The sequence below is a fragment of the Gemmatimonadota bacterium genome (assembly GCA_016714015.1).
Classification (GTDB): domain Bacteria; phylum Gemmatimonadota; class Gemmatimonadetes; order Gemmatimonadales; family Gemmatimonadaceae; genus Pseudogemmatithrix.
In genome coordinates this window covers 1-115343 of sequence record JADJNZ010000008.1, presented here as the reverse complement: position 1 = coordinate 115343, position 115343 = coordinate 1, and the positions used below count along the sequence as shown (strand labels likewise).

At 70.6% G+C, this 115343-nt stretch carries 94 protein-coding genes and 1 tRNA gene (1 of these 95 running past the window's edge); 46 read left to right on the top strand and 49 right to left on the bottom strand.

What is annotated here, in order from left to right:
* Positions 1–539: the 5' portion of a rhomboid family intramembrane serine protease gene (locus tag IPJ78_16430; protein ID MBK7908133.1), read on the bottom strand. It extends 235 nt beyond the left edge of the window; the window shows 539 of its 774 coding nt (coding positions 1–539); its start codon is at positions 537–539; its stop codon lies off the left edge, out of view.
* A 160-nt stretch (positions 540–699) separates the two neighbouring features.
* Here IPJ78_16430 and dnaK point away from each other — a divergent pair, with 160 nt between their 5' ends.
* The 11 genes from dnaK to IPJ78_16375 all read left to right on the top strand — a co-directional run bounded on the left by dnaK (position 700) and on the right by IPJ78_16375 (position 13075).
* Positions 700–2634, top strand: a complete 1935-nt coding sequence (gene dnaK / locus IPJ78_16425) for a molecular chaperone DnaK (protein ID MBK7908132.1) — start codon at positions 700–702, stop codon at positions 2632–2634.
* A 149-nt stretch (positions 2635–2783) separates the two neighbouring features.
* Positions 2784–4355, top strand: coding sequence for a trypsin-like peptidase domain-containing protein (locus IPJ78_16420; GenBank protein ID MBK7908131.1), 1572 nt, complete (start codon positions 2784–2786; stop codon positions 4353–4355).
* Positions 4356–4467: 112 nt separating this feature from the next.
* Positions 4468–4549, top strand: a tRNA-Leu gene (locus tag IPJ78_16415).
* An 86-nt stretch (positions 4550–4635) separates the two neighbouring features.
* Complete coding sequence (locus tag IPJ78_16410; GenBank protein ID MBK7908130.1) at positions 4636–6108, top strand: phytoene desaturase; 1473 nt, start codon at positions 4636–4638, stop codon at positions 6106–6108.
* Positions 6108–7106, top strand: a complete 999-nt coding sequence (locus IPJ78_16405) for a phytoene/squalene synthase family protein (GenBank protein MBK7908129.1) — start codon at positions 6108–6110, stop codon at positions 7104–7106. The genes IPJ78_16410 and IPJ78_16405 overlap by 1 nt, the downstream gene beginning before the upstream one ends.
* Positions 7097–8032 carry a carotenoid biosynthesis protein gene (locus IPJ78_16400; GenBank protein ID MBK7908128.1) on the top strand — a complete coding sequence of 312 codons (936 nt, stop codon included), beginning with the start codon at positions 7097–7099 and terminating at the stop codon, positions 8030–8032. The genes IPJ78_16405 and IPJ78_16400 overlap by 10 nt, the downstream gene beginning before the upstream one ends.
* Before the next feature lie 147 nt (positions 8033–8179).
* Positions 8180–9424, top strand: coding sequence for a trigger factor (tig, locus tag IPJ78_16395; protein ID MBK7908127.1), 1245 nt, complete (start codon positions 8180–8182; stop codon positions 9422–9424).
* 26 nt (positions 9425–9450) lie between these two features.
* Complete coding sequence (clpP, locus tag IPJ78_16390; GenBank protein ID MBK7908126.1) at positions 9451–10071, top strand: ATP-dependent Clp endopeptidase proteolytic subunit ClpP; 621 nt, start codon at positions 9451–9453, stop codon at positions 10069–10071.
* 174 nt (positions 10072–10245) lie between these two features.
* Complete coding sequence (gene clpX / locus IPJ78_16385; protein ID MBK7908125.1) at positions 10246–11490, top strand: ATP-dependent Clp protease ATP-binding subunit ClpX; 1245 nt, start codon at positions 10246–10248, stop codon at positions 11488–11490.
* 80 nt (positions 11491–11570) lie between these two features.
* On the top strand, positions 11571–12215 hold the full coding sequence (locus IPJ78_16380; protein ID MBK7908124.1) for a YihA family ribosome biogenesis GTP-binding protein: 645 nt from the start codon (positions 11571–11573) through the stop codon (positions 12213–12215).
* Positions 12216–12223: 8 nt separating this feature from the next.
* Positions 12224–13075 (top strand): acyltransferase, encoded by an 852-nt coding sequence (locus IPJ78_16375; protein ID MBK7908123.1) that lies wholly within the window; start codon positions 12224–12226, stop codon positions 13073–13075.
* A gap of 51 nt (positions 13076–13126) precedes the next feature.
* Here the strand turns inward: IPJ78_16375 and IPJ78_16370 are convergent, their stop codons facing one another.
* From IPJ78_16370 to IPJ78_16360, 3 genes are all read right to left on the bottom strand, one after another.
* Positions 13127–13588 (bottom strand): NUDIX domain-containing protein, encoded by a 462-nt coding sequence (locus IPJ78_16370; GenBank protein ID MBK7908122.1) that lies wholly within the window; start codon positions 13586–13588, stop codon positions 13127–13129.
* 8 nt (positions 13589–13596) lie between these two features.
* On the bottom strand, positions 13597–15894 hold the full coding sequence (locus IPJ78_16365; GenBank protein ID MBK7908121.1) for a type II/IV secretion system protein: 2298 nt from the start codon (positions 15892–15894) through the stop codon (positions 13597–13599).
* 120 nt (positions 15895–16014) lie between these two features.
* Positions 16015–18078, bottom strand: coding sequence for a hypothetical protein (locus tag IPJ78_16360; GenBank protein MBK7908120.1), 2064 nt, complete (start codon positions 18076–18078; stop codon positions 16015–16017).
* Positions 18079–18126: 48 nt separating this feature from the next.
* Here IPJ78_16360 and IPJ78_16355 point away from each other — a divergent pair, with 48 nt between their 5' ends.
* Genes IPJ78_16355 through IPJ78_16340 form a run of 4 tightly spaced genes read left to right on the top strand, consistent with a single transcriptional unit; the run spans position 18127 to position 23076 of the window.
* A complete protein-coding gene (locus IPJ78_16355; protein MBK7908119.1) occupies positions 18127–19644 on the top strand; it encodes a chorismate-binding protein in 1518 nt (505 codons plus the stop codon).
* Positions 19645–19679: 35 nt separating this feature from the next.
* Complete coding sequence (locus IPJ78_16350) at positions 19680–21254, top strand: FHA domain-containing protein (GenBank protein MBK7908118.1); 1575 nt, start codon at positions 19680–19682, stop codon at positions 21252–21254.
* A complete protein-coding gene (locus IPJ78_16345) occupies positions 21251–22018 on the top strand; it encodes a hypothetical protein (protein ID MBK7908117.1) in 768 nt (255 codons plus the stop codon). Before IPJ78_16350 ends, IPJ78_16345 begins: the two co-directional genes overlap by 4 nt.
* Positions 22015–23076 (top strand): glycosyltransferase family 9 protein, encoded by a 1062-nt coding sequence (locus IPJ78_16340; GenBank protein MBK7908116.1) that lies wholly within the window; start codon positions 22015–22017, stop codon positions 23074–23076. Before IPJ78_16345 ends, IPJ78_16340 begins: the two co-directional genes overlap by 4 nt.
* A gap of 36 nt (positions 23077–23112) precedes the next feature.
* On the opposite strand, the gene IPJ78_16335 is transcribed toward IPJ78_16340, so the two are convergent.
* The 7 genes from IPJ78_16335 to nosZ all read right to left on the bottom strand — a co-directional run bounded on the left by IPJ78_16335 (position 23113) and on the right by nosZ (position 29335).
* Entirely contained in the window at positions 23113–23211 is a 99-nt protein-coding gene (locus IPJ78_16335; GenBank protein MBK7908115.1) for a hypothetical protein, read from the bottom strand.
* A gap of 310 nt (positions 23212–23521) precedes the next feature.
* A complete protein-coding gene (locus IPJ78_16330; protein ID MBK7908114.1) occupies positions 23522–24313 on the bottom strand; it encodes an ABC transporter permease subunit in 792 nt (263 codons plus the stop codon).
* Positions 24310–25020: an ABC transporter ATP-binding protein gene (locus tag IPJ78_16325; protein MBK7908113.1), complete on the bottom strand. Its 711-nt coding sequence runs from the start codon at positions 25018–25020 to the stop codon at positions 24310–24312. The genes IPJ78_16330 and IPJ78_16325 overlap by 4 nt, the downstream gene beginning before the upstream one ends.
* On the bottom strand, positions 25017–26255 hold the full coding sequence (locus IPJ78_16320; GenBank protein ID MBK7908112.1) for a nitrous oxide reductase family maturation protein NosD: 1239 nt from the start codon (positions 26253–26255) through the stop codon (positions 25017–25019). Before IPJ78_16320 ends, IPJ78_16325 begins: the two co-directional genes overlap by 4 nt.
* Positions 26256–26277: 22 nt before the next feature.
* A complete protein-coding gene (locus IPJ78_16315) occupies positions 26278–26757 on the bottom strand; it encodes a nitrous oxide reductase accessory protein NosL (protein ID MBK7908111.1) in 480 nt (159 codons plus the stop codon).
* Positions 26757–27263, bottom strand: a complete 507-nt coding sequence (locus IPJ78_16310) for a hypothetical protein (GenBank protein ID MBK7908110.1) — start codon at positions 27261–27263, stop codon at positions 26757–26759. Before IPJ78_16310 ends, IPJ78_16315 begins: the two co-directional genes overlap by 1 nt.
* 86 nt (positions 27264–27349) lie before the next feature.
* Positions 27350–29335: a Sec-dependent nitrous-oxide reductase gene (nosZ, locus tag IPJ78_16305; protein MBK7908109.1), complete on the bottom strand. Its 1986-nt coding sequence runs from the start codon at positions 29333–29335 to the stop codon at positions 27350–27352.
* Positions 29336–29488: 153 nt separating this feature from the next.
* Here nosZ and IPJ78_16300 point away from each other — a divergent pair, with 153 nt between their 5' ends.
* Entirely contained in the window at positions 29489–29920 is a 432-nt protein-coding gene (locus IPJ78_16300; GenBank protein ID MBK7908108.1) for an Rrf2 family transcriptional regulator, read from the top strand.
* A 46-nt stretch (positions 29921–29966) separates the two neighbouring features.
* Positions 29967–30428: a cbb3-type cytochrome c oxidase subunit I gene (locus tag IPJ78_16295; GenBank protein ID MBK7908107.1), complete on the top strand. Its 462-nt coding sequence runs from the start codon at positions 29967–29969 to the stop codon at positions 30426–30428.
* A 21-nt stretch (positions 30429–30449) separates the two neighbouring features.
* On the opposite strand, the gene maf is transcribed toward IPJ78_16295, so the two are convergent.
* The 5 genes from maf to glmM form a co-directional block, all read right to left on the bottom strand.
* A complete protein-coding gene (gene maf / locus IPJ78_16290; GenBank protein MBK7908106.1) occupies positions 30450–31082 on the bottom strand; it encodes a septum formation inhibitor Maf in 633 nt (210 codons plus the stop codon).
* Positions 31079–31519: a D-tyrosyl-tRNA(Tyr) deacylase gene (locus IPJ78_16285; GenBank protein ID MBK7908105.1), complete on the bottom strand. Its 441-nt coding sequence runs from the start codon at positions 31517–31519 to the stop codon at positions 31079–31081. Before IPJ78_16285 ends, maf begins: the two co-directional genes overlap by 4 nt.
* Entirely contained in the window at positions 31520–34012 is a 2493-nt protein-coding gene (locus tag IPJ78_16280) for a M20/M25/M40 family metallo-hydrolase (GenBank protein ID MBK7908104.1), read from the bottom strand. It lies immediately after the preceding gene.
* A 77-nt stretch (positions 34013–34089) separates the two neighbouring features.
* Positions 34090–35916, bottom strand: coding sequence for a glutamine--fructose-6-phosphate transaminase (isomerizing) (gene glmS, locus IPJ78_16275; GenBank protein ID MBK7908103.1), 1827 nt, complete (start codon positions 35914–35916; stop codon positions 34090–34092).
* Between the two features lie 88 nt (positions 35917–36004).
* On the bottom strand, positions 36005–37372 hold the full coding sequence (gene glmM, locus IPJ78_16270) for a phosphoglucosamine mutase (protein ID MBK7908102.1): 1368 nt from the start codon (positions 37370–37372) through the stop codon (positions 36005–36007).
* A gap of 123 nt (positions 37373–37495) precedes the next feature.
* Between glmM and IPJ78_16265 the strand changes: the two genes are divergently transcribed.
* From IPJ78_16265 to IPJ78_16225, 9 genes are all read left to right on the top strand, one after another.
* Positions 37496–38920 (top strand): AMP-binding protein, encoded by a 1425-nt coding sequence (locus IPJ78_16265; protein ID MBK7908101.1) that lies wholly within the window; start codon positions 37496–37498, stop codon positions 38918–38920.
* Positions 38921–38993: 73 nt separating this feature from the next.
* Positions 38994–40067 (top strand): DUF3179 domain-containing protein, encoded by a 1074-nt coding sequence (locus IPJ78_16260; GenBank protein ID MBK7908100.1) that lies wholly within the window; start codon positions 38994–38996, stop codon positions 40065–40067.
* A gap of 70 nt (positions 40068–40137) precedes the next feature.
* Positions 40138–41307, top strand: coding sequence for a cystathionine gamma-synthase (locus tag IPJ78_16255; protein MBK7908099.1), 1170 nt, complete (start codon positions 40138–40140; stop codon positions 41305–41307).
* Between the two features lie 108 nt (positions 41308–41415).
* The gene (locus IPJ78_16250; GenBank protein MBK7908098.1) at positions 41416–42393 is read left to right on the top strand and encodes a M48 family metallopeptidase; all 978 of its coding nucleotides are present in this window, start codon (positions 41416–41418) and stop codon (positions 42391–42393) included.
* On the top strand, positions 42390–43664 hold the full coding sequence (gene purD / locus IPJ78_16245; protein ID MBK7908097.1) for a phosphoribosylamine--glycine ligase: 1275 nt from the start codon (positions 42390–42392) through the stop codon (positions 43662–43664). Before IPJ78_16250 ends, purD begins: the two co-directional genes overlap by 4 nt.
* The gene (mutM, locus tag IPJ78_16240) at positions 43657–44457 is read left to right on the top strand and encodes a bifunctional DNA-formamidopyrimidine glycosylase/DNA-(apurinic or apyrimidinic site) lyase (protein ID MBK7908096.1); all 801 of its coding nucleotides are present in this window, start codon (positions 43657–43659) and stop codon (positions 44455–44457) included. The genes purD and mutM overlap by 8 nt, the downstream gene beginning before the upstream one ends.
* A complete protein-coding gene (locus tag IPJ78_16235) occupies positions 44454–45596 on the top strand; it encodes a GIY-YIG nuclease family protein (GenBank protein MBK7908095.1) in 1143 nt (380 codons plus the stop codon). Before mutM ends, IPJ78_16235 begins: the two co-directional genes overlap by 4 nt.
* Complete coding sequence (locus tag IPJ78_16230) at positions 45593–46402, top strand: AraC family transcriptional regulator (protein ID MBK7908094.1); 810 nt, start codon at positions 45593–45595, stop codon at positions 46400–46402. The genes IPJ78_16235 and IPJ78_16230 overlap by 4 nt, the downstream gene beginning before the upstream one ends.
* 131 nt (positions 46403–46533) lie before the next feature.
* Positions 46534–47079: a hypothetical protein gene (locus IPJ78_16225; protein ID MBK7908093.1), complete on the top strand. Its 546-nt coding sequence runs from the start codon at positions 46534–46536 to the stop codon at positions 47077–47079.
* Positions 47080–47082: 3 nt separating this feature from the next.
* On the opposite strand, the gene IPJ78_16220 is transcribed toward IPJ78_16225, so the two are convergent.
* The 5 genes from IPJ78_16220 to IPJ78_16200 all read right to left on the bottom strand — a co-directional run bounded on the left by IPJ78_16220 (position 47083) and on the right by IPJ78_16200 (position 51326).
* Positions 47083–47559, bottom strand: a complete 477-nt coding sequence (locus IPJ78_16220; protein ID MBK7908092.1) for a metallophosphoesterase family protein — start codon at positions 47557–47559, stop codon at positions 47083–47085.
* Positions 47559–48173: a UbiX family flavin prenyltransferase gene (locus tag IPJ78_16215; GenBank protein ID MBK7908091.1), complete on the bottom strand. Its 615-nt coding sequence runs from the start codon at positions 48171–48173 to the stop codon at positions 47559–47561. Before IPJ78_16215 ends, IPJ78_16220 begins: the two co-directional genes overlap by 1 nt.
* Positions 48170–49003, bottom strand: a complete 834-nt coding sequence (locus IPJ78_16210) for a UbiA family prenyltransferase (GenBank protein ID MBK7908090.1) — start codon at positions 49001–49003, stop codon at positions 48170–48172. The genes IPJ78_16215 and IPJ78_16210 overlap by 4 nt, the downstream gene beginning before the upstream one ends.
* An 83-nt stretch (positions 49004–49086) precedes the next feature.
* A complete protein-coding gene (locus IPJ78_16205; GenBank protein MBK7908089.1) occupies positions 49087–50574 on the bottom strand; it encodes a menaquinone biosynthesis decarboxylase in 1488 nt (495 codons plus the stop codon).
* Positions 50571–51326, bottom strand: coding sequence for a ubiquinone/menaquinone biosynthesis methyltransferase (locus IPJ78_16200; protein ID MBK7908088.1), 756 nt, complete (start codon positions 51324–51326; stop codon positions 50571–50573). Before IPJ78_16200 ends, IPJ78_16205 begins: the two co-directional genes overlap by 4 nt.
* Positions 51327–51379: 53 nt before the next feature.
* Between IPJ78_16200 and IPJ78_16195 the strand changes: the two genes are divergently transcribed.
* From IPJ78_16195 to IPJ78_16185, 3 genes are all read left to right on the top strand, one after another.
* Positions 51380–51982: a sigma-70 family RNA polymerase sigma factor gene (locus IPJ78_16195; GenBank protein ID MBK7908087.1), complete on the top strand. Its 603-nt coding sequence runs from the start codon at positions 51380–51382 to the stop codon at positions 51980–51982.
* A 158-nt stretch (positions 51983–52140) separates the two neighbouring features.
* Positions 52141–52731: a hypothetical protein gene (locus IPJ78_16190; GenBank protein MBK7908086.1), complete on the top strand. Its 591-nt coding sequence runs from the start codon at positions 52141–52143 to the stop codon at positions 52729–52731.
* A 4-nt stretch (positions 52732–52735) separates the two neighbouring features.
* Complete coding sequence (locus IPJ78_16185; GenBank protein ID MBK7908085.1) at positions 52736–53821, top strand: hypothetical protein; 1086 nt, start codon at positions 52736–52738, stop codon at positions 53819–53821.
* Here the strand turns inward: IPJ78_16185 and IPJ78_16180 are convergent.
* The 8 genes from IPJ78_16180 to IPJ78_16145 form a co-directional block, all read right to left on the bottom strand.
* Positions 53808–54950: an Mrp/NBP35 family ATP-binding protein gene (locus IPJ78_16180; GenBank protein MBK7908084.1), complete on the bottom strand. Its 1143-nt coding sequence runs from the start codon at positions 54948–54950 to the stop codon at positions 53808–53810. The two genes, IPJ78_16185 and IPJ78_16180, sit on opposite strands and share 14 nt — an antisense overlap.
* Before the next feature lie 78 nt (positions 54951–55028).
* On the bottom strand, positions 55029–56057 hold the full coding sequence (locus IPJ78_16175) for a bifunctional oligoribonuclease/PAP phosphatase NrnA (protein ID MBK7908083.1): 1029 nt from the start codon (positions 56055–56057) through the stop codon (positions 55029–55031).
* 2 nt (positions 56058–56059) lie between these two features.
* Positions 56060–57529, bottom strand: coding sequence for an IMP dehydrogenase (gene guaB, locus IPJ78_16170; GenBank protein ID MBK7908082.1), 1470 nt, complete (start codon positions 57527–57529; stop codon positions 56060–56062).
* A gap of 39 nt (positions 57530–57568) precedes the next feature.
* Entirely contained in the window at positions 57569–57946 is a 378-nt protein-coding gene (locus tag IPJ78_16165) for a hypothetical protein (protein ID MBK7908081.1), read from the bottom strand.
* The gene (locus IPJ78_16160; GenBank protein ID MBK7908080.1) at positions 57943–58749 is read right to left on the bottom strand and encodes a DUF882 domain-containing protein; all 807 of its coding nucleotides are present in this window, start codon (positions 58747–58749) and stop codon (positions 57943–57945) included. Before IPJ78_16160 ends, IPJ78_16165 begins: the two co-directional genes overlap by 4 nt.
* Before the next feature lie 258 nt (positions 58750–59007).
* A complete protein-coding gene (locus tag IPJ78_16155; protein ID MBK7908079.1) occupies positions 59008–59856 on the bottom strand; it encodes a L,D-transpeptidase in 849 nt (282 codons plus the stop codon).
* A 1-nt stretch (position 59857) separates the two neighbouring features.
* Positions 59858–60358: a hypothetical protein gene (locus tag IPJ78_16150; protein ID MBK7908078.1), complete on the bottom strand. Its 501-nt coding sequence runs from the start codon at positions 60356–60358 to the stop codon at positions 59858–59860.
* Entirely contained in the window at positions 60355–61404 is a 1050-nt protein-coding gene (locus IPJ78_16145) for an SH3 domain-containing protein (GenBank protein MBK7908077.1), read from the bottom strand. Before IPJ78_16145 ends, IPJ78_16150 begins: the two co-directional genes overlap by 4 nt.
* A gap of 114 nt (positions 61405–61518) precedes the next feature.
* Between IPJ78_16145 and IPJ78_16140 the strand changes: the two genes are divergently transcribed.
* From IPJ78_16140 to IPJ78_16100, 9 genes are read left to right on the top strand one after another with little or no spacing between them, the layout of a single operon-like run.
* Positions 61519–63057 (top strand): 2,3-bisphosphoglycerate-independent phosphoglycerate mutase, encoded by a 1539-nt coding sequence (locus IPJ78_16140; GenBank protein MBK7908076.1) that lies wholly within the window; start codon positions 61519–61521, stop codon positions 63055–63057.
* The gene (locus tag IPJ78_16135; GenBank protein ID MBK7908075.1) at positions 63054–63761 is read left to right on the top strand and encodes a hypothetical protein; all 708 of its coding nucleotides are present in this window, start codon (positions 63054–63056) and stop codon (positions 63759–63761) included. Before IPJ78_16140 ends, IPJ78_16135 begins: the two co-directional genes overlap by 4 nt.
* Positions 63758–64189, top strand: coding sequence for a 6-carboxytetrahydropterin synthase (locus IPJ78_16130; protein ID MBK7908074.1), 432 nt, complete (start codon positions 63758–63760; stop codon positions 64187–64189). Before IPJ78_16135 ends, IPJ78_16130 begins: the two co-directional genes overlap by 4 nt.
* Entirely contained in the window at positions 64186–64917 is a 732-nt protein-coding gene (locus IPJ78_16125) for a formate dehydrogenase accessory sulfurtransferase FdhD (GenBank protein MBK7908073.1), read from the top strand. Before IPJ78_16130 ends, IPJ78_16125 begins: the two co-directional genes overlap by 4 nt.
* A gap of 10 nt (positions 64918–64927) precedes the next feature.
* A complete protein-coding gene (mobB, locus tag IPJ78_16120; GenBank protein MBK7908072.1) occupies positions 64928–66085 on the top strand; it encodes a molybdopterin-guanine dinucleotide biosynthesis protein B in 1158 nt (385 codons plus the stop codon).
* Positions 66082–67707, top strand: a complete 1626-nt coding sequence (gene dacB, locus IPJ78_16115) for a D-alanyl-D-alanine carboxypeptidase/D-alanyl-D-alanine-endopeptidase (GenBank protein ID MBK7908071.1) — start codon at positions 66082–66084, stop codon at positions 67705–67707. Before mobB ends, dacB begins: the two co-directional genes overlap by 4 nt.
* Positions 67707–68963, top strand: coding sequence for a molybdopterin molybdotransferase MoeA (locus IPJ78_16110; protein MBK7908070.1), 1257 nt, complete (start codon positions 67707–67709; stop codon positions 68961–68963). The genes dacB and IPJ78_16110 overlap by 1 nt, the downstream gene beginning before the upstream one ends.
* Positions 68964–68994: 31 nt before the next feature.
* Positions 68995–69693, top strand: coding sequence for a methyltransferase domain-containing protein (locus tag IPJ78_16105; protein MBK7908069.1), 699 nt, complete (start codon positions 68995–68997; stop codon positions 69691–69693).
* Entirely contained in the window at positions 69686–69973 is a 288-nt protein-coding gene (locus tag IPJ78_16100) for a hypothetical protein (GenBank protein ID MBK7908068.1), read from the top strand. Before IPJ78_16105 ends, IPJ78_16100 begins: the two co-directional genes overlap by 8 nt.
* Here IPJ78_16100 and IPJ78_16095 read toward each other — a convergent pair.
* The 7 genes from IPJ78_16095 to IPJ78_16065 all read right to left on the bottom strand — a co-directional run bounded on the left by IPJ78_16095 (position 69943) and on the right by IPJ78_16065 (position 78715).
* Entirely contained in the window at positions 69943–70431 is a 489-nt protein-coding gene (locus IPJ78_16095; GenBank protein MBK7908067.1) for an isoprenylcysteine carboxylmethyltransferase family protein, read from the bottom strand. The genes IPJ78_16100 and IPJ78_16095 overlap by 31 nt on opposite strands.
* 8 nt (positions 70432–70439) lie before the next feature.
* Positions 70440–72500 (bottom strand): (Fe-S)-binding protein, encoded by a 2061-nt coding sequence (locus IPJ78_16090; GenBank protein MBK7908066.1) that lies wholly within the window; start codon positions 72498–72500, stop codon positions 70440–70442.
* A gap of 64 nt (positions 72501–72564) precedes the next feature.
* Positions 72565–73962, bottom strand: coding sequence for an NAD(P)(+) transhydrogenase (Re/Si-specific) subunit beta (locus IPJ78_16085; protein ID MBK7908065.1), 1398 nt, complete (start codon positions 73960–73962; stop codon positions 72565–72567).
* The gene (locus IPJ78_16080) at positions 73959–75497 is read right to left on the bottom strand and encodes a Re/Si-specific NAD(P)(+) transhydrogenase subunit alpha (protein ID MBK7908064.1); all 1539 of its coding nucleotides are present in this window, start codon (positions 75495–75497) and stop codon (positions 73959–73961) included. The genes IPJ78_16085 and IPJ78_16080 overlap by 4 nt, the downstream gene beginning before the upstream one ends.
* Before the next feature lie 73 nt (positions 75498–75570).
* On the bottom strand, positions 75571–76131 hold the full coding sequence (locus IPJ78_16075) for an electron transfer flavoprotein subunit alpha/FixB family protein (protein ID MBK7908063.1): 561 nt from the start codon (positions 76129–76131) through the stop codon (positions 75571–75573).
* Positions 76132–76550: 419 nt separating this feature from the next.
* Entirely contained in the window at positions 76551–77303 is a 753-nt protein-coding gene (locus IPJ78_16070) for an electron transfer flavoprotein subunit beta/FixA family protein (GenBank protein ID MBK7908062.1), read from the bottom strand.
* A 101-nt stretch (positions 77304–77404) separates the two neighbouring features.
* Positions 77405–78715, bottom strand: a complete 1311-nt coding sequence (locus IPJ78_16065; GenBank protein MBK7908061.1) for a sterol desaturase family protein — start codon at positions 78713–78715, stop codon at positions 77405–77407.
* Positions 78716–78745: 30 nt separating this feature from the next.
* On the opposite strand from IPJ78_16065, the gene IPJ78_16060 reads away from it, so the two are divergent.
* The 3 genes from IPJ78_16060 to IPJ78_16050 are packed head-to-tail and all read left to right on the top strand — an operon-like array spanning position 78746 to position 81115.
* Positions 78746–79546, top strand: a complete 801-nt coding sequence (locus IPJ78_16060) for an SDR family oxidoreductase (protein ID MBK7908060.1) — start codon at positions 78746–78748, stop codon at positions 79544–79546.
* Entirely contained in the window at positions 79498–80652 is a 1155-nt protein-coding gene (locus IPJ78_16055) for a CapA family protein (GenBank protein MBK7908059.1), read from the top strand. The genes IPJ78_16060 and IPJ78_16055 overlap by 49 nt, the downstream gene beginning before the upstream one ends.
* Entirely contained in the window at positions 80591–81115 is a 525-nt protein-coding gene (locus IPJ78_16050) for a DUF2306 domain-containing protein (GenBank protein MBK7908058.1), read from the top strand. Before IPJ78_16055 ends, IPJ78_16050 begins: the two co-directional genes overlap by 62 nt.
* A gap of 96 nt (positions 81116–81211) precedes the next feature.
* Here IPJ78_16050 and IPJ78_16045 read toward each other — a convergent pair whose 3' ends face one another.
* The 6 genes from IPJ78_16045 to IPJ78_16020 all read right to left on the bottom strand — a co-directional run bounded on the left by IPJ78_16045 (position 81212) and on the right by IPJ78_16020 (position 86802).
* Positions 81212–81940 carry a hypothetical protein gene (locus tag IPJ78_16045; protein ID MBK7908057.1) on the bottom strand — a complete coding sequence of 243 codons (729 nt, stop codon included), beginning with the start codon at positions 81938–81940 and terminating at the stop codon, positions 81212–81214.
* 346 nt (positions 81941–82286) lie between these two features.
* Positions 82287–83519, bottom strand: a complete 1233-nt coding sequence (locus IPJ78_16040) for an acyl-CoA dehydrogenase family protein (GenBank protein ID MBK7908056.1) — start codon at positions 83517–83519, stop codon at positions 82287–82289.
* 27 nt (positions 83520–83546) lie between these two features.
* Entirely contained in the window at positions 83547–84323 is a 777-nt protein-coding gene (locus tag IPJ78_16035; protein ID MBK7908055.1) for a SprT-like domain-containing protein, read from the bottom strand.
* Positions 84320–85138 carry a metallophosphoesterase gene (locus IPJ78_16030; protein MBK7908054.1) on the bottom strand — a complete coding sequence of 273 codons (819 nt, stop codon included), beginning with the start codon at positions 85136–85138 and terminating at the stop codon, positions 84320–84322. The genes IPJ78_16035 and IPJ78_16030 overlap by 4 nt, the downstream gene beginning before the upstream one ends.
* A gap of 21 nt (positions 85139–85159) precedes the next feature.
* Positions 85160–86185 (bottom strand): NAD-dependent isocitrate dehydrogenase, encoded by a 1026-nt coding sequence (locus IPJ78_16025; GenBank protein ID MBK7908053.1) that lies wholly within the window; start codon positions 86183–86185, stop codon positions 85160–85162.
* Between the two features lie 41 nt (positions 86186–86226).
* Positions 86227–86802, bottom strand: coding sequence for a hypothetical protein (locus IPJ78_16020; GenBank protein ID MBK7908052.1), 576 nt, complete (start codon positions 86800–86802; stop codon positions 86227–86229).
* A gap of 230 nt (positions 86803–87032) precedes the next feature.
* On the opposite strand from IPJ78_16020, the gene IPJ78_16015 reads away from it, so the two are divergent.
* From IPJ78_16015 to IPJ78_15995, 5 genes are all read left to right on the top strand, one after another.
* Positions 87033–89093, top strand: a complete 2061-nt coding sequence (locus tag IPJ78_16015; protein MBK7908051.1) for a carbon starvation protein A — start codon at positions 87033–87035, stop codon at positions 89091–89093.
* Positions 89094–89109: 16 nt separating this feature from the next.
* Positions 89110–89910: an AAA family ATPase gene (locus tag IPJ78_16010; protein ID MBK7908050.1), complete on the top strand. Its 801-nt coding sequence runs from the start codon at positions 89110–89112 to the stop codon at positions 89908–89910.
* 330 nt (positions 89911–90240) lie between these two features.
* Complete coding sequence (locus IPJ78_16005; GenBank protein MBK7908049.1) at positions 90241–92583, top strand: prolyl oligopeptidase family serine peptidase; 2343 nt, start codon at positions 90241–90243, stop codon at positions 92581–92583.
* The gene (locus IPJ78_16000; GenBank protein ID MBK7908048.1) at positions 92580–92795 is read left to right on the top strand and encodes a YbdD/YjiX family protein; all 216 of its coding nucleotides are present in this window, start codon (positions 92580–92582) and stop codon (positions 92793–92795) included. Before IPJ78_16005 ends, IPJ78_16000 begins: the two co-directional genes overlap by 4 nt.
* On the top strand, positions 92786–94555 hold the full coding sequence (locus IPJ78_15995) for a response regulator (GenBank protein ID MBK7908047.1): 1770 nt from the start codon (positions 92786–92788) through the stop codon (positions 94553–94555). Before IPJ78_16000 ends, IPJ78_15995 begins: the two co-directional genes overlap by 10 nt.
* Here the strand turns inward: IPJ78_15995 and IPJ78_15990 are convergent.
* From IPJ78_15990 to IPJ78_15960, 7 genes are all read right to left on the bottom strand, one after another.
* Complete coding sequence (locus IPJ78_15990; protein ID MBK7908046.1) at positions 94552–95421, bottom strand: hypothetical protein; 870 nt, start codon at positions 95419–95421, stop codon at positions 94552–94554. The two genes, IPJ78_15995 and IPJ78_15990, sit on opposite strands and share 4 nt — an antisense overlap.
* A complete protein-coding gene (locus tag IPJ78_15985; protein ID MBK7908045.1) occupies positions 95418–96518 on the bottom strand; it encodes an MFS transporter in 1101 nt (366 codons plus the stop codon). Before IPJ78_15985 ends, IPJ78_15990 begins: the two co-directional genes overlap by 4 nt.
* Positions 96519–96598: 80 nt before the next feature.
* Complete coding sequence (locus IPJ78_15980) at positions 96599–97816, bottom strand: galactokinase (protein ID MBK7908044.1); 1218 nt, start codon at positions 97814–97816, stop codon at positions 96599–96601.
* Positions 97813–98673, bottom strand: a complete 861-nt coding sequence (locus IPJ78_15975) for an NTP transferase domain-containing protein (protein ID MBK7908043.1) — start codon at positions 98671–98673, stop codon at positions 97813–97815. Before IPJ78_15975 ends, IPJ78_15980 begins: the two co-directional genes overlap by 4 nt.
* The gene (locus tag IPJ78_15970) at positions 98652–100040 is read right to left on the bottom strand and encodes a Gfo/Idh/MocA family oxidoreductase (GenBank protein MBK7908042.1); all 1389 of its coding nucleotides are present in this window, start codon (positions 100038–100040) and stop codon (positions 98652–98654) included. The genes IPJ78_15975 and IPJ78_15970 overlap by 22 nt, the downstream gene beginning before the upstream one ends.
* A gap of 45 nt (positions 100041–100085) precedes the next feature.
* On the bottom strand, positions 100086–101639 hold the full coding sequence (locus IPJ78_15965) for an OmpA family protein (GenBank protein ID MBK7908041.1): 1554 nt from the start codon (positions 101637–101639) through the stop codon (positions 100086–100088).
* On the bottom strand, positions 101639–115343 hold a 13705-nt coding region (locus tag IPJ78_15960; GenBank protein ID MBK7908040.1), incomplete at its 5' end, for a DUF11 domain-containing protein. The genes IPJ78_15960 and IPJ78_15965, both read right to left, overlap by 1 nt.

Here is a 115343-nt window from a genome sequence, read left to right as displayed (position 1 = left end):
CGGTAGAACACCACGAACCAGAAGAACATCCGGACCCGGACCCGCGGGAAGCAGACGAGATAGGCCCCCATCACCCCCGAGATCGCACCCGACGCGCCCACCGTCGGCACGGGGGAGGACGGATCGACGAGCACGTGCAGCGCGGCCGCCGCGACGCCGCACAGGAGATAGAAGGCGAGGAAGCGCCCCGCCCCCATCACATCCTCGACGTTGTTCCCGAACACCCAGAGGAAGAGCGCATTCCCGATCAGGTGCCCCCAGCCGCCGTGCAGGAACAGCGAGACGACCGGACTGGCCCAGTTGGCGAGTTGCGCGTCAACGGCGCAGTAGAGCCCCGGGCCGATCGGCACCGCCGATCCGATCGGGGCGAGCCCGGTCAGCTCCCCCGGGACCAGGCCGAGGTTGCAGATCGCCCGCACCATCCGGTCCCCGAACCCCGCCCCCTCGACGATCACCCAGACCGCGGCCATGGCCGCCAGGATCAGGATGGTGATCACGGCTGGCCGGACCGTCGGGTTCTCGTCACTCAGGGGGATCATTCCGTCGTCTTGTCAGGTCGCCCACGAGGAGCGAACGCCGCAGTCTGCCATTTCGGCGCGAATCTCTGGCCCCACCCTTGCCGTTCTTGAAGGCAAGTTCTCACCCCGTCGGACCACGACGGCTATCAGCAGCGCACCAAGATACCTCCCAGAGGAACGAATGGCAGACAAGGTGATCGGCATTGACCTCGGCACGACCAACTCGGTCGTCGCGGTCATGGAGGGAGGCGACCCCGTCGTTATCCCCAACGCGGAAGGTGGCCGGACCACCCCGTCGGTGGTCGGATTCTCCAAGGACGGCGAGCGCCTCGTCGGCCAGATCGCCAAGCGCCAGGCGGTCACCAACCCGGCCAACACCGTCTTCTCCATCAAGCGGTTCATGGGCGGCAAGCTCTCGGAGACCCAGACCGAGACCGCGCGCGTCCCGTACAAGATCGTCCGCGGCCAGAATGACCTCGCCGCCGTCGAGGTCCAGGGCAAGACCTACACGCCCCCCGAGATCTCGGCGATGATCCTCCAGAAGATGAAGCAGACCGCGGAGGACTACCTCGGGCACTCGGTGTCCAAGGCCGTCATCACCGTCCCGGCGTACTTCAACGATTCCCAGCGCCAGGCCACCAAGGATGCGGGCAAGATCGCCGGCCTCGAGGTGCTGCGCATCGTCAACGAGCCCACGGCGGCGGCCCTCGCCTACGGCCTCGACAAGAACAAGAAGAAGGACGAGAAGGTCGCCGTCTTCGACCTCGGCGGCGGCACCTACGACATCTCCATCCTCGAACTCTACGAGGTGGACGGCACCCGCCAGTTCGAGGTGAAGTCGACCAACGGCGACACCCACCTCGGCGGCGACGACTTCGACCAGAAGGTCATCGACTGGCTCGTCGCGGAGTTCAAGAAGGACCAGGCGATCGACCTCTCCAAGGACCCGATGGCGCTCCAGCGCCTGAAGGAGGCCGCGGAGAAGGCGAAGATCGAGCTCTCGGGCACGATGAGCACCGACATCAACCTGCCGTTCATCACGGCCGACCAGTCGGGGCCCAAGCACCTCAACTACCAGCTCACCCGCGCCAAGTACGAGCAGCTGGTGGACGACCTCGTGCGCCGCACGATCCCGCCGATGGAGAAGGCGCTCAAGGATGCCGGCTACAACGTGTCGGAGATCGACGAGGTCATCCTCGTCGGCGGCTCCACGCGCATGCCGAAGATCCAGGAGATCGTGAAGGACTTCTTCAAGAAGGAGCCGAACAAGGGCGTGAACCCGGACGAGGTCGTCGCCGTCGGCGCGGCCATCCAGGGGGCGGTCCTCACCGGCGAGCAGAAGGACGTCCTGCTCCTCGACGTCACCCCGCTCTCGCTCGGCATCGAGACGCTGGGCGGCGTCACCACGGTGCTCATCCCGCGCAACACGACCATCCCGACCAAGAAGTCGGAGACATTCTCCACCGCCGACGACAACCAGACGACGGTCGAGATCCACGTGCTGCAGGGTGAGCGCGAACTCGCGCTGCACAACAAGACGATCGGCAAGTTCCAGCTCACGGGGATCCCGCCGGCCCCGCGCGGCATGCCGCAGGTCGAGGTCACCTTCGACATCGACGCCAACGGCATCCTGCACGTGACGGCGCGCGACAAGACGACCGGCAAGGAGCAGAAGATCCGCATCGAGGCCTCGAGCGGCCTGTCGGACGCCGAGATCGACCGCATGGTGAAGGACGCCGAGAAGAACGCCGGGGAGGACAAGCGGAAGCGCGAGGAGATCGACACGCGCAACCGGCTCGACACGCTCGCCTACCAGGTCGAGAAGGAATCGAAGGAGTGGGCCGACAAGGTGCCGGCGGACGTGAAGGCCCGCCTGGACGCGGCGGTGGAGCGCGCACGCAAGGCGCACCGCGGCGAGGACATGAACGAGATCAAGGCGGCGCTCGAGGAGCTGACCGCAGCCTTCCAGGCCGCCGGGCAGGCGGTCTACGCCGCGCAGTCCGCGCCGGCCGCCGATGCGTCGGCGCCCGGGGCCGAGGCACCGGCAGGCGACGCCAAGAAGGATGACGTCGCCGAAGCCGACTTCGAGATCGTCGACGAGGCCAAGAAGGAGTAGGCGGGAAACCTTCGCGGCTCACGATGGTACGGAACGGAGAGGGCAGTGGGCGGTGGGCAGAGTCAGCCGCCCCGCCCCTGCCCTCTCTCCCGTCTCCCGCCATCCGTTCCACTTACATTACGCACAACCCATCGGAGACCTCGGTTCCCATGTCGCTGCGCCTCACCCGCTCCCGCATCCTCGCCGTCGGCGCACTCGCGTTCGTCGGCGGGGTCTTCTTCGCGTCCTCGATGGATTGGACCGATCGCCTCTTCGCCCAGGGCACGCCGGGCTCGACGCGCCCGCGGCAGGAGCAGGTCCAGACGCTCGCCGACGCGAGCAATGCGTTCGTCTCGATCTCCGAGCACATCACGCCGGCCGTCGTCGCGATCGAGGCCGAGCGCGATCCGCGCGCCCGTCCCGGCACCCGTCGTCAGCAGGCGCCGACGCCGGGCCAGGGCCAGGGACAGATCCCGCCGGGCTTCGAGGAGTTCTTCCGCCAGTTCGATCCCCAGCAGCAGCAGCCGCGCAGCCAGGAGTCCAGCGGCTCGGGTTTCATCGTCTCGCGCGACGGGTACATCCTCACGAACAACCATGTCGTCGAGGGCGCCGACCGCGTCCGCGTGAAGACGCTCGACCGTCGGGTGCACGAGGCGCGCATCATCGGGCGCGACCCGACGACCGACGTCGCGGTGCTCAAGATCGAGGGCCGCAACTTCACCGCGATCACCTTCGGCGACGACGAGAAGGTCCGCATCGGCGAGTGGGTGCTGGCGATCGGCAATCCGCTCGGCCTCGACTTCACCGTCACGGCCGGCATCGTGAGCGCGAAGGGGCGCGGCCTCGCCGGGCTCGCGCGGTCCAACTACGACATCTCCGATTTCATCCAGACCGACGCCGCGATCAACCCCGGCAACTCGGGGGGCCCGCTCGTGAACGCGCGCGGCGAGGTCATCGGCATCAACTCCGCGATCGCGTCGCAGACCGGGTTCTACTCGGGCTACGGCTTCGCCATCCCGATCACCCTCGCGAAGCAGGTGATGGACGACCTCATCCAGCATGGCGAGGTCCGTCGCGCGGTGGCCGGCGTCTCGATCGGCGAGGTCACGCCCGAGGATGCGCAGGTCGCGGGGCTCCGCGAGATCACGGGCGTGAAGGTCCAGGCCTACTCCGGGACGGACTCGCCGGCGCTGCGCGCCGGGATCGAGCCGGGCGACATCATCACCAAGGCCGACGGCCGCGCCGTCGACCGCGTGAGCGCGCTCCAGCGCGTGCTGCGCGGCAAGAAGCCGGGCGACACGGTCGAGCTCGAGGCGTGGCGCTACGGCACGCGCAAGACGTTCTCCGTGCGCCTCATCGCCGCCCCGCGCGACAACGGGCTCGTCGCCGACGCGAGCAGTGAGGAGAAGCCTGACGCCTCGCCGACGCATTCCCGGCTCGGCATCGCCGTGGAGCCGGTGCCGGCGGAGCTGGTGCGCGCGGCGCGCATCCCCGAGGAGTATCGCGGCGTGCGCGTCGCCGAGGTCGAACCCGGGAGTCCTTCGGAGGGGCGCCTCGTGGTGGGCGACGTGATCGTGCAGATCCTCCCCGCCAAGACGAAGGTGATGAGCACCGCCGACCTGCAGCGCGGGCTGGAAGGCGTGCGCAACGGCGAGATCGTGAGCTTCCTCATCTACCGGCCGGCGCGGGACGGCGCCGGCACGACCGCCGTCGTGAACGTCCGGGCGCGGGAAGCGCGCTGAACACGGGCTGGACGCACCGGCACGGTGCGTCCTCGCGATCCTGATCCGGTCCAAGGGACCCTCCGGCGGAGGGTCCCTTGGCGTATTGTTAGGGCCAGCGCGCGAGCGCACTGCGTGAGTGGCGAAATTGGTAGACGCGCAGGACTTAGGATCCTGTGCCGCAAGGCGTGTGGGTTCGAGTCCCACCTCGCGCATGACAGAAGGCGGAAGAAAGAAGGCGGAAGCCAGACGGGATCAGGCCGTGGAACCGCACGGCGTTCGCCAAGCGTTCAGACCCCACATGAACATCGTCGTCATCGGCAGTGGATTCGGTGGACTCGCGGCGGCCATCCGGCTGCGCGCGCAGGGCCACGACGTCACCATCGTGGAGCAGCGCGACCAGGCGGGCGGGCGCGCCTATGTCTATCGCCAGGACGGGTACACCTTCGACGGCGGGCCGACGATCATCACGGCCCCGTGGCTCATCGACGACCTCTTCGCGCTCGGCGGGAAGAAGACCGCCGACTACGTGTCGATCGTGCCCATCGACCCGTTCTACAAGATCCGGTTCGAGGACGGCTCCGTCTTCACGTACAACGGTGACCGCGAGCAACTGCTCTCCGAGGTCCGACGCTTCAATCCCGCCGACGAGCAGGGTTACCTGAAGATCCTCCGCAAGAGCGAGCAGGTGTTCGATGCCGGCATGGATCTGATCGACAAGCCGTTCACCAAGCTCACCGACATGGTGCGCGTGCTGCCCGATCTCATCCGGTTGCGCGCCGACCGGAGCGTGGCGGACATCGTCAACTCCGCGGTCTCGGACCCGCGCCTCCGCCAGGTCTTCTCGTTCCACCCGCTGCTGGTCGGCGGGAATCCGTTCCACACGACATCGATCTACGCGCTCATCCATCACCTCGAGCAGAAGTGGGGCGTCTGGTTCGCGATGGGAGGGACCGGCGCGCTCGTGCAGGCCTTCGTACGGCTCTTCGAGGACATGGGCGGGCGCATCCGCTACTCGTCCCCGGTGGAGGAGATCCTCGTCGACGAACGCTCGGGGCCGACGACCGGGGTGCGCCTGCGCGGCGGCGAGACGCTCACCGCCGATGCGGTGGTGAGCAACGGCGACGTCGGCGCGACCTACAAGCGCCTCATCAAGCCCCGCTTCCGTCGCAAGTACACCGACGCGAAGGTCGACGGCATGGACTACTCCATGTCGCTCGTGGTCATCTACTTCGGCACCGACCGGAAGTACGACGACATCGCGCACCATGAGCTCATCATGGGGCCCCGCTACCAGGGGCTCCTCGAGGACGTCTTCGGGCACCAGCCCCTGCCGAAGGATTTCTCGCTCTACCTGCACCGCCCGACCGCGACCGACCCGTCGCTCGCCCCTCCGGGGTGCGATGCCTTCTATGTGCTCTCCCCGGTGCCGCATCTCGACAGTCCGACGGACTGGGCGACCGCCGGCAAGCCGTATCGCGACACGATCATCAAGTATCTCGAGGACCGGTACATGCCGGACCTCTCCAAGCACATCGTCACCGAGCGCATGATCGACCCGATCCACTTCCGCGACACGCTGTCGAGCGAGAAGGGGGCCGCGTTCTCGGTGCAGCCGACGCTGTTCCAGTCGGCGTGGTTCCGGCCGCACAACCGCAGCGAGGACATCCCCAACCTGTACTTCGTGGGTGCGGGGACGCACCCGGGCGCGGGACTGCCCGGCGTGATCAGCTCGGGGAAGATCGTCGCCGAACTCATCGGGGACGCCGCCTGATGGTGCTCCCGGGTTTCCTCAAGGAGACCGACGCCGAGCTGGCGCGGGCCGACGCGCAGCACTGCGAGACGATCACGCGTGCGCACGCCCGCACCTTCGCGCTCGCGAGCAGCTTCCTCCCGGTGCGCAAGCGCCGGGGAGCCTACGCGGTGTACGCGTTCTGCCGCCTGGCGGACGACATCGTGGACCGGGCGGAGGGGCGCGACAAGTCGCTCCTGACGGCCGAGCTCGACCTGTATCGTGCGGGCGTGGCGGAGGCGCTCGCCGGACGCCCCGAGGGGCCGATCTTCCGGGAGCTGTGGCGGTGCGTGCGCGACTTCCACGTACCCGCCGATGTCCTCGAGGAACTGCTCAACGGCGTCGCCTGCGATCTCCAACCCGCGCACTACCCGACCTGGGCGGACCTCACCGGGTACTGCGAAGGCGTGGCGAGTTCGGTCGGGTCGATGTGCACCTACATCTTCGGCGTGACCGGTGACGAGGCGGTGCGCGAACGCGCCGTGAAGTACGCGCGCACGCTCGGCGTCGCGATGCAGCTCACGAACATCCTGCGCGACGTGGGCGAGGACGCGGGGCGTGGGCGCTGCTATCTCCCCGACGCCGACCTCGAGACCTTCGGCCTGAGCGCCGAGCGGGTGCTGCATGACCCGACGCTGAAGGACGATCCGCGCTGGCGCCAGCTCATGCGCCACGAGGTCGCGCGGGCGCGCGCGCTCTATCGCGCGGCCTCGCCGGGGATCGCCCTCCTCGCGCCCGATTCGCAGCGCTGCGCGCGCGCCTGCGCCGACGGCTATGCGGCGATCCTCGGCGCGATCGAGCGCAACGGCTACGATTCGTTCTCCGTGCGCGCGCGCGTGGGCAACCTCGCGCGCGCCGGCCTCCTCTGGAGCGTCTGGCGCTCCGGCGCCGAGCCGCCGCCGGCGGGGGTGGACGGCCCCGCCATCGAATGGGGCGAGCGCGTGCTCTCCCGCCCCGAGGAGATGATCCTGTGCGCCTGACCGACGACACCACCTTTCCGTTCGACCGCGCCGCCCACGGGATGCTCGCGGGGCACCTCGCGCTCATCGTCTTCTCGACGCTGGCGATGGTCACGATCCTCGCGGGCGAGTTCCCCTCGTTCATGCAGGGGCCCTACACGCAGCGGGTCTACGAGTGGGGCTGGGCGTACTCGGGTCAGGTCTACATCCTGCTCGGGACCTTCGCCGCGCTCGCGCACTCGGCGCCGCGGTTCGGCACCGGCCGCGCCCTGCTCGTGGCCGCGCTCGCGTCGTCGGTGGCGCTCGCCTCAGAGCTCGGCGGCACCAACATCGGGCTGCCGTTCGGCCCGTACCACTACACCGAGATGCTCGGCCACCGGATCATGGGCGACGTCCCGTATCCGATCCCGATCTCGTGGTACTACATGCTGTACGGCTCGCTCGCGATCTGCGGGCGCCTGCTCGCGTCGGACGATTCGGCGAAGTCGCGGTGGAAGTGGGCGCTGTTCGCGGGCGCGTTCCTGACCGCGTGGGACGTCGCGATGGAAGTGCAGATGACGAACGTGCGCCCGTTCCATTGGGGCTGGGACCTCCAGCGCGTACCCGGCTGGGTGCCCGGCTGGCTGGTGACGCCGGTGTTCTACGGCATGCCGATCTCGAACTGGATCGGCTGGTACGTCACGGGCGTGGTGATCAGCCGCCTGATGCTGGCGATCGTGCCCCCGACGGTCTGGAGCCGGACCGTGGCGCCGTTCACCTTCCCGCTCGTGCTCTACGCGACCAACGGGATCATGCCGATCGCGGTGACGGCACGGCACGGGTACTGGATGGCGGCCGTCGGGGGGCTCGTGGCGATGGGCCTGCCGCTCTGGCTGGCCATTCGGGCCGGTCGCCCGGCGGGGGCACCAGCGGCACCGGGTTCTCCCGCGGCGCAGGCCGCGGCATAGCGTCACAGTCGCCGGGCGGGGGCTTCCCGCGCACTTGGCCCCCCGTGGTGCACCCCTTACTTTTCGCTCTATAGTTGCCCCCGCTGCCGGGCTCCGGCGGCGGGGTTTCGTGCCCTGACCCCCGTCCTTCACGCGTCACTGAGTCATATGGATATCCAGATCACCGCCACCAAGAGCGAAGGGGCCGAGCGCCGCCTTCAGGTCGCCGTTCCGCCGGCGCGCGTCGCCGAGGCGCGCAACAAGGCCGCGAACCGCGTCGCCAAGCAGGTCCGGGTGCCGGGGTTCCGCCCTGGGAAGGCCCCGACCGCGATGGTGAAGAAGCAGTACGCGCAGGCGATCGACCAGGAGGCCGTGGAGGCGCTCCTCCGTGAGGCCTTCGAAGCGGTGCTGGCCAAGGAGCAGCTCGAGCTCGTGACGCAGCCGCATGCGCACGACGTGAAGTTCGGGGAGGACGACGGCCTGAGCTTCGAGCTGCACTGCGAGGTGCGCCCGGAGCTCAAGCTCGAGAAGCTCTCCGGCTTCCGGGTGATGCGCCCGTCGGACCAGGTCACCGAGGAACAGGTCACCGAGCAGATGGACCGCATGCGCGAGCAGCGCGGCACCTGGGCGCCCGTCGAGGGGAAGGCGAACGAGGGCGACCTGGTGACGGTCACGCTCGCGACAGCCGAGGACGACGGCACCATCCCGGAGGGCAAGGAGTACCGCCTGGTGATGGGCGCCGGTCAGGCCATCCCGGCGATCGAGGAGCTCGTGATGACGATGGCGCAGGGCGAGACGGTGGAGCGCACGGTGAAGTGGCCGGAGGACTTCCCCGACGAGTCGCAGCGCGGCAAGGCGAAGCCGGTCCGCGCGACGCTGACCGAGGTGAAGCGGAAGTCGCTGCCCGCGCTCGACGACGCGTTCGCGCGCGAGATGGGCGACTTCGAGTCCCTCGAGGCGTTCCTCAAGGTCGTGCGGACGGACATGGCGGAGTCGGCGGTGCGCGAGGCGGACGCCGCGGCGCGCACGCAGCTGCTCGACGAGATCGTGCAGGCGAATCCGTTCGACCTGCCGCCCAGCTGGGTGAGGCAGATGATCCAGGCGTACGCGGAGGCGTACAAGATCCCGCAGGAGGAGATCGTCAAGTTCGCCGACGAGATCCGCGGGATGGCGGAGCGTCAGGTGCGGCGCGACCTGATCCTCGACACGGTCGCCGAGCGCGAGAAGCTCGCCGCGAGCGAGGCGGACGTCGACGATCGCGTGCAGGAGATGGCGACCAAGCGCGGCGTGGAGCCGGGCCAGCTCTACGCGAGCTTGCAGAAGGCGGGTCGCCTCCGCGAGCTTGAGCGTAGCATCACCGAGGAGCGGGTGTTCACCTGGCTCCTCGGCCAGAACACGGTCGAACAGGCGTAACCGAACCGAACCCCGAGAGGAGTCCCATGGCGATCATCCCGAATCCGTACGTCATCGAGCGGTCGAGCCGCGGCGAGCGCAGCTACGACGTCTACAGCCGCCTGCTGATGGACCGCATCATCTTCCTCGGCACGCCGATCAATGACGACGTGGCGAACATGATCATCGCGCAGATGCTCTTCCTCGAGGCGGACAACCCGGGGCGGGACATCCATCTCTACATCAACTCGCCGGGCGGCAGCGTGTCGGCGGGGCTCGCGATCTACGACACGATGCAGTTCCTGAAGTCGCCGGTGAACACGATCTGCATGGGGCTCGCGGCGTCGATGGGGGCCTTCCTCCTGGCGGCGGGCCGCGCGGGCAAGCGGTCGGCGCTGCCGCACTCGCGGATCATGATCCACCAGCCGTCGGGCGGGGCGTCCGGCACGGCCTCGGACATCGAGATCCAGGCGCGCGAGATCATCTACCTCCGCGCGAAGATGAACGAGCTGATGGCGAAGCACACCGGCCGTCCGCTCGAGCAGGTGGAGCGCGACGTGGACCGCGACCGGTTCATGAGCGCCGAGGAGGCCAAGGGCTACGGCCTGATCGACCTCGTCGTGACGAGCCGTGAGGAGCAGGCGGCGGCGCTCGCGGCGGCCAAGTAAGGGATTCACCCGGGTGCTTGTGAAAGAATTCACAAGCACCCGGTCTTTTCGCTTGCCCGACCCTGCCGAGACTGTTACCCATCAGGGTATGGGGCGTCGTTCGGCAGTCGCAGTCTGACACGCCGTCGCGCCGCTGGCACCACTCCGCTCCACCGCACCTCTCTCCCGGCTTCCATGTCTCACGACCGCCACCTGCGTTGCTCCTTCTGCGGAAAGTCGAAGGACGCCGTCCGGAAGTTCATCTCCGGGCCGTCCGTCTACATCTGCAATGAGTGCATCGCGCTCTGCAACGAGATCCTGGCGGAGGATGAGGAGCGGGAGGTCGCCGAGACGGTCACGCAGGTCCCCGCCCCGCAGGAGATCAAGGGGGTCCTCGACCAGTACGTGATCGGGCAGGAAGGGGCCAAGAAGGCACTCGCGGTCGCGGTGTACAACCACTACAAGCGCATCAACAGCGGGGCGAAGCGCGAGGGTGAGGTCGAGCTCGACAAGTCGAACATCCTCCTCCTCGGCCCCACCGGCGTCGGCAAGACGCTCCTCGCCCAGACGCTCGCCCGCATCCTCGACGTGCCGTTCACCATCGCCGATGCGACGACGCTGACCGAGGCCGGCTACGTCGGCGAGGACGTGGAGAACATCCTCGTCCGCCTGCTCCAGGCCGGCGACTTCAACGTCACCGAATGCGAGCGTGGCATCGTCTACATCGACGAGATCGACAAGATCGCGCGCAAGTCGGAGAACCCGAGCATCACCCGCGACGTCTCGGGCGAGGGCGTGCAGCAGGCCCTGCTCAAGATCCTCGAGGGCACGGTCGCCTCGGTGCCGCCGCAGGGCGGGCGGAAGCATCCGCAGCAGGAGTACATCCAGATCAACACGAAGGACATCCTGTTCATCTGCGGCGGGGCGTTCGACGGGCTCGAGAAGATCATCGAGGCGCGCCTCGGCCGCCGGCAGATCGGGTTCGGATCGGAGGCGGCGGAGAAGGTCGTCACGTCCAAGACGAACGTCTTCAACGAGGTCGAGCCCGAGGACCTGCTCCGGTACGGGCTCATCCCCGAACTCGTCGGCCGGCTCCCCGTCGCGGTGCCGCTCCAGGGGCTCGACGAGGACGCGTTGGTGCAGATCCTCAAGGAGCCGAAGAACGCGCTGACCAAGCAGTACGCGCGCCTCTTCGAGCTGGAGGACGTGCAGCTCACGTTCGACGACGCGGCGCTGCGGGCCATTGCGCGCAAGGCGATCCAGCGCGGCACCGGTGCGCGCGGACTCCGCGCGATCCTCGAGGAGCTCCTCCTCGACACGATGTTCGATCTCCCCGGCCGCGATGACGTGATCGAGGTCCGCGTGACCGAAGCGACGGTGACGCAGAAGCAGCCGCCGTTCCTCGAGATCTCGGCCAAGCGACAGAAGAAGGAGGCGTGAGCCCCGCGGCTCCCTCCAGCGGGTCGGCCGGCAAACCGGTCGACCCGCTCGTCATCCGGTCCCTCGACTTCCTCGGCCCCATGGCCACCGTCGACGGCTGGCGCCCCACCAACGAGCTTCCCGAGATCGCGTTCGCCGGCCGCTCCAACGTCGGCAAGTCGTCGCTCCTGAACGCGCTCGTGCGACGGAAGGCCTTCGCGCGCGTGAGCAAGACGCCCGGGCGCACGCGCGAGATCAACTTCTTCATCGTCAACAAGCAGTTCGTGCTCGCCGACCTTCCGGGGTACGGCTATGCGCGCATCTCGAAGGCGCGGCAGGCCGAGTGGCGGCCGCTCATCGAGGGCTACCTGCGGCGCTCGCCGGCGTTGAAGGGGATCGTGCAGCTGCTCGATGCGCGCCACGACCCGACCGACGACGACAAGCAGATGCTCGACCTGCTGGCCGAGATCGGCCTGCCGACGGTGGTCGTGCTCACCAAGGTCGACAAGCTGTCGAAGGGGCAGGCGGCGGAGCGGCTCAAGCTGATCGCGAAGCAGCTCGAGCTCGACGAGGAGCAGATGATCCAGTTCTCCTCGGTGACGGGTGAGGGACGGAACGACCTCGCCGAGGCGCTCGTCTCGCTGCTCGCGTCCACCGCGCTGGAGGCGACGGAGCACCTTCCGATGCCCACGGCGTCGGTGGGCGACGACGCCCTGCCGGGAACCGGACCGGGCCGCGACGAATAGATTCGAGCATGCCTCGAATCCCCCTGCAGCCCCTGCCCGCCCGCGCGGTGGAGTCCCTCCAGGTCCGCTGGCTCGCGGACCTCGAGGCCGCGCTCGCCGACTCGTCGGTGGACCGCTCGGATCTCTGTCGTGACACCCTGCTCGCGCTCGCCCATCCCGCCTTCGTCGGCCGCTACGCGGAAGCGCTCGCGGACGAGTCGGTGCCGCTGGGGACCCGCCTCGCGCTCTCGGCGCTCGACCCGCGCAACGTGACGCTCGAGCCCGAGTACTACGGCGACTGCGACCAGGAACGATTCCAGCGCGTGAAGCCCCTGCTCTGGCTCTGGTACTCCTTCGATCGCCTGCCGATCGGGGGGCAGGCCGTGGAACTCGGGGTGCGGCTCCGCCGCCTGCTGGCGCCGCACATCTTCAAGTCGGTCGGGAAGAACTTCAAGTGCTTCCAGCACGTCGAGTTCTCGTTCGGCTACAACCTGGAGGTGGGGGACGACGTGGTCGTGCACCGCCATGTGCTGCTCGACGACCGGGGAGGCATCCGCCTCGGGAACAGGGTCTCGGTCAGCGACTATGCGAACATCTACTCGCACACGCACAGCATCGTGGAGCAGGTGGACGTGACGAACGCCCTGACGGTGCTGGCGGACGGGGTCCGGGTGACGTATCACGCGACGGTGCTCGCAGGCGTGCACGTCGGCGAACAGGGTATGGTCGGCGCGGTGGCGGTGGCGACGAAGGACGTGCGCCCCTACCACGTGAACGTGGGGATCCCGGCGAAGAGCGTGCGCGTGAAACCGAACGCACCGCCGGACGGCGGCGACCGCCTGCGCACGAGCATCGAACGCCAACGGGCGGACGAAGGCTGAACGATGAAGGGGGCGAGGCCGCACGGCCTCGCCCCCTTCATCGTTCAGCCTTCAGCGTACCTGGAGCACGTCCCACAGGTTCGGTTGCCGTAGTAGGCTCCGCGCGTCGTCCATCACGCGCGACTCGTGCGGCCAGGCGAAGCGCCGGCGCGCCTGGCTCGGCGTGAGCCAGGCGTGCCGAGCATGCTCCTCACCGAGCACGACCGGCGCGTCGGGGGCGACGATCGCCGCGAAGACCGCGGCGAGCTGCACGGTGTCCTTCGGCACGAGATAGAACTGGTGCATCGTCACCGAGAGGAGCGTCTCGGGCTTGAGCCCCGTCTCCTCGAAGAGCTCGCGTCGCGCCGCGTCGGGGAGGCGCTCGCCGGGCTCGACCTTGCCGTGGACCATCTCCCAGGCGCCGGGACACCGCGTGTCGCGGGAGCGCTCGAGCACGAGCGTGAGCCACCCCTTGGCCGCCGGCCGGAAGACGACGACATCGACCACCCCGACCTCGACGGGCGTCCCAGGCATGGGGGCGCTCACGGCGCCGACTTCGCCTTGCGGTCGAGGAGCGAGTGGATGCGGGCCGAGAGGGCGCGGCCGCGGAAGGGCTTGGTGAGGTAGTCGCTCGCGCCGTACTCGAACACGCGCACCTCGCTGTCCTCATCGCCCTTGGCGGTGAGGACGATGACGGGCAGCTTCTGCGTGGCGGGACGCGCGCGGAGGTGGCTGAGCACGCCGTAGCCGTCGAGCCGCGGGAGGTTGAGGTCGAGCACGACGAGATCGGGCGCGAGACGATCGACCTCGTCGAGCGCGACGACGCCATCGGAGGCCTCGTAGACGACGAACCCCTCGCGCTCGAGGAGGTCCTTCATCACGCGGCGGAGCGACTCCTCGTCCTCGACGAGCAGCACGCGCTTGGCGGCGGGGCGCTTGCTGCTCTTGGGGTCCTCGACGAGCTCGAACGAGTCGCCGGTGAACTTGGGCGACAGCTTCCGCGATCCGCTCCGGCGGGGTGCGGGTGCCGACGCGTCCTCCTCATCCTCGGCATCGCGTACTGGCGCGACGGACGTCGAGTTCCGGACGGCCGGCACCTCGCCCGTCGACGGGCGCGCCGAGGCGCCGGACGGCGACCGCGTCCCCGGCTCCTGCGGTGCCTCGAGGACGCGCAGCAGCTCCTCGATGGTCGTCTCCCCCTGCCGGACATGCTGCACGCCCGATTCCCAGAGGGAGCGCATCCCGGTCTCGCGCGCGGCGTCGTTGATGCGCTCGACGGTCTCGTTGCCGGCGATCCGGCGCTCGACCTCGTCGTTCGCGCGCAGGACCTCCTCGATCGCGAGGCGCCCGCGATAGCCGGTCATCGAGCACTCCGGGCAGCCGACCGCGCGATAGAGCGTGCCCTGGTCGGGGAACCAGCGCCGGAGGCGCTCCGGCACCTGCCCGACCGAGAGTTCGCGACAGGCGCTGCAGAGCCGGCGCATGAGGCGTTGCGCAACGACGCCCTTGAGCGCCGCCGCGATCTTGTAACTCTCGATGCCGATGTCGACGAGGCGCGTGACCGAGCTCGCCGCGTCGTTGGTGTGCAGCGTGGAGAGCACCAGGTGGCCGGTGAGCGACGCCTGGATCGCGATGTTCGCCGTCTCCTTGTCGCGGATCTCGCCGACGAGGATGACGTCCGGGTCCTGACGCAGGATCGAGCGCAGCGCCGCGGGGAAGGTGAGCCCCGCCTTCTCGTTCACCTGCACCTGCACGATGCCCTGGAGCCGGTACTCGACCGGGTCCTCGACCGTGACGATGTTGACGCCGCGTCCCTGCACCGCGCGCAGCATCGAGTAGAGCGTCGTCGTCTTGCCCGAGCCGGTGGGCCCGGTGACGAGCACGATGCCCTCGCGCGCCTGCAGCAACTCCTGGATCCCGTTCATCTCGTCGGGGAGGAGTCCGAGCGAATCGAGCGAGAGGATGGTGGAGCGCTGGTCGAGGATGCGGATGACGACCTTCTCGCCCTGCGACGCGGGAAGCGTCGAGACGCGGAGGTCCACGCGATTGCCGCTCACCGCCACGCGCGCGCGGCCGTCCTGCGGTCGCAGGCGGTCGGCGATGTCGAGCTGCGCCATGATCTTGATGCGCGACACCAGCGGGATGCCAGCCGGCTTGGGCAGCACCATCACCTGCCGCAGGACGCCGTCGATGCGATAGCGGACGGCGACCCCGGACTCCTCGGGCTCCAGGTGGATGTCCGACGCGCGCGACTGGATGCCCTCGGCGAGGATGCGATCGACGAGCTGGATGACCGGCCGCGCGCCGGCCTGCGCCGCGCCGAGATCGAGCTCCCCTTCATCGACCTGGTCGCCGATGTTCTCGACGTCGTAGGTCCCCTGCACCGAGTCGAGGATCTTCTCGAAGACGTTCTCGGGGCGATAGACCTCGTCGATGCGGTCGGTGATCTTCCGCGGCGCGGCGATCGACATGCGGACCGTGCGCCCGAGCGCGAAGGCCAGCGTGCGCTCGCAGTCGAGGTCGAGCGGGTCGGAGGTCGCGATGTCGAGGACGGAATCCGAGATCGAGAGCGGCAGGATCCGGTACTTCCGGGCGAGGGCCTCGGGGACGAGTTCCTTCGCCTGCTGGCTCACCGAGTTCACGTCGGCGACGCGCATGCGGAAGCGGCTGGCGACGGCCTTCACGAGCACGTCGTCGGTCACCCACGCCCGGCGGATCACCTCATCCCAGAGGCTCTCGACCGGCTGGGCACGCAACTGCTCGCGCTGCTCCTCGGAGAGCAACCCCTCGAGCGTCGCGACCAGCCATTCGTCCTTCGCCGGCTTCGCCGAACTCCCCATGCCTCGTCCTCGTGCGCTTCGGGTGGTGCGATCCCATAAAGTATCCCGCCGTCGCGCAGAGAGCCATCATCCCGCCGCGGACCGCATCCTCCCATCCCGCTGCGCCAGCTTGCGCACCGGCTACAGCACATTCCAGAACTCGCGCGACGCGTCGACCGAGACCATCCAGCGCCCGCCCCGCAGGGTCCGCGCGACATCGATCCGCAGCAGGTCGAAGAACCCGATGATGCCGACCCCTGCCGAGGGATACGACGACCAGTCGCCGGCCCCATCACGCATGGCGGCGCCATGCACGAACGGCGCCAGCACGAGGGACGACGGGACCTTCCCGAACCGCCCGAGGTCCATCGCGAGGAAGGGGACGCGACGCTGCCACTCGATCCGCTGGGCGAGCCCGGCCCGCCCACGGATCGCGTGGAACGCATATCCCGGCGCGGTGACCGGCCCGCCGAACGCCGGGAGGGCCTGGAGCGGAACGCCACTTCCCGGGGTCACGGCGCCGAGGTGGGTCCGGACGAGGAGCCTCCCGCCTGCCCACGCCCGGGCCCCCTCGAGCTCCGCCACCGCCCGCGCGTAGCGGGTCCCGAGCTGCCCGCCCGCCGGATGCGACTCCTCGACGGAGAATCGACCGCCGAGGGTGAGGCGGCGGTCACCGCCGTCGGGCGCTGGCGCGCGGCTCCAGTCCACGGCGAGCCGCGAGAGGCGCACCGCGTCGGCCGCCAGGGTCGGCGCGAATCGCCCGGCCGTCGGCGCCCCGTGCACCGCGAGCGGCCGCTGGTCCTCGCGCGCGTACTCGAGGCTCAGCCGGCGACGACCCACCGGCGCGAACTCATAGCGAAAGAGGCCGCCGCGGATGCCGTAGGGGTCGGTCCAGTCGCTCCCGAACTCCTGCGCCGCGATGGAGTTCCTGATCCCGCTCACCTCGGGCGTCACGCCGGCCTCGGCGAACTCATCCCGTCCCTCGAGGAACGTCCGCGCGCCCGACGCCGACTCCCACGCCAGCACGCCGCGCCCCTTCCACCGCGAATCCGCGAGCCCATACCGCCCATGGAGCGAGGTCCGGAATCCGCCACCGAGCGATTGCGCGAAGCCGCCGCCGAAGGCGAGCCCCTCGACGCGGTTCACGCGCACGAGGTCGGACACGGACCGCGCGGCCGGCGCGCCGTTCCGCGCCCGCGCGAGCGCGCCGGCACGGACCATAGCCCGCGCTTCCTCCTGCACGCGGCGCACCTCGATCGCGTCGAGCGCGCGGACCTCCTCCGGCAACTGCTTGAGCAGTTCCCCGTCGAACGCGAACGCCCGCTGCTGCGCGCGCGGGGCCTCCACGATCTCCGGGCCGATGAACTGCTGGGGCGCGAGCCCCGCGTTGGTCTCGATACAGCAGATCTCCCAGCGTCCCCGGATGATCCCGCGCGCCGGGAAATCCATCCAGGTGGCCGAACGGCGGATCTCGATCTCCTGGCGACGCGGCAGCCAGAAACGCCCGTCGACGAGCCCGTTCTCGAGGATGACCGAGACATCCTCGAGCTGGCGGTCCTTGAGCGCGGCGCGGGTGAACGAGAAGCTCATGCGCACGACGCTCGCGGTCCGGCGGTCGATGAAGACGGCGCCGACCGCCGCTGGCTCGCGATCGTCCTTGGGCCGCACGTTCACCTGCATGACGTCGATGACGCGGTCGCCGGTCCGGATGGTCAGCGAATCGACGATGCGATAGTCGTACGACTCGAAGCCGGCCGCGGACAACGGATGGCGCACGTCGCGCACTTCGTCGCCGTCGCCGAGGCGGATGATCGCCGGGAAGTTGTTCTGGACGATCGCGAGATGATCGCGATGATAGTTGATGTCGGTGGGGAGCAGCAGCGTATCGCGGCGGCCGATGATGCGTTGCTTGCTCCGGTCGGGCGCGCCCCAATAGACTTCGAGCATCAACTCGTCGGACTTGATGACGACGGGCGGCGTCGGGAAACCGTCGCCGAGCTGGGCGAGGAAGGTGACGTACCCGTGCGCGCGGGCCGTGTAGTCCGCGAGGCCGGTGTCGGCGAGCTGGGCGGCGCGACGCACGATGGCGGCGGTCACGAGGGTGCGCGTGCGCTCGTCGTTCCACCCCGCCTGCGCCTCGAGGCGTTGGACGGCGGGACCCACCAACAGACAGGCCGCCGCGACGAGGGCGCGCAGGGATCGCATGCAGGGAATTTCAGTCGGCGGGACGCCGCTCACAACCGCAGGCCCCCGGTGAACTTCGCCGCCTTCCGCGCCCGGTGCCGCGTCGGCGCCCTCGTCCCCGTGTGGCGCGACCATCTCCTCGACGCCGACACGGCCGTCGCCGCGTTCCATCGCCTGCGCGAGCCGCCGTTCGCGTTCCTCCTCGAATCGGCGCCGGCCGGCGGTGAGACGTGGGCGCGCTACAGCTTCTTCGGCACCGCACCCCGGGCCGCCTGGCGGCTGACGGACGGCGTCGTCGAGGATTGGCTCCCCGCCCTCGGCTGGCACGGGGCGCGCCGGACGGACGACCCGTTCGTCGACCTGCGCGCGCGACTGACCCAGCATCCGCCCGTCGACGCGCCGGAGCTTGGCGCGTTCTGGGGTGGCGCGGTGGGGTTCTTCTCGTACGATGTCGTGCGCCACATCGAGCGGATCGGCACGCCCCCCGCGCGCGGCATCGCGGCGCCCGACGCGCTCTTCCTGCTCACGGGGTGCGTGGTCATCGTCGACAACCTCCGCGCGCAGGCCCGCGTCGTCGCGTCGGTCGTGTCGCCGGACCCCGCGGACGAGCGCGCCTGCCGGGCGGCGTGGGCGGGCGCGCAGGCGGAGATCGACGCCACGCTCGCGCGCCTGCGCTCGGGGCCCGCCCTCCCACCGCTGGAACTCGACGTCGACGCCGCGCCGGCCGAGGGCCGATCGAGCTACGCGCGCGACGCGTTCCTTGCCGACGTGGGGCGGATCAAGGAGCACATCCTCGCCGGCGATGTCTTCCAGGCGCTCCTCGCCCGGCGGATCGCGGTGCCGCGCGACTTCAGCGGCACGGCGCTCTACCGCGCGATCCGGGCGCTGAACCCGTCTCCCTACATGTACCATCTGGTGCTCGGGGACCTCGAGATCGTCGGCAGCTCGCCGGAACTCCTCGTGCGGGTCGCGGACGGCCGGGTGGTCGTGCGACCGATCGCGGGGACGCGCCCGCGAGGGCGGACGCCCGAGGAGGACGCCGCACAGGCGGCCGAACTGGCGGCGGACGAGAAGGAGCGCGCCGAGCACATCATGCTGGTCGACCTGGGGCGCAACGACGTGGGCCGCGTCGCGCAGTACGGGAGCGTCCAGGTGACCGAACTGATGCAGGTCGAGCGCTACTCCCATGTGCACCACCTGGTGAGCCAGGTCGAGGGGATGCTTCGCGACGACGGCTCGGCGCTGGAGACCTTCCGGGCGGTCTTCCCCGCCGGGACGATGACCGGGGCGCCCAAGGTCCGCGCGATGCAGGTGATCGATGCGCTGGAGCCCGAGCGGCGCGGCCCGTACGCCGGGGCGCTGGGCTACGTGGCCTGGGGTGATCGGCGCATGGACCTCGCGATCACGATCCGGACATGCGTGCTGGCGGGCGAGGTGGCCTCGGTGCAGGCGGGCGCGGCGATCGTCGCCGATTCGGATCCCGCGAAGGAGTGGGCGGAGACGGAGAACAAGGCGCGGGCGATGCTGACGGCGATCGGACGGGTTCGGGCGGCGGCCAGGGCGGGGGGCGCCGGGGTGGCCGGGTAGTCGCACTCCCCGCTCCCGTCACGTATTTTCTCGTCATGCACTATCGGCTGATCGGCGTCGGTAACACCTACACCTTCGAGCTCTCGGGCAGCGGCCTCCTGAGCGTGGGCCGCGCGGTCACGAACGACTGCGCCGTCGTCGACCCCACGATCTCCCGCAAGCACGCGGACCTGAAGGTGACGCCGGGTGGGGTCGAGGTGATGGACGCCGGCTCGTCGAACGGCACGTTCGTGAACGGGGTGCAGATCGACAAGTCGCTCCTCGTGCCGGGGGACGAGGTCACGTTCGGCAAGGTCGTCTTCCGGCTCGAGCAGGTGACGCCGGCGCGATCGGCGCCGACGCCCGCGCCGGCGGGCAAACCGGGTGGCGCGACGATCGTCCGACAGATTCCCAAGACCGGCGAAGCACTCGCCCTCGGCGGCAAGGCGAAGCTCAACGACTCGGCCTCGAGCGCGGACCCCGCGGAGCGCGACCGTCGACGCCTCGCGATCCTCCTCGAGGTCTCGAAGGGGCTCACGCGGTCGGCCGACCTCGAGGCGCTGTTGCAGAAGATCGCCGAGTACGCCTTCCAGGTGCTCGAGGCGGACCGGTGCGCCATCCAGCTCACCGACGACTTCGGGCTGCTCCACCCGAAGATCTCGCGGGACCGCCGCGGCGAGCGCGCCTCGAGCGACATCCCGCAGTCGATCGCGCGGATGGCGGTGGACGACAAGGTCGCCGTGCTCTCGGACGACGCGGGCGACGACCAACGGTTCCAGGGGCAGTCGGTGGTGCTGCAGAAGGTGAAGTCGGCGATCTGCGTGCCGCTCATCGGCAGCGAGAATCGCGTGCTCGGCGTGCTCTACGTCGACAACTTCTCGCTCAAGCGGTTCAACGAGATGGACCTCGACTTCCTCATCGCGTTCTCCGGCATCGCGGCGGTGGCGATCGAGAACGGGCAGCTGGCGGTGCGCATCCGGCAGGAGGCGCTCGCCCGCAGCAACTTCGAGCGCTTCTTCACGCCGCACCTCGCGGCGCGCATCGCGTCGAGCCCCGATGCGGTGAAGCTGGGCGGCGACAAGCGGAAGGTCGCGGTGCTCTTCTCCGACATCCGTGGCTTCACCGCACTGTCGGAGACGATGAGCGCCGACACCATGGCGAAGCTCCTCACCGAGTACTTCACCGAGATGGTGGAGTGCGTGTTCCGTCACGGCGGGACGCTCGACAAGTTCATCGGCGACGCGGTGATGGCGCAGTGGGGCGCGCCGATCGGCGAGCACGACGACTGCGACCGCGCGATGCAGGCGGCGCTCGACATGATGGAGGAGCTCGACCGGTTGAACGCGCGGTGGCGCTCCGAGGGGCGGCCGGTGCTGCAGATCGGGATCGGGCTCAACGTCGGCGACGTCTTCGCCGGCAACATCGGGTCGGACCGGCGTCTCGAGTACACGGTCATCGGCGATCCGGTGAACGTGTCGAGCCGCCTGTGCGGCGCTGCCGGGCCAGGCGAGATCCTGCTCTCCGAGTACTTCCGCAACGAATTGGGGTCGCCGCCGCCGCTCGAGTCGCTCCCCCCGATGGAGCTCAAGGGGAAGAGCCAGGCGTTGCCGGTCTTCCGCGTCCAGCGGTGACGCTCTCGGCCATCGTCGCGCCGAACGGCTACGAACGATTCGACGTCGGTCCCACGGTCGTGGTCGCTCGCGTGGCGGCCGCCGCCGGCTTGCGCCGCGCGTTGCAGGGCGCCGCGAGCCTCCATGCGTGGGCGGAGGCGGTACCGGGGGCCGAACCGTTCCAGGGCCGTGCGACCGCGTGGGGCGTCCCGCTTCCCGGCGCCGCGATCGACGTGGTCGTGCGGCACGCGCGGCGAGGCGGCCTGCTCGCCGGCGTGCGCGGGGACCGTTTCGTGTGGCCGGGACGCGCGCCCTGGGAGCTCGAGACGGCACTGCGCCTGCAGGAGGCGGGGGTGCGCACACCCGACGTCGTCGCGTACGCGCTCTACCCGGCGGGGCCGGGTCTCTGCCGGTGCGACGTGGCGACGCGCCGACTGCCCGTGGGAGCGGAGTTCCCCGTCTCGTGGCGCGACGCCGACGCGTCGTCACGCGAGACGATGCTGATCGCCGTGGGCACGTTGCTGCGCGACCTCCGCGCGGCCGGGGCGCAGCATGCGGACCTCAACGCGAAGAACCTCTTCCTGGCGCGTGACGGGAATCGCTGGGCCGCGTGGGTGCTCGACGTCGACCGCGTGCGGTTCCGGGCGCCGAACGATCCCGAAGTGGGGGCGCAGAACCTCGCACGACTCGACCGCTCGCTGCGCAAGCTGCGCGACCGCCGAACGCTCGAGCTCGATGACGCGGCGCTGGCCCGACTCGCCGAGCTCTCGGGAACTCCCGGATGAGCCGCGTCCCGCTCGATCGCGTCTGCGTCGTGATGATGTCCGCCGTGGGGGACGCGGTGCACGTCCTCCCCGTCCTCACGGCGCTCAAACGGCACCATCCCGCGATGCATGTGACGTGGGTGCTGCAACCCGGGCCGGCGACGCTCGTGCGGGGCCATCGGTGCGTGGATGAGATCCTCCTGTTCGATCGCACCAAGGGCGTGCAGGGGTTCCTCGACATCCGGCGCGAACTCTCGGCCCGGCGCTTCGACCTCGTCATCAACCTGCAGGTGTACTTCAAGGCGGGGATCATCACCGGCTTCACGCAGGCCCCGGTGAAGCTCGGGTTCGACCGCGCGCGTGCGCGCGACGCGAACTGGCTCTTCACCACGCACCGCATCCCGCCGCACGCGATGCAGCACGTGCAGGACCAGTACTTCGAGTTCTGCGACTGGCTCGGCGTGCCGCACGAGCCCGTGACGTGGGACCTCGGGCCCTGGACGTCGCAGGAGCAGCACTGGCAGCGCGAGTTCATCTCGCGCTTCGACCGCCCCATCGCGCCGATCGTCGTGGCGACGAGCAAGCCGCAGAAGGACTGGCTGCCGGAGCGGTGGGCCGAGGTGAGCGACGCGCTGTACCACGACTTCGGGCTCCAGCCCGTGCTGGTGGGCGCCCGCTCCCCCCGAGAGGTGCATGCCGAGCAGGTGATCATGTCGCGGGCGAGGACGAAGCCGTACAGCGCGCTCGGGCAGGGCGGGCTGCGCGGACTCGCCGGGATCATCGCCGGCTCGGTCCTCGTGCTGACGCCCGACACCGGCCCGCTGCACATGACCGTCGCGCTCGACCGTCCGGTCATCTCGCTCATCGGGTACTCCAACCCCAAGCGGGTCGGTCCCTACCGCAAGTTCGGCGACCTCATGATCGATGCGTACGGCGAGCCGGGCGAGGACTACCCGCTCTCGATGGAGAACCGGCTGGATCGGATGCCGCGGATCACGGTGCAGCAGGTGCTCGACAAGGTCGAGCGGTGGCGCAGCACCTACTTCCGCGCGAGCCGGCCGATCAGCGCGCTCGACTAGCGGCGTTGACCACGGCGGTCGGCACGCCCGCCGTGGTCAGCGTGCCACCTCGACGTGGCCGACCATGCCCAGCGCGGCGTGCGGGTCGCACTGGAAGTAGAACCTCCCCGTCCCGAACGTGAGCGGGACGTCGATCGCCTGCCCGGGGAGCTGCGCATAGGTGCTCGCGGCCGGGGGCCGTGCCCGTGGTCCGGGTGCACGTTGTGCACGCCTGAGAGTTGAACCTCAGGAGGTCGCCGGGCTGAGCCTGGATCTCCGCCGGCGTGAAGTAGTTGCCCTTCTCGTCCGTGTGCATCGTGACTTCGATGACCTTGCCGGTGCTCGGCGCAGACGCGGCGCCGGGGGGCCTCCGCGGCGGGGATCTGCGCCCGGCGCGAGGGAGTACGCGAGGGCAGAGACGGGGGGAGCGCATGGGAGAACCTCGAGTGGTATGGAGTCGGGACGTTCAGAAGTCACGCCGCAGGAAGCGGCGACGGGCGAGGAGCACCGGCACGGCCGCCCAGGCGGAGAGCGCCAGCAGGGCGACGGCGGGACCGAGCGGAGTGCCGAGCAACCGGCGGAAGACCGCGCCGGTGTATCCGAGCAGCGCGGTCGCGTCGAGCGCGGTCAGCACCAGCACGCGTGCGAGGTCGACCGGGTTACCGAGCATGGCGAGCAGCATCGGACGCTCGAGGGGCCAGTCCCCGAACGCACTCACCGCGGCGATGATCGCGCCGTCGTACGCGATGGTGAGGGCGAACCAGACGCCGATCGCGCGCGCCATCGCGCGGAGCCGGTCATCGACGCCGTGCGCGATGACCATCGCAACGGCCGCGAAGGCCAGCGTCAGCAACGCACCCGCGGTGGCGAGCAGGAGGAGCGCGAGCCGCGGTGCGTCGCTCGCGGCGCCGTGCAGGAGCAGCGGGAGGCCGATCCCGCCGAGGAAGGCGCCGGTCATCGGCAACGCCAGTCCGAGGTAGAGGCCCAGGAAGACCGCGCGGCGCGACAGCGGCTGCGCGAGCAGGAGTTCGGTGAACTCGCGCGACGCGTGCACGTGCGCCGTGCCGAAGACCAGCGCGACGAGCGGGACGACGAGGAGCATCGCGTTGAGCAGGCTCAGCACCACCTGCGGCCCGGTGCCGCCGAACAGGAAGAGCGCCTCGGTGACGACCCAGAACCCGGCGGCGTAGGCGAGCAGCCACCGGCTTCGCGCGAGGTCGCGGACGCCGGCGCGCAGGACGAGGGTGACGGTGCTCACGCGATCCTCAGGCCGCGCAGCAGCGCGGCGACGGCTGGTTCGAGTCGGCGCGTGCCGGTCTCGCGGAGCAACGTGTCGACCGGCCCGGCGAAACGGAGGTGGCCGTCGCAGAGGAAGGCGACGTCGTCCGCGAGTTCCTCGAGCTCGACGAGGATGTGCGAACTGATGAGGATCGTGCGTCCCGCCGCGCGCGTCGCGCGGAGGTGCGACTTGAGGAGCCCCGATGCGATCGGGTCGAGCCCCGCCGTGGGCTCGTCGAGGATCAGTAGGTCGGGCGCGAAGAGGAAGGCACAGGCGATCGCGACCTTCTGGCGCCAGCCACCCGAGAGCGTCCCCACCGGGGTCGCCCACTCGCCGCGGAGCCCGAAGTCGTCGACGAGCGCCTCGTCGACCGGTGCGCCGGGGCGGAGCGCGCGGAGCATCGCGAACACCTCGCCGACCGCGAGGTGCTCGGGATAGCGCGGTGCCTGCGGCGCATAGCCGATGCGCGCGCGATACGCGCCGTCCGCGTCGCACGGGACGCCGTCGAGCAGGAATCGGCCCGCGTCGGGTCGCGCGAGGCCGAGCAGCAGCTTGATCAGCGTCGTCTTCCCTGACCCGTTGGGCCCGACCAGCGCGACGATCCGCCCCGGGGCGAGGGCGAGCGAGACACCGGCGAGCACGGTGCGCGCGCCGTAGGCTTTCCGGATCCCGTCCAGCGTCATCATCGGGGTGCCCTCATCAACGGGCGCTCGTCCGCGACCTGCGGGGTGAGCACCGGGAAGACCCGTTCGGCGGCGTCCAGCACCGCGGTCACCGGTGCGCGGAGCAGCAGCAGCGTCTCGGGATGCCGTTCGGCCACGAGCGCGAAGAGGCGCACCGGGCGGAAGGGGACGTCGCCGGTCCCGTCGCGGTCGAGATCGTAGCCGCGATACGCATCCCACCAGTTGCCTACGAAGTCGCTGCGCAGCGTGCGGCTGTTGGTCGCGACGTCGAAGGCGTTCCCCGAGAAGACGTTGCCGCGGAAGTGGCTGTCCTCCGCATCGGCCATGAGACGCACCGCCCAGCCGTTCCGGCGGAAGTCGTTGTCGCGGATGTCGAGCCGCGACGCGCCCTCGAGGAAGAGTCCCACGGAGTTCCCTTCGAAACGATTCCGGACGAGCGCGCCATCCGTGATCTCCTTGAGGAGCAGGCCGTATGCACCGCTGCCCGTCGCGTCGAGGAAGCCGTTGCCATCCATGACGACGTGCTTGCTGTACATCACCGCGACCCCCGCGCCGTTCGCCCGGAAGGTGTTGCGCTCGTACCGACACGAGTCGGAGAACATGAAGTGGAGGCCGTAGCGGCGGTTGCCCTCGCTCACGTTCGCCGCGGCCACCGAGCCATCGGAGAACTCGAAGTAGATGCCGTCACGCTGTCCCCGGACGGTGTTCCCCTCCACGCGCGTCCCCGGTGAGTACCAGAGGTGGATCCCGTTGCCGTTGCGCGTCTCCTCGGCGCCAGACGCGCGGATGTCGTTGCCGCGGACGACGCAGCCGGTCGTGCGCTGCAGGTAGATCGCGAAGAGCGCATCGCGGAAGATGTTCGACTCGATCCGGCAGTCGCGCGCCTCGGCCACGCGGAGCGCAGCACGGTCCTGCATCTGGCTCACGCCCGTGTTGCGGAACGTCAGGCCGCGGACCGTCACACCGTCGGCGCGGACCACGAGGATCTCGTGCGTCCCCTCGCCATCGAACGCCGGCGCGCCGTCGCCCACGATCGTGAGTCGCGGCACCGTCACGAGGATGGTGGGCTCCCGGTACTCGCCCGCCGCGACACGGATGGTCATGCCGGGCCTTGCACGAGCGACGGCGGCCGTCAGCGTCGGGAGCGCCGAGCCCGGCCGCACCAGGAGCGTCCGCGCAGGCGAAGCATCCTGGGCGGCGAGCTGCCCCGCGGCGGCCAGCACCGCGAGACCTAGCATCACCCGGCGCGACCGCGGCATCTCAGTGCCCCCCGCGCGTCGACGTGTCCGCGAGCACGGCCGGCCAGTCGGCCACCGTGCCGCCGAGCGTGGCATGCGCCGCGCGCGCGGCGTCGAGCGATCGGAACGCGACCGCCCGGCCCATCGGACCGCGGAGCGATGATTCGAGCAGATACCCCGCCTCCTCGGCCGCGACGAAGGTGCCGGGCGCGCTCGCGTCCGTCACCCAGAGGGTGCGCACCGAGCCCGGCTCGGCGCTGCGCACCCAGCCCGCGAGGCAGTCGATGCTGTCGAACACGTGCACGCGACCAGTGCTCGTCACGACCTCCGCGGCGAACCGCGGATCGGTCACCGTCATGCGACAGTACCCGCAGGCGTCCTCGCCGAGCGCGACGGGACGCGGGCCCGCACCATCGCAGGCGAGCAGGACGAGGCCGAGCATCGCCGTGTGCACCCGGCGCAGCACGTCGCCGGCGGGAGACCACGCCCCGGCGCGCGACATCACGCCGCCTCAGCGCGTCGGCGCGACGTCCACGACGCCCAGAGCACCAGGCCGCCCGCGAGGCCGAACGCGATGCCGCCCGTCGAGGGCCACGACGTCGCGGTGAAGTTGAGCAGCTTCTTGCGGCCGATCACGGGGGGCGAGTAGCTCATGCCCTGGATCTTGATGATCGCGTGTTCGTGGTCGAGGTCGTGACCGTAGTCGTAGCCCCAGCGCCAGTAGTCCCAGAGCCCGACCGCCATGACCGCGACCAGCAGTACGCTGTAGAGATAGAGCGGGACGCGCCGCCGCAGCGCGGCGACGGCGAGTCCGGCGACGATGAGCCCGGCGAGGATCCAGCGCATGTACCGCAGCTCCGGGATCGACTCGGGCTCGATCGTCTTCATCCCGATGTAATGATTCAGCCCGTTGATCGACTGCAGGTCATTGGGCTTGAGCCCGTCCACGCCGTCGATGCGGATGAGCATGCCCAGCCCCTCGGGGTACTGCGGCGCGATGAGGTCCACGCGCCAGAGAGGGGAGGAAGTACCCGGTCGCGAGGAGCGCGACCGCCGCAAGCACGAACCAGCGTGAACGGGCCGTCATGATCGCCTCAGTTGGTGCCGCGGGCCTGCGCGCCGCGGCGGGTGTTCGCGGTGAGGGCCACCGTCGAGCCGGCCGGCGAGACCCGGACGTAGCCCTGCATCTCCTGGTGCAGCGCCGAGCAGAAGTCGGTGCAGTACATCGGATAGACGCCCGGCTTCCTCGGGATCCAGCGGAGCGTGCGGGTCTCACCCGGCATGATCAGCAGCTCCGAGGTGTTGGCGCCGAGGATCGCGAAGCCGTGCGGCACGTCCCAGTCCTGCTCGAGGTTCGTGACATGGACGAGCACCGTGTCGCCGACCTGCACGCCCTCGATGTTGTCCGGGGCGAAGTGCGAGCGGATGGCGGTCATGCGGACGTGCACCACGCGGCCCGCGCGCTCGACGCCCGTCTCGCGCTCGCTGCGCGACACCATCGGGTGCCGGTTCTCGGCGAGCTTGTAGAACTTGACCTGCCGGTCGACGACCTTCTTCGCGTCGATCGCGTTCGCGTAGTGCGGCTCACCCTGGGTCGGGAAGTCGAGCAGGAGCTTCATCTTCTCGCCGGTGATGTCGTAGAGCTGTGCCGACTGCGTGAGCTCCGGACCAGTCGGGAGATAGCGATCCTTCGTGATCTTGTTCATGGCGAGGACGTAGCGACCATACGGGTGTCGGGTCGCGCCGCCGGGGATCATCAGGTGACCGACCGAGTAGAAGGTCGGCGCGCGGTCGACGACCTGGCGCGTCTCGACGTTCCACTTCACGACCTCGGACGAGATGAACATCGAGGTGTACGCGAAGCCCTTGCCGTCGAACTCGGTGTGGAGGGGGCCGAGACCCGGCTCCTGCACCTCACCGGCGAGGGTGCTCTCGTACTTGAGCACCGGGATCCCCTCGAGCTCGCCCTCGAACTGCCGGTCGGCGATCGCCTTGAGCATCTTCGTGGCCGAATGGACCGGAATCACCGTGGCGAGCTTGCCGCCCGCTACGATGTACTCGCCGGTCGGGTCGACGTCGGCGCCATGCGGCGACTTCGGCGTCGGGAGGAAGTAGATCGAGCCCGGGCAGGCCGCGGCCTGGATCTGCAGCACGCTCGTCATCCGCTCCGAGCGCGCGATGCGGCTGAACTCGTCGAAGATGTTGTGCCGGTACTCGGCCGGCGCCCGGACGCCCTTCCCCGCCTTGGCGCAGGCTTCGGCCGCTCGGTAGTTCACGGCCGCGATGTAGTCCTTGTCGTTCTGCGAGGCGTTCACCTCGAGCAACGTGTTCGCCTGCTCCGAGTTGTAGGAGGTGAAGAACATCCACCCGTCGGACGGGCCCTTGCCGGCGCGGGCGAGGTCGTAGTTGAAGCCCGGCACGATGAGTTGGAAGGCGATGTCCATCTTCCCCGGCTGGTCGGCCGTGATGAAGGAGATCTGGCCCTTGAAGAACTTCTTGTACTCGTCGATCGGCACGTCGCGGTTGGGGACCGGGATCGAGAAGCGCGTCGACGAGACGATGTACTCGGTGTTGCCGGTCACGAACGGCGAGGCGTGGTTGCCGCCGGCGTTCGGGATCTCGAGGATCTCGGTCGTCTCGAAGGTCGTGAGGTCGATGCGCGCGACACGGGGGGTGTTGTTGCCGTTGACGAAGATCCAGCGGCCGTCATCGTCGCCCTGGGTCTGCGAGAGCGCGGTGTGGTGGAGATCGTCCCACGGCACGAAGCCGTAGGAGGTCTCGAGCATCGCCTTCGTCTCCTCGTTGTAGCCATAGCCGTTCTCGGCGTGCTGCGAGAAGACGGGGATGGTGCGGAGAAGGCGACCGGAGGGGAGGCCGTAGACGCCGAGCTGGCCGCCGAAGCCGCCCGAGAGGAAGGCGTAGAGCTCGTCCTTCTCGCCGGGCGCGACGTAGACGCGCTGGGCCATCTCGGCCGTGCCGGCGAGCGAGCCGGAGCCGCGGCCCGCGCAGGCGTAGCCAAGGCCGAGCACGGTGAGGGCACCGGCACCGAAGAGGAGGCGGGATCGCGTGAGGAAGGACATGGGAACCTCGGGACCAGCGGGGGACGGTTCGGCGCTCGGCCGGCCCAGGGGGTACTTGCCCCGGACGAACAAAAGATGCAGATTATCTGCACCTTAACAAGTCGGATATCTTTCGGATGACCCGTCAGGGAAATCCCTCCCGCCCCTCGCCCGATGCGACTCACGCGCTACACCGACAACGCGCTCCGTGCCCTCATCTATATCGGATTGCACGACGCGGCCCCATCACGCATCACGGACATCGCCCGTCGCATGGGAATGTCCGAGGACCACACGGCGAAGGTGATCGCCCGCCTGGCCGAGCTCGGCTTCGTCACGACGCTCCGCGGCCGCCTCGGTGGCGTGAAGCTCGCGCGGCCGGCCGCCGAGATCAACATCGGCGAGGTCGTGCGCGCGACGGAGGACAACCTGAACCTCGTCGAGTGCTTCGACGCGGAGCACAACCAGTGCCCGATCGCCCCCGCCTGCGCGCTCGCCCCGGCGCTGGATGAGGCGCTGACCGCCTTCCTCGCCGTGCTCGACCGCTACACGCTCGCCCAGCTCACCGACAAGCCCCGCGGGCTGCAACGCCTCCTCATCGCCTGACGCGCGTCCGCCCAGGGGCGGCGCGGGTCCACACCGGGTTGCCCCTATGGACTGGTTCGTTCGCGCCTTCCTCAAGTCCAGCCTCGTCTGGTTCTCGCTCGCAGTTGGCCTCGCGCTCGCGATGGCCGTGTTCCCCCTGTTGACGATCTACCGCGCCGCGCACCTCCACCTCGCGCTCCTTGGCTTCGTCACCCAGATGATCTACGGCGTCGCGCTCCACGTCGTGCCGCGGTTCTTCGGGCAGCCGCTACTGCATTCCCGGATGGCCGAGGTACAGTTCTGGACGGCGCAGGCAGGCCTCGTGCTCCTCACCACCGGATTCGTCGCCCGCGTGAACGGGTGGCCGCTCGCCGCAGGCGCGATCGCGGTCGGCGGGCTCGCGTCGGCAGTGGGGGCATTCTGCTTCGTCGTGAACCTCTGGCGCACGATGGACGCGAGCCCGATGCGCGCGGTGCAGGCCCGCGGTGGGCGTCCGCTCGCCACGTTGCCACAGGCGGATGCGCACTGACGCGCATCCGCAGCGCACCGATCATCCCTGCCGCGTCACACCCTCGGCGAAGTCATACCGGAGACCGACGCGCTCGAGGAGCGCGACGAGCCGCCGCAGCCCGAGTCCCATGACGCTGAAGTAGTCGCCCTCGATCCGCTCGACGATCGTCGCCCCGAACCCCTGGATGCCGTACGCGCCGGCCTTGTCCATCGGTTCGCGCGTCGCGACGTACTCGGCGACCTCCTCCGCCGTGAGCGTGCGGAAGGTAACCTGCACCTCCTCCACCGCGCTCTCGGTGCGACCGTCGCGCGCGACGGCCATCGCCGTATAGACGGTGTGGGTGCGCCCAGAGAGCCGCGCGAGGGTGGCCCGCGCCTCCGCCGCGTCGCGGGGCTTGCCAAGGATATCGCCGTCGAGGACGACGATCGTGTCCGCGGCGATCACGACCGCCTCCGGGTGCTGCGAGGCCAGCACGTGCGCCTTCGCACGCGCGAGCCGTTCGCAGTGCGGCACCGGGGCCTCGTCGGGCATCACCGACTCGTCGATGTCGGCCGGCCGCACCTCGTGCGCGATGCCGACGAGGGTGAGCAGCTCCCGGCGGCGCGGGGACTGCGACGCGAGGATGACGCGCACCGGATGGTGCACCGTGCCCGCGTCCGGATGCGCGGTCATGCGCGCTCCAGCCAGAGGGTGACGGGGCCGTCGTTCACGAGGTCCACCTCCATCATCGCCCCGAACTCGCCCGTCTCGACCGTGAGGCCTCGCTCGCGCAGGAGCCGCACGAACCCCTCGTAGAGCGGGATCGCGACCTCCGGACGCGCGGCGTCCACGAAGCTCGGGCGGCGGCCCTTCTCCGCGTCGCCATACAGCGCGAACTGGCTGACCACGATCACCGCCCCGCCGACCTCGGAGAGTCCGAGGTTCATCTTCCCCTCGGCGTCGGTGAACAGCCGCAGGCCGGCGACCTTGTCCGCCATCCACGTGCACTGCGCGAGCGTGTCGGTGTGGGTGTAGCCCACGAGCAGGCAGAACCCCGCGCCGATGCGTCCCGTCACTCGCCGGTCGACGCGGACCTCGGCGCGCGAGACTCGCTGGAGGAGCACCCGCATCTAGCGCGCCTCCGCGCGCGCCCAGTCCCACCCCTCGAGACCGCGTGCGTTCACCGCCTTCACCGCGACGCGCCACCCCGGCCTGAGCGCCGCGATCGTCGCGCGCGGCGCTGTGACCGTCGTCGTGAAGCGCATCGGCGCCTCGGTGGGGCCGTACCGCACGAGGTAGCGCGTCACTCCCTTCTCGCGCGCCGGGGTCCAGGTGACGGCGGTGCCGGTGACCGAGAGCCCGGTCAACCGCGACGGGCTGGACGCGAGCAGCATGATCGTCGCGACCGTCGTCCGCGAGGTCTCGGCGAGCTGCTGATGGTCGATCGTCTCGAGCACGTCGTGCGGCATGTGATAGTGCGGGTTCCCGAGGATCGGGTACGACCCGATCCCGCCCACGATGTCGCCCCAGGCATCGTAGAGCGCGTTGGCGTCGGTGTTCTTGTAGTAGAACGCGTCGTAGGTGATGAGCCGCGAGAACTGGATGGCCGCGGCGTGCTGGATGTCGCGGATGCCCGGATTCGAGTAGCGGATCGTGTTGTCCATCCGCTGGTCGTTCGCCCATCCCATCATGTCGTTGTTGAGCGCGCCGACCACCGTGATGGAGTCCTTCATGCGCCGCCCGAACTCGCGTGCGCCGCGCAGGCCCGCCTCCTCGCCGGTGAAGGCGACGAACATAAGCGTCGTCGGCTGCGGCCGCGTCGCCAGCACCCGCGCGGCCTCGAGGATCATCGCCGTGCCGCTCGTGTTGTCATCGGCGCCCGGTCCCTCGGCGCGCGAGTCGAAGTGGGCGCCGATGACGTAGACGAGTTCGGGGTTCACCGTGCCAGGGATCACCGCGACGACGTTGGCGACGTCGAGCTCGGTGGTCGCGACGGTGCGGAACGGCTGCAGCTCCGCCTTGAGGCCGAAGCCCCGGTACGTCTCGAGCAGCCAGTCCACGGCACGCCGGTTCCCCGGCTGCGTGATGTGCTTCGAGTCGAAGCCGAAGAGCGCCTTCTCGTACGCGTAGATGCGGTTCACATCCACCGCCTCGGTCGCGGCGCGGACGGAAGTGGCGATGGGCGCGAAGAGACGGCGGCCGTTCGCCCGCAGCGTGTCCTCGGCGGCGCGCATCGCGTCCACACGGGCCACGAGGTCATCGCGCGTGACCGGCGTCGCGAGGTCCGTGAGGTAGAGGTGGCGGTGCGGCGTCACGGTATCGCCATCGCGCTCGGAGACGATCGCGATCCGCATCCCGTCCGGCGAGGGCACCCACTCGTACTCCGGCGCGACGGTGCGCACGGTGTTGTTGTGAAAGAGCCGCGTGCGCGTGCCCGCGGCGAGATCGTAGAGGTGGGAGCGGCGGTGTCGCGGTTCGCCGATCAGGCCGAGGAGGCGAGTGGGCGAGAGGAACTGCGGCAGGACGTCGTGCTGGATCTCGCGCGTGACGCGCGTCGGCTCCGCCCCTTCCATCGTCGGCGCGGTCATGAGCTCCCAGTCCTCGCGGAGCATCGTCTGCCAGGCGATCCGTGAGCCATCGGGCGCGATCGCGAGCCCCTGCACGGGGGTCGTGCTCAGGAGGACCGTCGTCGGCGCGTCGGTCCCGCGCTGCGCGAGGATGCGCGTGCGCGCCCCGTCCGCGACCAGCCACGCAACGGTGGACCCATCAGCGGAGAGCACAGGCGACGTGCCGGCGATCCGCGGACCGACCGTCGGCTCCGAGCCCGTCGAGAGCAGCGCGAACGCATCCGAGCGCCCACCGGCGGCGAACCCCGGCACCGTGCGCGCGAACGCGCCGCGCCGGCCGAGGAGGACCAGCGCGCGCTGGCCGTTCGCGGACCGGAGGATGTCGACCGGCTGCCCCTCGGGGAGGGCGAGCGTGCGCCACGCGCGCTCCGCTCCATCGAGGACGAGCAGCCGGAGCGCGGCGAGCGAATCCCCGGACGTCCCGGTGATCATCGCGAGCTGGAGCGACGCGCGGCCGATCAGCGTGACCGCCGCGACCGCGCCGGCATCCACCGGGATGCGCTCCGGTGCAGACCCGTCGAGGCGGATCCACGCGATCGCGGCGGTCGGATTCTCCCGCGTCTGGATCCAGGCCGCGGCGCGACCATCGGGTGCGAAGGTGAGCGCGCGGGCATCGGCGTCGACGCTGACCGTGCGGCGGCCCGCCTCGACGCGAACGACCGTCGTCCTTGTTCGCGCCGCCGGGCCGTACTCGTAGGCGAGGTGCCTGCCATCCGGTGCCCAACGCGGTGCGCGCGCATCCTGGGCCACTTCGACGGTCTGCCACCGCTCGCCGGTGAGCTCAGCGATGCGGTCGTGATACGTCGCGGCGTCGTCCGACGCCAGCACGGCGCGGAGATCTGCGAGCGCCTCGGGGTAACGCCCCGCCTCCCACGCGAAGTAGGCGCGGTCCCAGCGCTCCGCATTGGTGACGGGGGCCGGGCGGGCCGCGCGGACGGCGGGCGCCTGGGCGAGGAGCGCGGCCGGGAGGAGCAGGAGCGCGAAGAGGCGTCGCATGGGCGGGCGGGTGACGGGAACGCGAAGGGCGGGCCCGCCGCAGCGGACCCGCCCTCCAAGATAGCCTCGGCGGCCGCTTACTCCACCGTCACCGACTTGGCGAGGTTGCGCGGCATGTCGACGTTCGCGCCGCGCTTCACCGCGATGTAGTACGCGAGGAGCTGGAGCGGCACGCTGGCGAGCACCGGCGTCAGCATGTCGATCGTCTCAGGCACACGGAATTCGTAGTCCATGAGTCCGTGCAGCGCGGGTTCATCGCGGCTCGTGATGACGATCGTCTTGCCGTGCCGCGCCTTCACCTCCTGGATGTTCGAGACGACCTTCTCGAACACCGCATCGTGCGGGGCGATGAACACCACGGGCATCGATTCGTCGATGAGGGCGATCGGCCCATGCTTCATCTCGGCCGCCGGATACCCCTCGGCGTGGATGTAGCTGATCTCCTTGAGCTTGAGGGCGCCCTCGAGCGCGGCCGGGAAGTTGTACCCGCGACCGAGGTAGAGGAAGTTGTGCGCGTCCTTGAACTGCTCGGCGATCAGCTCGATCTCGGCGGCCCGGTCGAGGATGCTCTGGATCTGCTTGGGCAGGTCGGCGAGCGCCTGCGCGATCTCGCGGCCGCGCATCACCGAGAGCGTGCGCTTGCGGCCGAGCTTGAGGGCGAAGAGCGCAAGCGCCGCGACCTGGCTCGTGAAGGCCTTGGTCGAGGCGACGCCGATCTCGGGGCCGGCGTGCAGATAGATCCCGCCGTCGTCCTCACGGGCGATGGTCGACCCGACGACGTTCACGAGCCCGAGCGTCCGCGCGCCGCGGCGCTTCGCCTCGCGCATCGCGGCGAGCGTGTCGGCCGTCTCGCCCGACTGCGAGATCACGATGCAGAGCGTGCGCGGCGTGACGATCGGGTTGCGATAGCGGAACTCCGAGGCGTACTCGACCTCGCACGGGATCCGCGCGAAATCCTCGATCATCATCTCGCCGATGAGCGCCGAGTGCCAGCTGGTGCCGCAGGCCGTGATGATCACCTGGTCGATGTTCATCAGCTGCTCGTGCGACAGGTTGATGCCGCCGAGCTTGCTGGTGCCGTCCTCGAGGATCAGGCGGCCGCGCATCGTGTTCTCGATGGTGTGCGGCTGCTCGAAGATCTCCTTGAGCATGAAGTGGTCGTACCCGCCGCGCTCGATCGCCGCGAGATCCCACTCGATCCGCTCCACCGAGCGCCGGATGGGCGACGCGTTGATGTCCATCACGCGGTAGCCGTCGGGCGTCAGCACGGCGAGGTCGCCATCGTCGAGGTACACGACCTCGCGGGTGTGCGCGAGGATGGCCGAGGCGTCGGAGGCAAGGAAGTACTCGCCATCCCCGATGCCGATGAGCAGCGGGCTTCCCTTGCGGGCGGCGACGATCTTCTCGGGGTCACGGCTGGACACGACGGCGATGCCGAACGTGCCGTCGACCTTGCGCAGCGCGCCGATCACCGCCTCCTCGAGCGAGCCCTCGTAGAGCTCCTGCACCAGATGCGCGATGGTCTCGGTGTCGGTGTCCGAGCGGAACGTGTGTCCCAGCGCGATGAGCTGCTTCCGCAGCACGTCGGCGTTCTCGATGATGCCGTTGTGCACGACCGCGACCGATTCGTCGGTGCTCAGGTGCGGATGCGCATTGCGCTCCGTCGGCGGCCCATGCGTCGCCCAGCGGGTATGTGCGATGCCGACCTTGCCCGTCACCGGGTCGGCGACGAGGGCCCCTTCGAGCTTGGCGATCTTCCCCGCCGCGCGGCGCGTCTCGAGCGACTCGCCATCGAACACGGCGACGCCCGCGGAGTCATAGCCGCGGTACTCGAGCCGCTTGAGGCCGGCGACGAGGATGGGAGTGGCCTGCTTGGGGCCGATGTAGCCGACGATGCCGCACATAATCGAGAAAGGATGAAGGATGGAGGACGAAGGATGACGCCGAGGGGCTGCCTTCAGCCTCGACCGCCGCCTTTCGTCCGGGTCCCGCTCACGCCAGCTTCGCCAACAGTTCACGCCCGCGTTCGACCAGCGCCCTCGCCGCGTCGAGCGTCGGCGCCTCGGCGATCACGCGCACGATCGGTTCGGTGCCCGACGGCCGCACATGCACCCAGCGGTCCGTCCAGCCGAGCCGGAGTCCGTCCTGCGTGTCCGCCTCGGCGTCCGGGAAGGCCGCCGTCAGCGCACCGTAGACGGCGTCCAACGGCTTGGCCGGGCGGTCCAACTTGTCCTTGATGATCGCGTACCTCGGGAACCGCCCGACGATCTTCGACAGGGACTCCCCATCCTCATGGAGCAGTTGCAAGAGCAGTGCCACCCCGAGCGGTGCATCGCGGCCCAGATGGAGTTCCGGCAGGATCACCCCGCCGTTCCCCTCGCCGCCGATCACGGCCCCCTCCTGCCGCATCCGAAGCGCCACATTGACCTCGCCGACCGGGGCCCGGATGACCCGCGCCCCCCCCTCGGCCGCCATGTCATCGACGATCCGGGAGGTGGAAAGATTCGTGACGACCGGACCGGTCCGATGTCGCAGCACGACACGTGTGGCGAGCGCGAGCGTGTAGTCCTCGCCGATCGCGGTGCCCGCGTCCGAGACCAGGGCGAGGCGGTCGACGTCCGGGTCGGTCGCGAACCCGATGTCCGCCCCCGTCTGCCGTACCAGTCGCTCGAGCGCGCCGAGGTTCTCCGCCACGGGCTCCGGCGGGCGCGGGAAGCGCCCGTCCGGTTCGAGCTCGATCGCGTGCACCTCGCAGCCCAGGAGCTCCAGGAGGCGGGGGATGACGGCCCCGCCCGCCCCACGACAGGCATCGAACGCGACCTTGAACTTCCTTCGACGGATCCCCTCGATGTCGAGGAAGGGCAACGCCAGTACCTGGTCCAGATGCCGCGCGATCGCGTCGCCGTCGAAGCGCGTCACGCCCATCCGGTCGTACGTCGCGTACGGGATGCCCTGCTCCACCAGCGCGCGCATCTCCGCCCCCTGCGCAGCGCTCAGGAACAGCCCGTCAGGCCCGATGAACTTCAGGGCGTTCCACTCGATCGGATTGTGACTCGCCGTGATCCCGAGTCCGCCGGCCGCATGGTGGTGCTCCACCGCGAGCTGCAGCGTCGGGGTCGTGGTGAGCCCGATGTCGATCACGTCGGCACCGACGCTTTCGAGGGCGGCGCGGGTGACGGCATGAAAGAGCGGTCCGGTCACGCGGCTGTCTCGGCCGAGGACGATCGCCCTGGAACCTCCCTTGGCGATGGCCCAGGCCCCGAACGCGGCGGCGTAACGAGCGACGACCTCGGGCGTGAGCCCGAAGCCGACGCGTCCCCGGATACCGGAGACGCTGATCATGAGGCGGGGGTCTGTCATGCGCGGAAGCTAGAGGGTGTGACGACGGGTTCAAGGCGTGGCGCGCGACCCGCAGCAAGAGGACCCCGGATGTGTGCGCCACGTCACGTTTATGTTTCGGGGACATCCTTCAGCCTCCCTCGCGTGGATCTCCTCACCCTTCGCGCGGCCGCCGGCGGCGGGTCGATCGACGGTCGATCGGCCACGAGTCTCGTCGCCGCCGGCTTCACGCTGCTCCAGCGGAGCCCCGTGCTCGTGCGCGCGCTCGCGGGCAGGCGCGCCGGGATCCTCCTTCCCACGTCGCCTCAGTTCCTCGTCGCGCTCGCGGCGTCGGACGGCCGGGGAGCGGTGCTCGTCAATCCCCTCGCGGCGCCGAGCGAGATCGCTGACCAATGCGCGGACGCGGCGGTTGGCGCGATCCTCACGCTCTCCGCCTTCGCGTCGCGCGTCCCGCCGGGGATGGTCACGGTACTGCTCGACGACGCGCCGGCCACCGCCACTGTCGTCGCACCCGACGGCACGGCCACGCGCATCGACCTCGGTTCGCACTTCGGCCTCGAGGTCGAGGGTGACGCCGAAGCGCCCGGTCGCGACGAGGAGTGCGCCATCGTCTATACCTCCGGCATGGCCGGTCGCGCGCTCGGCGCGATCCTCACGCACCGCAACCTCATCACCAACGCGCGCGCGGCGGTGCAGGCGGCGGCCTTCACCCCGGGGTCGCACCTCCTCGCGGTGCTGCCCTTCTCGCACCTCTTCGGCCTCACGGTCTCCGGCATCGCGCCACTGCTCGCCGGGGCGCGCGTCTCGACGATGGCGCGCTTCAATCCCATCACCGCGGTGGACCGCATCGTCACCGACGGGATCACCGCGATCGTCGGCGTCCCGGCGATCTTCTCGGCGATGCTCACGGCCATCGAGCGCCGCGGCGGCATCGCGATGCCGAGCCTGACGCTCTCCATCTGCGGCGGGGCGCCCCTCGATCCCGCGTTGCAGGCGCGCTGGACCGAGGTCACCGGCGTGGAGCTGCGCCAGGGATACGGCCTGACCGAAGCCTCGCCGGTCGCGCTCTTCAATCGCATCGACCGACCCAACGCGCGCGGGACGCTCGGGCTCCCCTTCCCCGGCGTGCAGGTGAGCGTCCGCGATCCCGATACCGGCGCCACCCTCCCGGTGGGCGATGAGGGGGAGCTCTGCATCGCGGGGGAGACCGTCTTCCGCGGCTATGTCTCGGGCGGCGCGGACGGACTCGCCATGCGAGACGGCTGGCTGCGCACGGGGGATCTCGGCCGAGCGCGCGCGGACGGGACCTTCGAGTTCCGCGGACTGCTCAAGCCGATGTTCACCCGCAACGGGTTCAACGTCTACCCGCGCGAGGTCGAGCGGGTGCTCGGGGGGATGCCCGGCGTGGAGTCGGTGCGCGCCTTCGGCGTACCCGATGCCGCGAGCGAGCACGAGGTCGCCGTGGAGATCGTCGGCACGGTCGGCGAGGCCGAGGTGAAGGTCTTCGCCGAGGCGCACCTCTCGGCCTACAAGCGGCCGTCGCGGATCACCATCCACTCGAGGAGATGAGAGCGTGCGTTACGGCGTCCTGATCGGACTCGTGGCCCTCGGTGTCTTCGAGGCCGCGAACGTCTGGTTCATCATGCCGCTCCCGGGTGCGCAGCGGATGCGCAGTCTGGAGCTCGCCTACCAGCTCCACACCTGGCGCTGGATCGTCCGCGGGCTCGCGGTGGCCTTCGTCGTCGTCGGCGCGCGCTCGGACTGGCGTCACGGCCGGGTCGCGCGGGTCGCGATGGGGCTCGGCGCGCTCGCGGTCACGGCGATGGCCTACGCTTTCAATTTCGTGATGGCCGCCGATGCGATGTTCAAGCAGCCGACCGTCGTGGTGATGGCGGGGGCCGCCGAGAATCGCGTGGAGATGGACCGCCTCGTGGTGGGCATCGAGGTCGACGGCGAGGCACGCGCCTACCCGTTGCAGTTCATCGGGTACCACCACCAGGTCCGCGATTCGGTCGCCGGACGCGAGATCCTCGTCACCTACTGCACCGTCTGTCGCACGGGCCGGGTCTTCGACCCGCGCCTCGCGGGGCAGGTCGAGCATTTCCGGCTCGTCGGCATGGATCACTTCAACGCCATGCTGGAGGACGAGACGACCGGGAGCTGGTGGCGGCAGGCCAACGGCGAGGCGGTGACCGGTCCCCTCCGAGGGACGACGCTCGAGGAACTGCCGAGCCGGCAGGTGACGTTGCGCCAGTGGCTCGCCCTCCACCCGACGAGCCGCATCATGCAGGGCGATCCCGCCTTCACTGCGGAGTACGCGCAGGACTTCGCCTTCGAGCGCGGCACGAGCCGCAGTCGGCTCACCGGCACCGACCCGCGCTCGTGGGAGGAGAAGTCCTGGGTGGTCGGTATCCGCGTCGGTGGTGCGACGCGCGCGTACGACTGGAACCGGCTGCTCCGCGAGCGGGCGATCAACGACACCCTCGGCGGTCGCCCGATCGTCGTCGCCGTCGCGGCGGACAGCGCGAGCTTCTTCGCGTTCGTTCGCCCCGATACCGCGACCCGGTACTCCGTCGCCGACGATTCGCTGCGCACCAGGGGCTCGGCCGTCGCGTTCAGCGGGAGGGGCCCGACGGGGACGCTCGAGTCCCTCGTCGCGAGCCAGGAGTTCTGGCACAGCTGGCGCACGTTCAATCCCGGCACCACGCGGCACTAGGGACGCCCTTCCGCCTGCTCCCTTCTCCCTTCTCCCTTCTCCCTTCTCCCTTCTGCCGTAGATTCCCCCCATGACCAAGATCCTCCCCGACGAGCACGGCGGCGGCTTCTCCACCCGCGCGATCCACGCCGGCCAGCGCCCCGACCCCACTTCCGGCGCGATCATGCCGCCGATCTACCAGACCTCGACCTATGCGCAGGAAGCGCTCGGGGTCAACAAGGGGTACGAGTACGCGCGCGGGAAGAACCCCACGCGCGAGTGCCTCGAGCGGAACATCGCGGCGCTCGAGGGCGCGCAGCATGGCTTCGCCTTCTCGTCCGGGATGGGATGCGTCGATTCCATCATGAAGCTCTTCCGTTCGGGTGACCACGTCGTCGTCGGGTCGAACGTCTACGGCGGCACCTACCGCCTCTTCGACAAGATCCTGCAGAACTTCGGGATGCAGTTCTCGTGGGTCGACACGCGTGACCCGCAGCGCATCGCCGACGCCCTGCGGCCGAACACGCGGGCGGTGATGCTCGAGACGCCGACCAATCCGTTGATGCAGCTCACGGACCTCGCCGCGGCGGCCGAGATCGCCAGGCGGCATGGCGCACTCACGATCGTCGACAACACCTTCGCCACCCCGTACTTCCAGAACCCGCTCCAGCTCGGCGCCGACATCGTCTGGCACTCGAGCACCAAGTACCTGAACGGGCACTCGGACATCATCGGCGGCGTCGCCGCCCTGAACGACGACGAGCTCGCCAAGCGACTCCAGTTCAACCTCAACTCGGCCGGTGCCGTCCCCGGGCCGATGGACTCGTGGCTCACGCTGCGCGGCACGAAGACGCTCGCACTCCGCATGCGGCAGCATGACGCCAACGGGCGCGCGATCTCGAGCTGGCTCGCCAACCGCGTGGGCGAGACCCACGTCTTCTATCCCGGGCTCGCCACGCACCCGCAGCACGAGCTCGCGAAGCGGCAGATGCGCGGCTTCGGCGGGATGGTCTCGGTCGAGACCGGGTCGAAGGAGAACGCGAACAAGGTCGTGAGTCGCGTTCGGATCTTCACGCTCGCCGAGTCCCTCGGTGGCGTCGAGTCGCTGGTCTGCCAGCCGGCCGGCATGACGCATGCCTCCGTCGAGCCCGCCCGTCGCCTCGAGATCGGCATCACCGACGGCCTGATCCGCTTCTCCTGCGGCGTCGAGGATGTCGAGGACCTGATCGCGGACCTGGAGCAGGCGTTCCAAGGGCTCTAGCGGCGGGACGGGACCTTCTTCCTTCCCCCTTCCGCCTCGGTCCTGCTGCTGCCGACACTCCCGCCCGCCTCCGGCCGTAGGTAGCACGACCCTCCACAGGAGCCTCCGATGGCCCGTACCATCCTGACCGACATCTCCTCCCTCTCGTGGGAGCATCCCGCGGACCGCGCCGCGCTCAATGCCCTGCGCGCCATCCCGGGGTTCCAGACCGTCGTCAACAAGGCGGCGAGCGTCTTCGGCGAGCGCGGCATCCGGCACCTCTTCACGGCGAATGCCGTCCGCGTCGGCCCGACCCAGCGCCCGGATCTCGATGCGCTCTGGACCGAGGTGCTCCAGGCCCTCGACTGGCCCACGCGGCCCCAGCTCTACGTCACGCAGACGCCGCAGTTGAACGCCGGTGCCGTCGGGTTCGGCGACCCGTTCGTCGTGATCAACTCGGCGGCGATCGAGCACCTCAACCGTGACGAGTTGCGCGTCCTCCTCGCGCACGAGCTCGGGCACATCATGAGCGGGCACGTCACGTACCGGACGATGGCGCAGCTCATCCTGATCTTCGGCATCGGCAACCTCCCGTTCCTCGCCGGGATCGCCCTCCTGCCGTTCCAGATGGCGCTCCTCGAGTGGTACCGGAAGAGCGAGCTCTCGTGCGACCGCGCCTCCTTGCTCGGCGTGCAGGACCCCGACGTGGTGCTCACCACCTTCATGAAGCTCGCCGGCGGTCGTGAGTTCGGCGACCGACTCGACCTCGCCGCGTTCAAGGAGCAGGCCAAGGAATACGAGACCGACGGCTCGGCCTGGGACACGCTCCTCAAGGCCCTCAACACCGCCTTCCAGGCGCACCCGTTCTTCACCGTCCGTGCCGGCGAGCTGCAGCGCTGGGTCGAGTCGGGTGCCTACGCTCGCGCGCTGGCCGGCGACTACAAGCGCCGCGCCGACGTGAAGCCGGGCGAGAACCTCGGCGCCGACATGAAGGAGGCGTCGACCTACTACGCCGACCAGGCCAAGGCCGCCGCGTCGAAGGTGACCGACTCCCTCGGCCGCGCGCGCAGCGCGTTCACCGACGCCTTCAAGGGCGGAGCGCGATGAGGATCCTCGTCGTCGGCGGCGGAGGCCGGGAGCACGCACTCGCCTGGAAGCTCCGCCGCGACGACCCGTCGTGCGAGATCATCGCCGCCCCGGGCAATCCCGGGATCGCGGCACTCGGCCGGTGCGTGAACATCGCGGCGACCGACATCAACGGCCTCCTGACGCTCGCCCGCACCGAGCGGGTCGACTTCACCGTCGTCGGTCCCGAGGCACCGCTCGAACTCGGCATCGTGGACCGCTTCCGCAACGAGGGCCGCGCGATCTTCGGCCCCACGGCGCTCGCGGCGCGCATCGAGACGTCCAAGCGGTTCGCGAAGGAACTCATGATGCGGGCGCACGTGCCGACCGCCAGTGCGCGCACCTTCACCGACGCGGCGGCCGCCAAGGCGCAGGCGCGCCATCTTGGCGCGCCGGTCGTCATCAAGGCCTCCGGCATCGCCGCCGGCAAGGGCGTGATCGTGGCGATGACGCTCGCGGAGGCCGAGACCGCGATCGACGCGATGCTCGTCGAGAACGCCTTCGGCGCCGCAGGCGCGGAAGTCCTCGTCGAGGAGTTCATGGAGGGCGAGGAGCTCTCGCTCTTCGCCCTGACCGACGGGACGCACGTGCTCCCGTTCCTCGCCGCGCAGGACCACAAGCGCATCGGCGAAGGCGATACCGGTCCGAACACCGGCGGCATGGGCGCCTACGCCCCGGTCGCGGTCTCCACTGCCGCCGTCCAGCGTGAGGCCGTGCAGAAGGTGTTCCAGCCGACGCTCCGCGCCATGCGCGAGGCCGGCTGCCCATTCACCGGCCTGCTCTATGCGGGCCTCATGCTCACCAGGGACGGTCCGCGCGTCGTCGAGTTCAATTGCCGCTTCGGCGATCCGGAGACGCAGGCGCTCCTCCCGCTCATGGCCTCGAGCCTCCTCGAGCCGATGCGCGCCATCGCCGAGCGGCGTTCTCTCGAGTCCTTCGGGCCGATCACCTGGCACGCTGGCGCGTCGGTGACCACCGTCGTCGCGGCCGGGGGATACCCGGGCACCATCGCGACTGGCGATGCGATCACCCTGCCCGACGACACGAGTGACGTCACCGTCTTCCACGCCGGGACCAAGGGACTCGCCGATGGCCGCCTGGTCACGAGTGGCGGGCGGGTCGTCGCGGTCACCGCGCTCGCCCCGAGCATCGCCGAGGCGCAGCGTCGGAGCGCCGAGGTGGCAGCGCAGGTGCGCTTCGAAGGGGCGCAGTTCCGCCGCGACATCGGCTGGCGCGAACTCGCACGTGCCTGAACTCCCGGAGACGGAGACGATCGCGCGGGACCTCGACGGCGCCCTCCGCGGCGCCGTCGTGCGTTCAGTGACGGTCGTGCGCCGGGACGTGCTGCGCGGCCCCGCCCTCCCACCGCCGGGCGCCCGCATTCTCGGCGTGCACCGGCGCGCGAAGAGCGTGGTGCTCGACTTCGGTCCCGCCGGCCGGATGGTGGTCACGCCACGCTTCACCGGCGCGCTCCTGATCGACGGTACGCCCGACGAGGCCTACACCTGTGTGCGGGTCGCCCTCGCGGATGGCCGCACACTCCGCTACCACGACGTCCGCCGTCTCGGGACGGTCGCCCTCCTGGACGCGTCCGCCTTCGCCGCCTGGGATGCCAGCCTCGGACCCGAGCCGCTTGACCCGACCCTCTCCGTCGAGCGATTTTCGGGAATCATTCGGGGGTCGTCGCGCGCCGTGAAGAGCATCCTGATGGACCAGAAGCGACTGACCGGCGTGGGGAACATCTACGCCAATGAGGCCCTCTGGCGTGCCAGCATTCGGCCCAGCCGACGGGGGCGCGCGGTGACGCGTGCAGCATGCGCGAGCCTCTTTCACGAACTCCGCACGGTACTCGAGGAGTCGATCGCCCTCCGCGGGACGACCTTTCGCGACTACCGAGACGCGTTCGGCGGTCGCGGCGGATTCGCGGCTCGACTCCGGGCCTACGGCCGCGCTGGCGAGCCGTGCGCGCGATGCCACACGCCGCTCGTCGCCTCGCACGCCATCGAGGGTCGGCAGTCGGTGTGGTGCCCGGAGTGCCAGCGATGAGCCCGCGTCGACGACGGCGCCGCGGACCCCTCGCTCCGCCGAAGGACGTCGAGATGCGGATCGACAACATGCTCGCGCTGGTGAAGGACGGCGCGCGCGACGTCCCCGGCGTGTATCGCATGACCTCGGCGGACGGCGAGGTGATCTACGTCGGCAAGTCGAAGGCGCTGCGCACACGACTGCTCAGCTACTTCCGTGCGTCCTACCCCAAGGACAAGGGCGCGCGCATTCTCCGCGAGGCGGCGACCCTCGAGTGGGAGCCGCAGCCGAACGAGTTCGCGGCCCTGCTCCGCGAGCTCCGCCTCATCAAGCAACTGCGGCCGCGATACAACGTCATGATGAAGCGCGATGCGCGGTACCATGCGTTCGTGCGCGTCTCGCGCGGACCCGCGCCGCGCTTTCACGTGGTGCGCGGGGCCGGCACCGACGAGACAGGGACCTACTATGGCCCCTTCCGCGGCGCGCTGCAGCTGGAGGAGGCCCTTCGCGAACTCAACGATGTCCTCGGCCTCCGAGACTGTCGGCTCGACCAGCCGATGGTCTTCGCCGACCAGCCCGACCTCCTCCCCCTGCCCTCGCGCACGCCCGGCTGCATCCGCCACGAGATCGGGAAGTGCCTCGGCCCCTGCATCGGCGCGGTCCGCGAGGACGAGTACCTCGACCGTTTCCGGGCCGCCAGGGAGTTCCTCGAGGGCAAGCATGATGCGCCGCTCGCGCCGTTGCGCGCGCAGATGGAGGCCTCGAGCGACGCGCTCGACTTCGAGCGCGCGGCGACGATGCGCGACAAGATCCGCCGATTGGAGTCGCTCCAGGAGCAGTTCGGTCGCATCCGGTTCGCACTCGAATCATTGTCGTTCACCTACACGGTGACGGGCGAGCGACCGGAGGACGCGCGCGCCTACGTGGTGCGCCGCGGTCGCGTCCGGCACGAGGGGCCGGCGCCCCGCACGGCCGCTGAGCGGCGTGCCTTCGAAGGGTGCATCGCCGAGATCCTGGCGCCCGTCGAACGCGCGCCCGCGACCGTGCCGGGGCACGAAGTGGACGAGGTGCTGCTCGTCGCCGCCTGGTTCAAGAAGCATCCGAAGGAGTTGAAGCGGACCACGCCCTTCGACGCGGACACTGCGGCGAGGAGTGCGTGAGCACCCCCCGCTCGACGCGCGCGCCGTACCGCTATGCCGAGCGTCCTCCGACCACGGCGATCGCGCCGTGGGTGCTGTCGCTCTGGTCATTCCAGGCGGACGCGACGCCCCCCGCCGACGAACCGTACACCGTCTGGCCCGACGGCTGCGCGTCGATCGCGTTGGCGCGCGACGCGGAGGGAGCTCGTCAGCTCGGCATCGGTCCGCGACTGACCGCGATGCGGCCGCCGGTCACGGCCGGTCTGCGGCTCTGGGGAGTCCGCCTCTGGCCGGATGCGATCACGGCCGTGCTGGGTATCCCCGCACGGCCGTTCCGCGACCGGATCGACGTCGCATCACCCGCGATCTCGGCGCGACTGGGCGACCTCGACTCGACGATCCCCCGGACGGACGACGTCGATCGCGGGCTGCGCGTCCTCAACGAGTGGCTCGTCGAGCGCTTGACCGATTGCCCGACCCCCGATCCCCGGATCCGCGCGGCGGTCCGTGCGATCGTCGCCGCGCGAGGCGAGGTCTCGATGTCCGACGTCGCGCGTGCCGCCAATGTGGGACTGCGACACCTCCAGCGCCGGTTCCCGGACGCCACCGGACTCACGCTACGGGAGTACGCCCGGGTCAGGCGCCTGCGCGAGGCGCTCGCGCGCCGTCTCGCCGACGGGAGCGAAGGCTGGTCCCGTGTCGCCGCGGAGACGGGCTTCGTCGACCAGGCACACCTCACCCGCGAGTTCGTCGCGCTCACGGGTGCGACGCCCCGCCACGCGAGCCGCCGCCTGGACGCGACACAGCACGACACCGTGACGCCATAGCGCGCCCGCGGCGCGAGTCGCGCACGCATGCCCGCGATCCGGCGGATCGAGCACCCCGTACGAAGTCGCGCAGATACAAGCGCGTCGGTCCCGCGCCGCGCAGGTTACGCTCGACCCGACCGGAGACCTCGATGCGCCTCAACCTCACCCGTTCACTGCTCCTGCTCGCCCTCGCCTCGCCGCTGCGCGCGCAGGACCCCCGCGCGGCCGCGAACATCGCGAGGGCCAAGTCGGCCCTCGCCCCGCTCGCCCCACTCGTCGGCCAGTGGGAGGGCGACGCCAGCGCGATGATAGGGCCGGGCCGGACGCTCCGCGTGCGACAGTCGGAGGACATCACCTGGGGCGCGGCGGGGACCGTCATCCTGATCAAGGGGACCGGTCGCGGCGTCGAAGGACCCACGGCCGGACAGGTCGTCTTCGAGGCGGCGGGGATCATCTGGTTCGACGCCGAGGCGGGCCGGGTGCGCATGATGACGCACCGCGACGGTCAGGCGGTGGAGCCCACCGTCGAGATCCGGCCGGATTCGCTGATCTGGGGCTTTCCGGTCCCCGGCGGCCGCGTGCGTTACACGATCGCCTTCGGGAACGATGCATGGCATGAGGTCGGCGAGTTCCTGCGCGAGGGCGCGCCGCCCATCGCGACGGCGGAACTCAAGCTCCGCCGGCTCCCGCGCTGACGGTCATGGCTCGAGCGCGATCAGCACCGCATCGGCGCGTCCAGCGGCGATCGTCAGCACCGCCACGCTCGGGAGCAGGTCGAAGCGCCGCGGCCCGGCCGCGCCGGGGTTGATCACCAGCCGCTCCCCGACGCGCTCGATCAGCTGCCGGTGCGTGTGCCCGTAGACGCAGACGTCCGCGTCATACGCCGCGGCGACGGTCGCGGCCCCCGGACGACCGAGCTCATGCCCATGGCTCACGTGGATCCGCACGCCTCCGACCTCGAGGTCGAGGCGATCGACCAGACGTGCGTCCCACTCATCGCAGTTGCCGTAGACCGCACGGACCGGCGCGATCACCGCGAGTTCGTCGAGGATCGTGTCGCCGCAGACGTCGCCGGCGTGGAGGATGAGGGAGACGCCGGCGAGCGCCGTGTGCACATCGGGCCGGAGGAGCCCGTGCGTGTCGGAGATCAGTCCGATCCGGACCGGCGCCGTCATCAGTCCTCGGACTCGCCCCAGCGCGGCGCGAGCGTGTTCGGGACGCCGAGGTGGTCGAGCGCGCGCGCGACGATGAAATCGACCAGCTGGTCGATGCGCTCCGGCCGGTGATAGAACCCCGGCGCCGCCGGCATGACCGTCGCGCCGGCGAGCGTCACCGTCCGCATGTTCTCCAGATGGATGAGCGAGAGCGGGGTCTCGCGCGTGACCAGGAGCAGCGGCCGCCGCTCCTTGAGCGCGACATCCGCGGCGCGCTCCACGAGGGACCGCGAGGTGCCCGCCGCGATGCTCGCCACCGTCCCCATGGAGCAGGGGCAGATGACCATGCCGCCGGCGAGCGACGAGCCCGACGCCGGGGCCGCACCGCGATCCCCGTCATCGAAGACGGTGACAAGGCGGTCGAACCGCTCGGCGCCGACCGCGGTCCGGAGCTCGGCAAGATCCGCGATCGCCGACTCGGTGCGCAGCAACCGGAACCCGTGCGAGGAGACGATGAGCGAGACCCGCCGCCCAGCGACCAGCAGCTGCTCCAGCAGTCGGATGCCATACGGCGCACCGCTCGCGCCGGTGATCGCCATGACGATGGGCGCCGTGAGGTCGGTGGGACGCGTCATGCGAGCAGCCGGTCCGCGAGGACGCAGGCGAAGAAGGCCATCGAGATCACGCCGTTCATGGTGAAGAAGGCCGCATCGAGCTTGCTCAGGTCCTCCGCGCGAACGAGCGAGTGCTCGTACGCGAGGAGGACCGCCGCCACCGCCACGCCGACCCACGCGAGTGTGCCGGCGCCCACCGCCCACACCGTCACCGAGAGCGCGGTGATCGTCACCAGGTGCAGCGCACGCGACACGAGGATCGCGCGCGGGACGCCGAGCGCGGCCGGGATCGAATGCAGCCCCTGCGACCGGTCGAAGTCCACGTCCGGCAACGCGTACAGGATGTCGAACCCACCCGACCACGTCATCACCGCGACGGTGAGCGCGATCAGCAGCCACCAGGGATCGCTCCACGCACCGGTGACCGCGAGGTATCCCCCGACCGGCGCGATCGCGAGACCGAGGCCGAGCACGAGGTGCGCGTAGCGCGTGAAGCGCTTGGTGAACGAGTAGAAGCAGACCCACCCGAGCGCGACCGGGGAGAGCCAGAGGCACAGCGGATTCAGCATCCACGCCGAGACGAAGAACAGCGCCGCGGCGACCGCGACCGTCCCCCACGCCTCGCGCACCCCGATCGCCCCGCGCGGGATCTCGCGCTGCGCCGTGCGCGGGTTGCGCGCGTCGAAGTCGCGGTCGACGATCCGGTTCACCGCCATCGCCACCCAGCGCGCACAGGTGAAGGCGAGCACCACCCAGCCGACGCGTCCGAGCGTGATCGGCGCGATCCGCGAAGCGAGCGTGACGCCGACGAGCGCGAAGGGCAGCGCGAAGACCGTGTGCGGCAACTTCACGAAGCTGGCCCAACGGGCGAACCCGCCCTCGCCGGCGAAGGTCTGCCCCTCGCGCGGCGCGCGCGGCGCGGTGCGCGGTTCGGTCACGTCGGTCCCAGTCCGAGCGTCGGCCACATCGCATCCACCTTCGCCTTGGTCGCGGCGTCCATCTCGATCACCGTCGGCCAGTCGCGCGTGAAGCCCTCCTCGGGCCACTTCCGCGTCCCGTCGAGTCCCATCTTCGAACCGTACGAGAAGGCGCGACTCGAGTGGTCGAGCACGTCCATCGGCCCCATCGTGAAGCGCGTGTCGCGCTCGGGGTCGATGTTGTTGAGCGCGACCCACCACGCCTCCTGCGGGTTACGCACGTTCACCCACTCGTCGACGACGACGATCACCTTCGCCAGCGACATCAGCCCCTGGCCCCAGAGCGCGTTCATCACCTTGTACGCGTGCCCCGGGTACGCCTTGCGGATCGAGACCAGCACGAGGTTGTGGAAGACGCCTTCGGCCGGCATGTGGTAGTCCACGATCTCCGGCGTCGTGAGCTTGAGCAACGGGAGGAAGATCCGCTCGGTCGCGTGCCCGAGGTAGAAGTCCTCCATCGGCGGACGGCCGACGATCGTCGCGCAGTAGACCGGATCCTTGCGCATCGTCACCGCCGTGACATGCACGCGCGGGTAGCGGTCGGCCTCGGAGTAGTAGCCGGTGTGGTCGCCGAAAGGCCCCTCGACCACGAGCTCCTCCTGCGGGTCGATGTACCCCTCGATGACGAACTCGGCCTCGGCGGGAACCTCGAGGTCGCAGGTGATCGCCTTCACCAGCTTCACCGGCTTGCGGCGCAGGAAGCCCGCGAAGATGAACTCGTCGATGTTCGGTGGGAGGGGGGCGCTCGCCGAGTACATGCTTGCGGGGTCCGCCCCGACGACGATGCAGACCGGCATGCGCTCGCCCTTCTCCGCCATCTGCCGCCAGTGCTCGGCGCCCGTCTTGTGGCGCTGCCAATGCATCGCGACGTGCCGCTTGCCCATCTGCTGCACGCGGTACATCCCGACGTTCCGGATGCCGCGCTTCGGGTCCTTCGACACCACCGCCGTCATGGTGATGAACGGGCCACCGTCCTCCGGCCACGTCGTGAGGACCGGGATCCGGTCGAGGTCGATGTCGTTCCCCTGCCACACGACCTCCTGACAGGGCGCGGGCGCCGAGACCGTGCGCGGCGGGAACTTGGAGACCTCGAGCAACCGCGGGAGCAGTGACAGCTTCCCGAGGAAGCCCTGGGGCACCTTGAGGTCCAGGAGCTTCGTGATGCGATCACCATGCTCGTCGAGCCGCTCGACGCCGAGCGACATCGCCATGCGCGTCATCGACCCGAAGAGGTTGATCGCGACGGGGAACTTCGAGATCGACCCGTCGCGCAGGACCGGCCTCTCGAAGAGGAGTGCGGGGCCGCCGCCGGGCATCTTCATGACCCGGTCCGCGATCTCGCACATCTCGAGCTCGACCTTCACGGGCTCCTTGATGCGTCGGAGCTCGCCCGCCCCCTCGATGGCGGCGATGAACTCCTGCAGGGTGTCGAGTGAATCGGTCACTTGGTTCCCACGTGCACGGCCGCGATCCCGAAGGTCAAGGCTTCCCACCGCACGTCGCGGAAGCCGGCCGCCGTCATCGCCGCGGCGAGCACCTCGGTCTCGGGGAAGTTCGCCACGGAGCGCGGCAGGTAGGTGTAGGCGGTCTTGTGACCGCTGATGATCCGGCCGATCACCGGCAGGATGTTGTGGAAGTAGAACAGGTAGCCGGCGCGCACGAGCGGGACCCGTGGCGTCGAGAACTCGAGGATCACGAACCGCGCCCCCGGCCGCAGCGCCCGGTGCACCTCGCGAAGCCCCGCTCCCAGGTCCGCCACGTTGCGGATCCCGAACGCCACGATCGCCCCGTCGAAGGTGTCATCCCGGACCGGGAGCGCCAGTGCATCCGCGACCACCGGTGCCAGGATCTCCGCCGGCGCCTTCCCGACGCCCGCGCGCAGCATCGGCTCGGCGAAGTCGGCACCGACGATCCGGCCCGCGAACCCCGGCTTCCGGCTCAACTCCGCGCCGACGTCGAGCGTTCCCGCGCAGAGGTCGAGATACGTGCCCTCGGGCGCGCGATCCCACCCGAGCCGTTGGAGGGCGAGCGTGCGCCAGCGGCGATCGATGCCGAGCGAGAGCAGGCGGTTGAGAAGGTCGTAGCGCGGGGCGATCTCCGAGAAGATCCGCTGGACGTAGCTGCGCTTTCCGGCCGCCGAGGTGCCCTCGGCGGCCGCCTTGGCCTCGAGAGCCTCCGAATCGATCGTGTGCGGCATAAGACGTGAAAGTTGCCCGGCACCGCGACCCCGGGCAAGTTTCCCGACAGCGAATGGCGCCCCCCCTCGACCTGCCCAATCTCCCGGATGCCGACGTCGTCGCACTTGCCCAGAAGGGCAAGGAGGCGGCGTATCGCGAGCTCATCCGTCGGTACGAGCGGCCGGTCTACTCGCTCATCTTCCGCATGGTGCGTGACGCGACCGCGGCCGAGGACCTCGCGCAGGACGCCTTCATCAAGGTCCTGAACCACATCGACAAGTACCGGCCCGAGTTCAAGTTCTCGAGCTGGCTCTTCAAGATCGCGAACAACATCGCGATCGACCACCTCCGGCGGCGCCATCTCGACACGATCTCGATGGACGGCTCGCCGAACGCGACGAGCGCCTCCGACGTCGAAGCGACCTCGTTCGAGCTCGCCGACCAGGGCGAGAACGCGCTCGACGAGCTGACCGCGAAGGAACTCGGCAGCGCCATCGAGCGCGCCATCGCGTCGCTCCGCCCGGAGTACCGGAACTGCATCATGCTCCGCCACGTCGAGGGCCGCAGCTACGAGGAGATCGCGGCGACGCTCGACCTGCCACTCGGGACCGTGAAGACCTACATCCATCGCGCGCGGCACCAACTGCGGGACGCGCTCGAACACCTGCGGGAGTAGGCCGAGGCTGCGGAAGAGGGCACGCCGGACCCGTGTCCCCGAACACTGCCCGAACCGGCTCGGACCGCCTTCCTCCTTCCGCCTTCCGCCTTCCGCCTTCCGTCCGCTGCTCTGAAACCCCCGGGCCCCCACCCGCGTACGCCCCTCCGGAGACTCTCATGAACCACCGCCACCTCCTCCCCAACGAGATCGACCTCCTGGTCGACGGCGACGCCGGATTCGGCGTCGCCCCGCTACGGGCGCACCTCGCCGAGTGCGGCGATTGTCGCGCGCGCTACGACGAGCTGCGGATCGTCGCCGAGGCCGTCGACGCCCTGCCCCACTTCACGCCGAACCTGCGCTTCGCCGATGGCATCATGGCCCAGGTGCAGATCGTCGAGCCGTGGCACGTCGCCGCGACCGAATCGGCCCGCCGACTCATCCCGACGAGCACGCCGATGCGGGTACTCGTCGGCGCTGGGGCCGGACTCGCGGCCGTCACGATCTCGGGAAGCGCCGCATGGCTCGCGTTCCGCGGTGACCTCGCCGGCTGGGTGGTGGGACTCTTCCTCGATCGCACACGCCAGACGCTCGTGACGGGCGCGGGGGAGGTCGCGGCGGGTGCCCTGGGCGCCGACGCCACGACGACCCTCGCCTCGGGCGGACTGGCGACTCTCGCCATCACCTCCGCCGTCCTCGCCGTCGCGGCGACCGGCGCGGTGCTGGGCTTCCGCCGCCTCGCCGTCACCGCTCGCGCCAACCGGAGCTAGCCCGATGCGGCGCTCCCTGGTCGTCCTCGCCGCGGCGCTCCTCGCGCTCGCGGCCGCGCCCGGTTCCGCAGGCGCACAGCTCAGCACGGCTGCCGTACCCGCCGAGAGCGTGACCGTGGCGCTCGGCGCCCTGCATGTCTCCGAGGACAGCGTGCGGCTGAACGGCCGTTATGTCCGCGGCGACGTCACCATCGCTGCAGGCGATACCGTCCGCGGTCCCCTCGTCGTGATCGGCGGCACCGCGGAGATCCTCGGCGTCGTCGCCGGTGACGTCCACACGCTCTGGGGCGACGTCGTCGTCCGGCAAGGCGGCGCCGTGGCCGGTAGCGCGACCGCATACCGCGGGACGGTGACCATCGACGGCGGTCAGGTCCGCGGATCGATGGATTCCTGGCAGCGCGCCGCCGTCGCGGCGACGGCGACCGCGCCGATGTCGCGCGCGCGGATGCTCGCGGTGACGGGCGGGTGGGCGGCGGTGCTCGTCGTCGTCGGACTCCTCGTCCTCGTGCTGCTCGCGCCGAACCTCGAGCGCACCGCGCGCGTCCTTGAGGAGGATTTCGGGCGTGCCTTCTTCGTCGGCGTGCTCGGCCAGTTCGGCTTCCTGCCGCTCCTGCTCCTCGCCTGCGTCGCACTCGCCGTGACGGTGGTCGGGATCCTGCTCATCCCGTTCGTGCTGGTCGCCGCTCCCATCGCGCTCGCGGGCATCATCACGCTCGGCTGGCTCGCGCTCGCCCTGATGGCCGGCCGCGCCCTCACGAAGGCTCGTCACGAGGGCACGTCGCGGGCCGAGGCGCTCCGGGCGCTCGTCATCGGCGTCGGTATGCTCATGACACCGTGGCTCCTCGCGGCGGCGTTGCAGGGCACCGGCATGCCCGCACTGTTGGCGCGCATCGTCGCGGTCGCCATCGCGTGGGTCGCGGTCAGCGCCGGCTTGGGCGCCGCCCTGCTCTCGCGGGCCGGCGGCGGGCGGCGCGCCTCGGCCGAGCGACCGCAGCCACCGATGCAGGGGTGGCAGACCCCGACGCCGGTGGCCGGGGTGGCGGCCGCCCGGCGTCCGATCCCGGCGCGGCCCGGCGCTACCCCGCAGTAGTCCGCACGCCGAGCTGCTTCGCCACCGCCATCGCGACGGCGGTGAGCTTCTTCGCGGCGGACGACTCGGGGTCGGAGACGACGATGGGCGCGCCGCGATCCGCGCCCTCGAGCACCGGCGGGTAGAGCGGAATCTCGCCGAGCAGCGGCACTTGCAGCTCATCCGCCAGCCGCTTCCCGCCGCCAGTGCCGAAGATCGCCATCGGCTTGCCCGTCTCCGGCGACTCGAAGTAGCTCATGTTCTCGACCACGCCGAGCACCGGCACGCCCGTACGGCGGAACATCATCGCGCCGCGCAGCGCATCACCCACCGAGACCTCCTGCGGCGTGGTGACGATCACCGCGCCAGCGACGCTCGTCGCCTGCACGAGCGAGAGCTGGGCGTCGCCGGTGCCGGGCGGCATGTCGACGAGCAGCAGGTCGAGGTCGTTCCAGTCGACGTCCCGCAGGAACTGCGTGATGATCTTCATGACGATCGGGCCGCGCCAGATCGCGGGCTGGTCGCGCTCGATGAGGAAGCCGAGCGAGATCACCTTCACGCCGTGCGCGAGCAGCGGCATGATCTTGTCGTTCTGCACCGGCGGGGCTTCGTCCACGCCCATCATGCGCGGGATGTTCGGGCCGTAGATGTCGGCGTCCATCAGCCCCACGCGATAGCCGGCCTTCGCGAGCGCGATGGCGAGGTTGGTCGTCACGGTGGACTTGCCGACGCCGCCCTTACCCGACGAGACCGCGACGATGCGTCCGAGCCTCGGATAGGTGACCGGGGTCGGCGCGGCCGGCGTGCGCGGCGCCGCGGCCGGCTCGTTCATGACCGGCAGGGCGCGCGCCTTGGCACTCGGTGGGGCGGCCGCGGGCGCTGGGGCCGAGGAGGGCACGGGCGCTTCGGCAGCATCCTTCACGTCGACGCGGACATCGGTGACGCCCTCGACCTTCTCGAGCGCCTGACGGACTTGCCGCGCGAGCGTCGGGTCGTCCTGCGCCGCGAGGAGAAGGGTCACGCGCACCTTGCCGTCGCGCGTGGCCGCGATGTCGCGCACCTGCTGGGTCTGGTAGAGCGACGCGCCCGTGCGCGGATTGGCGATCGGGGCCAGCGCCTCGGCGAGGCGGGCCTGGAGTGTCTCGGTCATTCTGGGATGAGTCAGGGGATGGACATCAGCATCTGAACGATAGGTCGCGGTCGAACGCGCGCACAGCGCCCCGCGCGATCAATCCGCCAACGCGCCGGATTCAAGGAGTCGCCGACACTCGGAGAGCACGCGCGTCTCCACGTCGGCCAGGCTCCCGGCGATGAGCGCGCCGGACGCACGCGCATGGCCGCCGCCACCGAAGACCTTCGCGGCGGTGTTCACGTTCACGCCGGCCACGCTGCGCCACGAGACCTTCACCTTCCCATGTCCCAGGTCCCGGAACAGCAGGGCGAGTCGGACGCCGGCGATCGAGCGCGGGTACTCGGAGACGCCGTCGAGGTCCTCGCTGGAGACCCCGTGCCGCTCGAGCGCGCCGGCCTGGATCCGCACCCATGCCATGCCGTGCGCCATGTCGACCTGGAGGCTATCGAGGGCGTCCCGCAACAGATGCAGCCGACCGAGCGGCACGCTCCCATAGATGCGCGCGTACATCTGCTCCGGGTCGACGCCGGCCGTGAGCAGCACGGCGGCGACGGAGAGACAGCGCGGCGACGTGTTCCCGAACCGGAAGCCGCCCGTGTCCGTCACCAGCGCGGTGTAGAGTGACCGCGCGATGGGGGTCGTGATGGTCAGACCGCGCGCCTTCGCGAAGTCGAACACGAGCTCGGCCGTCGCACACGCGGCCGTGTCACTGAGCATCGTCCGTCCCGGGGGTTCCTCGCCGGGCAGGTGATGGTCGATGACGAGGGCGTCCTGGGGGAGCGCACGCACCGCGTCGGCGAGCACGCCGAGCCGCTTGAGGTCGCTGATGTCGAGGACGATGAGGCGATCGATCCCCTTGAGCGCGGCCGCCCCCTCGGCGCTCCGTTCCTCGACGTCATCCCCGAGCAGCCAGCGGAAGAGCTCCGGCCAGGGGGTCGGGTTCACGATGTAGGCGCGGATCCCCATCTGGCCGAGGAGACGCGCGAGCGCCGTCTGCGAACCGCAGCCATCCCCGTCGGCATTGATGTGCGTCGAGAGTGCGACCGTCATTCCCGGCCGGAGTTCGGCCGCGAGGCGCGTGATGGCCTCGAGGCGGGCGGCCGGGACGTTCAGGATGTCCTGCAATGCTAGACCGAGTAGTTGGGCGCTTCGCGCGTGATGGTCACGTCGTGCGGGTGCGACTCGCGCAGGCCGGCGGCGGTGATGCGGACGAACTCGGCCTCGGTCCGGAGCGCATCGAGGGTGGCGGTGCCGGAATAGCCCATGCCCGAACGCAGGCCGCCGACCATCTGGTAGAGCACGTCGGAGACGGGACCCTTGTAGGGGACGCGCCCTTCGATGCCCTCGGGCACGAACTTCTTCGAGGCCATCTCGCCGTCCTGGAAGTAGCGGTCGGCGCTGCCATCCTGCATCGCGGAGAGCGATCCCATGCCGCGGATCATCTTGAAGCGACGGCCCTCGGCGAGGATCGATTCGCCCGGGCTCTCCTCCGTCCCGGCGAGCATCGATCCCATCATCACGGTGGAGGCACCGGCGCCGATCGCCTTGACGATGTCGCCGGAGTACTTGATGCCGCCGTCGGCGATGATCGGCACGTCGCCGGCACCGATGACCGCATCCATGATGGCCGTGAGCTGCGGAACGCCGATGCCCGTGACGACGCGCGTGGTGCAGATGGAGCCCGGTCCGACGCCGACCTTGATGGCATCGACCCCGCGGTCGGCGAGGGCGCGCGCCGCGCTCGTCGTCGCCACGTTGCCCGCGACGAGTTGCACCTGCGGGAAGGTCTCGCGGACCTTCGCGGTGGCATCGAGCACGCCCTGCGAGTGCCCGTGCGCCGTGTCGACGATGAGGGCATCGACGCCCGCATCGATGAGCGCCTTCGCGCGGGCGAGGAAGTCACCGCTCGCGCCGATCGCGGCCGCGACGAGCAAGCGCCCCTCGTGGTCCTTGGCGGCGTTCGGGTAGGCGCGACGCTTGTGGATGTCCTTCACGGTGATGAGGCCGATGAGCTTGCCCGCATCGTCGACGACGGGAAGCTTCTCGATGCGGTGCTTGCCCATGATCTGTTCGGCGGCGTCGAGCGAGGTGCCGGCCGGCGCCGTGATGAGGCGGTCCTTCGTCATCGCCTCGGAGAGCGGGCGGTCGAGATGCCGCTCGAACTGGAGGTCGCGGTTGGTGATGATCCCGACCAGTGTGCCGCTCGCGTCCACCACGGGGACACCGCTGATGCGGAACCGCGCCATGAGCGCGACCGTCTCGCGCAGGGTCGCGGATGGCTGGAGCGTGATCGGGTTGCGGATCATGCCGCTCTCGGAGCGCTTCACGCGATCGACCTCGGCCGCCTGCCGATCGATCGACATGTTCTTGTGGAGCACGCCGATGCCGCCGGCGCGCGCCATCGCGATGGCCATCTCGGATTCGGTGACGGTGTCCATCGCCGCGGAGACCAACGGCACCTGAAGCGTGATCCCGCGCGTGAAGCGCGTCGTCGTGGTCACGTCCTTCGGATGGACCTGCGAGTGCCGCGGGACGAGCAGAACGTCGTCGAAGGTCAGCGCGGCGTCGGTGCGGATGCGATCAGTCGGGAGTCCCATCCTGCAATTTGCGCGGTGACCACTCCCTTTTCCAGCGGGTCAGGCGCTTCCGGCAGGCTTGGGGGGATCGGGCGGCTTCGGCGCCGGCGCCGCAGGCGCAGCCGGCGCGGCCGCGGACTTGGTGGCGCCCACGAGGTCGTCCGCGACGGACTTCCCGGCCGCCGCGACCCCACTGAGGACGTTCATCGCCTTGCCCATGAAGCCCATCGCCTCGGCGACGGTACTGGCGGACACGTTGCCTGCCCGGAGCGTGTCCTCGATCCCCTCGGCGAAACGCTGGAAGACGTTCGGACCGGGCGCCTGCCGCTGCGCGTACTTCGACTCCAGGAACTCGACGTAGTCGAGCACCATGTAGGCCTTGTCCTCCGGGAGCGCCTCGAGACGGCGAAGGATGCGCTCCTTGAGCAGATCGTTCACTGCGGGAATCCCCAGCGCGCGCGCTCACCGCGCGCATCGACGTGGACGAACGGGCCGTGCGCCCCTGTGGAACGATAGACCCCCAGTCCCCCGACGAGTTCCGGATACTTCTGCTCCACCTTCTCGACGAGCTTCGACAGGAAGATCGCATCGCGCATGTCGACCTTGCGATCCTTGTTGAGATCGTCCATGCGCCCGTCGCCGTTCACGTCGACATAGACGTCGGCCGCATCGCCGTACGTATGGCGGCTGTCGCGCGCCCTGCCGGCGGCGGTCCCGCGCGAGTTGTACTGTGGCGACCGGAAACCCGAGAGGACCCCGAGGCCCTGCGCCGGGATGCCGGCGAGCCGGAGTTCCGAGACGAGGAGTTCGAGCTTGTCGATCAGTCGCTCGTCGAGGAGGAGCATCTTCGGCCAGACGTCACGTTGGTCCTTCGTGAGGAACTGGCCCAGCGTGAAGTGCGTCGAGACATGCACGGCCTGATCGTCGGCGCCCACCTCGATGAAGCCGGCCGGCACGCGATACGCATCCGTCCGCGGGCGCCGCACCTCCGCGGGCCAGCGTCCGACGCGATACACCCCCACGCGTCCATCCTGCTTCTCGGCGAATGGGACGAGGGACACGAAGTGGAAGGTGTCGGCCGTGAGCGAATCGCGAACCGAGAGGATCCCCGGGATTGCGAGCGCGTCGGAGCCGAAGACCCGCGCGAGCCCGTCCAGCTCCTCGATCGGCGCGACGTCAGGCCGGATGATCCGGAACCGAAGCCGACCGCTGCGCCCGCGCAACGAGTCGGCCACCGACATCACTGGATCGTCAGCGGCAGGAGCGGTGGCGGCACCTGCGGCCGTCCCCAGAACCACGGTCGCCACGAGGGCGAACGCGCGAAGGGAGCGGGGGATTGCGGCGACTCGGTGCAAGGTCGAACCTCGGGTGCGTGTTCGAGGTCAAGGACGCAACATAACCGCGGCTGGTCCCAAGCCACAGTTCCAAAGTGATAGTGTCGGTCGAGGGAGTAAGATCCAGAGCGGAGACCGTTCGGTCAGTTTCGGCAAACCATACGGTCAGTACACGTACACTGGGGTGCCCACAGGAACGATCCGGAAGAGAGTCTCAATATCTTCGTTCCGGACTCGGATGCACCCATGACTGACCGAACGGCCGATACTCGTGGGATTGTCAGTTCCGTGGATGCCGTACCCGTCGCCCAGATAGAGGCGGTTCGCCCCGAGGACCCCGACGTAGCGTCGCTGGTTGGTGCCGAACGGCGGCACGATGAGTGAGTTCCCCACCCGGATCTCCTGGCCGTCCTTCACCTCGAACGGGACCTCGCGGCCATCGGGATAGCGCGTGACGACGTTCGCGCCGGAGATGGTCACGACCCCGCCACCCGGCGCGGGGACGGTCATGCCGCGTTCGAGACGCAGCAACTCGAGGTTCTTGCGTTGGGCGGCCTCGACGAAGTGCCAGTCGGGGGGGACCCAGGCCGGATCGATGTCCTTCCGCTGGACGACCAGGCGTCCGCGGGGGGTCTCGAACTTCCACTGCTCTCCGGTCGCGCCGGCCTTCTCGAGGAACTTGCCGCTCCCGGTGGCGACGCGGGTCTCGAACATCACTTCGTCACCGCGACGATACCAGAGGCGATTGTCGGCGATCGAGATGACGATGAACGGGGTGTTCGACGCCGAGTCGATGGCGGCGCGACCGCCGAGCTGTGTCGCGAGCGAGTCGGTGACGCCCCGGGCGATGGTCCTCGCATACAGCAGTGCACTCGAATCCGTGGCCAGTGCGAGCCGGGCCGCCTCTCGTTCCTCGCGGAGCCGCACCAGGTCGCGTGACTGGAGCACGACGCTCGTCGCGAGAGCGAGCGCAAGGACGCCGGTCACGGCGAGGGAGGGTATCTGCGGATCCATGCTAGAAGAAGTAGGCCGCGAACCCGGCCTTGAGATTGGGACGGATGGCGTCGAAATCGAGCCGGGAGACCCGGATGGTGCCGGCGGGCGCCGGGGTGGAATCGCGCGGCGACTCGGGCACGAGCCTGATACCGCCGGAGAGCGCGATCTCGCGGTCCGCGACCTGCTCGACGCGATGGATCCCGCGCGGGACATCCGCGTTGACGAGCGCGGAGCGCAGGACGATCTCGCCGCGCTCGAGGGTCAGTTGCCCGTCGCCGAGGGCGAGGGCGAGGTGCGCGTCGGCGGTGCGGGCGGTGCGGGCGCGCGCCTGTTCGAGCGCGAGGCGGATGCGATCGACCTCGGCGGCGAGACGGGCGTCGGCGGCCCCCTCGACGGCTGCAGCGCTGGCCTCGTTGAGGGACGCGATCTCGACGGCGAGGGCCCGGCGTTGCCCGAAGAGCACCGCGGTGCCGAGCGCACCGAGGATGGCGGCGGCGATCAGAATGGCGCGCGGCGTCACTGCTTGATGAACGAGAGGAGATCGAGGACCGGCGCGCCGGTGGGCTGCGATCGGCCGTTCCGCACGCGCGCAGTGATCATCACCTGGGCGAGCGGCGTCAGCCGTCGCGCCTCCTCGAGCAGGTGCGGAGGCACCGCGACGTAGAGGATCGCATTCTCCCCCGAGGGGCCCATCGCGAGCAGGTACGGCTCGTCCGGCTGGAGCGCGCGGCGCAGCGGATCGGCGGTCTGGAGCCCGACGACCTGCACGAGCCAGCGCACGGTGCGGCCGCGCAGGCCCTCGGGATCGAGACGCAGGTCGGCGGCGGTGAGGGAGGCGGCGTAGCTCGAATCCGCCGGGACGAGGGAGTTCTCGGGGACCCACGCCTCGATGCGCACGCGGACCCAGCCGCGATCGCGCACGACGGGCTCGACGACGGCGCCGCTGTCGAGCATGCCGATGGCGCGCGTGCCCGGTGCGAGACTCAGGGGGACGGTCGCCGTCGCGCGAAGGGCCCCGTCGCGATACTCGACCACCGGCGGGGCCGGCGGGGGGACGGCCGTCGTCTCCGCCGGACGCGGCGCGGGCACGGCGGGCGTTGGCGTGGTCGCGACCGCCGGTGCCGGGCGGGCCGCGGACTGCGCCGCGAGCGCGGAGGAGAGGACCCATCCATCGCGGCGGATCCGCGCCCAATCGCCCTTCCGCTCCACGATCCGGATCCCCGCGCCGGCCTGCAATACCCCGAGGATGCGCGCGTTGAGCGACGCGTCGGCGCGCAGACGCAGCGTGCCGCTGCCCCCGACGGTCGCGGGGAACGAATCCCGCTTGGCGCCCAGGCGCGAGGCGTCGATCCATCCTTCGAGCGTGACGGTGGTGAAGCCACCCCGCGCGGTTCCGGTCCGCCACACGGTCCCCGACTCGACGGTCGCGATGATGTTGCCGTCGGGCACCGCCCGCACCTCGGCGTCGCGCGTGGTGCGTCCCTGCTGTGCCGCGATCGGCACGGCGAGGGACGCGGCGCAGAGGGCCGCGACGGTGAGGGACGTGAAGGAACGAAGCAGGTGCATCGCTGGTAGGGGGGGAGGCATGGGGCTAGATTGCGCTCTCGCGCGTCTCTCTAGTCTCGCGCACGTCACTCGAAGGTATACCCCGCACGGAACAGGGCCAAGATGGCTTCGAAGGTGGACCGGCCGGTCGTCCTCGTCGTGCTCGACGGCTGGGGCTATCGCGAACAGACCGAGGGCAACGCCATCGCGATGGCGCGCACGCCCACGTGGGACCGCCTCTGGGCGCGTGCCCCCCGTACGCTCCTCGAGGCGAGCGGGCGGGCCGTCGGCCTTCCCGAAGGCCAGATGGGGAACTCCGAGGTGGGGCACATGAACCTCGGGGCTGGGCGCGTGGTGGTGCAGGACCTGGTCCGGATCGGTGATGCCATCCGCGACGGGTCGTTCTTCTCGAACGCGACGTTCCGCGCCGCCTGCGCCCACGCGCGCGCGAACGGCGGGACCCTGCATCTCGTGGGGCTCGTCGGGGATGGCGGCGTGCACGGGCACGACGACCACCTGGTGGCGCTGGTCGAGCTGGCGACGCGCGAACGCGTCCCCAAGGTCGCGTTGCACCTCTGCCTCGACGGCCGCGACACGTTGCCGACCTCGGCGCTCGGGTTCGTGCGCGCCCTCCGCTCTCGGATCGGCGAGCGCGCGACGATCGCGAGCATCGGCGGGCGCTACTTCGGGATGGACCGCGACCAGCGGTGGCCGCGGACGCAGAAGTGGTACGACGCCGCGGTCCGCGGCGTGGGCCCGTCCACCGACGACCCGATCGCGTTCATCGAGGGGAACTACGCGCGCGGCGTGACGGACGAGTTCCAGGAGCCGGCGGTCGTGGTGCGCGATGGGCGGCCGGTCGCGCCCATGCGGGACGGGGACGCGGTGATCTGCTGGAACTTCCGCTCCGACCGCATGCGCCAGATCGTGCGCAGCCTCGCGATCGCGGGCTTCGACGGCTTCGACGTGCGCGACCGACCGCGCCTCCACGTCGCGACGATGACGCAGTATGACCAGACATTCGGGCTCCCGATGGCCTTCGAGCCGTTCTCGATGGCGAAGATCATGGCCGAGGTGCTGCAGGACCACGGCATGAGCTCGCTGCGGACGGCGGAGACGGAGAAGTATCCCCACGTCACGTACTTCTTCAACGGCGGGAACGAGGTGCCGTACGCGGGCGAGGAACGGATCCTCGTGCCGAGCCAGAAGGTGGCGACCTACGACCTGATGCCGGAGATGAGTGCGCCGGGGATCACCGAGGCGCTCACGAAGGCGATCCTCGGCAAGACCCACGAGTTCACGCTCTGCAACTACGCCAATGGCGACATGGTCGGACACAGCGGCAACATCGCCGCGACGATCCAGGCCGTGGAGTGCGTGGACCAGCAGTTGGCGCGGATCGTGGAGGCGGCGGAGCGCGCGGGCGCGCGGCTGCTGATCACGGCGGACCATGGCAACTGCGAGATGATGATCGACCCGGCGACGGGGGGCCCGCACACGGCCCATACCACCAACCCCGTGCCGCTCCTGCTGGTCGAGGACGGCGCGTCGGGCCCGCTGCGCGCCGGTGGCGCGCTCTGCGACATCGGCCCCACCGTCCTCGCGATGCTCGGCGTCGAGCCACCGCGCGAGATGACGGGCCGCGACCTGCGACTCCCTGGAGCGACCGCGTGATCCGTCGTACCCTTCCGATCGCTCGCGCGATCGCCATCGTCGCGCTCGGCGCGACCTCCCTCGCCGCGCAGCAGGTGGGCTACACGCCCGAGACGAGCCCCTTCCAGGACCTGCGCGGGAAGCAGGCCCTGACGGTCACCACCGGCGTGATCGCGCCGGGCGGCGATCCGGCCGGCGTCGGCCCGCGCACCGGGACGCAGGTGAGCCTGCGATACGAGCTGCTGCTGACCGGGCCCCTCTGGTTGCAGACGCGCATGACCTATGCGCCGCGGCTGGATCGCACCTACAAGGATCCGCTCGTGACGGGTGCCCCGCGGATCCTCGGCACATCGACGCGACCGTTGACGGCCCTCGAAGCCGGATTCGGGATGAATCTCACCGGCAACAAGTCCTGGAACGGGCTCGTGCCGCAGGTGCACGGTGCGGTCGGCTGGGTGAGCGGCGGTACCGCGCAGGCGGATCCGGGCGGCTACCTCTTCGGCAACAAGTTCACCATCTCGTACGGCCTCGGGCTGCGGATCCCGACGGGGAATCGCTGGGAGGTGAGTGCCGATCTCACGCACCTGTTCTGGAAGTACACGTATCCGATCGACTATGGACCGGATGGAGCGGCGGTCACGCCGATCGTCTCCAGCGGCACGCTCTCCCCGTGGAAGGGGAACCTCCTCCTGAACATCGGCATGAGCCGGTTCTTCTTCCGGTGACGCCGCCGCGGGTCGCCACGCTCACGCGGCGCGTGACCTTCTCGGCGGCGCACCGGTACAGGCGCCCCGAGTGGGACGACGCCCGGAACGCGGCGGTGTTCGGCGCGTGCGCGCACCCGAACTGGCACGGGCACACCTACACCTGCGACGTGACCGTCGGCGGTCCGATCGATCCCGTGACCGGCTTCTGTGCCGACCTCGCCGCGCTCGACCGCGCGCTCCGCGAGCGCGTGCACGCGGTGCTCGACCACCGGAACCTCGTGCTCGACGTGCCGGCCTTCGCGGAGGGGAAGCTCATCCCCACCTCCGAGAACGTCGCCTGGTGGATCGCGGAACAGGTGCAGGACGCACTTGGCCCGACCACGCGTGTGGTGCGGGTGCGGCTCGCCGAGGAGGCAGGACTCTGGGCCGAGGTGGACCCCGCATGACGGTGCCGCCCGACGGCGCGCCGAGCCTCGATGCGGTCGACGAGGTGCCCGTCTGGCTCGAGGTGAACGGCCAGCCGGCCGTGACGTGGATGTGCACGCCCGACCAGTTGCCCGAGCTCGTGGTCGGCTGGTGCTTCGGCGAAGGGTACATCGATTCCAAGGCGGACCTGCTCTCGATGCGCCCCTGCGCGAAGGAGCCCGGGTTCTGGGTCACGGTGCCAGCGGCGCGGTACGAGACGGTCGAAGGGCAGGAGCGGCGGCGCGTGCTGGCCTCGGGCTGCGGCGCGGTGACGACCATCCTCGGTTCGCTCTCGAACGTTCCGCGTCGCACGACGCGGCCGCCGGTGCCCGACCTGGCGCGCACGCGCCTCCTCTTCAAGGAGCTGTTCGCGCGCGGCGAGCGCTACGCGACCACGGGCGGCATCCACGCCGCCGCGCTCACCGACGGCGAAGCGCTGCTCGCGCACGCCGAGGACATCGGGCGGCACAACGCGGTCGACAAGGTGCTCGGCCAGCGGCTGCTCTCGGGCGAACGGCCGGACGACCTGATCCTCCTCGTGACGGGCCGCATCTCCGGCGAGCTCGCGTTCAAAGCGGCGCGCGCGCGCATCGCGGTGGTGGCGACGCCGAGCGTGCCCAGCACCATCGCCGTGGAGATCGCGCAGGCCGCGGGGATGGTGCTGGTGGGGCGCGCGGTCTCGGGGCAGCCGCAGGTCTGGACGGCATGAGGGTGTGCGCATGAGCGCGCCGCGCATGAACGCGCCGCGACGCCGGTGCGTGGGCGTGATCCTCGCTGGTGGCGGGGCGACCCGCTACGGCGGGCGCCCGAAGGGTCTCGAGCGGGTGGGCGGGAGTCGGATCATCGACCGGGTGGCCGCCGCCCTGCGTCCGGTGACCGACGACCTCCTGCTCATCGCGAACGACGCCGACGCGGGATCGTGGCTGCCGGGCGTACGTGTGCGGTCTGACGTGCGACCCGGCGAAGGCGCGCTCGGCGGCCTGCACGCCGCGCTCGCGCACGCCGGGGACGACATCCTGCTCGTCGCGTGGGACATGCCGTTCGTGCCCTCGGTGCTGCTGGAAGCGCTCCGGCATCGCGGGGAGCGCGGGGACGCGGACCTCGTGGTCCCCGCGAGCGACGGCTCGCGCCGCGGCGTGGAGCCGCTCTGCGCCTGGTATGCCGCGGCCTGCCTGCCGCCGGTGACCGCCGCACTGGAGGCCGGTGACCGACGCGTGATCGCGTTCCACGACGCGGTGCGGGCGGTCCGGATGCCGCTGGAGGACGTGCAGCGCTACGGTGACCCGGCGATGCTCTTCGCGAACGTGAATACTCCTGAGGACCTGGCGCGGTGGTCCCCGAGCGCGCCACCGCCGCTACTGGCGATCGTCGGCAAGAAGCATGCGGGAAAGACCACTCTCACGGTCCGGCTCTCCGCGGAGTTGTCGCGTCGAGGGCATCGGATCATGACGCTCAAGCACGGATCGCACACGTTCAACCTCGATCCGGCCGGGACCGACACCTACCGGCACTATCATGAGGGGAACGCCGAGCGCGTCGCGATGGCGTCGCCCGACAAGTTCGCGCTCGTGATGCGATGGGATCGCGAGCTGGCGCCGGAGACGCTCGCCGCGCGCTACCTTGGCGAGGCGGACCTCGTGCTCTGCGAGGGCTTCAAGACGAGTGCGCTGCCCAAGGTGGAGATCCATCGCGCGTCGGAGCACACGACGTCGCTCCTCGCCGACGGGCCGCCGAACGCGGGCAGTTGGCGTGCGCTGGTGTCGGACGTGATGATGCCCGGGTTCGACGGTGCGCGGTTCGCCCTCGACACCGATGATTGGCTCGACGCGCTCGCCGACTGGGTCGAGCGCGAGTATCTCTCCCCTGCCCTTCGATGACCGCCATCCCCGCACCGATCCGCCGAACGTTCAACCGCCGGTGGCGAACCGGCATCGTCGCCGGGACCCTCTGGGTCATCACCGCCTGCGCCACGGCGGCCGGAGGGTCGGGGACCGCGACCGCGGCGGGAGCCATCACGCCCGGCCTGCGTCGCGTCCCCGCCCCCTCGGAGTCCTTGCGCGCCGAACCGAACGGGTCGCGTACCTCGGCGACGGCGCGCCGCGCCCTCGCGCAGCTGGCCGATTCGCTCCTCGGCGATCCGATGTTCCGGTCCGCGCACTGGGGCGTGCTCGTCGTCGACGCGGCCTCCGGCGACACGCTGTACTCGCGGAACGCGGGCAAACTCTTCATGCCGGCCTCGAACCAGAAGCTCATCACCGGCGCGACCGCGCTCGCGCTCCTCGGTGGCGACTTCCGCTTCGAGACGCGCGTGCTCGGCGCCTCGACGCCGATCCACGGCATCCTCACGGGCGACCTCGCCGTGATCGGCTCGGGCGATCCCAGCGTGAGCGATTCGCTCGCCGGCGGCGACGCGATGGCGCCGATGCGCGCGCTCGCCGACTCGCTCGCGGCGCGCGGCATCACCGAGGTCACGGGCCGTCTCATCCGAGGTGGCGACGCCTTCCCCGACTCGACACTCGGGTACGGCTGGGCCTGGGACGACCTCGACTACGACTACTCGGCGCCGGTGGACGAGCTGTTCTTCAACGAAGGGTTCGCGCGCGTCACGATCGTGGCCGGGCGGACACCCGGGAGCGCGGTCACCGTGCGCACGTCGCCCGCGGGCACGGTGCCGCGGATCGGCCGAGTGGAGGTCTCCACCGCAGAGGGCTGCTGCATGCAGCGCTCGCGTGTGGAGTGGTACGGGGTCGTGCGTGATGGGCGCCCGCAGCTCGACCTGCGTGGCGAGATGCGGCCGGGCGACAGCGTGACGGTGGCCGTCGCGCTGCGCCACTCGTCCGCGGCATGGCTCGACGCGTTCGGCGAGGCACTCGCGGCGCGCGGCATCACGGTCCGCGGCGGAGTGGAAGCGAACGCGATCGCGGACACGGCCGGCCTCATGCCGCTCGCGACGCGCACCTCGCCGCCCCTGCGCGAGATCCTCCCGCGATTCGAGAAGCCGTCGCAGAACCAGTTGGGCGAGATCCTCTTCAAGACGCTTGGCCGTGCGCGCACCGGCGTGGGCACCGCCGACAGCGCCCGTCGAGTCGTCGAGCGGCAGCTCGTCGCCTGGGGCGCCGACAGCGCCGGATTCGCCGTGCGCGACGGCAGCGGACTCTCGCGCCACGACTACCTCTCCCCGGAGACGATCGTGCGCGTGCTCGACGCGATGCGGCGGCACGCCGAGTTCCGGACCTTCTATGATGCACTGCCGGTCGCCGGTGTGGACGGCACGATTCGCAACCGGATGCGCGGCACGCCGGCCCAAGGCAACGTGCACGCCAAGACGGGGACGCTCGACAAGGCGCGCGCCCTCTCCGGCTATGTGACGACCGCCGACGGCCGCCTGCTGCTCTTCTCGATGCTCGCGAACAACCATGTGGTCCCGAACCGGGAAGTCGAGCGCGTGCAGGACACCCTCGCCGCGTTCCTGGCGGGCGCGACGCTCGGGGCGCCCTGATGCTCTCGGTCGCCGAGGCGGTCGCCCGGATCGTCGCGGGGGTGCGACCGCTCGAGGAGGAGTCGGTGCCGCTGCGCGACGCGCTCGGGCGCGTGCTGGCGCACGACGTGATCTCGCCGATCACGCTCCCGCACTGGACCAACTCGGCGATGGACGGCTACGCCGTTCGCGGGGCGGACGTCCTCGGGGCGAGCGACGCGGCCCCGGTCGAGTTGCCGGTGCTCGAGACGATCGCCGCGGGCGCATTCGCGACCGTCCCGCTCGGGCCCGGCCAAGCAACGCGGATCATGACCGGCGCGCCGCTCCCGGAGGGCGCCGACACCGTGATCCGAGTCGAGGACACCGACGCGGGCCTCGCGCGCGTCCGCATCCTCAAGGACCGTGACGCGCACAAGAACATCCGGCTCCGCGGCGAGGACCTGCACGAGGGGACGGTGGCGCTCCCGCGCGGCATCCCCGTCGGCGCGGCCCAGGTGGGCATCCTCGCTTCCGTCGGACAAGCGTCGGCCCGCGTGCATCGCCGGCCACGGGTGGCCATCCTCGGCTCGGGCGATGAACTCGTCGACCTCGATCGTTTCGACGAGGTGCGCGCCGGCCGGAAGATCGTCAGTTCGAACTCGTACACGCTCGACGCGCTCGTGCGCAGCGCCGGCGGCGAACCGATCGGTCTCGGCCACTCGGCGGACACGTTCGACGCGATGCGCGCATTGCTCGAGCGCGCGATCGAGCTGCGGCCGGACCTGATCGTGACGTCGGCGGGCGTGAGCGTGGGCGAGTTCGACCACACGCGCACCGCCCTCGAGTCGCTCGGCACGGTGATGGATTTCTGGAAGGTGCGCATGCGGCCCGGTGCGCCGCTCGGGTTCGGCGCCGTGCGCGGCATCCCGTGGATCGGCCTCCCGGGGAATCCCGTCTCGGCGATGGTCACGTTCGAGCTGTTCGTCCGTCCCGCGATGCGCCGGATGCTCGGGCACACGCGGCTGCACCGTCGCCCCATCGCCGTCCGGCTGGACGAGCCGGTGAGCATCGGCGCGAAGCTCACGCACTTCCTGCGCGCCATCGTCACGCCGCGCGTCGACGGCGTGCTGACGGCACGCCTCACGGGGCCGCAAGGCTCGGGGATCCTCACCTCGATGTCGCTCGCGAACGCACTGCTGGTGGTCCCGGAGGACCGATCGACCGTTCCCGCCGGGGAGACGCTCTCCGCCCTGCTCCTCACCGAGGATGCCGGGACGGCCGAGGGGTTCGCGCTGTGAGCGCGCCTCTCGCCTCCGCTGGGCGACATTGATGCGCCCGGAACTCGCCACGCTTGACCGGCGCTTCATGCTGGTGCCGCAGGAGGTCGCGCTCCCGATGGGGATGGTGACCCTCGAGAAGCCAAGGAGCGCCGACGACCTCATCAGCGAGGCCGACTTCGCCGAGGACGACCGACTGCCCTACTGGGCCGACCTCTGGCCGGCCGCGATCGTGCTCTCGACCTGGCTCGAGACGCATCCGACCGCGCCGCACGCCGACGGATCGCGCCCGCGCGCGATCGAGCTCGGCTGCGGGCTCGGGCTCGTGACGACCGCGGCGACGCGCGCGGGCTACGACGTCCTCGCGACGGACTACTACGTCGATGCGACACTGCTCACGGCCCGCAATGCGCTGACGGTCACCGGCCGGGAGCCGGCGGTCCGCATGGTCGACTGGCGGTCGTTCCCCGACGACCTCGGGACATTCGACCTGGTCCTCGCGGCGGATGTGCTCTACGAGCGGCCGTACGCCCCGTTGGTGGCCGAGGCGATCCGCCGGACCCTCGCACCCGGCGGGCGCGCGCTCGTCTCCGATCAGGGTCGCGTGGCGCTGGGGGACTTCCTGGTGGAGGCCAAGGCGCGACATCTGGTGCCGCGGATCGTCCATCATGAGACCCGGCCGACCGTTCCCGCCGCCCCGGAGGGCTCCGCCGTGCACTCGATCACCGTGTACGAACTGCGCCATGCCTAGCTCCGCCTTCTCCCCGCTGCAGATCATCGCGTTGCTGGTGATCGTCGGGATCGCCGCCTGGCTGATCCACCGTGCCGGCGCCGACCTGCGGGAGCAGCTCAAGGACCGGAAGCAGGCGGGGCCGAGGTTGTCGCCGGAGGAAGTGGCCGCGATCACCTCACGCGGGCTGGCGACGGCGGAGCAGCTGTTCGCGATGTCGCCGAAGGAACAGCAGATGCTCGCGGCGGCGGCGCTCGCGATGCAGGCGGGTCAGAACCAGCGGCGCACGCGCGAGCAGTAGTCCTCGTACACCGCGCCGAACTTGCGCCGCAGGTAGGCCTCCTCGCGCGGCACGACGAGCGCCGCAGTCATCAGCACCGGCACGACGACGAGCAGCACGACGGCGAGCTTGTCGGTCCACACGCCGAGCCCGACCTGGATGATCGCGAAGCCGATGTAGACCGGATTGCGCGACCGGGCGAACGGCCCCTCGTCGACGATCGCCTTGGTGGCCTTCCACGGCTCGAGCGGCGTGCGTTGTCGGTCGAAGACGACCTTGGCCCAGACGAGCAGCGCCGCGCCGATGGCGACCAGCGTGACGCCGACCGGATACCATCCGGCGGGTCGCGCGTGCGTCGGCCACGCGCGATGCAGCATGATGCCGGCGAGCATCGCCGCGAGGTACGCCAGCGGGGGCTTGTACGGCAGGTCGGGATGATCCGGCGACCCGTCCGGGAGCAGGCGCGGCGGCTTCGCCATCGAGTCGGTCAGCGCAGCTGCTGCGCGACGACCTCGGCGATGTCGTACACCGGGACCTCGCTGCCCTGCGCCTTCACGCCGTCGGCCATCATCGTCATGCAGAAGGGGCACGCGACCGCGATCGAGTCGGCCTTGGTCGCGAGTGCCTCCTCGGCGCGCTCGACGTTGATGCGCTTCCCGACCTTCTCCTCCATCCACATGCGACCGCCGCCGGCGCCGCAGCAGAGCCCCTTGTCCTGGTTGCGCGGCATCTCGACGAGGTTCATGACGGGCAGCGCGCGCTTGAGCGTCTCGCGCGGGGCGTCATACACCTGGTTGTAGCGGCCGAGATAGCAGGAGTCGTGATAGGTGAAGGTGCTCACCGGTCCGTGGAGGTCCTGGCGGAGCGGCACGCGGTCCTCGGCCATCAGCTGCTCGATGTAGGTCGAGTGGTGGATGACCTCGTAGTGGCCACCGAACTGCGGATACTCGTTGCCAAGCTGATGGAAGCAATGCGGGCAGGCCGTGACGACGGTCCGGACGCCGTAGCGCTCGAGCGTCTCGACGTTGTCCTTGGCGAGCATCTGGTAGAGGTACTCGTTCCCCATGCGGCGCGCGGGATCGCCATTGCACTTCTCCTCCTGTCCGAGGATGGCGAAGTGGACGCCGGCGGCCTGGAGGATGCGCGCGAAGGCCACGGTGGTCTTCTTCGCGCGGTCGTCGAAGGACCCCATGCACCCCACCCAGTAGAGCACCTCGGGCTTCTCGCCGCGCTCGACCATCTCGGCCATGGTCGGGATATCCATCCCGTCGGCCCACTTGCCGCGGTCGCCCGGGTCGAACGCCCACGGCGAACCGCTCGCTTCCATGGACTCGAAGGCCGGCATCATCTCCTCGGGGAAGCGCGACTCGGCGAGGACGAGGTTGCGGCGCAGCTCGTTGATGACGGAGAGCTGGTCGATCGAGACGGGGCACTCGTACACGCACGCGCGGCAGGAGGTGCAGGCCCAGAGCTCCTCGTCGGTGATGTAGGAGCCGAGCAGGTGCTTCTCGGCGATCCCGGCAGGGGCGTCGGGCGAGAGCGTCGCCTCGCCGTCCGCTCCGGTGATCATCCACGGCGCCTTCTCCTCGAGGCGCTCGCGGACGTTGATCATGATCTTGCGCGGGCTCAGCATCTTGCCCGTGGTGTTGGCGGGACAGACGCTCGTGCAGCGGCCGCACTCGGTGCAGGCGAAGCCGTCGAGCAGTGACTTCCAGCTGAGATGCTCGATGTCGCTCGCGCCGAACTGCTCGGCCTCGGCCCCCTCGAAGTCCATGGCGCGCATCGCGCCGACCGCTCCCGGACCGCTGGTGTTGGAGAGGTAGGTGTTGGGGAGCGATGCGACGACGTGCAGGTGCTTGGAGAACGGCAGGTAGTTGAGGAATCCGAGCACGAGCGCCGCGTGGGCCCACCAGAAGAACTCGTGCAACAGCAGCGGGGCGGGCATGTCCGGCCCGAGGCCGACCATCACGAGCGCGCGTGCGAGCGGATAGCTCACCGGGTACGCGGAGGCGAGCTCGTCCGGGGAGGCGACGAAGTGGAAGGCCTCGCTGAGGAACATCGTCAGCATGAGCGCCGCGATCCACGAGAGGATCAGGAGCGGATCGTTCGGGTGGGTCTCGGCGCCCTCGAGGCGCTTCACCTGCTTGGTGAGCCGGCGCCAGAGCGCGAAGGCGATCATCGCGAGGACGATCGCGGCGAAGCCCTCCTGGCTCAGGACGTAGAGCCGGAAGACCGGTTCGGGCAGGAAGCGGTCGTACCCGAAGCCGGGGAAGACGCCGCCGATGAGCATCTCGGTCGTGCTGGCCCCGAGGATCATGAACCCCCAGAAGATGAGGGCGTGCATGGGGCCGGCGACGGAGTCGCGGAAGATCTTCTCCTGGAAGATGCCGATGCGGAGGAAGTTCCCCACGCGACGCGGCACGTCGTTCCAGCGGGTGTCGTCGAGTCGGCCGAGGCGGAGGTAGCCGATGAGGCGCTGGACGTTGAAACTGAAGAGTCCGAGCGCGGCGACGAGGACAGCGAGGAAGAGCCCGTTGACGTCGGTCATGGGCGGAAGTTAGCCCGGAGGGCCAGCCGGCACCACGGCGGAGTCCCGCCGTGGTGTCCGGACCTCATGCCTGCTGCAGCAACCGGAGGATCGCGTCGACCGAGGCCTTCGCGTCGCCGTAGAGCATTCGCGTCTTCGGCTTGAAGAAGAGCGGATTCTCCACGCCCGCATAGCCCGCGCCGCGTCCGCGCTTGAAGACGATGCAGCTCTCCGCCTCCCACGCGGGGAGGACCGGCATCCCGGCGATGGGGCTGGTGGGATCGTCGAGCGCGCTGGGGTTCACGATGTCGTTCGCCCCGATCACGAGCACCACGTCGGTGCCCGCGAAGTCGTCGCTGATCTCGTCCATCTCGAGGACGATGTCATACGGCAGGTTGGCCTCGGCGAGGAGCACGTTCATGTGGCCCGGGAGGCGCCCGGCGACCGGGTGGATCGCGAAGCGCACCTGCACCTTCCGCTTGCGCAGGATCTCGACGATCTCCTTGACCGGGTGCTGGGCCTGGGCGACCGCCATCCCGTAGCCCGGCACGATGATCACCGAACTCGCCTCGCGGAGCGACTCGACGACGTCCTCGGCGGTGGTCGCGACCATCTCACCGACGATCGCCGCGCCCCCGGCCGGCGCCGCCCCTTCCTCTGCGCCGAACCCGCCGAGGATCACCGAGATGAAGGAGCGGTTCATCGCCTTGCACATGATGTAGCTCAGGATCGCGCCGGACGACCCGACGAGCGCGCCCGTGATGATCAGCAGGTCGTTGGAGAGCATGAAGCCCGCCGCCGACGCGGCCCAGCCCGAATAGCTGTTGAGCATCGACACCACCACCGGCATGTCGGCGCCGCCGATGGCCATCACGAGCAGGATGCCGATCACGCCGGCGATCGCCGTGACGGCGAGCAGCGCCGTCAGTGCCTGCTCGCCGCCACCAACGAAGACGACGCCGAGCCAGACGCTGACGAGCACGAGCGCCAGGTTGATCAGGTGACGCCCCGGGAGGAGCAGCGGCTTGCTGTGGATGACGCCCTGCAGCTTGCCCCACGCGATGATCGACCCGGTGAACGTCAGCGCCCCGATGAAGACGCCGACGAAGGTCTCGATCTCGTGGATCGTGAGCTCGGCGCCAACGAGCGCGACGCCGGAATGCAGGTGGTTGCTGATGCCCACCAGCACGGCCGCCGCGCCCACGAAGCTGTGCAGGATGGCGACGAGCTGCGGCATGGACGTCATCGAGACGCGCGCCGCGAGCACGGCGCCGATGATCCCGGCGACGAGGACCGTCCCGAGGATCGCCGGCGCGGAGGCGAGCCCCACCTGCACGGCGACCGCGAGCACGGCGATGATCATGCCGAGCGCGCCGAAGAGGTTGCCGCGTCGCGCCGACTCGGGATGCGAGAGCCCCTTGAGGCTCATGATGAAGAGGACACCGGCGCCGAGATACGCCGTGCCGAGCAGGGAGGAGGTCACCGGTGGAACATCCTCAGCATGCGCTGCGTGACGAGGAACCCGCCGGAGATGTTGATCGTCGCGAGCAGGATGGCGAGGAGGCCGAGGACGCTGGCGGCGACGCCGGAGCCGACCTGGAACATCCCGCCGATGACGATGATGCCGCTGATCGCGTTGGTGACGCTCATGAGCGGCGTGTGGAGCGCCGGCGTCACGCTCCAGATCACCTGGTAGCCGATGAAGCAGGCGAGCACGAACACGGTGAAGTGCGCCAGGAAGCCCGGCGGCGCGGTGAGCCCGATGCCCAGCATGGCGAGGCCGACCAGCGCGAGCGAGATCCGCGACGCGCCGGACATTGTCTCGCGTGCCGGCGGTCCATGCTCCTCGCTGAAGATGTTGGCCTTGGCCGCGTGCGGCGTCGCCGCCGCGGCGGGAGCGGGCATCGCCGGCGCGGGGGCCGGCCAGACGAGCGTCCCGTCGCGCAGCACCGTCATCGGCCGGACGATGTCGTTCGTCTCGCTGAGGGCGTACTTCTCCGCGCCGCCCATCTCCTCGAGCAGGTTCACGATGTTGATCGCGTAGAGCGTCGAGGCCTGCTGCGCCATCCGCGACGGGAGGTCGGTGAAGCCGATCACGGTCACGCCACGCGCGACGACGGCCTCGCCCGGCTTCGTGAGTTCGCAGTTGCCGCCCTGCTCCGCCGCCAGGTCCACGACGACCGATCCGCGCTTCATCGACGCCACCATCTCGGCGGTGATCAGCGTCGGGGCGCGCTTCCCGGGGATCAGCGCGGTCGTGATGATGACGTCGACCTCCTTCGCCTGCGCCGCGAACAGCGCCATCTCCGCCGCGATGAAGGCCGGGCTCATCTCCTTCGCGTAGCCGCCCGTGCCGCTGCCATCCTCGTCGATCTCGACCTGCAGGAACTCGGCGCCCATCGACGCGACCTGTTCCCGCGCCGCGGGACGGGTGTCGAAGGCCCGGACGACGGCGCCGAGCGCGCGCGCGGCCCCGATCGCGGCGAGTCCCGCGACGCCGGCACCGATGATGAGGACCTTGCAGGGGTGGATCTTGCCCGCGGCGGTCGACTGGCCGCGGAGCGGCCGCTGCATCGCATTGGCCGCCTCGACGACCGCGCGGTAGCCGGAGAGATTCCCCGTGGAGGAGAGCGCGTCGACCTTCTGCGCGCGCGTGGTCCGCGGCACCTGGTCCATCGCCAGTGCGTGCACCTTCCGGGCGCCGATCGCGGACACGAGGTCCGCGTTGAACGCGGGGTGGAGATAGCTGATGAGGGTGGAGCCCGCAGCGAGGCGCGGGATCTCCGAGTCGCCCGGGGCGCGGACCTTGGTGACCACCTCGGCCGCCCAGACCGCGGCCGCGTCGCCGACGGTCGCGCCAGCGGCGACGTACGCCGCGTCATCGAACCCGGCCAGCAGGCCGGCGTCATGCTCGATCGTGATCTCGAACCCGAGCTTGCGCAGCTTCTTCACCGAATCCGGCGTGGCCGCCACGCGGCGCTCACCGGGCCAGCTCTCCTTCGGTACTCCGACTCTCATGTTCGACCGTGACCGCATCAGCGAGGGGGGATCCCCGCCGCGGAGGCGGCGGAGCGCACTGCAGCGACTCGAGCTACTGCGCCTTCGCCTTCTTCACTTCCGCCGTGAGCACCGGCAGGATCTCGAGCACGTCCCCGACGATCCCGTAGTCCGCCAGCTTGAATATCGGCGCTTCCTTGTCCTTGTTGATCGCGACGATGGTCTTGCTGGTCCGCATGCCGGCGAGGTGCTGGATCGCGCCCGAGATGCCGCAGGCGATGTAGAGGTCGGGCGAGACGAGTCGGCCGGTCTGGCCGATCTGGTCCGAGTGCGGACGCCAGCCGTCGTCGGTGACGGCGCGGGTCGCCCCGACGGCCGCATTGCCGAACGCGGCGGCCAGTTCCTCGACGAGCTTGAAGTTCGCGGCCTCCTTGAGGCCGCGGCCGCCCGAGACGATCACCGGCGCTTCGCCGAGGTCGAGCTTGGCGGTGTTGCCGGCGGCGGTCTCGGTGACCTTCACGCGGCTCGCCGACGGGTCGGCGGCCGGTGCGACGGCCTCGACGGTCCCGGCCTTCGCGTGCTCCTTCGGGAGGAAGGCGCCGGGGCGGACACTGACCACCGCGGGAGTCGCGGTGAGCGTGAGCGTCTGCAGGATCTTGCCCGTGTAGCCCGGATGCGTGACCGTGATCGACGCCGCGGCGACCGTCATCGCCACCGCATCGGATGCGACCGGGACCTGGCACTTGGCGGCGACGCGCGGCGCGATGTCCTTGCCGGTCGCGCTGGCAGCGCAGACGAACGCGCCATAGCCGCCCATCTTCGAGGCGATGGTGGCCGCGACGGCCTCGGGGTTGTTGTTGGCGAAGGCCGCGTGCTCGACGACGAGCACGGCATCGGCGCCGAGGGCGCCCAGCTTGGCCGCGTGGGCGCCGATGCCCGGCGCGCCGAAGAGGATCGCATGCACCGCCCCGCCCCGCGCGTCGGCGATGGCCCGGGCGGCGGTCACGGCTTCGAGCCCGGCGCGGCGGACATCACCACCGCGCGACTCGGCGAATGCGAGGACGTTGTTCGACATCAGAGGACCTTCGCTTCTTCCTTGAGGAGTCGGACGAGCTCGGGCACGACGGCCGAGCCCTCGCCGATGATGCGACCCGCGGCACGCTCGGGCGGGAGGGCCATCGCATCGAGGGCGAGGCGCGACGCCGGGAGCTGCGCGGGCTTGGTCTCGAGCGGCTTCTTCTTCGCGGCCATGATCCCCTTGAGCGAGGGATAGCGCGGCCGCGCGATGCCTTCATCGATGGTGACCACGGCGGGGAGCGCGCATTCGACCAGCTCGTACGCGCCCTCGAGCTCGCGGCGCATCTTCGCGGTGCGGCCGTCGAACTCGAGCTTGCTGATCGCGTTCACGACCGGCAGGCCCAGGAGCTCGGCCGTCATCGCGCCGGTCGCGCCGTGCGCCGTGTCGATCGACATGCGGCCGAACATGATGAGATCGTAGCCGCCGTCCTTGAGCTCGGCCGCCAGCGCGGTCGCGATGGCGTGCGAGTCGGCGGGGACGGCGTCGGCCTTGAGCTGCACGGCGCGATCGGCGCCCATCGACATCGCCTTCCGGAGGATCTCCTGGACGACGTCGGGGCCGAGCGAGATCACGACGACCTCACCGGCGTTCAGCTTCTCCTTGATCTGGAGCGCGGCCTCGACGGCATAGCCGTCGAAGTCGGAGATGTCGAACTTGAGCCCCGTCTCGTCCACGGCCTTGCCGGAGGGGGCGATCTTGAAACGGACGTCCATGTCGGGGACGCGCTTGATGCAGACGGCGATCTTCACTGGGGTCCTCAGGGTGGGACAGTCCGTTCAATTTAGGGATGGAGGCGGAAGGATGAAAGCTTGAGGCGCGCGCACTTTCACCCTTCCACCTTCCGCCTTCCTCACATGAGCGGCGCCAGCTCCGTGTGGGTCAGCTCCGCCCGGTACGCCCAAAGGACCGCGAGCGAGACGAGGCAGAATGCCAGCCCGCCCCACGCGACGACGCCTGGCGCCAGGCCGGTCCAGAGCAGGCCCCCGCAGGTCGCCGCGGTCGCGAGGAGCCGCGCGGTCTCGAGCGGCCGGGCCCACTTGGCGCGCTCGAACACCCCACCCACGCCCGCGAGCGCCACGGCGATGAAGAAGGCCGGCGCGACCGCGAGCGCGATCGGGATCGACCCCGCCGCCTGCAGGAGCAGGAACCCGGCGACGAGCGCGGCCGCGAACTGGACGAACCCGTACCAGGCCAGCGGCGCCGGGACCGGCGGGTCGAACTTCTCGAACGTGTCGACCGAGACCGGCACCGGGCGCTCGACGGGGCCCAGTTCCGGCGGCCGCCAGCCCGGTCGCCCGAACACGATCCGGAGCTTGTCCGCCCACCGCCGCGCCCGCCAGGCGTCCCGCGCGATCTGCACGAACACGTGCACGTTCGCCCAGAGCGGGTTCCAGCTGTTGAGCGGCTTCGTGATCCCGTACACCGGCTCCTCGACCTCGGGCTCGAACGTCCCGAACATCCGGTCCCAGATGATGAAGACCCCGGCGTAGTTCTTGTCCTGATACTCCGGATTCACCCCGTGATGGACGCGGTGGTGGCTCGGCGTGTTCATGATCCACTCGGTCGCGCGGCCCATCGTGCCGATCGCGCGCGTGTGGATCCAGAACTGGTAGACGAGGTTGATCGCGTTGCTCGCGAGGAACATCCGCCACGGCACACCCATGAGCGCGAGCGGGACGTAGAAGACCCAGCTCATGAGCCCGTGCAGCGCGCTCTGCCGCAACGCGACGGGGAGGTTGTACTCCTCGCTCGAGTGATGGACGACGTGGCCGGCCCAGAGGATGTTGATCTCGTGGGCGTAGCGGTGCGAGAAGTAGTACGCGAGATCGACGAGCGTGAAAACGGCGGCCCAGCTCAGGAAGGCGGGAAAGTCCACCGTGAATCCCGGGAACCCCGCAGCGGCGATGAACGGCGCCCGCTCCGGCCACTCGGCGACGAAGGGCAGCCACCGCTGGACCCGCGCGTGATCGGCGACCCAGATGAAGATCCCGACCGTGAAGAGCTTGGTGAAGATCCCCGCCAGCTGGGAGAGGATGCCGCAGCTCAGGTCGGAGAGGCTGTCATTGAGCCGCAGGACGCGACGGCCCGTCGCCTGCGCCCACACCAGCTCGAGGGCGATCAGGAGGAAGAACAGCGGGATGGCGGCCTGGATGATGCCCATGCCCCGGGAATAGTAGATTCTCCGGAGCCCATGACCAACTCCCCGAGCTCCCGCCCCCTCGCCGTCGTCACCGGTGCTTCCGCCGGCCTCGGCCGCGAGTTCGCCCGCCAGCTCGCCGAGCGCGGCTTCGACCTCCTCCTCGTCGCGCGCGACCACGAGCGCCTCAAGTCGCTCGGGTCGGAGCTCTCGCTGCAGTACGGGATCACGGCCGACGCCTGGCCGGCCGACCTCTCGCGCGACGACGGCATGCGGACCCTCGCCGAGTTCCTCGCGCAGAACGAGCGCGTGCTGCTCCTGATCAACAACGCGGGCTTCGGCACCAAGGGGAAGCTCGCCACGCGACCGGTGGCCGAGCAGGCGACGATGCTCGAGCTGCACGTGATGGCGCCGATGCTCCTCACGCGCGCGGTGCTGCCGGGGATGATCGCGCGCCGCGAGGGGCGGATCATCAACGTGGCCTCCGTGGCCTCGTTCACCGCGAGCCCGGGGAACGTGAACTACTGCGCGACCAAGGCGTACGAGCGCGTGTTCATGGAGGGCCTCGCGATGGAACTGGTGGGGACCGGCGTGCAGGTGCAGGCGCTCTGCCCCGGGTTCACGCACACCGAGTTCCACGACCGGATGCAGATCGACAAGTCGAAGGGGATTCCGAGCTGGGCGTGGTTGAACGCCGACCGGGTCGTCCGCGAATCGTTGGACGCCGCCTTCGGTGACGGGCCGACCGTGGTGATCCCGGGGAAGCGGTACAAGCTGGTGGTCGCGATGCTCCGGCACATGCCGATGTGGGTGCGCGGGATGCTGCAGGAGCGATACGGCCGGGCGCGGATCTGACGACGGCGCTCCTCGTCGCGATCCTCGTCGCCGCGGCGCTCTCTGGCGCGACGCCGCTCGCGGCGCAGGTCGCGCCCGCGCGTGACACGTTGCGCATCGTGCACGTGGGCGACATCAACCTCGCGCGCACCGTGGGGCGGCGCATCCTCCGCGGCGATGGCGACAGCGTCTTCCGCGACGTGCGCGCCGCGTTGCAGGCGGCCGACCTCGCGATCGGGAACCTCGAGAGCGTGCTCGTCGACCGCGGCGACACGACCGACGCCGCGAACGCGATGACCTTCTCCGGCCCGAAGCAGGGCGCGGCGTTGCTGCGCGACGCCGGGTTCACGATGGTCACCACCGCGAACAACCATGCGTGGGACCGCGGACACCGCGGCCTGCTCCAATCGCTCGCCCACCTGGACTCCGCGGGTGTGCAGCACGCTGGCACCGGCGCGACGCGCGAGGAGGCGTGGCGTCCTGCGATCATCAGACGAGGCGACTGGACCATCGCCGTGGTGTCGATGACGCGCGTGTTCAATGGTCCGGGGATGAACCTCGCCGGGACCGGTCCCGCCTGCTGCATCGCGTGGGCGGACTCCCTCCGGTTCCGGGACGCCGCGCGCTGGGCCCGCGACTCGGCCGGTGCCGACCTCGTCCTCGCGTCGGTGCACGGCGGCGTGGAGTATCGCGCGACGCCGCGCCCCCAGGAGGCGGCGTTCCTGCGGGCGCTCGTGCGCGCGGGCGCCGACGTGGTCATCGGGCATCATCCACACGTACCGCAGGGCATCGAGTGGGTGGAGGGGAGACCGATCCTCCATTCGCTCGGCAACTTCGTCTTCCTGCAGAACGGCGCGTGGACGCGGCGCGGCCTCTGGGCCGAGTTGGTCGTCGCGCCCGACCGGACGATCACCGTGCGCGTGCGGCCCGTTCAGGCGACCCTGCGGCCGGGGTTCGCGACCGGCCGCGACTCCGCCGCGGTGATGACCCACGTCGATTCGCTCTCGCGGCTGCTGGGGCGCCCCGCGGTGCAACCCGCACGCGCCCGCGCACGTACGGAGCCCCATGTCACCCCTCGGCGCGCTCCACCTCGCGACAGCGTTCGCCGCGATCCTCGCCGGCGGTAGCGTCCTGCTCACCGGCCCCAAGGGCGGCCGCACGCACCGGCGACTCGGCTGGGTCTACCTGATCTCCATGCTCACATTGAACGCCTCCGCGCTGTCGATCTATCGACTGTTCGGCGGCTTCGGGCCGTTCCATGTCGCCGCGATCGTGAGCGTCGTCGGCACCGGATTCGGCGCGCTGTTCGCGATCCGGGCGCGACGCGCCAGGTCGCGAGGGGATCTCGTCGCGCGCGCCCGTCTGATCGAAGGCCACTATCAGGCGATCGGCTGGTCCTACATCGGGTTGATCGCCGCCCTCGTCTCCGAGACCGCCACGCGGCTCGACATCGTGAGACGGACCGCTGGTCCGGGAGCCGTGTTCGGCATCGCGGTCGGCGTGGCGACCGCGGCGGTCGTGTTCGTCGGGTCGCGCATGCTGCGGAAGCACCGCGCCCGCCTGCTGGCACCGTTCGCCCAGAACCGCTGAGCGGATCGGTCGCCGTCGTGGGTCACGCGGACCGGCACCGCCCACCACCGGAGGGTTTCCCCTTCCAACCTCCGATGATGAGCGGCACCGGCCGCGCTAACGCGCGAAGTCGTCGCAGCTGACCTGCAGTTCGGTCGTCGGTCGGCGGCGCTGGCTCTTCGTCATCGCCTGCCGATACCAGGGTCCGTAACCCGAGCGCACCAGACAGGAGTTCAGCGGATAGGCGGCATGCGTCGCCGACGCGAGGAAGCCGGGTCCACCCTCCCCGCCCGGAGTGACCTCCAGGGTCACCGTTACGCTCGGGTAACGGCGGAACCCGTCGAGCTCCGCGACCGAGGCAGCGTACGCGCCGGTACGACCGAATCGCTGCTCCTGCAGCTTGGCCACCTGCGCCAGGGTCCGCTCCACCGCGAATCGCGCGCTGGACGCCCAACGGACCGCCTCGACCTCCCCATCCCCGTCGCAGGCGGGCTCCCCTTCCGGGAACACCTTCTTCTCGGTCGCGGTCCGCGGCCACTCGGCCTCCGGCAGGTTCACGAAGACCACGCAAGAGCCCGAGATCGCGGGGCCAGTGAGCTCGGCGCCATAGCCGTTGGTCCCCGGCCGTAGCAGGCGGACCGCGAGTCCGGCCGACGCACGGAACTGCGTCGCCGAAAGGTCGGTCGCGTACCGCGCGTACTCGGCGAAGTAGGCCTCCTGCGCGGTGACGAGGTTGCGGAGGTCGCTGGCGGCCTTGGCGAGGTCGGGGCGATTGGCCGCGCCTCCCGCGGACGACTGCGCCGAGGTGGGCGCCGCCAGGAGCACCGCGGCGATCAGCGCCGCCAACGGCGAAACGAGCGATGGCGAGCGCCGACCGAGACATGGGAGCTGCTGCATATGACTCTCTGTATTGGTGTACCAATACAGTGAACCCCCGCTCGTCCGGTGTCAAGGGTCGCCGGGCGTGCGGGGACCGCGTGGGGGCTTGATGGCGAGCATGACGAACGAAGAAGGAGCGCCCCGATCACCCGGGACGCCCCTCCGTCCTGCGACTCCGCTCAGCTCCGCGCGACATCAAGTTCCACCACGAGCGTCACCACGCCGTCATCGAGCACACGGATCATCTCGCAAGGGAAAGAGGGCGCCCCGAACCCGGAGCGCCCCCTTCTGCCTTCTCCCTTCCGCCAGCCGCTCACTTGAACGCGCTGATCCCCGTGACGGCCTGGCCGAGGATGAGCGAATGAACGTCATGCGTCCCCTCGTACGTGTAGACGCTCTCGAGGTTCGCCATGTGCCGCATCGCGCCGTACTCGGCCACGATGCCCACGCCGCCGAGGAGACGCCGCGCCTCACGCGCGATGTCGGTCGCGATGTCGACGTTGTTGCGCTTGGCCATCGAGACCTGCTGCGGCGTGAAGGTGCCGGCGTCCTTCATGCGGCCAAGGTGGAGCGAGAGGAGCTGCCCCTTCGTGATCTCGGTGATCATGTCGGCCAGGCGCACCTGCTGGATCTGGAAGCCGGCGATCGGCTTGCCGAACATGACGCGGTTCTTGCCGTAGCTCAGCGCCTCCTCGTAGCAGGCCATGGCGGCGCCGAGGACGCCCCACGAGATGCCGTAGCGGGCCTGCGTGAGGCACATCAGCGGGCTCTTGAGGCCGCCCGACTTGGGGAGGATCGCCTCAGCGGGGAGATGCACGTTGTCGAAGACGAGCTCGCTCGTGTCGGAGGCGCGGAGCGAGAGCTTGCCCTTGGTGTCCTTCGCCTTGAAGCCCTTGGCGTCGGTGGGCACGAGGAAGCCGCGGATCGAATCGCCCGTCTCGGTGTCGGCGTCGTCCGTCTTGGCCCAGACGACCGCGACGTGCGCGGTGGAGCCGTTGGTGATCCACATCTTCGCGCCGTTCAGGATCCAGGTCCCGTCGGCCTGCTGGCGCGCGCGGGTGATCATCCCGGCGGGATTGGACCCGTAGTCGGGCTCGGTGAGGCCGAAGCAGCCGATCTTCGTGCCCTTCGCCATCTGCGGGAGCCAGTGCTTCTTCTGCTCCTCGCTGCCGAAGGCGTAGATGGGATACATCACCAGCGCGCCCTGCACCGAGGCGAAGGAGCGGATGCCGGAGTCGCCGCGCTCGAGCTCCTGCATGATGAGCCCGTACATGACGTTGTTCAGCCCGGCGCAGCCGTACTCCTCGGGGAGGTTCGCGCCGAAGTAGCCGTTCTCGCCCATCTCGGCGATGAGCTCCTTCGGGAAGCGGCCGTCGACGTAGCACTGCCCGATGATCGGCAGGACCTTCTCGTTGACGAAGGCGCGGACGGAATCGCGGACGGCGCGCTCCTCTTCGGTGAGGGCGGCGTCGATGTTGAAGAGGTCGCCGTCACGCGCGCGGAGCTGCGCGGAGGCGAGGAAGGTCTCGGTATCGGAGGCGGACATGTTCGGGAGGGAGGAGGACCCCGAAATCTAGCATACCGCCCGTTTGGCGCTCGGCACCGCCCCCACTTCCCGGCACTTCCGCCGGAACTCCGCCCCATGGTCCAGCGGCAGCCCGTTCTCGTGCTGCCATTGGTGCACCATCTCGTGCAGCAGCGTCTCGAGCGCGCTCGCGAAGCCGTCGCGATGGCAGTGCCGCGCGCTCAGCGCGATCTCGGCGCCGCCGCCCTCCACCCCGGGCGCGTAATGCCCGAGCCGCCGCACCATCCGCCGCGAGACGCGGATGGGCACCAGCTTGAGCTGCGCCCCGAACCGTTCGCCGTTCAACCGGGTGTGCCACTCCGCCAGCCGCTCGGCGAGCGGCTCGTCGTCGGGGTGCGTCCGCTCCGGCGCGCGCGGCGGCTTGGTGTTCCGCGGCAGCGGGTAGCTCACGATCGCGTCGCGCGCCGCCTGCCGCTCCCACTTCCGCCGCGCCATCACGAAGCGCACGATCTGCACGTGCATCTCGGTCGGCGCCTCGCAGAACCCCTCGTGGATGCGGAGCTCGAAGCCCTTCACGCTCACGAGGATGCTGCGATTGCGCGTGAGCACGACGCGCTTGATGTGCATCAGCCCCAGCGTCGTCAGCCGCCCGAAGAGCTTGTCGGCCGCCCGTTCCGCGTCGGCCTCGTCCTCGGCGTCGAGCTCCGCCTGCGCCTGCTCCACCTCGTCGCCGATCTCGGGCTCCACGAGGGAGAGCGAGCCGCTCGGCTGGTCGAAACCGAAGCCGAGCTGGAGGTCGTCGAGCGTGCGCGGGCGGGAACTCATCGCGGGAATATACGGTCCTGACGGGGCGAGAAGTCAGCGGCCTCGCGATCCCAGACGCAGGCGCGGACGGTCACGGCCTCGGGCGCCACCTCGATCTCCTGGAAGGCGGCGGGGAGTCCGCCGCGCGTCCGCTCGCAGAACGAGGTGCTGTGCGAGACGACCATGCGGCGCATGTCGAGCTCGACCGGCTCGATGCGCGTCTGGTGGTCGTGCCCGTTCAGCACGAGGTCGGCGCCGGTGGCGTGCGCGGCGCGGATGCCGGCCGAGCGCTGCACCAGCCCCCACCGCGCCGAGAGATCGCCGCGCAGGAGGTTGTGATGGAAGACGAGGACCTTGAGGTCCCCGGCCGGCGCGGCGGCGAACGCTGCGCGCGCGCGCTCCCACTGGTCCGGGAGTACCGCCCCGACCACGCTCAGGTCGCGGAGCCGCGTGGTCAGCGTGTACGGCCGGATGCCGTGGCAGGAGTTGAGCCCTACCATCGTCACACCCCGCAGCTGGAGCTGCGGCTCGAGCTCGGGTGCGATCCACCTGCGATAGGCGCCGAGCATCGGCGCGCCGAAGCCGAGGCCCACGGGCTTCCACCACCAGGCGACGTCGTGGTTCCCCGGCACCACCAGGAGCTTGGCATGCGCGCGCACCGCATCGCAGAAGGCGCGCGCCGCGCGGAACTGCCACGACCGGTTGCGCTGCGTGAGGTCGCCCACGAGCGCGACGACGTCGTACCGGCCCTCGGCGATGCGCCGCAGGGCAGCCGCGTGGTACGCGGGGACCGCGTGCCGCCCGAAGTGGATGTCCGAGAGCTGAAGGATCCGCACGCGCGCGGCGCCGCTCAGCCGTCAGCCCTTGAGCCGCGCGATCACGGCATCGGTGTACTCGTCCGTGGTCGCCTTGCCGCCCACGTCGCCGGTGACGGTCTTGTGCTCGCGGAGGGTGGCCTCGATCGCCGCGCGGATGCGGTTCGCGCGCTCCTGGTCGCCGATGTGATCGAGCAGCTGGCAGGCGGCGAGCATCACCGCCGTTGGGTTCGCGATCCCCTTCCCCGCGATGTCGGGCGCGGTACCGTGCACGGCCTCGAAGATGCCGCAGGTGTAGCCGATGTTCGCGCCCGGCGTGAGGCCGAGCCCGCCGACGAGCCCCGAGGTCAGGTCGGAGAGGATGTCGCCGAAGAGGTTCGTCGTCACGATCACGTCGAACTTCTCGGGGCGCATCACGAGTTCCATCGCGCACGCGTCGACGATCTTGTCGTCACTCGCGACGCGTCCTGCGTACTCGGCGGCGACCTTCCGGCCCATCTCGAGGAAGAGGCCCTGAGAGTACTTGAGGATGTTGGCCTTGTGCACGACGGTGACGCGCTTGCGTCCGTGCTTCACCGCGTACTCGAAGGCGTAGCGGATGATGCGCTCCGCGCCGCTGCGCGTGATCACCGCGGTGGACTGCGCGACGGCGTGCGGGTCGTCCCCGACCTTCACGTACGCTTCGGCGCCGACGTACAGCCCTTCGGTGTTCTCGCGCACGAGGACGAGGTCCACGTTCTCGAAGCGGCCGCCGGTGAGGACGGTCTTGGCGGGGCGCAGGTTCGCGTAGAGGTCGAACTCCTTGCGAAGCGCAACATTGATCGAGCGGAAGCCCTTCCCGACCGGCGTCTCGAGCGGGCCCTTGAGCGCGAGCTTGGTGCGCCGCACCGACTCGAGCGTCGCCTCGGGGAGCGGATCACCATGCGCCGCGACGGCGGCCTGCCCCGCGAGCTGGCGGTCCCATGTGAACGTCGCACCGGCGGCGTCGAGCACGCGCAACGTGGCGTCGGTGATGGCGGGGCCGATGCCGTCGCCGGGGATGAGGGTGACTTCGCGAGCGGGGCTCATGACAGGATGAAGGCGGAAGGGGGAAGGCGCAACGAAGGTGGTCAGGGCTCGATGACGAGATTCGCGACGCGCGTCGCGATCTCCTCGACCATCCGGGCGCCGCCCGGGGCGAGGAGGTCACCGGCCCAGACGAGGCTCCTGGCCCGAGTATCGACCAGCACGAGCCGGAGCACGACCTGCTCGCCCTGGGCGCGGAGGTCGAACGGGATCAGCGCGTAGCGGGTGTCGCCGAGCGCCGTGAAGGGACGGAGGTTGTCGGCGAGAACCTGCGGGATGGCGGCGCCGATCTTCATCTCCATCGTGCGCAGACGGGCGACGCCGAGCGAATAGGGGTCGGTCGCATAGGTCGGATTGCGCTTGGCGATGCGGACCATGTCCGACGCGTACGCCCATTTCCGCCCGATCCCGCGCTCCTCGAGGATCGCCTGCAGCGTGGAGTCGATCGCGAGCCGAGTCGTCGCCCACGTGACCGCGCGGCTCCACCCCGCGGAGTCCGCATGCCAGCTCTGCACCGGCGCGACCGTCACCCGTAGCGCCGTGAACGGCGCGAGGGGAAGCCCCGGCGCCATCGGCTGCTGCTCCTGCGCCGCACCCACGCGCGAAGCGAACGCAAGCATCAGGACTGCGACAAGGAGAACTCGACGCAAGCGCATCACCGGAAAAGGACCAGGTGAACCATCAGCGCAGCACCCCCCCGCATCGCTGTTGACTCACCACTCACGACTCATGACTCACCACGCGGTTAAGCTAACCCTCCGGGCACCCCACCTCCATTCCCAACCCCTCCCGCATCCCCTCCGTAGTCCGTAGGTTCGTCCCGGTCCGCTCCCCCCAGCCCCTCTCGCTCATGTCCCGTTGGCTCTCGGCCCTCGTCTGGGCCGTCGTCTCGCTCGCCGGCGCCGCGGCCATCGGCTACCTCGCCGTCACGCGCGGTGAGACGATCAGCGCGGCCTGGCTGCTCGTGGCCGCCGTCTGCACCTACGCGGTCGGCTACCGCTTCTACTCGAAGATCATCGCGGCGAAGATCTTCGCGCTGGACGCGACGCGCGCGACCCCGGCCGAGCGGCTCGCCGACGGGCGCGACTTCGTGCCCACCAACAAGTGGATCGTCTTCGGGCATCACTTCGCGGCCATCGCCGGCCCCGGTCCGCTCGTCGGGCCCACGCTGGCGGCGCAGTTCGGGTTCCTCCCCGGGGCACTCTGGATCATCGTGGGCGTGGTGCTGGGCGGCGCGGTGCAGGACTGCGTGATCCTCTGCTCGTCGGTGCGGCGGAACGGCAAGTCGCTGGGGCAGATGGCGAAGGAGGAGATCGGACCGGTCGCCGGCTTCACCGCACTCGTCGCGGTGCTCGGCATCATGATCATCCTGATATCGGTGCTCGCGCTCATCGTCGTGAACGCGCTCAAGTCGTCGCCCTGGGGCACGGTGACGATCGGCCTCACGATCCCCATCGCGATGTTCATGGGCCTCTACCTCAAGTACCTGCGCCCCGGCCGCGTGCTCGAGGTGAGCGCGATCGGCATCGTGATGCTCATCCTCGCGCTCTACGTGGGACGCTGGGTGGGCGAGCACCCGGCCTGGGCGCCGATCTTCACGCTCGACGGCGTGACGCTCGCCTACGCGCTCATGGCGTACGGGTTCGCCGCCTCGGTGGTGCCCGTCTGGCTGCTCCTCGCGCCACGCGACTACCTCTCGGCGTTCGTGAAGATCGGCGTCGTCTTCGCGCTCGGGCTCGGCATCATCCTCGTGTTGCCGCCGTTGCAGATGCCCGCGGTCACGCAGTTCATCGACGGCACCGGCCCGGTCTTCGCGGGGAAGGTCTTCCCCTTCGTCTTCATCACCATCGCGTGCGGCGCCATCTCCGGCTTCCATGCACTGATCTCGTCGGGGACCACGCCGAAGATCCTCGAGAACGAGGCCGACGCGCGGTTCATCGGCTACGGCGCGATGCTCACCGAATCGCTCGTCGCCACCATGGCCCTCATCGCCGCCTGCGTGCTCACCCCGGGCGTGTACTTCGCGATCAACTCGCCCGCGGGGGTGATCGGCACCACCGCGGAGTCGGCGGCGACGATGATCGCCACCTGGGGCTTCACCCTCGCGCCCGAAGAACTGACGCTCCTCGCGCAGCAGGTGCAGGAGAGCTCCCTGCTCTCGCGTACCGGCGGTGCTCCCTCGCTCGCGGTGGGGATGGCGAAGATCTTCGCCGACGTTCTCGGCGGCCCGGGCGCGATGGCGCTCTGGTACCACTTCGCCCTCATGTTCGAGGCGCTCTTCATCCTCACCACGCTCGACGCCGGCACCCGTGTGGGCCGCTTCATGCTGCAGGACCTCGGCAAGCACGTCTGGGAGCCGTTCGGGCGCGTCTCGTGGTATCCCGCGGTGGTGATGTCGAGCGGCCTCTTCGTCGCCTGCTGGGGCTACTTCCTCTACCAGGGCGTGACCGACCCCCTCGGCGGCATCAACTCGCTCTGGCCGCTCTTCGGCATCGCCAACCAGCTGCTCGCGACGGTCGCGCTCTGCGTGGGCACGACGGTGATCATCAAGATGGGCAAGGCGCGCTACGCCTGGATGACCATGCTTCCCATGGCGTGGCTCGTGATCGTGACGATGACGGGCGGATGGATGAAGCTCTTCGACGCGAGCCCCAAGGTCGGCTTCCTCGCGCACGCCTCGTGGGTGCAGGGCCTGCTCGCCGAAGGGAAGCTCCCGCCGGGCGTCGCCGACGCGGCCGGTGCGGCTCGGCTCATCTTCAACGACCGGCTCGACGCGGCGGTCGCGGGGTTCTTCATGGTCTCGGTCATCATCATCCTCGCCGACTCCATCCGCGAGTGGGTCGCGGTGCTGGGCGGGAAGAAGCCGATGATCTCGAGCGAGCACCCGTACACGGCGCGCGCGGCGGCGTGACCGGCGCGTGAACCGCCTGCAGCGCGTGACGATCGCCCCGCCGCGCGAGGGGGGCGACCGCTACCCGTTCAGCGTGCCCGCGGTGCAGGCGACGGCGCAGTTGGAGTTCTCGACAGCGGTCACCTTCTTCGTCGGCGAGAACGGCTCGGGGAAGTCCACGCTCCTCGAAGGGCTCGCCGCGAAGCTGAGGCTGCCCACCGTGGGGTCGATGAGCACCGAGGAGGACGCAACGCTCCTCCATGCCCGTCAGCTCGGCGCGGCGATGAAGCTCACCTGGGGGCGCGCCGGCCGCGCCCATCGCGGCTTCTTCCTGCGCGCCGAGGACTTCTTCGGCTTCACGAAGTCGCTGGCGATGCAGCAGTCGGCACTGCTGCGCGAGCGCGCGGAGATCGAGGTGGAGTACGCCGAGCGGAGCGCCGAGGCGAAGAAGCTGCGGCTCGGCCCGGTGGAGAACTCGCTCGCGGCGATGCGCCGACGGTACGGCGAGGACTTCGATGCGCAGTCGCACGGCGAAGGATTCCTCTCGCTCTTCAAGGCGCGCTTCGTGCCGGACGGGCTCTACCTGCTCGACGAACCAGAAGCCGCGCTCTCCCCCACGTCGCAACTCGCGCTGCTGGCGATGATGGCCGACATGGTGCGCGAGGGCGGGCAGTTCATCGTCGCCACGCACTCGCCCATCCTGCTGGCGTTGCCGGGGGCGACGATCTGGAGCTTCGACGAGCGTCCGCCGCGGGCGATCGCGTATGACGAGACCGAGCATGTGCGGGTGACGCGGGATTTCCTGAATGCCCCGGAGCGGTTCCTTCGGCATCTCTGATCCCGGAACGGCGTTCACCACAGAGAGCACAGAGGGCACAGAGAACGGCGGAGAACCGCAACGACCTCACCACTGGGTCACAGGGGACACAGGGGGGCATGAGAGGGCTCTTGAAGACCGCTGGCGACTCTTGGGAGCCTGGGCGGAACGGCCGCATCGTGCTACCCGCAGTCCCCTGTGTCCCCTGTGCCCCTGTGGTCCACGTCCTTGCCGTTCGCGGTTCCTCCGCCGTTCTCTGTGCCCTCTGTGTCCTCTGTGGTGAAGCGGTTCCCTCCGAGCGAACCCCAACCAGAGCGCGTAGTTTCTGACCAGCCCCAACCCGACCTCACCATGCGCCGACTCGCCCTCCTCGCCCTCCTCGCCGCCGCGCCGCTCTCCGCGCAGCAGGCCTTCGATCTCTCGGTCCGGAACATCATGCGCGGGCCGGAGCTCTACGGGCGCGAGCCCGGCCAGGTCCGCTTCACCGCCGACGGCCAGTGGATCTACTTCCGATGGCTCGCACCCGGGGCGGCGTGGAACGCCGACCTCAAGCCCTACCGGGTCGCGGCCCGTGCCGGAGCGACGCCGGAGGTGGTGACGGATGCGCACATGGACTCGGTCGCCCCGATGCTCGCGACCGGCCGCCGCTCGCGGGACGGGCGCCTCGAGGTCCTCAGCGCCAACGGCGACCTCTGGCTCCGCACCCGCACCACTGCGGCGCGCGGTGCGGTGAGCATCGCCCACCGTCGCATCACGCAGACCAACGGCGCCGAGTCCGACCCGAAGTTCTCGCTCGACGAGAAGCAGGTCCTCTTCGTGCGCGACAACAATGCGTACGCCTTCGAGATCGCCACCGGACTCACGCGTCAGCTCACCGACCTCCGCAGCGGCACGGCGCCGCGCGACGCGGAGCGGCCCGCGGGGCAGCGGGGCGCGCTCGCCGAGCAGCAGCGGTTCCTCTTCGAGGTGATCCGCGACGAGTTGCAGGCGGATTCCATCCAGCGCGCCAACCGGCGCGCCGCCGAGTCGCGTGCGTTGCCGACCGTCTGGATCCCGCAGGCGGAGCGCATCACCACCGTGAGCATCTCGCCCGACGCGAAGAGCGCGATCCTCTCGACCTTCACGCCGGCCGCCGCGACGAAGGGCTCCGACGTGCCCGACTTCATCAACGCGGACGGCTACCCGCGCATGATCCCCGGCCGCACGAAGGTCGGTGACGCGCAGGCGACGCAGAAGATCGGGCATCTCGACCTCGCCACCGGGAAGGTGACCTGGCTCAAGCTCGTGCCGGACTCCGGGTCGGCGGGAGGCGCACAGGTCGGCGACTGGAGCGACGACGGGCGATTCGCCCTCGTCTTCGTGACCTCCGCCGACTTCAAGCACCGCTACCTCTGGTCGGTCGCGAGCGCGGGCGGCGCGATGCAGATGGTGGACCGGCTCCGCGATGAAGCGTGGGTGAACGGCCCCTGCTTCGGCTGCGTCGGCTGGACGCCGGCCGGCAAGGCCTGGTTCGTCTCGGAGGAGAGCGGCTACTCGCACGTGTACGTCGCCAACGCGGATGGCACGGGCAAGCAGGCGCTCACGAGCGGCGCGTGGGAGGTGCTGCAGGTGGACCGCGCCGCGGACAACGTCCACTTCGAGATGGTCACGAGCGAGCCGTCGCCCTTCACGCGACAGGCGTACCGCATGGCGATGACCGGCGGCGCGCGGACACGACTCACCACCGGCGATGGCGGTCACGCACCGGTGGTCTCGCCGGCCGACGCGAGCGTGATGGCCACCGTGTACTCCACGCCGAACACGCCGCCCGAGCTGTTCCTCGCGCGCGCGGGGCAGGCGCAGATGGCGCAGCTCACGACGAGCACCACGGCGGAGTTCCGCTCCTATGCATGGAAGGTCCCGCCCATCGTCATGCTCGACGGCGAGGATGGCACCAAGGTCCCGGCGCGGCTCTACGACCCGAAGGCCTTCGGCAAGGCGTCCAACGGCGCGGCGGTGATCTTCGTCCACGGCGCTGGCTACCTGCACAACGTCCACAACTGGTGGTCGACCTACTCGCGCGAGTACATGTTCCACCACCTCCTCGCCGAGCGCGGCTACACGGTGCTCGATATCGACTACCGCGGCTCGGCCGGCTACGGGCGCGACTGGCGCACCGCGATCTACCGCTGGATGGGCGGCAAGGACCTCGACGACCAGGTGAGCGGCTCCAAGTATCTCACGAGCCAGTTCGGGATCCAGCCGGAGCGGATCGGCCTGTACGGCGGCTCGTACGGCGGCTTCATGACCCTCATGGCGCTCTTCACCAAGCCGCAGTACTTCGGCGCGGGCGCCGGCCTGCGCTCGGTCACCGACTGGGCGAGCTACAACCATGGCTACACCGGGCGGATCCTGAACCTGCCGCAGGACGACACCCTCTCGTATCGCCGCTCGTCCCCGATCTTCTTCGCCGACGGGCTCCAGGACCCGCTGTTGATCGCGCACGGGATGGTCGATACTAACGTGCAGTTCCAGGACGTCGTGCACCTGTCGCAGCGGCTCATCGAGCTCGGGAAGGTCGATTGGGAGATGGCGGTCTATCCGGTGGAGGACCATGGATTCGTGCGTCCCAGCTCGTGGACGGACGAGTATCGGCGCATCCTCGAACTGTTCGACCGGACGATCGGGCCGAACGGGACGAAGGCGCGGCGTTGACCGCTCCGGACGCGCGGACGCCTGCTCCGGCGCGCGGCTGGCTCGCGCGCGCCGCGGCGATAGTCCGTCGCATCATCGGTGCGCCGGACTATCAGGCGTACCTCGCGCACGTGCGGACCTGCCATCCGGGGCGCGAGCCCCTGGGTGAGCGGGAGTTCATCGAGGAGCGGCTGACGGCGAGGTACGAGCGGCCCGGGTCCCGATGCTGCTGACCTCGGAGGCGCGGACGGAGTCGCGCGAACGGGAGCTGAAGCGGGTGCCGCGGGTCCTTCGCCGGGACGTGCTGAACATGGCGACGGGCGTGGCCACGTGGATCGCCGTCCCCATCACGGGGCTCTACGTCCTCATCGCGTGGCGGACGGGCCGGTCGAACTTCTGGCAGGTGCCGGAGTTCCTCGCGATGACCGCGATGGCCATCCTGCCACGTCTCGCCGCCGACCAGCCGATCCGCGTGGCGCGTCGCGCGTTCGTGGTCTCGTTCGGCCTCTCCACGCTCTTCGCCGTCCTGCACTACGGGCCGAACTTCGGCCTCGGCGTCATGTACGTCACCTGGCTGCTGGCGTTCATCTTCTTCGAGCGCCACTGGGTCCTCGCGTCATCGATCGGGACCGCCGCCTTCCTCGTGGTGGGATTCGGGACGTCGGAAGGGGTGATCTGGACGCCCTGGTTCTCGACCGGACCGTCACTCGTCGCGTGGCTCCGGATGGCGATCAGCGTCGGCGTGATGAGCGCCGCGATCGGCTTCATGTTCGACCGCGTGCTGGACGGGCTCGAAGCCTCGCTCGAGTCGGAGATCGAGGCCCGAGCCGCGGAGGCGGCGGCGCAGGCGGACCGCGAAGCGGCACTCACGGCGCTCGCCGCCAACCAGCGCATCGAATCGCTAGGCCGCCTCGCCGGCGGTGTCGCCCACGACTTCAACAATGCCCTGGGCGTCCTCGCCCTCGGGCTCGACGCGCTGGACGCCGAGACCGACCGCGCCGAGCGCGCGCAGTCGATGGAGATCATGCGCGGCGCCATGCGCGGCGCCCGCGAGACCACACGCCAGCTCCTCTCGTTCTCCCGACAAGGGAGCGCCCCTGGCAGCGTTTCGCATGCCTCGGAGGTGATCGCGGGGATGGGACGGAGCCTCGTGCGGGTGTTCCCGGCGTCGATGCGGATCGTCACCGAGGCGCGCACCGTCGGGCGCGTCACGCTCGGCGTGGGCGAGCTCGAGCAGGCGATCCTCAATCTCTGCCTCAACGCGCGCGACGCGATGCGCGGCGAAGGCACGCTGACGCTCCGCACGATGACCAGCGAGCGCAATGAGACGGAGATGCTGATCGAGGTCGAGGACACCGGGGACGGCATGACCGAGGAGGTCCGGCGGCGCGCGCTCGATCCGTTCTTCACGACGAAGGAGTCGACGGGCGGGACCGGGCTCGGGCTCGCGATGGTGCATGCAACGGCCCGTCGCGCGGGCGGGAGCGTGGAGATCGATTCGGCGCCGGGGCGCGGGACGACCGTTCGCCTTCGACTCCCACTCGCCGTCGAGGCGCAGGAGCCGCACCTCGTCGAGCCCCCCTCGATCTCGGCCCCGCGCGCGCGCCGGATCCTCTACGTGGAGGACGAGCCCGCGCTCGTGCGCATGACCGCGCGGAGCCTCGGACGGGAGGGCCACGAGGTCGCCATCGCGACCACGGTCGCCGAAGGCATCGACCGGCTCACCGCCGGTCCGCTCCCCGACCTGCTGCTCACCGACGCGCGACTGCCCGACGGGTCGTGTGCCCCGGTGATCCGGGAGTTCCGGCGCCTCAAGCCCTGCGGCCCGGTGATCCTCTGCAGCGGCTACGTCGAGGACGAGGCGGTGGTCGGCGGCATCGAGCGCGACTCGGTGGTCTTCCTGCAGAAGCCCTACGGGATCAAGGTGCTGGTGGACGCGGTGGAGGAGGTCCTCGCCGATCCGGCCGTGACGAAGCGCGGGCAGACGGCCTAGCGCCGCGCCCCCGTCCACAACGCCACGATCCCGCACGACCCGCGCCCGCCGACCCGCACCAGCTCCGCCGGCGCATTCGCCGTGTTCGAGTAGATCTCGAGCGCCATGATCGAGCGCCCGTCGACCACATCGTCGATGGAGACCTTCGCCGCCATGCTGTCATTGCCCGACTGCCGCGTCCCGTTCGGGTTGATCGACTGCGGCACCTCGGAGACCGCGACGTCCTGCGCGGTCCCGCGCACCAGCTGCCCGTCGAGCAGGATGTTCATCGGGCACCCGCCGCGGCCGACGATCACCAGCACCCGCGTGCTCCCGCCCGAGAGGCTGTTCACCCGCGCATACCGCGACCCCGCGATCATCTGCGTCACCTTGGTGAACCCCTGCCGCTCGTCGAGCTGCTCCGGCGTGAGGAAGTCCGCGAGGATCGCCCCCTTCTGCACCCGGTCCACCCGCTCATAGAACCCGCGCTGCGACAGCACGGTGTTGGACGACGAGCCGGCCGCGGTCACCTCGACCGCAGAGAGCGTCGCCGCCACGCGAGGCAACGTCACCCGATACGCGCCGCCCTCGACGCGTGCGACCCAGCCGAAGTGCTCGCGGTACCCGATGCGCCGCACCCGGAGATTGAGTGAATCCGCGGCGCGCATCCGTACGGTCACCACACCCGAGTCGCTCGCGACCTGCGATGTCCCGCCCACCGGCGCGACGAGCGCGTATCCGACCGGCGCGCCCTGGTCGTCACGGACTTCCACTCGCGCCGTCTGCTGCGCGCCGATCACGCGAGCGTCGAGCGCGAGCGAGCCGAGCATCACCAGTCCGAATGCCAGCGCGCCGGGTCCGTGCCGTCCGACCGTCCGTCCGATCATGCGCCCTCCCGTCCCGTGCGCGGGACCATGAGCACGAAGAGCAGCGTCGCCACCGCGGCGATGCCCGCCCCCATCACGAACGCGACCTCGGGGCCGGACCGCTCCCACACGAGCCCGAACACCACCGAGGCGGGGAGTGCACCCAGCCCGAGGGCCGCGTTGAACCATCCGAACGCCGTCCCGCGGCGCGCGGCGGGCACGAGGTCCGCCACGAGCGCCTTCTCCGTCCCCTCCGTCGCGCCGAAGTAGAGCCCGTACACGACGAACAGCGCCCACGCATGCCACTCCGCGCTCGAGAGCGCGAAGCCGAGGTACACCGACGCATACACCGCCCACCCGCCGAGGATCAGGGGCCGCCGCCCCAGCCGGTCCGACAGCGCACCGCCCACCACGGTGCTCGACGACTTCACCACATGGAGCATCGCCCAGAGGATCGGGATCATCGCCGTCGCGACGCCAAGCTGCGACGCGCGGAGCAGCAGGAAGGCGTCGGTCGAGGTGCTCAGCGTGAACACGAACAGCACGAAGAGGTAACGCCAGAAGGTGCGCCCGAGCGGCAGCGAGGCGGGTGATGCCACCACGCGCACCGGCACCGCCGCACGCGACTCCTTCACGAGGAACGCCACCAGCAGCACCGAGATGAGCCCCGGCACCGCCGCCCAGAGGAAGAGCTCGCGGAGCTCGACCCACTCGAACGTCAGCAACCCCCAGGCGATCATCGGCCCCACGACCGCGCCCAGGCTGTCCGCCGCGCGGTGCACGCCGTACGCGTAGCCGCGCTGCGTCGCCAGCACCGAGTCGGCGATGAGCGCGTCGCGCGGCGCGGTGCGAACGCCCTTCCCGAAACGATCCGTGAGCCGGATCGCGAGCACCTGTCCCGTCCCCTGCGCGAGCCCGATCAACGGACGCGACACGGCCGCGATCAGGTACCCGAACAGCACCAGCGGCTTCCGTTTCCGGATCCGGTCCGAGTACCACCCCGCCGGCAGCCGCAGCAGCGAGCTCACGCTCTCGGCGAGCCCTTCGATCACGCCGAGCGCCGCCGCTGACGTGCCGAGCACCGTCGAGAGGAAGAGAGGCAGGAGCGGGTAGATCATCTCGCTCGCCACGTCGGTGAAGAAGCTCACCGTGGCGAGCGCACGGACGTTGCGCGAGAGGGGAGGTCGCTCCGGGGTGCTCACGGCAGCACGACGCCCGCGCCGGGCCGCAGCACGAGCCAGTCGGCCTTGGTCGCTCGCGTCGGGAAGGCGGCCGCGTAGGACCGACGCCACTCCTCGCGCACCGACTCGGCGCGCAGCGTGTCGACCACCGCCCACACCGCACCGCCGAACCCCGCCCCGAACGCCGAGGCCGCGTGCGCGCCCGCCGCCATCGCCGATCGCGCGAGGAAGCTCGTCTCGGGGATCTGGTTGCGCAGCGCCGTCTCGGCGCGCTGCTGCGACTCCACCGCGAGGCGCCCGAGCCAGGCGCCGTCGGCGGCGGCGAAGGCCTGCAGCGCCTCCGGGACGATCCGCTCCGTCTCTGCGCGGAACTGCTCGATGCGCGCGAGGAACCAGGGAGCGTCCGACCCGTTGCGCGCGAGCGCCGTGAGCCGCTCGGCCGCATCGGGCGACGAATGCAACGCGCTCCCGAGCGACTGGTCGAGCCGACCGGTGCCCGCATTCCAGAGCGCGAGGAGGTGCCGTACCGTGTCCGACGCGCGATTGTAGTCGTCGCGCGCGCCGCCCGTCTTGGTGGCGCGCACGCCGCTCACGCCGACGAGGAGGCTCCAGTGCGCGGGGAATGGCGCGCGACCGACCACCGCGGCGGGGAGGTAACGATACGCCCCGACCGCATCGGCCCGGTTGCAGACGATGGCGATGTGGTCCTGCGCGCCCCCGCGCGTGCCCACCCCCACGTCGCCGGCGAACGGCCCCCACGGCCCCCCACCCTCGATCGCGGCGCAGTACTCGGCGAACGCCAGCGGGTCGGCGAGATGGTCCTTCCAGGCCCGTCGCTCGGCGAGCCGGTTCACGTCCGCGACGGCGGCGGCGAGCATGACGACGAAGGCGCTCGAACTCGAGAGCCCCGACGAGCGCGGCAGATCGCTCGAGGTCCGCACGCGCAGACCCACCTTGAGCGGCGCGAAGTCGCGCGCCATCCGGCGGGCGACGGCGGAGACGTAGGTGCCGCCATGGGCGCCGCCGGAACGCGCATCGCGGCGGAGCGGCAGTCGCGCACGGCGTCCGGTCTGCAGATCCTCCACCTCGAGCACCGGCTTCTCGATCGGCTCATACTCGGCGGTGATCCCCGCCCCCACCGCGCAGGTGAGCGATGGCCCACCGCCGTAGTCGACGTGCTTGCCGAAGAGCTCGATGCGGCCCGGCACGAAGAGGGTGCGCGTGCCCTCGCTCATGGGCGCGGGACGCGGCCCGCGAGCCGCGATTCCATCGACGCGACGTCGCTACGCCGCGAGAGGTCGAGCACCGGGAGCCGCTGGCGGATGGCGCGGAACCGCACGCCGCGCCCGATCGCCGTCCGCACCGCATCGGTGAGCTCGAGTTCGCCCCGCACCGAGGGCGTGAGGGCGGCGCAGTCGTCGAAGATCGACGACTCGAAGCGGAAGAGGTTCATCGACACCCAGTGGTCCCGCGCCCGCGCGAGCGGATGGTCGGCCGTCGGCTTCTCCACGAGATCCCGCAACGTGTCGTCGCCGGCGAGGTCGAGCAGCGCGAACGCCATCACGCGCGCGGGTTCGATGTTGCCCAGGTTCGCGAGCGCGCCGGCCTCGTAGGCGATGAGCCCCGGCCCGTCGAGCGCGACGAGCGCGGCGATCGACTCCACCGGGTAGAGGTTGTCGGCGTTGCACATCAGGAAGTGCGCGCGCCCCTGGGCGTCATGCGGACCGATCGCATCGACCACCTCGCGCGCCGCGTTGAGCGCGTCGGCGGTGCCGCGCGGATCGAGCTGCACCGCGAAGTGCACGCGCAGCCGCGTGGGGCGGGCCTCGCCGAGGTAGCGGCCACGGAGCGCCGTCTCCCGCGGCGCCACGACGAAGACGACATCGGTGATGCCGCCATCGGCGAGGGCGGAGAGCACATGGTCGAGCAGGGGGAATCCCCCGACCGGCATGAGTCCCTTCGCCCCGGCGGCCGCGGCCGCACGCTGCTCCTCGGTGAGCGGCGCGCCGTCATCGGCACGCATGCGCGTGCCGAGGCCGCGCGCGAGGATCACCGCGGTGGTGGCGCGCGTCAGGCCTTCGGCTTGGCCCATTCGCCGCGGGTGAAGTCGGGGAACTTCATGGGTGCCGATCCCTTGGCGACGGACATCTGGCTGAGCGGCATCGGGGCGCTCCAGCTGGCGGCGTCATAGACGTCGTAGTCCGGCACGATCCCCTCGCGCATGCACTCCACCAGCCGGTACGCCATGATGAAGTCCATCCCGCCGTGTCCGCCCTTCTTGCGCGCGAGCTCGCCCACGCGCGTCCAGAGCGGATGCTCGTGCGTCTTCTTCCACTCGTCGATGCCGGTGAAGCGCTCGCCGCCCTGCTGCCCTTCCACGTAGATGCGCGCCGGGTAGTCCTCGAACACTCCCTTCGTCCCCTGCACCCCGTTGAGGCGGGAGTACGGACGCGGGTTGGAGACGTCGTGCTGCAGGAGGATGTTGCGCCCCTTGGACGTCATGATGAGCGACGAGTTGAGATCGCCCGTGACGTAGCGCTCGTTCCACTTGGGGTTCGACCGGTCGCTCACCGTCGCCTCGCGATGCAGCGACAGCCCGCGCTCCGGCGTGCTCATGGAGACGAGGTAGGTCATGCGGTCGCCCGCGTTGAGATCCATGTACCACGCCACCGGTCCGAGGCCGTGCGTCGGGTACAGGTTGCCGTTCATCCGAGTGTGCCAGCCGCGGCGCCAGAGCCCTTCATCGCGATCCTCGAACAGGATGTGCCGCAGGTCGTGCAGGTACGCCGCCGACCCGTACAGCACCTCGCCGAGGACGCCGTCGTGGACGAGGCGGTTCACCATCATCTCGTTGTAGCCGTAGTTGCAGTTCTCGAGCTGCAGGCAGTGACGCTGCGCCTGCTCCGAGGCATCGACGAGGGCCCACAGGTCCCGGAGCGTCGAACCCACCGGGCATTCGGCGCCGCAGTGCTTGCCGTTCCGGAGCGCGGCGAGCAGGACCGGCACATGCCACTCCCACGGCGTGGCCGTGTAGACGAAGTCGATGTCGTCGCGCGCCACGAGGCGCTCGAAGTCGCGCTCGCCATTGGTGTACACGGCGGGCGCAGCCTGACCAGCGTCGGTGCACATCTTCACCGCGCGCGCGGCCTTGTCGGCCACGGTGTCGGCGACGGCGACGATGCGCACGTTGTCGATCGCGAGCAGCTCCGAGAGCACGCTCCGGCCGCGGAGTCCCGTGCCGACGATCCCGATGCGGACCGTCTCGTGCCGCGCGAAGGGGACGCCCTTCATGGTGCGGGCGAAGTTGGTCCTCGCGGGCGCCGCGTCCGGCGCGGCGGCCGCCGTGATGTCCTCGGCGATGGCCGGGAGGGGCGAGAGCGCGCTGGCGCCGGTGATCGCGGCGCCGGTGAGGAGCGCCTGCTTGAGCAGGTCGCGACGGTTCAGGGAGGAGTCGGTCATCAGGGAAAGATGCCGTCGCCGCACCCGTCCCGCGAGACGGACGGCTCAGTCCGGCGCGGCGCGGAAGGTCAGCTCGACGCGGCGATTGCGCGCCCGCGCCGCATCGTTGCGCCCGGTCACGGCGGGTCGCTCGGCGCCATAGCCGTGGACGATGAGCCGCTCCCCCGGGATGCCGCGCCCCATCAGGTAGGTCCGCACCCGGTACGCGCGGGCGAGCGACAGGGCGAAGTTGGATTCGCCGAACCCGACGTCGTCCGCGTGCCCATCGACGTCGATCGTGTAGCCGGTGCGCCCCTCGAGCTCGCGGGCGACGCGATCCAGCCGCTGGATGGCATCGGCGTCGAGATTCGTCATCGCGGTCTCGAAGTACACCGCGTCCAGCCGGATCGCCGCGGCCCCGCTCGGGGTGACCGCGGTGACATCGGCGACGGTCGGCGGCGGTGCGACCTCGGCGGTCGGCTCGGCGCAGGACGGCAGGAGGTCGAGGAGGACCGGGAGCTGCCAGGTGAGCTCCACGCGACGGTTCCGCTGGCGGCCGGCCGACGTCGCGTTGGTGTCGCGCGGACGGGCCTCGCCGTACCCCACCGCGGTGATCCGCGTGGAATCGACGCCCTTGGCGACGAGATAAGCGCGTACCGCGCGCGCGCGCGCGGCCGACAACTGCCGGTTGTAGTCGTCCTCGCCCATGAAGTCGGTGTGGCCGCTCACTTCGACCGGGATCGTCGGTCGCCGCTGCAACTCGATGACCACGCTGTCGAGGATCTCGCGGGAGCGCGGACGCAGCGCCGAGCGGTCGATCGCGAACTCGAGGCCCTCGAGGACCGTCTGCGTCTGCGGCGTCGGCTCGGGGCAGCCGCTGGCATCGACCATCTTGCCGGCCGGCGTGTTGGGGCAGCAGTCCATCGCGTCCGGGACGCCGTCGCCATCGCGGTCGGGGATGACCTCGGGCGCGGGGAGCGGCACGACGGGCGTGACCGGCACCGGCGGCGGTGCGAAGCGGAGCACGCTGTCCACGAACGCCTCGAGCGACGTCGCGCGCCGCTCGTGCGGCTCCGCGCTGCACGCGGCGCCCTCGGCCGCATCGTGGCCGGCACGCACGAGCTCGATCTCGAGCTGCGCGACCTCCTCCGCGACGAGCTCGAAACGCGGGTGCGCCTTGAAACGCCGGACCTCGTCCCACAGGTCCGGCCGGACCTTCCGCGTCCCCGAGATGAGCGGCGTGGTGGCTTCCACCGCCTGCGGTCGCGAGAGGACGAGCACGCCGAGGAGCCGCGAGGCCTGCGCGACGCTCTCCTCGATCACCGGGCCGCGGTCGTTCGCCCAGTACTCCTCGCGCGCGAAGGCGAGCCAGGCGTTCGCCTTGGCCGTGAGGTACCGGCGCGCGGGATCGCGCGACGGGGTCGCGGCGACCACATCCAGCCGCTGCTGCCAGGCGCGGAGCAGGGCGAGATCCCCGGCGATGGCCTCGTCGGTGATCCGCGCCGCCGACGTGCTGAGCCCCGACGGCCCGGTCGCGGCCGGCGTGCACGCCAAGGCCAGCCCGACCAGCGCGAGCGCGCCGAGCAGACGGGACCGACGGGGCACGACGGCAATGCGCATCAGGGGCGGGGCGAGGGAACGGGGGCGGCGGCCGGGACCGGTGCCGTTGTCGGCGTCGGTGCGGGAGCCCCGAAGATATCCTCGGCGAACTTCCAGCCAAGGTCGATGTAGAGCCCGCGCTGCGTGCTGTTGGCGTCGGTGAGCCCCGCCGACTGCACGCCGAAGAAGTTCGCGCCGACCGCGAGGCGCATGTTGCGCGCGAGGCGCCGGCCGAGCTCGGCGCCCAGGCCGTACTCGCGGTCGTCGATGCTCCCGGCGAAGAGCGCGCGCCCGATCAGCGCGGCGTCCCAATCCTTGGAGAGGTCCACGAGGCCGCGCGCGCTCAGCAGCTGCGCGTTCTGGCGCGACCCGATCCCGCCGAGCACGTCGCGACCGAACTTGGTCGCGTACTGGCCGGTGACGGTCACGTTAGACCGCAGACGGACGTTCGCGTGCGCCGAGAGGATGTGCGCGCGGCTGAGGGAGGCCGTGAGCCCCGTCGGCGTGCTCTCCTCGTACCGGTACTCGTAGCGCGCGAGCGCGTTCCAGCGGTCGGTGTCGGTCTGGCGGAAGGCGACGCCAAGCTGGCTGCGGCTCTGCACCTGCTGGTCGGCGACGACGCTGTAGAGCGAGCGCCCGAGCAGGGTCAGGTCACGGCTGACCTTGCGGGCGTAGCCGAGCGTGCCGAGCCAGCTGTCGCCGCCGGTGGCATCGCGGAACTCGAGGCGCGCGGTGCCGCGCCAGAGCGGGTTGCGGGTGTACTCCACGCCGCCGGTGACCGCCGTGGCCTCCTCGCCGGTCCCCTTCAGGCGCTCCACGCGCTCGAAGGAGGAGTTGAGGACGAAGCCCTGCGCGACGGTCCAACGGTTCCGGAGCCCGATGGCCGCCTCGGCGTCACGGCCCGCGAAGGCATCGCGCGCGCGATACTCGGTGAAGGCCTGGTTGCCGACGAGATAGTCGGTGTCGATGCCGAACACCGTCTGCGCCGTGCCCTGCGCGCCGTTGAGCGCGTACGGGCCGGCGAAGGACGAGAGGAACTCGTGGCGGCCGTAGAGGCGCGTCCGCTTGGCGACGAGCAGGTCGGCGCCGAGCGCGGCGCGACGCTGGTCGGCCTCCTGGATGTCCTGCTCGAACTCGCCCCACACCGAGGCGCGGCGTTCCTTCGCGATCTCGGCGGTGATGCGGGTGCGGAGCGCGTTGGTCGCGTTGGGCGTGGCGCCGAGCGTGGTGGCCGTCGTCGGCGTGGTCGTCTCCGACGCATGGCGGAAGCCGGCCTCAACGCGGAGACGCTGGTAGAAGGCGCGCTCGACGCCGAGCATGACGCCGTCACGACGCCCGCCGGTGACGTTGTCCGCCGTGCGGAGTGCCTCGGCCATCACGCGCGTGCGCGGGTCGAGCGTGTAGGTCCCGCGCCCGCCGAGCTCGGTGCGGCCGCCCTGGAAGGTCGAGGAGAGGTTGGCGAAGGCGGAGTCCGACCGACCGGCGAAGACGCGCGCCTCGACGCGCGTCGAGCGATGGCGCAGCTCGAGCCGCGACGCAGCGCCGCGCGCGAGGCTGTCGCCGTCGGTCTGCGCCGCCTCGGCGAGCAGGAAGGTCCCCTCGGCGAGCTGCACCGTGGCGGTGAGGCCGAGCAGCGAACGGGCGTTGCCCGGCGCGGCATCGCGCACGACCGTGCCGCCCAGTTCGAGTCGCTGGGTGACGCGGGTCTGGCCGGAGACGCCGGCCTGCCAGTACGCCTCCCCGCCCTGCTCCACCTCATAGATGACGCGGATCGAGACGGGATTGAGGTCGGCATCGAGGCTCGGCACCGGGCGGCGGAAGATGATCCGGCCGGTGAACGGCTCGAGCGTATAGTCGCTGAACCGCTGTTGCGGTTCGGTGCGGACGACGAGGCTCGGCTGGTTGCGGTCGCGCGTGATGATCTCGACGCGCTCGGTGTTGAGGCGCACGTCGCGCCGCCGGAGCGTGTACGGGCCCGAGATGCCGAGTCCGCGCAGCTCATCCACGACCTGCGCGAGGCGGCCCTGGCTCGCGAACACGTCGAGCACGCCGCGGCTGCCCTCGAGGTGCTGACGGGCGCCGGTGAGGGTGCGATCGTATGCGCTGAGCACGCGTCCGTCGACCGCCGACGGCGTGGAGAAGTCGCCGTAGAGGAAGTAGCTGCGGTCCTTGTCCACGCGCACGTAGAAGCGACCCGCCGACTGCGCGTCGAACTCGCGCACCGAGGCGTCGCCGTACACCGGATAGAACTCGTCCGGCCGGATGTCACGCTTGAGGCGCTCGTACTCCTCGCGCTCGGAGTCGAAGGCGAGCGTGAGCAGATAGTCGCCCTTCACCTTGCCACGGAGGTAGAGGGCGCCGCGCGCCCCGGCGCGGAGGTCGCCATCGGCGCTCGCGACGGCGACGTCGCGGAGGACCTCCTCGAAGCCATCCTCCGAGCGGGCCGGCGCGAGGGCGCCGGTGGAGAGCGACCGGAGCGAGAGGCGTGCCTGCACGACGCCGGTCGCGAGCAAGGCCTGCTCGGCGGCGGCGAAGTAGATGTGCTGCGTGGTCTGCAGCGCGTCGCTGGTGATGCGCACCTCGCCCTCGCCGGCCTGCGTGGGTGCGGCCAGCTGGAACACCGCCCCGCTGTCGCCGATGGTGGTCTGCACCCCCGGCTCTGACGGATCGAGGTCCTCCACGAGCCAGCGGCCGAGCGACGTCTCGAGCGTGATCGGCCCGGGCGCCGAGACCCGCGTGCCGCGCGCATCGACGACGCGCACGACCACCGGCACCACGCTCACGCCATCGGCGGGGAGCGCGACCTGGGGCAGGCGCACATCGAGGCGGTGCCCGTTGGCCGGCGCGGTGGCGCGCGACGAGTCGGGGCGCAGGAGGAAGGTCTGCAGCCCGTCGCCGAGGGTGCGGACGCCGGTCGCGAGCAACGGACGGTAGGCGCTGCGCACCGAGTCGGTGCCCGCGATCGCGCCCGCCACGACTCCCGGCGCGCCGGCCACAGCACCCGGCGCGACGGGACTGGTCGCCGCACCGCCACCGAGCATCGCCGCCACGCCGCTGGCCACGCTCGTGCTGGTCGGCGTGCCGCCGATCATCACCGTCCCGCTGTCGGCGACGAGGCCGCTGACCTCGCCCTGCGCGCGGCGGTCGAGCACCGCGCGCACGACCGCGTCGGTGCGCCGGATGGCGAAGCTCGCCGAGTGGAGTTCGCCCATCGTCAGGTCGACGAAGCGGCTGCGCGCGTCGCCGGCGTTCCGACGACCCGTCTCGATCAGCTCGGCGCCCGGCGGGAGCGTGCGCTCGTCCACGCGCAGCACGTGGCGGCGCGGGCTCAATCCATAGATCGAGAACTTGCCCTCGACGTCGGTGATGACCGCGGTGCCGTCCTCGAGGATCAGGCGCACGCCCGGGACGCCGATCTCGTGCGCGCCCTGCACCACCGCGAGCGAGTCGCACTCGCAGTCGATGAAGACCTTGCCCACCACGATCGCGCGGTCGGTGAAGACGCCACCCTCCACGCGCACCTTGGCCGCCGCCGTCGAGGAGACCGAGCCGGCCAGGGCACTCGAGGCGACGGCGCGGTTGATGCCGTCACCCAGTCGCGCACCCGCGCCGACGCGCAGGCGATAGGTCACGGCGACCGAGTCGCCCGCGTTGATCGTGCCGATGGTGAAGCGGAGCCGGGGTCCGAGGCCGCCCGTCGGATCGGTGATCGCGACGCCGTCCACGCGCGCGGTGCCCGGCACGTAGGAGAAGCCGGACGGGAGCGCATCGTCGAGCACGACATCGGTCGGCGTGGTGGTGCCACCCGCGCGGATGACGACGCGATAGTCGAGGACGTCGGCGATCTCGACGACGCCGCGCGACGCCGACTTCTCGACGCTCAGCTGGAGGTCGGAGACGAGCACCGGCGAGGTGGTCGCGACGTTGTTGCCGATCGAGACCTCGTCACCGAGCGTGGAGACGAGGACGCGGTTGATGACCGACGGCAGCGCGGCCGCGCTCACGCCGACCGTGAGCGTGAAGCTGGCCGACGCGCCGGGGAGCAGCGCCGACGTGCGCACGCAGGTGACGACCGCGCCGATCGCCGAGCAGTTCCAGGTCGGCCCGGCCGCCGCGACGTACGTGAGGCCGGTGGGCAGCGTATCGATGACGGTGATGTCGCCCACCGTCGCCGCCGGGCCGACGTTGGTGATCACCATCTCGTAGGTGCCGGTGCCGCCCACGCGGAAGACGCCGGCCGGGGTCTTCGTGATCGAGAGATCGATCGCCGGCGTCACGACCGTGAGGTCCGACGCGGTGTCGTTCGCCGGATCGGTGTCGCCCGGCGTCGCGACCTGCGCGCGGTTGGTGACGCTCGGCAGCGCCGCCGCCGCGATGTCGGTGACCAGCGTGATCGTCGACGTCGCGCCCGCCGCGATCGGCGAGGGCGTGCTGCAAGTGACGACCTGGCCGCCGACGCCGCAGGTCCAATCGGTGCCGGTCGCCGAGACGAAGGTGAGGCCCGCCGGGAGCGTGTCGGTGACGGTCGTCGTGCCGCTCGTCGGTGCCGGCCCGACGTTCTCCACGGCGAGCGTGTACGTCCCCTGCAACCCGACGGTGAAGGTCCCCGTGTGCGTCTTGCTCAGCGCGAGATCCGGCTGCTGGATGAGCGTGAGGTCGCTCGCGCTGTTGTTGGCCGGCGGATCGTTCACGCCGAGCGGCGCGGCGATGGTCGCGGTGTTGGTGAGCGTGCCGCCGCCCGACACGATGGACGAGACCGTGAACGTCGCCGTGCCGCCGACCGCGAGGTCGACCGTCGTGGCGATGTTCCCGGCCCCGGTGGGGACGGCGCAGGACGAGCCCGGCGACGCGACGCAGGTCCATGACGGGTCGGCGAGCTGCGCCGGCATCACGTCGGTGACGGTCGCGCCGGTCACCGCGCTCGGGCCGGCGTTCGAGGCCACGATGGTATACGTCACCACCGCGCCCTCGGCGATCGTCGTGCGCCCGTCGGTCTTGGTGATCGACAGGTCGGCCGTCGCCGTCGCCGTGGTGACGTCGGTCGCGCTGTTGTTCCCCGCCGGATCGTTCGTGCCGACCGGCGCGGTGATGGTCGCGGTGTTGGTGATCGCCCCCGCGCCGCTCACCGTCGCGGTGAGCGTGAAGGTGGCGCTGCCACCCGCGAGCAGGTCGACCGTCGCGTTGAGGTCACCGGTGCCGCTCGCCGGGCAGGCCGAGCCGGCGCTCGCCACGCAGCTCCAGGTCGCACCCGAGAGCGCGGCGGGGAGCAGGTCGGTGACGGTCGCGCCGACGACGGCCGACGGGCCGGCGTTGGTCGCGACGATCGTGTAGGTGAGGGTCCCGCCCTGCACGACGGTCGCGGCGCCGTCGGTCTTGGTGATCGAGAGATCCGCGGTCGGGACGATCGCCGTGTTCGCGTCGGTCGCGGTGTTGTCCCCCGGCACCGGATCGTCGATCCCCGCGGGGAGCGCGACGGTCGCGGTGTTCGTGATCGTGCCGGTGCCCGTGGCGGTCGCGGTGAGCGTGAAGGTGGCGGTGCCACCCACCGCGAGATCGACCGATGCCGCGAGATCGCCGGTACCGCTCGCCGGGCAGGCCGAGCCGGCGCTGGCGGCGCAGCTCCACGTCGCACCGCTCAACTGCGCCGGGACCACGTCGCTCACCGTCGCGCCCGTGACGGCGCTCGGCCCCGCGTTCGTGACGACGATCGTATACGTGACCGTGCCGCCCTCGACGACCGAGGTGACGCCGTCATCCTTGGTGATGCGCAGATCCGCCGTCGGCGTGATGACGGTGTTGCCGTCGGTCGCGCTGTTGTTGCCCGCGGGATCGTTGGTCCCCACCGGCGCGGTGATGGTCGCCGTGTTACTGAGCGCCCCGGTCCCGCTCACCGTCGCGGTCACGGTGAAGGTCGCGGTGGCGCCGCTCGCGAGGTCCACCGTCGCATTCAGGTCGCCCGTGCCGCTCGCCGGGCAGGCCGCGCCCGCGCTCGCGGCGCAGGTCCACGTCGCGCCGCTCAGCTGGGCCGGCAGCACATCGCTCACGGTCGCGCCCACCACCGCGCTCGGGCCCGCGTTGGAGGCGACGATCGTGTAGGTGAGCGTGCTGCCCTGCGCCGCGACGGTCACGCCGTCGGTCTTGGTGATCGACAGGTCCGCCGTCGGCGTGACGACGGTGTTGCCGTCGGTCGCGCTGTTGTTCCCCGGCGCGTCGGCGACGGTGATCGGTGCCGTGACGGTCGCGGTGTTCGTGAGGGTGCCGGTGCCGCTCACCGTCGCGGTGACGGTGAAGGTGGCCGTGCCGCCGTTCACGAGATCGACCGTCGCGTTCAGGTCGCCGGTGCCGCTCGCCGGGCAGGCCGAGCCGGCGCTCGCGGCGCAGGTCCAGGTCGCGCCGGTGAGCTGCGCCGGGAGCGGATCGGCCACCGTTGCCCCGACCACATCACTCGGGCCGTTGTTCGCGACGACGATCGTATAGGTCAGCGCATCGCCCTGCGTCACGCTCGTCACGCCGTCGGTCTTCGTGATCGACAGGTCGGCGACGCCGGTGCCCAGCGCCGTGGAGGTGGCGGCGACGTTGTTGCCCGCGACCGGGTCCGGCGTGGAGCTCGCCGCCGTCACGGTGCTCACGATCGGATTCGGCGCGACGTAGCCGCTCGGCACGGTGTAGGTGACCGTGAAGGTGCGCGTCGCGCCGGGCGGCAACGTGCCGAGCGCGCACGGGAAGCCGGCCGGGCAATCGCCCGCGGTGCCCACGAGCGTGAGCCCGCTCGGCACCGGCGCCGTGATGCTCACGTTCGCCGCGTCCGACGGGCCCGCGTTGGTCACCGTCACGCTGTAGGTGATGTCGGTGCCGGCGACCGCGGTGGCCGGCCCGGTCTGCGTCACCTGCACGTCGGCTTGCGGCGTGATCGCGTCGCTCGTGCTGCTGCTGTTGTTCCCCGCCGGATCGTTCGTGCCGACCGGCGCGGTGACGGTCGCCGTGTTGGCGAGGGTGCCCGTCGCGCTCGGCGCGAGCGTGCCGGTGAGCGTGAACGTCGCCGAGCCCCCCGCGAGGAGATCGACGCTCGTCGTGATGTCCCCCGCACCGCTCGCGGCGCAGGCGGACCCGGCGGTCGCCGCGCAGGTCCACGTGGCACCGCTCACGGCCGCCGGCACCAGGTCGGTCACGGTGGCACCGGTCACCGCGCTCGGTCCCGCATTGCTGACCGTGATCGTCCAGCTCACCGCGGCTCCCGGGACGGGCGCGCCGCTCGTGAGCACCTTCGTGATCGCGAGATCGACCGTCGGCACGACCGCGGTGTTGTCGGTCGCGCTGTTGTTCGCGAGGGACGGATCGGTGTAGCCGACCGGGCCGGTGATGGTCGCCGTGTTGGAGAGCGCCGTCGCCCCCGTGACGGTCCCCGTCACCGTGAACGTCGCGATGGCGAAGGCCGGGAGATCGACGACGGCCGAGAGGTCACCGCTGCCCGAGGCCGGGCAGACCGCGCCGCCGCTCGTGGCGCAGGTCCACGTCGCGCCGGTGAGGCCGGAGGGGAGCACGTCGGTGACGGTCGCGCCGGTGACCGCCGAGGGCCCGTCGTTCGTCGCGACGATCGTGTACGTGAGCGTCGCGCCCTGCACCACGCTCGCCACGCCATCGGTCTTGCTGATGCGCAGGTCGGCGGTGGGCACCAGCGGCGTGTTCACCGTCGCGCTGTTGTTGGCCGCGTTCGGATCCGGCGTGGAGCTCGACACGGTCGCGGTGTTCACCACCGGCACCGGTGCGATGTAGTCGGCCGGCACCGCATAGCTCACCGTGATGGTGCGCGTCGCGCCCGGCGGCACCGTGCCGAGCGCACAGGGGAAGGCGGTGCTGCAATCGCCCGCGGTGCTCACGAACGTGAGCCCGGTCGGCGTCGGGTCGGTGACGACGACGTTCGCCGCGTTCGACGGTCCGACGTTCGTCACCTGGATCGTATACGTGAGCGGCGAGCCCGGGACGATGTTGATCGGCCCCGTCTTGGTGATCGCGAGGTCCGCGCTCGGCACCAGCGAGTTGACGTCGGTGTTGTTGGCCGACGACGGATCGGAGACGCCGGCGGGCGGCGTGACCGTCGCCGTGTTCACGAGCGTGCCGACCGCGCCCGCGGCCACGGTGCCGGTCGCGGTGAAGACCACACTGCCGCCCGCGGGGAGGTCCACGAGCGCGCTGATGTTCCCCGCGCCCGACGCCGGGCAGCTCGCGCCGCCGGCCGCCGCGCAGGTCCACGTCACCCCGACGATGTCCGACGGGAAGTCATCCGTCACGAGCGCGCCGAGCGCGGTGCTCGGTCCCGCGTTGGAGGCGGTGATGGTGTAGGTCACCGGCGCGCCCGGCACCGAGGTGGCCGCGCCGTCGGTCTTGGTGATCGAGAGGTCGGCGACCGGCGAGCCGGTGGAGGTCGACGCGACCGCCGTGTTGTTGCCGAGCGCCGGATCGACCGTGATGCTCGTCGCGGTGACGACGTGCTGGATGGGATCGGGGCCGGCATAGGCGCCCGGCACCGCGTAGGTGATGGTGAAGGTCCGCGTCTCACCCGGCGCGAGGGTGCCGAGCGAGCACGGCATCCCCGCCGGGCAGTCGCCGGTGCTGCTCACGAAGGTCGTGCCCGAGGGCTCGGCCGCGTTGACGTCCACCGCGACCGCGTCCGACGGCCCGTTGTTCGTCACCGTGACGCTGTACGTGATCGAGTTGCCCGGCGTGACCGACACCGGCCCGGTCTGCGAGACCGCGACGTCGGCGCGCGGTGCGAGCAGGTCGGTCGCGGTGGCGCTGTTGTTCCCCGCGGGGTCGGCGACGCCGAGCGGCGCCGTGACCGTCGCCGTGTTGACGAGGCTCCCCGTCGCGCCGGCGACGATCGTACCCGTCGCGGTGAAGGTGACCGTCCCGCCGCTGAGCACATCGACCGAGGCATTCAGGTCGCCGCTGCCGCTCGCGCTGCCGCAGGCCGAGCCGGCCGTGGCGCTGCAGGTCCAGGTGACACCGGTGAGGATCGCCGGGAAGGCATCGACGACCGTCGCGCCGGTGACCGCGCTCGGTCCGGCGTTGGTCACGGCGATGGTATACGTCGCGGGGAGCCCCGGCACCGGCGTGCCGGAGCCGAGCGCCTTCGTGATCGCCAGGTCGGCGAGGGCGGTGATCGCGGTGTTGCCGTCGGTGGCGCTGTTGTTCGCCGTGGGATCGTTCGTGCCGACCGGCGCGGTGATCGTCGCGGTGTTGCTGATCGTGCCCGCGCCGGTGGCGATCGCCGTGACGGTGAAGGTCGCGCTGCCGCCGGCGAGGAGGTCCACCGAGGCGTTGAGGTTCCCGCTGCCGTTGGACGGGCAGGCCGAGCCGGCGCTGGCGGTGCAGCTCCAGGTGGCCCCGGTGAGCTGCGCCGGGAGCAGGTCGGTGACCGTCGCGCCGAACACCGGCGACGGGCCGGCATTGCTCGCGACGATCGTGTAGGTGACGGTGCCGTTCTGCGTGACGTTCGCGAGGCCGTCGGTCTTGGTGATCGACAGGTCGGACGTCGGCGCGACGACGGTGTTGCCGTCGGTCGCGCTGTTGTTGCCGGCCGGATCGTTCACGCCCACCGGTGCCGCGACCGTCGCGGTGTTGGTGATGGTGCCGGTGCCGGTGACGGTCGCCGTGACGGTGAAGGTCGCGGTGCCGCCGCTCGGCAGGTCGATCGTCGCGCTGATGTCACCCGTGCCACTCGCCGGGCAGGCCGAGCCGGCGCTGGCGGCGCAGGTCCAGGTCGCACCGCTCAGCTGCGCCGGGAGGAGATCGGTGACGGTCGCCGCGACGACCGGCGACGGGCCGGCATTGGCCACGACGATCGTGTAGGTGAGCGTCCCGCCTTCATTGATGCTCGTGACCCCGTCGGTCTTGGTGATCGACAGGTCGGCGGTCGGCGTGATGACGGTGTTGCCGTCGGTCGCGCTGTTGTTCGCGGTCGGGTCGTTGATCCCCGGCGGCGCGGTGATGCTCGCGGCGTTGGTGATCGTGCCGCTGCCGGTGACCGTCGCGGTGACGGTGAAGGTGGCCGAACCGCCGCTGGCGAGGTCCACCGTCGCGCTGATGTCGCCGCTGCCGCTCGCCGGGCAGGCCGAGCCCGCGCTCGCGGTGCAGGTCCAGGTCGCGCCGGTGAGCTGCGCCGGGAGCAGGTCGGTGACGGTCGCGCCGGTGACCGCGGACGGCCCGGCGTTCGACGCGACGATCGTGTACGTGATCGTCCCGCCCTGCACCACGGCGGTGACGCCGTCGGTCTTGGTGATCGCGAGGTCGGCGGTCGCGGTGATGACGGTGTTGCCGTCGGTCGCCGCGTTGTTCGCGCCCGGATCGTTCGTTCCCGGCGGTGCGGTGATCGTCGCGGTGTTGCTGATGGTGCCGGTGCCGCTCACCGTCGCGGTGACGGTGAAGGTGGCGGTGCCGCCGCTCGGGAGGTCGATCGTCGCGTTCAGGTCGCCGCTGCCGCTCGCCGGGCAGACCGACCCGGCGCTCGCCGCGCAGGTCCAGGTCGCGCCGGTGAGCTGCGCCGGGAGCAGGTCGGTCACCGTCGCGCCGGTCACCGCGCTCGGCCCGGCGTTCGACGCGACGATGGTGTAGGTGAGCGTCCCGCCCTGGTTCACCGCGGCGACGCCGTCGCTCTTGGTGATCGAGAGGTCGGAGGTCGGCGCGATGACGGTGTTGCCGTCGGTGGCGCTGTTGTTCCCCGCCGGATCGTTCACGCCGCCCGGCGCGGTGACGGTGGCGGTGTTGGAGAGCGTGCCGGTGCCGGAGACCGTCGCCGTGACGACGAAGGTCGCGGTGCCGCCGCTCAGCAGGTCGACGTTCGTATTGATGTCACCGGCGCCGGCGCCGAGCGCGCAGCTCGAGCCCGCGCTCGCCGTGCAGGTCCAGGTCGCGCCGGAGAGCTGCGCCGGCAGGAGGTCGGTGACCGTCGCGCCGGTGACATCGGACGGACCGGCGTTCGCGACGACGATCGTGTACGTGAGCGTCGCCCCCTCGTTCACCGCGGTGACGCCGTCGGTCTTCGTGACCGACAGGTCCGCCGTCGGCGTGATGACCGTGTTGCCGTCGGTGGCGCTGTTGTTCGTCGCCGGATCGTTCACGCCCACCGGTGCGGCGATCGACGCGACGTTGGAGAGCGTGCCCGTGCCGCTCACCGTCGCGGTGAGCGTGAAGGTCGCGGTGCCACCGCTCGCCAGGTCGACGCTCGCGTTCAGGTCGCCCGTGCCGCTCGCCGGGCAGGCCGAGCCCGCGCTCGCCACGCAGGTCCAGGTCGCGCCCGTGAGCTGCAGCGGCAGCACGTCGGTCACCGTCGCCCCGACGACCGCGCTCGGCCCCGCGTTCGACGCGACGATCGTGTAGGTGATCGTCCCGCCCTGCACCACGCTCGTCACGCCGTCGGTCTTGGTGATCGACAGGTCGCTCGTCGCGGTGATGACGGTGTTGCCGTCGGTCGCGCTGTTGTCGCCGGCCGGGTCGTTCACGCCCACCGGCGCGGCGATGGTCGCCGTATTGGTGATCGTGCCGTTCCCCGTCGCCGTCGCGGTGACGGTGAACGTCGCCGTGCCGCCCGCGACGAGATCGACGGTCGCGGCGATGTCCCCCGTGCCGCTGGCCGGGCAGACCGAGCCGGCGCTCGCCGAGCAGGTCCAGCCGCTGACGGTGATGTTCGCCGGGAAGACGTCGGTGACCGTCGCGCCGGTGACGTCGCTCGGGCCCGCGTTGGTCGCGACGATCGTATAGGTGAGCGCCCCGCCCTGCAGCACGCTCGTCACGCCGTCGGTCTTCGTGATCGACAGGTCCGCCGTCGGCGTGATGACGGTGTTGTTGTCCGTCGCGCTGTTGTTCCCGGCCGGGTCATTCACGCCCGGCGGGGCGACGATGGTCGCGGTGTTGGTGAGGGATCCGGTGCCCGTCACCGTCGCCGTCACCGTGAAGGTCGCCGTGCCGCCGGACAGGAGATCGACCGTCGTCGCGATGTCGCCCGAGCCCGAGGCCGCCGCGCACGCCGAGCCGACGCTCGCGGCGCAGGTCCAGGTCGCGCCGGTGAGCGATCCCGGGAGCAGGTCGCTGATCGTCGCACCCGTCACCGCGCTCGGACCGGCGTTGCTCGCGACGATCGTGTAGGTGATCGTCCCGCCTTCATTGATGCTGGTGACGCCGTCGGTCTTGGTGATCGAGAGGTCGGCCGTCGGCGTGACGACCGTGTTGCCGTCGGTCGCGCTGTTGTTGCCGGCCGGGTCGTTCACCCCCACCGGCGCGGTGATCGTCGCCGTGTTGCTGATGGTGCCGGTGCCGGTCACCGTCGCGGTGACGCTGAACGTCGCCGTCCCGCCGCTCAGCAGGTCGATGCTCGCGTTCAGGTCGCCCGTGCCGCTCGCCGGGCAGGCGGACCCGGCGCTCGCGACGCAGGTCCAGGTCGCGCCCGTGAGCTGCGCCGGGAGCGCATCGCTCACCGTCGCACCGGTCACCGCCGACGGGCCGCCGTTGGTCGCGACGATCGTGTAGGTCACGGTCGCGCCCTGCACCACCGACGTCACGCCGTCGGTCTTGGTGATCGACAGGTCGCTCGTCGCGGTGATGACCGTGTTGGCGTCGGTCGCGCTGTTGTTCCCCGCCGGATCGAACACGCCCGCCGGCGCCGTGACGGTCGCGGTGTTGGTCACCGGCCCCGCGCCCGTGGCGGTCGCGGTGACCGTGAACGTCGCCGTGCCGCCGCTCTGCAGGTCGACCGTCGCGTTCAGGTCGCCGGTGCCGCTCGCCGGGCACGACGAGCCGCCGCTGGCGGTGCAGCTCCAGGTCGCGCCCGAGAGCTGCGCCGGGAGCAGGTCGGTCACCGTCGCGCCGGTCGCCGCCGTCGGGCCCGCGTTCGACGCGACGATCGTGTACGTGATCGTCCCGCCCTGCACGACGCTCGTGATGCCGTCGGTCTTGGTGATCGACAGGTCGGCGGTCGGCGTGATCACCGTGTTGCCGTCCGTCGCCGAGTTGTTGCCCGAGGGGTCGTTCACGCCCACCGGCGCGTTGATCGTCGCCGTGTTGGTGATCGTGCCGCTGCCCGACGCCGTCGCGGTGACGGTGAAGGTCGCGGTGCCGCCGGCGAGCAGGTCGACGCTGGCGCTGATGTCGCCGGCGCCCGAGGCGACCGCGCAGGCCGACCCCACGCTCGCCGCGCAGGTCCAGGTCGCGCCGGTGAGCTGCGACGGGAGCAGGTCGGTCACGATCGCGCCCGTCACCGCGCTCGGCCCGAGGTTGCTCGCGACGATCGTGTAGGTGAGCGTGCCGTCCTGGTTGACCGCCGTGACGCCGTCGGTCTTGGTGATCGCGAGGTCCGCGGTCGGCGTCACGACGGTGTTGGCGTCGGTCGCGCTGTTGTTCCCCGCCGGGTCGTTCACGCCCACGGGCGCGGTGACCGTGGCGGTGTTCGACAGCGTGCCGGTCCCGAGCACCGTCGCGGTGAACGAGAAGGTCGCCGTGCCGCCCACGAGCAGGTCGATCGACGCAGTGAGGTCGCCGCTGCCCGAGGCCGCGCCGCAGGCCGAGCCCGCGCTGGCGCTGCAGGTCCAGCTGCCGCTGCCGAGCGTGGCCGGGAGGAGGTCGCTCACCGTCGCGCCGGTCACCGCACTCGGCCCGGCGTTCGACGCGACGATCGTGTACGTGACGGTCCCGCCCTGCAGGACGCTCGTCACGCCGTCGGTCTTGGTGATCGAG

Excerpts from the sequence above, each read along its gene's own strand:
- dnaK (MBK7908132.1), top strand. The coding sequence starts at position 700 with ATGGCAGACAAGGTGATCGGCATTGACCTCGGCACGACCAACTCGGTC.
- IPJ78_16420 (MBK7908131.1), top strand. The coding sequence starts at position 2,784 with ATGTCGCTGCGCCTCACCCGCTCCCGCATCCTCGCCGTCGGCGCACTC.
- IPJ78_16410 (MBK7908130.1), top strand. The coding sequence starts at position 4,636 with ATGAACATCGTCGTCATCGGCAGTGGATTCGGTGGACTCGCGGCGGCC.
- IPJ78_16405 (MBK7908129.1), top strand. The coding sequence starts at position 6,108 with ATGGTGCTCCCGGGTTTCCTCAAGGAGACCGACGCCGAGCTGGCGCGG.
- tig (MBK7908127.1), top strand. The coding sequence starts at position 8,180 with ATGGATATCCAGATCACCGCCACCAAGAGCGAAGGGGCCGAGCGCCGC.
- clpP (MBK7908126.1), top strand. The coding sequence starts at position 9,451 with ATGGCGATCATCCCGAATCCGTACGTCATCGAGCGGTCGAGCCGCGGC.
- clpX (MBK7908125.1), top strand. The coding sequence starts at position 10,246 with ATGTCTCACGACCGCCACCTGCGTTGCTCCTTCTGCGGAAAGTCGAAG.
- IPJ78_16380 (MBK7908124.1), top strand. The coding sequence starts at position 11,571 with ATGGCCACCGTCGACGGCTGGCGCCCCACCAACGAGCTTCCCGAGATC.
- IPJ78_16375 (MBK7908123.1), top strand. The coding sequence starts at position 12,224 with ATGCCTCGAATCCCCCTGCAGCCCCTGCCCGCCCGCGCGGTGGAGTCC.
- IPJ78_16370 (MBK7908122.1), bottom strand. The coding sequence starts at position 13,588 with ATGCCTGGGACGCCCGTCGAGGTCGGGGTGGTCGATGTCGTCGTCTTC.
- IPJ78_16365 (MBK7908121.1), bottom strand. The coding sequence starts at position 15,894 with ATGGGGAGTTCGGCGAAGCCGGCGAAGGACGAATGGCTGGTCGCGACG.
- IPJ78_16360 (MBK7908120.1), bottom strand. The coding sequence starts at position 18,078 with ATGCGATCCCTGCGCGCCCTCGTCGCGGCGGCCTGTCTGTTGGTGGGT.
- IPJ78_16350 (MBK7908118.1), top strand. The coding sequence starts at position 19,680 with ATGCACTATCGGCTGATCGGCGTCGGTAACACCTACACCTTCGAGCTC.
- IPJ78_16340 (MBK7908116.1), top strand. The coding sequence starts at position 22,015 with ATGAGCCGCGTCCCGCTCGATCGCGTCTGCGTCGTGATGATGTCCGCC.
- IPJ78_16325 (MBK7908113.1), bottom strand. The coding sequence starts at position 25,020 with ATGATGACGCTGGACGGGATCCGGAAAGCCTACGGCGCGCGCACCGTG.
- IPJ78_16320 (MBK7908112.1), bottom strand. The coding sequence starts at position 26,255 with ATGCTAGGTCTCGCGGTGCTGGCCGCCGCGGGGCAGCTCGCCGCCCAG.
- IPJ78_16315 (MBK7908111.1), bottom strand. The coding sequence starts at position 26,757 with ATGTCGCGCGCCGGGGCGTGGTCTCCCGCCGGCGACGTGCTGCGCCGG.
- nosZ (MBK7908109.1), bottom strand. The coding sequence starts at position 29,335 with ATGTCCTTCCTCACGCGATCCCGCCTCCTCTTCGGTGCCGGTGCCCTC.
- IPJ78_16300 (MBK7908108.1), top strand. The coding sequence starts at position 29,489 with ATGCGACTCACGCGCTACACCGACAACGCGCTCCGTGCCCTCATCTAT.
- IPJ78_16295 (MBK7908107.1), top strand. The coding sequence starts at position 29,967 with ATGGACTGGTTCGTTCGCGCCTTCCTCAAGTCCAGCCTCGTCTGGTTC.
- maf (MBK7908106.1), bottom strand. The coding sequence starts at position 31,082 with ATGACCGCGCATCCGGACGCGGGCACGGTGCACCATCCGGTGCGCGTC.
- IPJ78_16285 (MBK7908105.1), bottom strand. The coding sequence starts at position 31,519 with ATGCGGGTGCTCCTCCAGCGAGTCTCGCGCGCCGAGGTCCGCGTCGAC.
- IPJ78_16280 (MBK7908104.1), bottom strand. The coding sequence starts at position 34,012 with ATGCGACGCCTCTTCGCGCTCCTGCTCCTCCCGGCCGCGCTCCTCGCC.
- glmS (MBK7908103.1), bottom strand. The coding sequence starts at position 35,916 with ATGTGCGGCATCGTCGGCTACATCGGCCCCAAGCAGGCCACTCCCATC.
- glmM (MBK7908102.1), bottom strand. The coding sequence starts at position 37,372 with ATGACAGACCCCCGCCTCATGATCAGCGTCTCCGGTATCCGGGGACGC.
- IPJ78_16260 (MBK7908100.1), top strand. The coding sequence starts at position 38,994 with ATGCCGCTCCCGGGTGCGCAGCGGATGCGCAGTCTGGAGCTCGCCTAC.
- IPJ78_16255 (MBK7908099.1), top strand. The coding sequence starts at position 40,138 with ATGACCAAGATCCTCCCCGACGAGCACGGCGGCGGCTTCTCCACCCGC.
- IPJ78_16250 (MBK7908098.1), top strand. The coding sequence starts at position 41,416 with ATGGCCCGTACCATCCTGACCGACATCTCCTCCCTCTCGTGGGAGCAT.
- purD (MBK7908097.1), top strand. The coding sequence starts at position 42,390 with ATGAGGATCCTCGTCGTCGGCGGCGGAGGCCGGGAGCACGCACTCGCC.
- IPJ78_16235 (MBK7908095.1), top strand. The coding sequence starts at position 44,454 with ATGAGCCCGCGTCGACGACGGCGCCGCGGACCCCTCGCTCCGCCGAAG.
- IPJ78_16225 (MBK7908093.1), top strand. The coding sequence starts at position 46,534 with ATGCGCCTCAACCTCACCCGTTCACTGCTCCTGCTCGCCCTCGCCTCG.
- IPJ78_16220 (MBK7908092.1), bottom strand. The coding sequence starts at position 47,559 with ATGACGGCGCCGGTCCGGATCGGACTGATCTCCGACACGCACGGGCTC.
- IPJ78_16215 (MBK7908091.1), bottom strand. The coding sequence starts at position 48,173 with ATGACGCGTCCCACCGACCTCACGGCGCCCATCGTCATGGCGATCACC.
- IPJ78_16200 (MBK7908088.1), bottom strand. The coding sequence starts at position 51,326 with ATGCCGCACACGATCGATTCGGAGGCTCTCGAGGCCAAGGCGGCCGCC.
- IPJ78_16195 (MBK7908087.1), top strand. The coding sequence starts at position 51,380 with ATGGCGCCCCCCCTCGACCTGCCCAATCTCCCGGATGCCGACGTCGTC.
- IPJ78_16190 (MBK7908086.1), top strand. The coding sequence starts at position 52,141 with ATGAACCACCGCCACCTCCTCCCCAACGAGATCGACCTCCTGGTCGAC.
- IPJ78_16185 (MBK7908085.1), top strand. The coding sequence starts at position 52,736 with ATGCGGCGCTCCCTGGTCGTCCTCGCCGCGGCGCTCCTCGCGCTCGCG.
- IPJ78_16180 (MBK7908084.1), bottom strand. The coding sequence starts at position 54,950 with ATGACCGAGACACTCCAGGCCCGCCTCGCCGAGGCGCTGGCCCCGATC.
- guaB (MBK7908082.1), bottom strand. The coding sequence starts at position 57,529 with ATGGGACTCCCGACTGATCGCATCCGCACCGACGCCGCGCTGACCTTC.
- IPJ78_16160 (MBK7908080.1), bottom strand. The coding sequence starts at position 58,749 with ATGTCGGTGGCCGACTCGTTGCGCGGGCGCAGCGGTCGGCTTCGGTTC.
- IPJ78_16155 (MBK7908079.1), bottom strand. The coding sequence starts at position 59,856 with ATGGATCCGCAGATACCCTCCCTCGCCGTGACCGGCGTCCTTGCGCTC.
- IPJ78_16145 (MBK7908077.1), bottom strand. The coding sequence starts at position 61,404 with ATGCACCTGCTTCGTTCCTTCACGTCCCTCACCGTCGCGGCCCTCTGC.
- IPJ78_16125 (MBK7908073.1), top strand. The coding sequence starts at position 64,186 with ATGACGGTGCCGCCCGACGGCGCGCCGAGCCTCGATGCGGTCGACGAG.
- mobB (MBK7908072.1), top strand. The coding sequence starts at position 64,928 with ATGAGCGCGCCGCGCATGAACGCGCCGCGACGCCGGTGCGTGGGCGTG.
- dacB (MBK7908071.1), top strand. The coding sequence starts at position 66,082 with ATGACCGCCATCCCCGCACCGATCCGCCGAACGTTCAACCGCCGGTGG.
- IPJ78_16110 (MBK7908070.1), top strand. The coding sequence starts at position 67,707 with ATGCTCTCGGTCGCCGAGGCGGTCGCCCGGATCGTCGCGGGGGTGCGA.
- IPJ78_16105 (MBK7908069.1), top strand. The coding sequence starts at position 68,995 with ATGCGCCCGGAACTCGCCACGCTTGACCGGCGCTTCATGCTGGTGCCG.
- IPJ78_16100 (MBK7908068.1), top strand. The coding sequence starts at position 69,686 with ATGCCTAGCTCCGCCTTCTCCCCGCTGCAGATCATCGCGTTGCTGGTG.
- IPJ78_16095 (MBK7908067.1), bottom strand. The coding sequence starts at position 70,431 with ATGGCGAAGCCGCCGCGCCTGCTCCCGGACGGGTCGCCGGATCATCCC.
- IPJ78_16090 (MBK7908066.1), bottom strand. The coding sequence starts at position 72,500 with ATGACCGACGTCAACGGGCTCTTCCTCGCTGTCCTCGTCGCCGCGCTC.
- IPJ78_16080 (MBK7908064.1), bottom strand. The coding sequence starts at position 75,497 with ATGAGAGTCGGAGTACCGAAGGAGAGCTGGCCCGGTGAGCGCCGCGTG.
- IPJ78_16065 (MBK7908061.1), bottom strand. The coding sequence starts at position 78,715 with ATGGGCATCATCCAGGCCGCCATCCCGCTGTTCTTCCTCCTGATCGCC.
- IPJ78_16060 (MBK7908060.1), top strand. The coding sequence starts at position 78,746 with ATGACCAACTCCCCGAGCTCCCGCCCCCTCGCCGTCGTCACCGGTGCT.
- IPJ78_16050 (MBK7908058.1), top strand. The coding sequence starts at position 80,591 with ATGTCACCCCTCGGCGCGCTCCACCTCGCGACAGCGTTCGCCGCGATC.
- IPJ78_16040 (MBK7908056.1), bottom strand. The coding sequence starts at position 83,519 with ATGTCCGCCTCCGATACCGAGACCTTCCTCGCCTCCGCGCAGCTCCGC.
- IPJ78_16035 (MBK7908055.1), bottom strand. The coding sequence starts at position 84,323 with ATGAGTTCCCGCCCGCGCACGCTCGACGACCTCCAGCTCGGCTTCGGT.
- IPJ78_16025 (MBK7908053.1), bottom strand. The coding sequence starts at position 86,185 with ATGAGCCCCGCTCGCGAAGTCACCCTCATCCCCGGCGACGGCATCGGC.
- IPJ78_16020 (MBK7908052.1), bottom strand. The coding sequence starts at position 86,802 with ATGCTTGCGTTCGCTTCGCGCGTGGGTGCGGCGCAGGAGCAGCAGCCG.
- IPJ78_16015 (MBK7908051.1), top strand. The coding sequence starts at position 87,033 with ATGTCCCGTTGGCTCTCGGCCCTCGTCTGGGCCGTCGTCTCGCTCGCC.
- IPJ78_16005 (MBK7908049.1), top strand. The coding sequence starts at position 90,241 with ATGCGCCGACTCGCCCTCCTCGCCCTCCTCGCCGCCGCGCCGCTCTCC.
- IPJ78_15995 (MBK7908047.1), top strand. The coding sequence starts at position 92,786 with ATGCTGCTGACCTCGGAGGCGCGGACGGAGTCGCGCGAACGGGAGCTG.
- IPJ78_15990 (MBK7908046.1), bottom strand. The coding sequence starts at position 95,421 with ATGATCGGACGGACGGTCGGACGGCACGGACCCGGCGCGCTGGCATTC.
- IPJ78_15985 (MBK7908045.1), bottom strand. The coding sequence starts at position 96,518 with ATGATCTACCCGCTCCTGCCTCTCTTCCTCTCGACGGTGCTCGGCACG.
- IPJ78_15980 (MBK7908044.1), bottom strand. The coding sequence starts at position 97,816 with ATGAGCGAGGGCACGCGCACCCTCTTCGTGCCGGGCCGCATCGAGCTC.
- IPJ78_15975 (MBK7908043.1), bottom strand. The coding sequence starts at position 98,673 with ATGGGCCAAGCCGAAGGCCTGACGCGCGCCACCACCGCGGTGATCCTC.
- IPJ78_15970 (MBK7908042.1), bottom strand. The coding sequence starts at position 100,040 with ATGACCGACTCCTCCCTGAACCGTCGCGACCTGCTCAAGCAGGCGCTC.
- IPJ78_15965 (MBK7908041.1), bottom strand. The coding sequence starts at position 101,639 with ATGCGCATTGCCGTCGTGCCCCGTCGGTCCCGTCTGCTCGGCGCGCTC.